The organism is Streptomyces sp. SL06, from assembly GCF_058244745.1.
Map to the genome: position 1 here is coordinate 6,842,370 of NZ_JBSYOT010000002.1, position 115,343 is coordinate 6,957,712.

Below are 115,343 nucleotides of genomic sequence, written 5' to 3' on the forward strand. Positions count from 1 at the left end.
CCACGGCCGAGCAGGAGAACGTGCTGCGGGCCTCCCTGGGCCTGGACCAGCCGCTGTACGCGCAGTACTTCGACTACCTCCGGGGACTGCTCCACCTCGACTTCGGCGACTCCCTCGTCTACGGCCAGCCCGTGAGCCAGATCCTCGCCGACCGGCTGCCGGCCACCATCGAACTGGCCGCCGCCGCCCTCGCGGTGACCCTCGTCATCGCCGTCCCGGCGGGCATCTTCGCCGCGATGCGCCGCGGCCGGGGCACCGACCGCACCGTGATGACCGGCGTCCTGCTCGGCCAGTCCACCCCGCCGTTCTGGGTCGGCATCCTCCTCATCCTGGTCTTCGCCGTCTGGCTGCGCGCCCTGCCCGCCTCCGGATACGGCACCCTCGCCAACCTGGTCCTGCCCGCGATCACCCTCGCCGTGTACTCCGTCGCCGTCGTCGCCCGCCTGCTGCGCTCCTCACTGATCGACGTGCTCTCCTCCGACCACATCCGCAGCGCCCGCGCCAAGGGCTTCGGACCGCTGCAAGTGGTGCTCAGGCACGGACTGCGCAACGCCTCACTGCCGGTGGTGACCGTCATCGGCCTCGAAGTCGGCAATCTGCTCGGCGGCGCGATCCTCACCGAACGGGTCTTCTCCTGGCCCGGAGTCGGCCAGCTCACCGTCGAGGCGATCTCCAACCGCGACTTCCCGCTCGTCCAGGCCACCGTCCTCTTCTTCGCCACCACCTTCGTCGTGGTGAACCTGCTCGTCGACCTCTCCTACAGCTTCCTCGACCCGAGGGTGAGGACGTCACGATGACCGTCATGACCCCCGCCGCGACCGACCGGGCCCCGGCGAAGACCCCCGCCGGCGGCTCCCGCTCCCTCGTGCTGCGCGCGCTGCTGCGCAACAAGCTCGCCGTCCTGGCCCTCGCCGTACTCGTACTCCTGCTCGTCGCCGCCCTGTTCGCACCGCTGATCGCCCCCTACGACCCCAACGCGCAGAACCTCCTGACCCGGCTGCGGCCCCCCGCCTGGCAGGACGGCGGCAGCGGCGCCCACCTCCTCGGCACCGACCAGCTCGGCCGCGACATGCTCTCCCGCGTCATCTACGGCGCCCGGGTCTCCCTGCTCGTCGGCGCCGGCGCGGCCCTGCTCGCCGGGGTCATCGGCACCGTCGTCGGACTGGTCTCCGGCTACTTCGGCGGCTGGGCCGACCGCGTCCTCATGCGGCTGGCCGACGTACAACTCGCCTTCCCGGCGCTGCTCCTGGCGCTCGCCATCGTCGGCTTCCTCGGCTCGGGCCTGTGGTACGTGATCCTGGTACTCGGCTTCACCGGCTGGGTCTCCTACGCCCGCGTCGTACGCTCCGAGGTGATGTCGCTGCGCACCCGCGACTTCGTCACCGAGGCCCGCGCCATCGGCGTCACCGACATCACCATCATGCGCCGCCACCTGCTGCCCAACGTCATGGCACCGCTGGCCACCATCGGCACCCTGCACGTCGCCGCCGCCATCGTCGCCGAGGCCTCCCTGAGCTATCTCGGCCTGGGCGTGCCCAAGGAGACGGTCACCTGGGGCGCCATGCTCTCCGACGGCCAGCTCTACCTGGGCACCTCCTGGTGGGTCGCCGTCTTCCCCGGCATCGCGCTGATGCTCACCTCCCTCGCCATCAACATCACCGGCGACGCCCTGCGGGACGTCGCGGACCCGAAGGCCTACCGCCGATGACCATCGACCGACCGACCACCGAAGCATCCCCGCGACCGACCGATCAGCGGCCCCTGCTGGAGATCGACGGCCTCAGCGTCGACTTCCGGCTGGAGACCTCCGTCGTCCACGCCGTCCAGAACGTCTCCCTGCACGTGCGCGCCGGCGAGACCCTCGCCGTCGTGGGGGAGTCCGGCAGCGGCAAGAGCGCCACCGCGCTGTCCGTACTGCGCCTCAACCCCAGCCCGCCGTGCCGCTACACCGGCGGCGAGATCCGCTTCGACGGACGCGACCTGCTGAAACTCTCCGACAAGGAACTCGGCCGGGTCCGGGGCAGCGGCATCGCCATGGTCTTCCAGGACCCGATGACCTGCCTCGACCCCCTCCAGCGCGTCGGCGCCCAGGTGGCCGAGGTGCTCAGACTGCACACCGGCAAGTCCCGCGCCGAGGCCAAGGAGGCCGCGCTCGCGGCCCTGGACGAGGTCGGCATCCCCGACCCCGCCCTGCGCTACCGCCAGTACCCGCACGAACTCTCCGGCGGCCTGCGCCAGCGCGTGATGATCGCGACGGCACTGGTGGGCCGCCCCCGCGTACTGATCGCGGACGAGCCGACCACCGCCCTGGACGTCACCGTGCAGCGCCAGATCCTCGACCTTCTCGTCACCCTCCAGCACAAGCACGACATGGCCGTCGTGCTGATCACCCACGACCTCGCGGTGGTCGCGGAGACCGCCGACCGCGTCGTGGTCATGAACAAGGGCAAGGTCGTCGAGACCGGCGACGTCCTGGACGTCTTCGACCGGCCCGCCGACCCCTACACCCGCAAACTGCTGGCAGCCACCCCGCGATTGGAGGCGGCGTGACCACCGAGGCCACCGTGCCCACCGCTCCCGCCACCGGCCGGGTCCTCCTCGAACTGGACGGACTGCGCAAGGAGTTCGGCCACCGGCACACCAACGTCGCCGTGGACGACGTGTCGCTCGACGTGCACGAGGGCGAGACCCTGGCCCTGGTCGGCGAGTCCGGCTGCGGCAAGACCACCCTCACCCGCCTGCTGCTGGGACTGCTGGACCCCACCGCCGGAAGCGTGCGCTTCGACGGACAGGACCTGGCCGCCCTCTCCGCGTCCGAACTGCGCGCCGTACGCAGGCAGATGCAGGTCGTCCTCCAGGACCCCTACTCCAGCATGAACCCCCGCATGCGCATCACCGACATCGTGGCCGAACCCCTGGTCACCCACGACCCCGAGGCCCGCGGCCGGGGCGCACGGGCCCGCAACCGCCGACGGGTGGGCGAACTCCTGGAGGCCGTGGGCCTGGACGCCGGCATCCAGGACCGCTACCCGCACGAGTTCTCCGGCGGCCAGCGCCAACGCGTCTCGATCGCACGGGCCCTGGCCCTCCACCCCCGCCTGCTGGTCCTCGACGAACCCACCAGCGCACTCAACGTCTCCGTACAGGCGACCGTCCTCGACCTCCTGGCGGATCTCCAGCAACGCCTGGGCCTGACCTACGTCTTCGTCTCGCACAACCTCGCCGTGGTGGCACAGGTGGCGGACCGGGTCGCGGTCATGAGCCGGGGCAGCCTGGTCGAGGTCGGCGAGGCGGCGGCGGTGCTGCGCGCCCCGCGACACCCCTACACACGTCAACTGCTCGACGCCGTACCGGTCCTCGACCCGCGCAGGGGCCGCCGGGCCGCGCAGCGCGCCGTGGCCCCGACGGACGAGGCCGGCCGATGACCGCGCACACCCTAGAGGTGGGACAGCACCAGACCCGCCCCGCCGAGCAGCGCCACGTCGTCGACGGCGGCCGTACCCACCAGCACCCGCGGCTGCTCGGCGCCCGCGAAGGCCACGGCGTCACGCAGCCGCTCCTCCACCACGGTGCGCAAACGCTCACCGCCCTCGCGCGCCTCGCCGTGCAGGATGAAGAGGCCGGGCGCGAAGAGCTGCTGCACATTCACCAGCCCCAGGGCGAGATTGTGCGCGTACTCCTCCACCACCCGGCCGGCGACCGGGTCCGCACGGTTGACCAGCGCGTCAAGGGACAGTGCCTCCCCGAGACCGGCCGCCCGCGCTCGGGCCCGCAGCCAGCCCGTCGTGGCCAGGGTCTTCCAACAGCCCCGGTTCCCGCACGTGCACCGCTCGCCGCTGGCCGACACGGTCATGTGCGCGCCGCTGCGCCCGCCGGGCGGCGCCAGCACCTCACCGTCGTAGAGGACGCCCACCCCGAGCACCTCGCCGGTCGAGACCGAGGCGAAGGTACGCCGTCCGCGGCCCGCGCCGAACCAGCGGTCGCCGAGCACCTGGAGCCGCGCCCGGTGCTCGACCCGCACGCTCGAACCGGTGAGCGCGCCGAGCCGCTCCGTGACCGGATACCCGTGCAGTGCGGGCACGTCGTTCACCTCCAGGATCAGCCCGGTGCGCGGGTCCACCAGCCCGGCGGCGGCCACCCCGATCCCCTCCAGCCGGTGGGCCGCGAAGACCCCGGCCGCCACGGCCAGCGCCGCGTCGATGTCCGCGGGCGTCGCACCGGCCGCGTCGTACGACGACTCGGTGCGCTCCAGTACCCGGCCCGCCATGGACAGTACGGCCGCCCTGATCCGGCCGGGCACCAGCTCGACGGCCCCCAGCCGCCCGGGTGCCGGGGGAGCGGCAGGTTGCGGCACGGCCTCGGGGACCAGCCGCAACGGAGAACGTTTGTGGACCATGCGCCGACTCTGCCATGGCCCTGTTTCAGAGAGGTAGCACCGTGAGCCAATCGAGACTGACCGAACTCACCTGGCGAGAGGTACGCCGGGCCGGTGAGGAGGGCATCGCCCTGCTGCCGATCGGCTCCCAGGAGCAGCACGCCGAGCACCTCCCCATGGGAACCGACACCCTCCTGGCCGAGACGGTCGTGGACCGGGCGCTCGACCTCCTCGCCCGGGAGGCCGCCGCACCCGAGGTCGTACGGCTGCCCGCGCTGCCCTTCGGACACAGCCCGCACCACCTTTTCGCCGCCGCCGTCTCGCTGTCCGCGGCCACGCTGGGCGCCGTCCTGGACGATGTCCTCGACTCCCTCGTGACCAGCGGATACCGCCGCGTCATGGTCGTCAACGGGCACGGCGGCAACGACGAGATCATGCGGCTCGCGGTGAAGCGGTTCGCCCTGCGGGCCCGGGTGACGGTCGCCGCCTGCTCGTACTGGACCCTCACCGCGGGCGAGGAGGAGGCCGGGCGGCCGGAGGTCACCCCGGGGCACGCCGGATGGTTCGAGACCTCCCTCATGCTCGCGGCCCACCCGGACCTGGTGCGCGCCCCCGTGCCCGCCCGCGCCCCCGTCGAGCCCCCACCCCTGTTCGACCACCCGCCCCACCCCGGCCTGACCGTGGAACGCCACGGCGAGTGGGAGCGGGTCGGCGGTTCCACCGACGACGCCTCCGGAGCCGACGCCGACCGGGGCGAACGGCTCCTGGACGACCGGGCGCGGGGGCTGGCCCGCGCGATCCAGGCCTTCGACACGGCGAGCCGGTCACCCCGATGATGCGAGGAGAAGCAATGAAGATCACCGATGTCGACGTGTGGGTCGTCAACCTCCCACTCGTCAACCCCTTCACGAGTTCGTTCGAGACCAAGACCGGCGAGACACGCACCGTCGTACGCATACGCACCGACGACGGCGTCGAGGGCTGGGGCGAGACGATGTGGGGCGCGCCGGTCGCCGCGATCGTCCGGCAGATGGTCCCGGACCTGATCGGGACCAGCCCCTTCGCGCTGGAGGGCTTCCACCGCCGGCAGCACATGGTGCCGTTCTTCTACGGCTACCTCGGCTACGCGGCCATCGCCGCCGTCAACGTCGCCTGCTGGGACGCGATGGGCAAGGCCGCCGGCCAGTCCGTCACCGACCTGCTGGGCGGCGCCGTGCGGGACGAGGTGGCGATCACCGCGCTGATCACCCGCGCCGACGCGCCGGGCGCGACCGGCGCCGACCTGCCCAAGGCCATGGCCGAGCATGCCGTACGGGTCGTGGCCGAGGGCGGATTCGAGGCCGTCAAGCTCAAGGGCACGAGGGACTGCGCGGGCAACGTCGCCGTCCTGCGCGCGGTGCGCGAGGCGCTGCCCGGGGTGAATCTGCGCGTCGACCCGAACGCCGCCTGGTCCGTCCCCGACTCGGTGCGCGCCGGGATCGCCCTGGAGGAACTGGACCTGGAGTACCTGGAGGACCCGTGCGTCGGCATCGAGGGCATGAGCCAGGTGAAGGCGAAGGTGCGCATCCCGCTGTGCACCAACATGTGCGTCGTCCGCTTCGAGGAGTTCGCCCCGGCCGTGCGGCTGAACGCGGTGGACGTCATCCACGGTGACGTCTACAAGTGGGGCGGCATCGCGGCGACCAAGGCGCTGGCCGCGCACTGCGAGACCTTCGGCCTCGGCATGAACCTGCACAGCGGCGGCGAACTCGGCATCGCCACGGCGGCCCACCTGGCCGTGGTGTCGAGCACGCCCGTCCTCTCGCGGGCCATCGACAGCATGTACTACCTGCACGCGGACGACATCATCGAGCCGCTGCACCTGGAGAACGGCCGGCTGCGGGTGCCGTCGGGACCGGGACTGGGCGTGAGCGTGGACGAGGACAAGCTCCGCCACTACGCCGCGGTCAACGAGCGGGAAGGCGACCTGACGGGATGAGCGACGGGACGAGCGAGCCGACCGGCAAGCGGGCCGTGCACACGCCCGGGGCGCCCCGCCCCGCCGGCGCCTACTCCCAGGGCGTGGTGGCGGGAGGCCTCCTGTTCACGGCCGGTTTCGGCCCGCAGGACCCCGCCACCGGCGCCGTGCCGGACGGCGTCGCCGCGCAGACCGCGCAGGTGCTGCGCAACGTCGGCGCGGTCCTCGCCGCGCAGGGGCTGTCCCCGCGGGACGTCGTGAAGGTCACGGCGCACCTGCAACACCTGAAGCGGGACTTCGCCGCGTACGACGCGGCCTACCGCGAGTTCTTCGAGGAACCCTGCCCGGTGCGCACCACCGTCGGGTCCGACCTGATGGACATCCTCGTGGAGATCGACGTGGTGGCCGTCCTGCCCGGCGCGGACACGCCCGGGTGACCCCCTCGTGCCCGCCGGTCCCCGCCCGGACCGGCGGGCACACCGACCGCGGGCCCCGGCGCATCCCCGGGGCCCGCCCCCGTCCGCAGTCGTACGCTGATCGGCAACGATCGAAATCGTGTGGGAGTCGAACGTCATGCCCCTTCTGGAGCCCAGGCCGGAAACCCTCCGTCCCGCCGCGGCCCGCGCAGCGGCCGCCGACCGGGTGCCCGACGCCGGGGCCACGGGCACGCCCGAGCCGCTGCGCGCCGGGCTGACCGCGCTGCTGGGCCCGGAGAAGGTCCTGTGGAAGGTCTCCGACCTGGTGAAATACGCCTCCGACGCCAGCCCCTACCGGTTCGTGCCGCAGGCCGTCGTACTCCCCGAGACCGTCGACGACGTGTCCAAGGTCATGGCGTACGCCCGCGACCACGGCCGCCAGATCGTCTTCCGCGCCGCCGGCACCAGCCTGAACGGGCAGGCCCAGGGCGAGGACATCCTCGTGGACGTTCGGCGCCACTTCACGGGCGTCGAGGTCCTGGACGACGGCGCGCGGGCCCGTGTGCGCCCGGGGACCACGGTCATGCGGGCCAACGCGACCCTCGCCCGGTACGGCAGGATCCTGGGCCCCGACCCGGCCAGCGCCATCGCCTGCACCGTCGGCGGAGTCGTCGCCAACAACGCCTCCGGCATGACCGCCGGCATCACCCGCAACTCCTACCGCACGCTCGCCTCGCTGACCTTCGTGCTGCCGAGCGGCACCGTCGTCGACACCGCGGACCCCGACGCGGACGCGAGACTGGCGAGGACCGAGCCGCAGCTGTGCGAAGGGCTGCTGGCGCTCAAGGCGGAGATCGAGGCGGACCCGGAACTCACCGCCCGCATCCGCGCCAAGTACGAGATCAAGAACACCAACGGGTACCGGCTGGACGCCTTCCTGGACGGCACCACACCCGTCGAGATCCTGCGCGGGCTGATGGTCGGCTCGCAGGGCACCTTCGGATTCATCTCCAACGTCGTCTTCGACACCCTGCCGCTGGACCGCGAGGTCTCCACCGGCCTGCTCTTCTTCCCCTCGCTCACCGCCGCCGCGGCGGCCGTCCCCCTCTTCAACGAGGCCGGGGCCCTCGCCGTCGAGCTGATGGACGGCAACACCCTGCGCGCCTCGGTGAGCGTGAGCGGCGTACCGGCGGACTGGGCCGGCCTGCCCCGGGAGACGGCGGCCCTGCTGGTGGAGTTCCGGGCACCCGACCGGGCCCGGCAGGAGGCCTACGAGGCGGCCGCGGACCGGGTCACCGGGAAACTGCGGCTCGTCGCGCCGGTCGCCTCGGTGACCAACGCGTTCACCCGCGACGCCCGGACCATCTCCGGGTACTGGAAGGCCCGCAAGGCCTTCGTCACCGCGGTCGGCGGCTCCCGTCCGGCGGGCACCACGCTGATCACGGAGGACTTCGCGGTCCCGCCGTCCCGGCTGGCCGACGCCTGCGAGGACCTCCTGGAACTCCAGGCCGAGCACGGCTTCGACGCCGCCGTCGCCGGCCACGCCGCCCACGGCAACCTGCACTTCCTGCTCGCCTTCGACGCGGCGAAGCCCTCCGACGTGGACCGGTACGCCGCGTTCATGGACGACTTCTGCCGGATGACCGTGGAGCGCTACGACGGGTCGCTGAAGGCGGAGCACGCCACCGGCCGCAACATCGCCCCCTTCCTGGAGCTGGAATGGGGGCCCAGGGCGACCGGGCTGATGTGGCGCCTCAAGCAGATCGTCGACCCCGCGGGCGTACTGGCCCCCCGGGTCGTCCTGGACCGGGACCCGAGGGCCCATCTGCGCGGGCTCAAGACGATCCCCGGCATCGAGCCGGTCGCCGACCCGTGCATCGAGTGCGGCTTCTGCGAACCCACCTGCCCCAGCCACGACCTGACGACCACTCCGCGCCAGCGCATCGTGCTGCGGCGCGAGATGCTGCGGCAGCCGGCCGGATCACCGGTGGAGGACCAGCTCCTCGCCTCCTACGGCTACGACGCCGTCGACACCTGCGCGGGCGACTCCACCTGCCGGATCGCCTGCCCGGTCGGCATCGACACCGGCGCCATGATGAAGGACTTCCGCCACCAGCGGCACTCACCGCGCGAGGAGCGGATCGCCACGGCCACCGCGAGGCACTTCAAGACCGTGGAGGCGTCGGCGCGGCTGGCCGTCGGCGCGGCGGAGCGGATCGGCGACCGGCTGCTGTCGGCGGCCACCGGCCTCGCCCGCCGGGCGGTAAGCCCCGACCTGATGCCCGAGTGGCTGCCGGAGATTCCTGGCGCCGCCGCCCGCACCCTGCCCGGGACCTCCCGGACGGGAGCGAGCGCCGTCTACTACCCGGCCTGCGTCAACCGGATCTTCGGCGGCCCCGAGGACGGCGACACCCCCTCGCTCCAGCGGGCGCTGGTCGACGTGTCGGCACGGGCCGGCAGACCCGTCTGGATCCCCGACGACGTGGCGGGCACCTGCTGCTCGACCATCTGGCACTCCAAGGGCTACGAGGACGCCAACACCGTGATGGCCAACCGCGTCGTCGAGGCCGCCTGGGCCTGGACCGAGGGCGGCAGGCTCCCGCTCGTCGTCGACGCCTCGTCCTGCACGCTGGGCATCGGGCACGAGGTCGTCCCCTACCTCACCCACGCCAACCGGGAGCTGCACCGGCGACTGAAGGTGGTCGACTCCGTCGTCTGGGCCGCCGAGGAACTCCTGCCGGAGCTGACCGTCCGGCGCACGGCCGGCTCGGCGGTCCTGCACCCGACCTGCTCGATGCGGCACCTGGGCGACGTGGACCGGCTGCGCGAGGTGGCCGAGGCGATCGCCGACGAGGTCGTCGTCCCGGACGACGCCGGGTGCTGCGCCTTCGCCGGCGACCGCGGGATGCTGCACAAGGAGCTGACGGCGTCGGCGACGGCCAAGGAGGCCGCGGAGGTGACCTCGCGCCCGTACGACGCGCATCTGTCCGCCAACCGCATGTGCGAGATCGGCATGGACCGCGCCACGGGGCGCGAGTACTACTCCGTCCTGATCGAACTGGACCGGGCGACCCGCCCCTGAGCCCGCCGGGACCGACGGGACCCGGCGCGAGGGAGCGCCGGGGCACGCTCGCCGTGCGGGTTCCGCCATTCGGCCGCATCCTGGAGGCGGGCCACGAAGCCCACAGACCGACCTCTCGGGAGGTTCTGTGATTCTGCTCGCGCTGCTCGTACCCGTTGTGATGATCGGCTTTCTCTTCGCCACGGACGCGCTCGAAAATCTGCTCTTTCCGCCACCGGCGGACCCGGACGCGGACGCCAGGCCGGCCGACGTCCCCAGGTCGAGATCTTCCTGACCGGCGCCGCCCCGGCGCCGGAGGCGTCAGGGCGCCGTCCGCGCGGCGCCGGGGTCGGTGCCGTCGCGGCGGACCAGTCCCGTCAGGGACAGGGCGCCCGGCCCGAAGAAGACCAGCAGCAGGAAGCCCCAGCAGAACAGCGCCGGGGCCAGTCCGCCGTTCTGCAGGGGGAAGAGACCGTCCTTCTGGTGTTCGGTGAAGTAGGCGAAGGCCATGATCCCCGAGCTGAGGAAGGCCGCGCCGCGTGTGGCCACGCCGAGGAGGACGAGCGCACCGGCGACCAGCTCGATCACCCCGGCGTACCAGAACGGCCAGTCGCCCGCGGGGCTCGCCCGCCGGTCCAGCAGCCCGAAGACCGTGGCGGCGCCCTCACTGGTGAACAGCAGGCCCAGGACGATGCGGAACAGGCCGAGAACCAGGGGCTGCTGCCCGGTCAGCCGGTCGTTCAGGCGTGCGGTGCTCATCGGTGCGCTCTCCTCGGATCGAACGGTGCGTCGCGACGCGGGCCGGGCGGGCGCCCTCCCGTACCCCCTACGTGCGCGCGAGGCGTTTGACTCAGCGAAGGGCGGGCCGGCGGTGCGCGGACCGCACGGAGAAGACCGCCGCCTCCTTCGGGGCGGCGGTCCTGTCCGGATGCGCGGGCGGTCAGCCGTCGCTCGTGGTCACCGTCACCTCGTCGACCACCAACTGCTGGGGGAGGCTGGTCGAGTCGTCGGGGTCGCCGGGCCAGTAGCCGCCGACCGCGAGGTTGAGGATGAGGAAGAACGGCTTGTCGAAGACCCAGTCGTTGCCGTTCACGTCGGCGGGCGTACGGGTCTGGTAGACGTTGCCGTCGACGGACCAGGTGATCTGCTCCGGAGCCCAGTCCACCGCGAAGGTGTGGAAGTCGTCGGCGAAGGCCTGGCCGTCGGGCAGTGTGTAGTCCGCGCCGATGCCGCCGTCGCCCGAGTAGCCGGGGCCGTGGATGGTGCCGTGCACGGTCGACGGTTCGAAGCCGACGTTCTCCATGACGTCGATCTCGCCCGAGTTGGGCCAGCCCACGTCGCCGATGTCCTGGCCGAGCATCCAGAAGGCGGGCCAGATGCCCTGTCCGCGCGGGATCTTCATCCGGGCCTCGACGTGGCCGTAGGTCGCGGTGAACTTGCCGGAGGTGTTGAGCCGCGCGGAGGTGTACTCACACGTCCCGTACCAGCACTGGTAGTTGCCCGGGTTCTCGCGACGGGCCTCGATCACCAGGTTGCCCTGGCCGTCGAGCTTCGCGTTGTCGGTGCCGGGCGTGTAGTACTGCCGCTCGTGGTTGTTGACGTTGTCGCCGGTCTCCAGCTGCCACTTGGAGGCGTCGACGCCCGAGCCGGCCGGTCCGTCGAAGGTGTCGGAGAACGTCACCGCCTGCGCGGCCTGCGGCTGGAGTTCCGCCTGGGCGGGGGTCACCGCGGCGGCCGCGACGAGGGTGGCCGACAAGGTGGCGAGGAGACAACTGCGGATGAGTCGTGGGGAGGCCATGTCTCTCCCTTTCGTGGGCCCGCTCCCACGAGGGGGAGCGGGCACCGGGGTGGGGGGAAGGTGTTTCGCGCTTCGTTCTCGCGGGCGGACCGGGCGGGCGCCCCGGAGGGGGCGCCCAGGCCGGGTCAGCCGAAGGACTCGAGCGTGATGGCCGCGTCCTGGGGGTCGCCGTCGTGCACCAGCGACTCGTGGTTGCCAACGTCGTCGAAGGCGAAGGCGTACGCCTGGCCGTCCTGCATCTGGTCGTGGACCAGACGGGCGTAGTGGTTGGTGACGTCGTCCTGGTAGAAGCCGGACGCGTCGGCGTCGGGCTGCTCGGAGTTGGTGAGCAGCGTCGAGCGGTTGTACGCGGCGCACAGGGTCCGCGAGATGGGGCCGCGAACCTGGTCGTTGGGCGCGTCGAGCTTGTTGTAGCAGCCGAAGACCGAGTCGGAGTCGGGCTTGTCGAAGGAGGTCACCACGGCACCGCTGCCGTCGGTGAAGTCCATCTTGTCGCCGTTGACCTTGCCGTAGAACTTGGTGTCCGGCTCTTCCTTGAACGGTGTGACCGTCAGCGTCTCGTCGGCGTACTTGCTCCAGACGCGGTCGATGTAGTCGTCCAGCACCCCGGCCGGTATGTCGCCGGAGCCGATGCCGTGACCGGGCGCCAGGACCCGCAGCGGCGTTCCGTCGCTGCGGGTCTGGACCAGTCCCTCCCAGCCGCCGCCCTGCTCCTTGAGGCCGTCGGCGACCGCCTTGTACCCGCCCGGCTTGAGGACTCCGGTCTCCTTGGTGGAGCCGTCACCCGCGGTGAGCCCGACGGAGTAGGGGGCCGAGAACATGTCCACCTGGGTGGAGTTCAGCCACAGACCGGAGTCGTTGAGGGTGTACTCGGTCCAGTTGAACAGGATGTCGTGGTTGGGGTCGTCGGCGTTCTGCACGGCCGGCTGCACGAGTCCGCCGTCGGCGAGCCGGAAGTCCAGCTTCTCGCCGTACGAGAAGTAGACCCGGCCCGAGAACTTCGGAAGCTGAAGGGTCTTCGACTCGCCGTTCGCGGGTCCGGCGAACGAGGCGTCGGGCGCCGGGACCGGCGGGGCGCCGCCGGCCGGCCAGGCGTGGAAGGCGCCGCTCTCGTCGGCGTATCCCTGCTCGCCGGAGGCGAGTTCGGTGCCGATCACATACACGTAGACCTGTTCGGCGCTGCCCGAGTCGTTCTTCAGGGTGAGCGGGATGGTGTCCGGCACGGCCGAAGCGTGGTCGGCGGGCCCGACGATGATGGCGGCGGCGCCGATCGACGCCGCGACGGCCAGGGACGCCGTCAGCTTGCGTGGGGAAAGCACACGGTCCTCCTTGGTGTGGGGGGACTTGCAGGGTTGTAGTTCTTCCTTGCGCATGTCAATGAGTTGAACGAGATCAATCGGAAGAAGGCGCTCCAGGTTCGGAAAGTGAAGCGGACAAAGCCCCTCGTACCCCCAAGTCCCGCCCCCGAAAACGTCGTTGTGAGCGCTCTCATTGACATGTTCGCCGTCAATTACGATGCTGGACCCGCGTTCTTCCATCGATGTAAGACGACGCCCGGGGAAGTGGTAAGGACATGTCACCCCTGTCTGGCCTGTCTGGCAGCTCACCGAGGAGCTGGATCGTGAAGCCGGCGCGACGTGTTCCGGGTGTTCTCGCCGCCGCGCTGTCCGGTGTTCTCGCCGCCGTGCTGCTCCTGTCGTCCGCCGGTTTCGCGCAGGCGGACCAGACCGCTCTGCGGGCCGCCGATCCCAGCGTGATCCGGGTCGGCGGGACCTATGTCTCGGCGCAGTCCGCCGGTGGCGGCATCGCCGTGCGGCAGGCCGCCTCGACGGCCGCCCTGGCGTCGGCGCCCGCCCGCCAGGTCTGGTCGGACACCCGTGACCGCGGCGAGGTGTGGGCCCCCGAGATCGTGCGCGACGGCGGCCGCTACCACATCTACTTCTCGGCCGGGCGCGGAGCCGCCCACCGGATGTACGTGATCAGCTCCGCCACCGCGGACAGCGGGTACACCGCCGAGACGCAGCTCGCCCTGCCGGACGACAAGTGGGCCATCGACGGGGCCCTGTTCACCTTCGAGGGGCAGCGCTGGTTCGTCTGGTCGGGCTGGGCCGGCGACACCGACGTGGAGCAGAACCTCTACATCGCGCGGATGAGCGACCCCACCACGCCGACCGGTGCGCGCCACGTCATCTCGCAGCCCCGGGAGAGCTGGGAGCGGGTGGTCGGCGACCCGTTCATCAACGAGGGCCCCGAACCCGTCAAGGACCCGAACGGCCAACTGCACATCGTGTACTCCGCCAACGGCAGCTGGAGCGACCGGTACTGCCTCGCCGATCTCAGGCTGCGGGCCGGCGGCGATCCGACGTACGTGTGGGACTGGTACAAGTCCAACGGCTGCCTGTTCGGCTCCCACCGCGACACGATGATGGCCGGCTGGGACCCGACGCTGCACGTCGACGGCCCAGGACACCACAGCTTCGTGCTGCTCGACGGCGACATCGCCACGAGCCCGCCCGCCGGTCCGACCTTCCCCCTGATGTTCCACGCGGTACCGAAGGGGACGCCGTACGCCTGGGAGAACCGCTACTGGTACACCGGCACCTTCTGCTGGTGGGGCGGGACCACCTACAGCCGGGCCAACGTCCCGGGCCCCAACAGCGACACCGGCTGGAGCCTCAAGTTCTTCGAGTAGGCCCCGCTCAGGGCTCCACGGACCAGCGCGGGGGCACACCGGTGAGCCGGCAGACGAGGAAGTACAGCGGCATGGGCGCGGTGTAGGGCGAGTCGCCGTCGGGGCCGTGGATCAGCCGGGGTCCGGCCGGCCGCACGGGCGGCTGCGGTCCGGTCCAGGAGGGGTCGCCGACGACGTACTGGGTGCCGTACGGCCATGCGACCCCGATGTCGGATCCGGAGGGGACGATCCACCACCAGCTTCCCTCGTCGGCGAACACACAGCCCGCGCGGGGCAGACAGGCCAGGATGCGTTCGCCGTGCTCCGGCGAGGTGCCCACCGCGTCGTGGCCGAGGCCGGAGCGCAGTCCGGCGGGCAGCGGCAGCGAGGCCGGGCCGAAGCGGTGGCGGTGGGGCGTGCGGGCGGTGCCGACGGCGCACGAGCGGTCACGGGCGGTGGCCGCGAACGGACGCGGCTCACGGGCGTGCTGCAGGTCCATGGGGGGTGTCCTTTGGCCGGGCGGGGGGCGGGAGGACCGGGTGGGCCGGAGGGTCGTGGTCCTCGACTTCGGCACGCGGTCGGTCGGCCGGCGCGCTCGACCGACTGGCCATCAGGAGAACGTTGTCAGGAGAGGCCGTCCCGGGGGGTGGGGGAGGCGTCTCCAACAGGGCGGATCGGGAAGTCGGTCGGCGGAACGGGGGCGGTGAAACCACTGTGTCATCCGTCAACAACCCTGCGCAACCGGCAAGTTGAAATTTGCAGCCAGTGGATGCATGCTCCCTTCGGCGCGGCGGTGCCCGTGGCAGACTGCGCTCGGAGGCCGGGCGCGGAACGATGAAGGGGAGATGGTGTGACCGCGGAGACCGATTGGGGAGGCGCCCCCTCCGTGCTGCGTATGATCCTCGGCAGGCAGTTGGAGGAGTTGCGCACCCGCGCCGGTCTGACCTTCGAGCAGGCCGGTGAGGCGATCGGGGTGAGCCACTCCACGATCCGCCGCCTGGAGGCGGCGAAGGTGGCCCGCCTGCGGCTGCCGGACGTGGAGAAGCTGCTCCAGATCTACGGCGTCCGCGACCAGCAGGAGATCGACACCTTCCTGAAGTCGGCGCGCGAGGCGAACAAGCGGGGCTGGTGGCACACCTACCGCGATGTCATGCCCGACTGGTTCGCCGCGTATCTGAGCCTGGAGCAGGCGGCCCTGCACATTCGCGCCTACGAGGCCCAGTTCGTGCACGGCCTGCTGCAGACCCCGGCCTACGCGCGGGCCCTGCTGAGCGCGGGCAACCCGCACGCCTCCTCCGTGGCCACCGAACGCCGGGTGGCGCTGCGCATGCGCCGTCAGGAGATCCTCACCCGCCCTTCGCCGCCCCGGGTGTGGGTGGTCATGGACGAAACGGTTCTGCGCTGGCCGGTCGGCGGCTCCGAGGTGATGCGGGAGCAGGTGGACCATCTGATCGAGGTCAACCGGCTGCCCAATGTGACCCTGCAGATCATGCCGTTCGCCACCGGCCCGCACCCCGCCATGCGTGCGGGCGCCTACCACCTCTTCCGGTTCCGGGCCCCCGAACTGCCCGACATCGTCTATCTCAGCGGCCTCGTGGGCGCCGTCTATCTGGACCGGGCCGACGACGTCGTGGTCTACCGCGAGGCCCTCGACCGGCTGGGCGCGCAGGCGGTTCCGGCCCGAAGCACCGAGGAACTCCTCGGCGCGCTACGCAAGGAGCTTTGAATGCGGCACCACGCGCACCACCACGCGCCCGACGGGCCGGCGGCGTCCCGGGAACTCGGCCCCTACGGCTGGACCAAGCCGTGGAGCGACGACGCGGGCGGTGCCTGCGTCGAGGTGAAGAAGCTGGACGACGGGCGGATCGCGCTGCGCCAGTCGACCGACCCGGACGGCCCGGCCCTCGTCTTCACCACCCACGAGATGGCCACCTTCCTCAACGGCGTGAAGGCGGGGCAGGCCGACTTCCTGGTCTGAAAGGATCTGTTCCCACGGGGAGTTCAGTCTTCCGAGAGTTCACTCGACACGCACGACCGATGGAGAGGGGCGAACGTTGTCCGACAGCGGATGGCCGGCCGACCGGATCGACACCGAGCACGCGCACTCGGCGCGGATCTACGACTACATCCTGGGCGGGAAGGACTACTACCCGGCCGACCAGGAGGCGGGTGACGCGATGGCCCGGGAGTGGCCCGCCCTGCCCGTCCACATGCGCGCCAACCGGGACTGGATGAACCGCGCGGTGCGCTGGCTGGCCGAGGAGGCGGGGGTGCGCCAGTTCCTCGACATCGGCACCGGCATCCCCACCTCCCCCAACCTGCACGAGATAGCGCAGTCGGTGGCCCCCGAGTCGCGGGTGGTCTACGTGGACAACGACCCCATCGTCCTCACCCTCTCCCAGGGCCTGCTGTCCAGCACGCCGGAGGGCCGCACGACCTACATCGAGGCGGACTTCCAGCACCCGGAGGCCGTCCTGGAGTCCGCCGAGTTCCGCAGGACCCTGGACCTCGGCCGGCCGGTCGCGCTCACCGTGATCGCGATCGTCCACTTCGTCCTCGACGAGGACGACGCGGTCGGCATCGTCCGCCGGCTCCTGGAGCCCCTGCCCTCCGGCAGCTATCTGGCCATGACCATCGGCACCGCGGAGTTCGCCCCGCAGGAGGTGGGCCGGGTCGCCCGCGAGTACGCGGCCCGCGACATGCCGATGCGGCTGCGCACCATCGACGAGGCCCACGAGTTCTTCGAGGGTCTGGAGCTGATCGAACCCGGCATCGTCCAGGTCCACAAGTGGCGTCCGGACGGCGCGGGCGAGCAGGGCATCCGGGACGAGGACATCGCGATGTACGGCGCGGTGGCCCGCAAGCCGTAGCCGGCCGCGCGGACGGCGCCGGACGGCTGAAGGGCAGGCCGCGCCGGCGCCGGCTCAGGAGGCCGTCGGCCAGTTCCGCAGGAGGACGTCCAGCGCGCCGAGGATCTCGGTCCAGCTCTCCTGCGGGCCGGGGGCACTGTGGCTGAAGCCCCCGGCGGTCTCCAGCTCGACGTAACCGTTGAAGACGCTGCCCAGCAGTCGCACGGCGTGTGTCCGATGCGGTTCGGCCAGGTCGTAGCCCCGCAGGATCGCCCGCGCCAACTGGGCGTGCCGCACCCCGGCGCCGGCCGCGGCCGTCTCCGGGTCGAGGGGGAAGCGGGCGGCGGCGAAGCGGCCCGGGTGCGCGAGGGCGTAGTCGCGGTAGGCGTTCGCGAACGCCGTCAGCGCGTCCTTGCCGGCCCGGCCCGCCACCGCCTCGGACACCCGGTCGGCCAGCTCTTCCAGGGCGAACAGCGCGATCCGGGTCTTGAGGTCGTGCGCGTTCCTCACGTGCGAGTACAGGCTCGCCGTCCTGACGCCGAACCGCCGGGCCAGCTCCGTCGGCGTGGTCCGCTCGAAGCCGATCTCGTCGGCCGTCTCGGCGCCCGCCCTGACCAGGGCCTGCGGCGTCAGTCCTGCCCGAGCCACATCCGTCCTCCACATCGCCTCGTGCGCGGCCGTGGACGATTATGGGCCCGCCTAACGGAATTAGGCAATTGAGTCCGGGCCGACCGGGCGGCGCCGCCGGGGCGCGTGACGTGAATCACCGGGGCGGTGCCGACCGCCGGGCGGGGAAGTTCCGTATCCGTTCATGACGGCCGGGCCGGGAATGCGAGGATGAGCCGCCATGACTGCTGGGTGGTGCCTGCGCGCGACACGGGCCGCGGTGTTCGCGGCCGTCTGCGTGCTGCTCGCCGCCCTGGGGCACGTCCTGATGTCGGACACCTCCGTGCCCGGCTGGGCGCTGGTCACCGCGGCGGTGGCGACCGGCGGCACGGGCTGGTGCCTGGCGGGCCGCGAACGCGGGCTCCTGCTCGTCTCCTTCGTCGTGGTGGCCGCCCAGACGGCACTGCACCTGTGGTTCTCGCACGTGCGGGACTCGTGGACGCCGTCCCCGGCCACGGGCGGCACGCCCTTCGCGGATCACGCGGCCTCCATGGCTCACATGGACCATGCCGCGCCCCTGAACGCCCCGGACGCGATGGACGCCATGGCGGATGTCGGCCACCCCATGGGCGGGGCGTCCGGCACGGGCATGCTCGCCGCCCACCTGCTGGCCGCCGTGCTGAGCGGCCTGTGGCTGGCGTACGGCGAACGGGCCGCCTTCCGCATCCTGCGGGCCCTCGCCGGCCGGCTGGCCGCCCCGCTGCGCCTGGTCCTCACCCTGCCCGCGCCGCCGCACCGCCCGCGCATCGGTGCCCGCCGTCGCCGCACGGACCGCCGGCCGCGCCTGCTGCTCCTCGTGTACGCGATCACTTCGAGAGGCCCGCCCACCGGGACCGCTGTCGTCTGAGACAGCCGGTTCCCCGACACCGCGCCCGGCTTCCGCGCCGGGCCGGCTCGGGCGGCGGGCGTACGCCGCACACGCGCGTACGCCCGCCACTCCCACGCCATCACCGGACCCGCCGCGTGCCGTGTGTCGCCCGGTCCGGACGCCGGAAACCCGTAGGCCGTACGTGGCGCACTCCGTCTCGCGTGACGTGATGTGACATGCGCCGTGCGCCGGGTCTCCGGACTCACGAGAAGGACAGCATGTGATCGGCCCCGCCCCGTCCGCCGTACGCGGCACGACGCCCCGCACCGCCAAAGTCCGTGAGGAGAGGAGAGCCGCCGACGAGTCGACCACGACCTGGGCGCTGGCCGCCCGCGGCGGTGATCCGGAAGCGGTCGAGAACTTCGTCCGCGCCCTGCACCGGGACGTCCGCCACTTCGTCACCCACCTCGGTGCCGACCCCCAGTCCGCCGACGACCTGGCCCAGGACACCTTTCTGCGGGCCCTCGGCAGCCTGCACCTCTTCGAGGGCCGCTCCTCCGCCCGCACCTGGCTGCTGGCCATCGCCCGCCGCGCGGTGACGGACAGCCACCGGCACGCCTCCGCCCGGCCCCGGCTCCTCGGCACCGACGACTGGGAGGCCGCCGCCGAATGCGCCCAGGAACCCGGTCTGCCGGGCTTCGACGACGGCGTCGCCCTCACCGAGCTGCTGGACGCGCTGCCGGACGAACGCCGTGAGGCCTTCGTACTCACCCAACTCGTCGGTCTTCCCTACGCGGAGGCGGCACAGCTCATCGACTGCCCGGTCGGCACGGTCCGCTCCCGGGTCTCCCGGGCCCGCGCCTCACTGATCGAGTCCCTGCGCGACGCGGAGCGCACCGCCCCCGTCGAGCACGCTCCTGACCGGCGAGAGCCGCCCTCACCGTGCCGTCGGCGTGTTCGAACTCATGACGACCGATCCCAGTGACCCGGTTCCTCGCCGCGCCGGCAGGGGCCGCGCACCACCGGCCGGAACCGCTTCCGGGTGTCTGCATTGGGCCAACGGGCTGGCGCAGCAAGGCAGTTCACGGAACATGGTGCAGCACTCTGGTCGCGGGACACCCGCTGGGCTACCGTCGGTAACACCCTGCTGTCGCAGGGGTTGCCCGCACCTCTCCCCGCCCCTGGGTTCACCCTCGGAAGGCAGCCCATGCAGAACACACCAGCACCAGCCGGAGTCACCCGCCGCCACGCCCTGACCGTGACGGGGGGAGTGCTGGCCGCCGCGACCCTGGCCCAGGCAGTGCCCGCCTTCGCGGCCGAGTCGCAGGACGCGGACGCGATCGTCGTCGGCCACGGTCTCGCCGGACTGGTCGCCACGGCCGAACTCGCCGCGGCCGGCCGCAAGGTGCTGCTGCTCGACCAGGAACCGGAGGCGAGCCTCGGCGGGCAGGCCTTCTGGTCCTTCGGGGGCCTGTTCTTCGTCAACTCCGAGGAACAGCGCCTGATGGGCATCAAGGACACACGCGAACTGGCCTGGCAGGACTGGCTCGGCGCGGCCGGCTTCGACCGCGGTGTCGACGACCCCTCGGGCCAGGACCACTGGGCGTACCAGTGGGCCGAGGCGTACGTCGACTTCGCCGCCGGGGAGAAGCGGTCCTGGCTCGCCGGACTCGGTGTGCAGTGGTTCCCGATCGTCGGCTGGGCCGAGCGCGGCGGCGGTCTGGCGGACGGACACGGCAACTCGGTGCCCCGCTTCCACGTCACCTGGGGCACGGGACCGGCGGTCGTCGAGCCGTTCGAGAAGAAGGTGCGGGCCGCCCAGGCGGCCGGCAAGGTCGCCTTCCGGTTCCGGCACCGCGTCGACGGCCTCGTGACAACGGGCGGTACCGTCACCGGAGTTCGCGGCGCGATCCTGGAGCCGAGCACGGCACAGCGCGGCAGGGCCAGCTCCCGTACCGTGGTCGGCGAGTTCGAGCTGCGCGCCCCGGTGGTCGTGGTGACCTCCGGCGGCATCGGGGCCGACCACGACCTGGTCCGGAAGAACTGGCCCGAGCGCCTCGGCACCCTGCCCAAGAACATGATCACCGGCGTCCCCGCGCACGTGGACGGCCGCATGCTGGCGATCACCGAGGCGGCCGGCGGCCGGATCGTCAACCCGGACCGCATGTGGCACTACACCGAGGGCCTGCGGAACTACGACCCGATCTGGCCCGGCCACGGCATCCGCATCCTGCCCGGACCGTCGTCCATGTGGTTCGACGCCACCGGCAAGCGGTTCGAAACCCCCGACATCCCCGGCTACGACACCCTGCACACCCTGAAGTCGATCACCGACACCGGCTACGACTACTCGTGGTTCGTCACCACCCAGAAGATCATCGCCAAGGAGTTCGCGCTCTCCGGTTCCGAGCAGAACCCGGACCTGACGGAGAAGAACATCTGGAAGCTCCTCTCCCGCATCTGGCAGACCCCGGAGCCGATCGAGAAGTTCAAGAAGAACGGCGTGGACTTCGTCGTCGCGACGACCCTGCCCGAACTCGTCAGAGGCATGAACAAGCTCACCGGTGACCAGCTCATCCGGGTCGACGACCTCCAGCGCCAGATCGACGCCCGTGACCGGGAGATCGACAACCCGTACACCAAGGACGCCCAGGTCATGGGCATCCGCAACGCGCTGGCCTATCCCGGGGACACGCTCAGCCGCACGGCCCCGGCCCACAGGATCATGGACTCCGGCGCGGGCCCCCTCATCGCGGTCCGCCTCAACATCCTCACCCGCAAGACCCTCGGCGGCCTCCAGACCGACCTGTCCGGGCGGGTCCTGAACGCCTCGGGCGCCCCGGTGCCCGGCCTGTACGCCGCCGGAGAGGTGGCGGGCTTCGGCGGTGGCGGCGTACACGGATACCGGTCGCTCGAGGGCACCTTCCTGGGCGGCTGCCTGTTCTCGGGCCGCCGGGCGGGCCGGGCGGCCGCCGCCGCGACGGCTATCTGACGGCCACCCGACGGCCGGCGGACCGCACCGGCCGGGTGGTCCCCGGCCGCCCGGGTCAGGCGGCCCGCTCGCCCGACGGTGCGAGCGCGGTCGTACGGCCGCCAAGCGCCGCCGAGAACTGGTCCGTGACCTGGGCCAGGGCCTCGGCGGCGCCCGGCGCGACGACGGTCGCCCCGCTGTCGTCGACGGTGATGTCCTTGTCGAGCGTGAACCAGCCGGGCACGATGTGCAGCGCGCCCATGGAGCTGAGCACCGGCCGCAGCGCGTAGTCGATGGCCAGGACATGGGCCGTGCTGCCGCCGGTGGCCAGCGGGAACACCGTCTTGCCGGCCAGCGCGTACTGGGGGAGCAGGTCGAGGAAGGACTTGAGCAGACCCGAGTACGCGGCCTTGTACACGGGCGTCGCGATCACCACCCCGTCCGCCCGCTCGAACAGCTCGGTGGCGCCGGTGATCGCCGGATGCCGGAAGTCGGCGCCCAGGAGCGCCTGGGCCGGCAGGGAGCGCACGTCCAGCGGCGTCACGTCGTGACCGTGCAGCCGCAGCCGGTCGTCCAGGTGACGCAGCAGGCGCGCGGTGCGTGAGGTGGGGGAGGGGCTTCCGGAGACGGACAGGATGGCGGCCATGTGGGCACCCTTTCGCGGTGGTGGTTCAGAAGTGGCGGCCGGGCCCGCAGGGTCGGCCGTGGGCGGGCCGAAGGCTCACCAGGCGCTCGCCTCCACGGCGATCAGCGGCACCAGCTCGTTGCGCAGGGCCTCCAGGAAGGTGACGATCTCCGCGGCCACCGAACGGTGCTGCACGTCGTTGAGGACATCGTGATGGGCGCCCCGCACGACCGACAGACGGGCCCGGGGCAGGGACTTGGCCGTGCGGACGAGGGCGTCGCGGTCCGCGAGCGGGTCCGCGTCGCCGACCAGGAACAGGGCCGGGACGGCGAGTTCGGCGTCGTGCGCGGCGGTGAGCAGGGCCTCGGGCACGGCCTCGTTGAGCGAACCGCGCCGGACCCCGGCGTCGGCGCTGAGCGTGCCCCGGTGCGTGGGGCAGGAGGTGCGCACGTCGAGTTCCTCGTCCCACGTGCCGGCGCCGGCGCCGCCGCGGCCCGGCAGACCGGCCAGGACGACGGCGTCGGGCCGGCGCCCGCCGGGGAGCAGGCCCGTTCGCCCGAGGTGGGCGGCGAGCGCGGCGGCTCCGGTGTCGGCCCCCAGCAGGACCACGGGTTCCGTGACGCCGTCGGCGCCGGCGGTGCCCTCGACCGCCTCGGCCAGCCGGGCGCCGAAGCCGGTGAGCGCGGTGTCCGGATCGCCGGAGCCGGTGTCCTCGGCGTCCAGGTCCGGGGCGTCGACGACGCGGACGCGGTAGGCGTCGGCGGCGAGCCGCGCGGCCAGCCGCCCGTAGGTCGAGCGGGTCTCTCCCCGGCCGGGCACCACGACGATCGTTCCGCGGGTGCGCAGGCCCTCGGGGGCGTGGTGGTCGGTGTGGTCGCTCATGTCAGACTCCTGCGGGTGCGGGCTCGTTCCGGGCCGCCGGGCTCCAGCCCAGGGCGGGTGCCACCTCGGTCGCGATGAGTTCCAGGGCGCGGACGGTGGCGTCGTGGTCGGGTACGGCGGGGTTGAACTGGGTGATCAGGTCGGTCGCCAGGGGCAGCACCTTCTCCTGCCGGAAGGCCGTGACGATCTCCTCGGGGGAGCCGTAAAAGGCGTGGAAGCGGCGCAGCGCCTCCTGGGCGTCCAGCCCTTCGGGGAACGCCCCGCCGCGCGCCATGCGCAGGGCCGCCCGGTGGATGTCCTCCCCGATGTGGCGGAGCGCGGTACGGCGGTCCTTCGCCGGGAACACCAGCCGGGACAGCCCGACGCGCGGCCTGTGCGGCCGGTCCCAGGCGCCGAGGAAGGCGTCCGCCCAGGGGCGCTGCACCTCGTCGGTCGGGGCGTCGTACCCGTAGGCGGCCCGGTTGAGCAGGAGGTTGGAGCCGCGGCTCGCGGCGTATGTCGCTCCGCGCGCGCTGAAGACCCCCTGCCAGATCCGGTCGCCGAAGTCGCCGGGCGCCGGCTGGACACGGAAGCCGGGCGTGCCCACCTCCTCGTTGCTCAGGGCGCGTCGCAGGATGTCGAGGTGCTCACTGGTCAGTTCGCGCCTGCGGGTCGCGTCCCGGCCGAACGCGGCGTACTCCAGATCGCTGGAGCCGCTGCCCACGCCCAGCTCGACGCGCCCGCCGCTGAGCGTGTCGACGGTCGCGACGTCCTCGGCGAGGCGGATCGGGTCCTCCAGCGGGAGCACCGTGATGGCGGTGCCCAGCCGGATCCGGGTGGTGTTCGCCGCGGCGTGGGCGAGGAAGGTCCACGGGGAGGACAGCCCGCCCCCGCCGAGGGAGACGTGGTGCTGGGCCACCCAGCCCACGTCGAAGCCGAGTTCGTCGGCCACGACGAAGAGTTCCTGGGCGTTGCGGTAGGTGCGCGCGAGGTCGCCGTCGCGGCCCTGGACATGGGTGAGGAAGCCCAGTCTGAAGCGGGGTGTCTCGGTGGTCACGAAAACGCCCCCCTCAGTCCGTCGCGGATTCGCGCGCGAGGGTGTGCCGGTTGGCCGGTACCGGCAGGCCGAGGTTGCCGCGCAGGGTGTCGGCCTCGTACTCGGTGCGGAACAGGTCCCGCTTCTGCAGGATCGGCACCACGCCGTCGACGAAGAGGTCCAGCTCGTCCTGGGTGCGGAAGGCGAGGTTGATGCCGTCGAAGGTGCCGGCGTCGAACCACTGCTCGATCGTGTCGGCCACCGTCTCCGGCGCTCCGACGAACGGAGAACGGCGGAACTCGGCGACGGACTGCGCCACCTGACGAAGCGTCAGCTTCTCCGTGCGGGCCCTTTCGATGATCTTCGCGGCGCCCGTGCGGCCGCCCTTCTCCGCGAGATGGGCCACGTCCGGGAACGGGCCGTCCAGGTCGTGCACGCTGAAGTCGTAGGCGCCGAAGGAGCGGCCGAGCAGCGCGAGATGCCGGTCGAAGTCGTTGTCCTCCTCGAATATCTCCCGCTCGCGGCGGCGGGCCGCCTCGTCGGTCGCGGCGACGACGGGACCGCCGTGGATGAAGATCTTGATGTGCTCGGGGTCGCGGCCGTGGGCGGCGGTGCGCTTCTTGATGTCGGCGTAGTACTCCCGGGCCTGCTCCAGCGAGCCGCCCGGCGCGTAGATGCCCTCGGCGACCCGCGCGGCCAGATCGCGCCCCTCCTCGGAGACACCGGCCTGGAAGATCACCGGCTGGCCCTGCGCCGAACGCGAGACGTTCAGCGGGCCCGCGACCTTGAAGTGCTCGCCCTCGTGGTCCAGCGCGTGCAGCCTGGACGGGTCGAGGAACAGGTTGCGCGCCACGTCCGCGGGGAAGGCGTCGTCCTCGTAGGAGTCCCACAGCCCGCGGGCGACCTCGACGAACTCCAGGGCCCTGCCGTACCGGGTGGTGTAGTCGAGGTGCTCGTCCAGCCCGTAGTTGCGCGAGGTGCCGGTGTCGAAGCTGGTCACGACGTTCCAGCCGGCCCGGCCGCCGCTGATGAGGTCCAGCGAGGCGAAGCGGCGGGCCAGGTTGAAGGGCGAGTTGTACGTCGAACTCGCCGTGCCCACCAGGCCGATGTGCCGGGTGTGGGTGGCGACGGCCGACAACAGGGTCAGCGGCTCCAGCCGGTTGAGGTAGTGCGCCGGGTAGGTGGCGTTGATGAACTGGCTGTCGACGATGAACAGGGCGTCGAAGAGGGCGTGTTCGGCGGCCTGGGCCTGCTGGATGTAGTAGTTGATGTCGATGCTGGAGTTCTTCGCGACGCGCGGGTCCTTCCACAGCCCGTGCTGGCCGGGACCGCCGACGCCGTAGGGGTGGAGGGCGAGATGGATCTTTCGGGACATGGCTCTTCCTGTCTGTGGTGAGGGCAGGCGGGGGTGAGGCGCGGGCGTGCGGTGTGCCGGGCGGCGGCTCAGGCGGGCAGCAGGGCGCGCAGGGCCTCGCGCTCGGCGCGGTCCACCGGTGCGCCGCGCAGCGTGGGCGCGGAGCCGACCAGCAGCCGCGTGTAGACGTGCTGCGGCCGGTTGACGACATCACGGGCGGCGCCGACCTCGACCAGCTCGCCCCGGTACAGCACGGCGATCCGGTCGGCGGTCCCCGCGACGGACCCGAGGTCGTGCGAGATGAAGACCAGGGCCACCCCGGTGGCGCGCAGTTCCTTGAGGATCTCCAGGACCTGGACCCGGTTGGCGGAGTCCAGGGCGCTGACCGGCTCGTCGAGGATGACCAGCCGCGGTTCGGTGACCAGGGCGCGGGCCACCGCGATCCGCTGGCGCTGGCCGCCGGACAGCTCCCCGGGCAGCCGGTCCAGCAACTCCTCGCTCAGGCGCACCCTGGGAAGGAAGGCCCGCACCCGCGCCGCCGCCTCCCGGCGGGCCGTGCCCTGGACGAGCAGCGGCTCCATCAGGGACGTCTCGACGGTGAGATCCGGGTCGAGGCTGCGCAGGGGGTCCTGGAAGACGTACTGGACCACGCCCCGGCGGCGCAGCTCGCGCCACTGGCGGGGGCCGTGGCCGGTGACCTCCTCGCCGTCGACGACGACGGACCCGGCGGACGGGCGCACCAGTCCGAGTACGGTGCGGGCGAGGGTGGACTTGCCCGATCCCGTCTCGCCGATGAGGCCGACCGTCTCACCCGGCGCGACGCTCAGCGAGACGCCGTGCAGGGCCCGGCGGCGCCGGCGGCGCGAGCCGTAGTGGACCTCCAGCCCGGTGACTTCGAGGACGGGGCGGGTGGCGTCGTCCGGCCGGTCGGTGCTCACGCTTCCTTACCTTCTTTCTTGGGTCAGTCCTGGTCATTCGTAAGATCGGGGCACCCAGAGGTGTCGGGTATGGCTGTCATGCTTCAGCCGCTCGTGGCTCAGGAGGATTGGCCGCCCGGCACCCCGCGACGACTCGGCCGCCAATTGGGATGCGCGAGGCAGATCGCTGTGTAAGGACACGTCGGCGAGGTCGTCTGCTGGGACCATGTACGACACGTCGGCGGAGGCTCACGTGCCCGAGATCTGGGCCGGTACGGATGCAGGTAAGGCCCATCACCACTGCGTGGTGATCGACTCCGAGGGGCGACGGCTGCTGTCGCGCCGGGTGGCCAACGACGAGGCCGAGCTGCTTCAGCTCATCGGCGATGTCCTGGACCTCAGCGAGGAGGTCACCTGGGCCATCGACCTGAACGCGGGCGGTGCCGCCCTGCTGATCGCGCTGTTGGTCAACCACGGTCAGCGGCTGCTCTACATCCCTGGCCGCACGGTCCACCACGCTTCCGGCTCCTACCGGGGTGACGGGAAGACCGATGCCAAGGACGCCTTCGTCATTGCCGACCAGGCCCGCATGCGCCGGGATCTGCACCCGCTGCAGACCGGCGACGAGGTCGCTGTCGACCTGCGGATCTTGACCGCCCGCCGCTACGACCTGGCCGCCGACCGCACCCGCGCGGTCAACCGGCTGCGCGCTCAACTGCTGGAGTACTTCCCCGCCTTGGAGCGGGCCTTCGACTACAGCAGGTCCAAGGCGGGACTCCTGCTCTTGACCGGCTGCCAGACGCCGGCCGCCCTTCGACGGACCGGCAAGAGCCGCCTGGCGACCTGGCTGAAGAACCGCAAGATCCGTGGGGCCGAGGGCGTCGCCGCCACGGCCATGGAAGCCGCCGAGGCCCAGTACACAGTCGTCCCCGGAGAGGAGCTGGCTGCCGCGATGGTGGTCAAGCTGGCGAGGGAGGTGATGGCCCTCGATGAGGAGATCGCCGAGACCGACCGGCTCATCGAGGGCCGGTTTCGCGAGCACCGCCACGCCGAAGTGATCACCAGCCTGCCCGGCATCGGTCCCCTCCTGGGTGCCGAGTTCATCGCGCTCACCGGCGGCGACATGGACGCCTTCGGCACCCCCGACCGCCTCGCCGGCGTCGCCGGCCTGGCTCCCGTGCCCAAGGACTCCGGACGCGTCAGCGGCAATCTGCACCGGCCTCGCCGCTACAGCCGGCGTCTGCTGCGGGTGTTCTACCTCTCGGCCCAGGTCGCCGCCCGCTGCTGCCCAGTTTCCAAGACGTTCTACGACCGCAAGAGGGCGGAAGGCAAAGGCCACAAGCAGGCCATTCTCGCCCTCGCCCGACGGCGCCTGAACGTGCTGTGGGCCCTTATACGTGACGGCCGGACGTTCATGGTGACCGCGCCTGAGCCCGAAGCCGCAGCGGCGTGACAGGCTCACAGCGAGTCACCAACTCCGCTTGACAACGTCATTGGGAATCCTCCTTCGGGGTGAGGAACTTCTCCAGGCCGTACTGCTCGTGCTCGCGTATCAGCAGCCGGGTGTACTCGTGCCGCGGCTCGTCGAGGACCGTGCGGGTCGGGCCCTGCTCGATGACCTCGCCCTGCCTCATCACCAGGACCTCGTCGCACAACTGGGCGACCACGGCCAGGTCGTGGGAGACGACGACGAGGGCGAGCCCGGCCCGCTCGCGCAGATCGGCGAGGAGGTCGAGGATCTCCGCCTGCACGGTGACGTCCAGCGCCGTGGTGGCCTCGTCGGCGATGAGGATCCGCGGGTCGGCGGCGATCGCCGCCGCGATCAGCACGCGCTGGAGCATGCCGCCGGACAGCTCGAAGGGGTACTGGTCGTACACCAGCTCCGGGTCCCGCAGATGCACCGCCCACAGCAGGCCGAGGACGCGCCGGCGTGCCTCGCGGCGGCGCAGGCCCTTCTTGACCCGGACGACCTCCGCGATCTGCGGGCCGATCCGCAGCGACGGGTTGAGATAGGAGGCCGGGTCCTGGAACACCGCGGCGATGGTGGCTCCGCGCAGCGCGGTCCACTGCGGGCCGGTCAGTACGGCGATGTCGGTGCCGTCGATCTCGATCGATCCGCCGGTGACCTCGAAGTGGGCCGGCAGGATGCCCAGGGCGGCGCGGCAGGTGAGGGTCTTGCCGCTGCCGGACTCGCCGACGATGCCGACGACCTTGCCCGGGGTGAGGTCGAAGCTGACGCCGTGGACGATCTCCCGGCCGTCGGTCCGGTCGCCGATGCGTACGTCGCGCAGGGACAGCAGCGGCACGGTCCGTTCGTCCGCGTCCGCGGGACCGGGTGCGCCGGCCGCCTCGGCCCCGGTGAGGAGCTTCTCGGAAACCGTCGTCATCACGCACCTCCGGCGGTGGCGGGTTCGGTTCGCTCGGGTCGGCCCGTGCGCGATCGGCGGCCCTTGAGCAGGGCGCGCCCCGACTCGCCCGAGACGTCGCGGATCGCGTCCGCGAGCAGGTTGCCGGCCCAGACGGTGACCATGATCAGCAGTGCGGGGGTGAGCGGGGCCCACGGCCGGTGGCTGAGGTAGCCGAGGTCGGAGGCCAGCAGACCGCCCCAGGTCGGCTCGGGGGGCTGGACCCCGATGCCGAGGAAGGTCAGGCTGGAGACGATGACGAAGCCGACGCCGATGGTCTGCGCGAAGGCCACCGCGATCGGCGGCAGCACCTTGGCCCACACATGGCGGCGCACCACCCAGCCGACGGACGCGCCGGAGATCAGCGCGGCCTCGACGTACTGCGAGCGCGCCACCGCCAGCGTGGCGGCGCGGGACACCCGGTAGAACAGGGGCGACACCAGCACCCCGGTCACGAGCATCGCCTGCGTGAGCCCGTTGCCGAGCAGGGCGATCACCGCGACGGCGAACAGCAGGAACGGCAGGGCCACGAGCGTGTCGGCCAGCCGCAGGGTGATCCACTCGAAGACCCGGCCGAGGTACACCGACAGGATCCCGGGGACCGCGCCGACGGCCAGGGCCGTGAGCGCGACCTCCAGTGCCCCGAGCACACTGACCCGGGAGCCGTCGAGCAGCCGGCTCAGCACGTCCCGGCCGAGGTAGTCGGTGCCCAGCCAGTGGCTGGCGGACGCGGCGGCCAGGGTGTTGTCGCTGGTGGCCAGCGGATTGTGCGGAGCGAGCAGCGGTCCGAGGATCGCGAGCAGCGCGACCAGGGTCAGGATCACGACGGCGATGCGGCCGGAGGTGAGGGAGAGAACGCGACGCACCATTTTTCACACCCCCCGCTGGGACGCCGGCGTCACGCGGGCCAGCACCAGGTTGACGACCAGATTGAAGGCGACGACCAGCGCGATCGACACCACGAGCACGCCCTGCACGGCCGGTACGTCGCCGGCCTGCGCGGAGTCGTTGGCGAACCGGCCGAAGCCCTGCAGACCGAAGATCCACTCCGTGACCACGGAAGCACCCACCAGGGCGGGGAACTTCAGGCCCAGCGTGGCGAGCGTCGGCCCGAGACCGTTGCGCAGCACATGGACGAGGAAGATCCGCCGGGGGCTCAGCCCTCGTACGACGGCACCGGTCACGTAGTTCTCCCCGTAGGCGGCGACGAGACTGGAGCGCAACTGCCGGGCCACGTCGGCGATGACGTCGAAGCTCAGCGCCAGCGCCGGCAGGGTGATGTGCGCGAGCCACGGGCCGAACCCCTGCCCCGCCGGGACGTATCCGGCGGAGGGGAACAGATGCAGTTGGACGGCGAGGACGGCGACGAGCACGATGCCGACCACGAAGGCGGGCATCACCGAGATCACCGTGACGAAGCCGGTGATCGCGCGGTCGACCCAGGTGGTGCGGCGCAGCGCCGCGAGGGTGCCGAGGGCGAAGCCCACGACCACCCCGATGACCAGCGCGAACGTCGCGACGGACAGGCTCACCCCGAGGCCGAGGCCGATGAGGGTGGAGATGTCGGCGCCGTTGGTCCAGCTCGCGCCGAGCTGTCCGTGCAGCACACCGCCGATCCAGTCGCCGTACTGGACCAGGAAGGGCCGGTCGAGGCCCCACTGCGCCTCGACCCTGGCGATGGCCTCGGGGGTGGCCTCCTCGCCCAACTGGATGCGGGCCGGGCTCAGCCCGCTCAGCGACCGCAGCGCGAACGTCACGAACGTCGCGACCAGGAACACGGGCACGAAGATCGCGACCGACCTGGCCAGGGTGAGCAGGACGCGGCCGAGCGCGTGCCGCGCCCTGATGGCGGCGACGGGGCGGCTCGGGGCGGGAGCCGCCGGAGCCTCGGTCGTCGTCACGGGGTCGCCCCCTTGCCGCCGATGGTCACGCCGGTCCAGTCGATGTGGGCGGGGTTCTTCGGCAGGTCGGAGATGGACTTGCTCTTGGCGATGAGGTTGGGCGAGGAGTACGTGAAGACCAGGGCCTTGCTCTGCAGGCCGGCCCGGGTCGCCGCCTGGAGCACCTCGGGGTACTCGGCCGAGTCCAGCGGGGTCTGCCGGACCTTGGCGACGGCCGCCTCGAAGCCGGCCGGCTCGTAGGGGGTGCTGAGGTTCAGCGGGCCGTCGGGTCCGAAGTGGGCGGTCAGGGTCTGGGCCGCCGAGTCCCGGCCGGTGGTGCCGTAGAGCGAGAAGGTGAGGTTCTTGGCGAAGAACGGCGTGGCCCAGTTCTTGTCGATCTTGATGGTGACGGTGATGCCCACCTTGGCCAGCTGGGACTGGACGATCTCCGCCTGGGGGTCCTCGGACGGGATGACCAGGTCGAGCTTGATGTCCCCGGCCTTGTGCCCCGCCTGGGCGAGGAGCTTCTTCGACTTCGCCGGGTCGTAGGGATAGGCGTTCTCGGACTTCGGATCGTAGGCCACATATCCCTTGGGGAAGGGCTGGTTGGTCGCCTCGCCGTAGCCGAAGGTCAGTTTGTCGACGAACTCCTGCCGGTTGATCGCGTACCGCACGGCGTCGACGACCCTGTCGTCGTCGAACGGCGCCTTGTTGACGTTCAGGCTGATGTTGGAGGCGTTGAACCCGGGCTGCACGAAGACGTTGAGGCCGGCCTTCTTGGCGGCGTCCGCCTGACTGGGGTCGATGTCGGCGAAGTTGTACACGCCGGTCTGCAGACCGGAGACGACCGTGGACGCGTCGGGCGCCGAGGTCAGTTCGACGTTGTCGATGTGGATGTTCTTCGCGTCCCAGTAGTCGGGGTTCTTCTTCAGGACCGCCTTGGTGCCGGGGATGAGCTGGGTGACGGTGAAGGGACCGGCGCCCACCGGGTTCTGGTCCAGCTTCTCGGGTGCCGAGGCCGCCTTGGGACTGGCGATCTGCAGCACGCGCTGGCCGAGCAACTGCGGTATCTGGTAGTCGACTTGATTGAGGTGGATGACCGCGTCCAGCCCGTTCGCGTCCACCGACTCGATCGAACGTCAGGTCGCCGAAGAGCGCCGAGTTCTTCTGCTTCTGGGCCCGCTCCACGGCGGCCTTGACCGCGGTGCCGTCCACGGGCTCGCCGTCGCTGAACTTCAGTCCGGAGCGCAGGTGAAAGGTGATCTCGTCGCCCCTGTCGTTGTACTCCCAGCTCTCGGCCAGGTCGGGCACGGCCTTGCCGGTGGTGTCGGTGCGGGTCAACGAGGCGTATACGAGGGAGAGTTCGCGGAACTGGGCACCACTGCCGCCGACCACCGGGTCCCAGTGGGTGGGGAAGTAGGTCGAGGTCCACTTCAGGGTGGCGTCGCCGTTCGCGGAGGCCGCGTCACCGCCGCACGCGCTGAGGGCGGGGACGAGCACGGTGGCGAGGGCGGCGCCGAGTGCGGTGGCACGCAGGCGGCCGGATCGGCGGTGCGGTCCGGGGCGGCGGGGCGTGAGTCGTCCGGGCATCTCATACTTTCTGTGACGGTCCCCGGGCCGGGTCCGGGCAGCCGGAACGGCGACGGGGCAGGGGGTGGTCGCCCGACCGCGCCTGACGCCGGTTCGGACGTGCCGGGACATGCCGGGCCGGCGAGGGCTCGGTGCTCGTCGGGCACGCCGCGATCAGCGCGCGTGGGCGTCGGTGGCTGCGCGGAGGCGGACCGGGCGGGGAAGGAGAACAGGCGGGGAGGCGAGGGGCGCGGGCGGCAAACGCGGCTCGGCCGAGCGGCGGGCGGCCGGGGCTGACCGGAGGGTCGGGCGCCGACGGGCCATGGGCGGCGGTCGGTCAGCGACAGAGAGCGCTACAGGTGCGCCGCAGGTCCACGTAGCGGCACACCACGGCGGGGTGCGTCGTGAGCATGGTGCACATCCTGGGGCCAGTCATGAGCGCCTGTCAATGGACACCAATTGGTGTCTCATTCGGCGGGACGGGCTCTGACCGCAGATCAGAGCCCTGTCACGGTGCGGCCGGGGCACCTGGGCGGGTCGCCGGATGGGTCGCGGCCTCCTTTGGATCCAGCCACACGGGGCCGTTGCCGGTCTCCACCCGGACCGCCCGCGCCGGGGGCCCCGGTCCGTCCGTCAGCACCCCCAACTCCGGGTCGGTCAGGCTCCCGTAGCGCACCAGCGCGTCGTCCGGCGAGGGGCGGACGGGCTCGCGCAACAGGCCGGGACACACCTCCCGCACCGCGGCCTCGTACGCCGCGTAGGGGCGCCGCCCCGGGACCACCCGGTAGCCGCCCGGCGCCCGCACCAGCACGGTCGGCAGGGCGTAGCGGTACGCGCCGTCCGCCGTCTCCTTCGCGGCGCCGGGATGCGGAGAGCCGCCCGGCACGGACCGCGCCTCGGGGACGGGCCGGCGCGCCTCGGCCCGGTCGGCGCCGACCCGCTCCCGCACGGCACCGGACAACGCGTCGGCGGACAGCCTGGCCAGGTCCAGGCCCGGTGTGCCGCGTACCGCGGACAGAGCCAGCTCATGGGTGTCGGCCGGTTCCCCGAGCACGAAGACCGTCTCCCGCAGCCGGCGCAGCACGCGGTCGGCGACATCCGCGCCCTGGAGTTCGGCGGCCTTGGCGACGAGCGAGGCGGGCCACGAACTGGCCGCCACCCGGCTCAGCCGCGCCGCCCGCGGGGCGCCGGTGTGGCCGGCGATCTCCTCGACGTACCCCGCGTACCAGGCGGTCTCCGCCGCCGGATCGGGCGGCGGGTCGTCGTCCTCGTCGAACAGGATGCAGTACACGCGACGGGGCCGGACCCCGTCGGGCAGGGCGGCGCGCAGCCTGCGGAACTCGGGTTCCGAGCCCCACGCCCAGGGACACAGCGGATCGGTGTACTCCACCACCTCCACCGGGGACCGGCGCGGCGCCGCCGTCACGCGGCGCCCTTGTGGGACAGCCCCTCGCCCACCGGTACGGGCAGCAGCGAGGCCACGGTCACCCCGCCCAGGACGGATGCCGCGTCCGCCTCGATCCGGCGCCACACGTCGGGCAGTCCCGACGCGGCACCGGGATAGTCCAGCGCGGCCGGGCTCTGGCCGCGCAGGGTGATCAACTCGCCGTCGACGATGCGCGAGAACGTCCAGCAAAGTGATGTCCTCGGCGGGCCGGCCGAGCCAGTAGCCGCCCTCGCAGCCGCGCTGGCTGCGGACCAGACCGGCCTTGCGCAGCTCGCTCACGACGGACTTCAGGAAGCGGAACGGAATCTGCTGCGAGGAGGCGATGGCCTCGCAGGTCAGCGGACGGGTGGGTTCAAGGGCGAGCTCCAGAAGGGCCCGCGTGGCGTAGTCCGCCTTCGCGGAGATATGCATGCGCCCATGATGCCCGACAGGAGGGCCCGCAGGAGGGTCTCCACCGCTTTCCCTCTTCCGTTGCGGGAACATTGCCGCAGGTGAAGGGCAATGGACACCTCTTGACATCTTTTCCCGCGCTCTTCTAGCGTCCCGCCCATGAGCGAGCCGTTGACAGCCCCCGGTGAAGGCTTCCATCCCCACCTCCACGACGCCCCCGGGCACCCGGTCACCCCCCTGCGCACCCGTCTGCACCACATCCGTGCCGACTCCCTGGACGGCGACACGGCGCAGACCGGCGGCATGCGCAGGTTCGCCGCCGTCAGCGGACGGGCGGTGGGCTCCGAGAAGCTGTGGATGGGCCAGACCCACGTCGCCCCCGCGACCTCCTCCTCCGACCACCACCACGGCGAGTCGGAGACCGCCATCTACGTGGTCAGCGGGCACCCCGAGTTCGTCTTCCTGGACGACTCGGGGGACCGCCCGCAGGAGGTGCGGCTGCGCACCTCGCCCGGCGACTACATCTTCGTCCCCCCGTTCGTCCCGCACCGCGAGGAGAACCCCGACCCCGCCGACGAGGCGGTGGTCGTCATCGCCCGCAGCACCCAGGAGGCCATCGTGGTGAACCTCCCGCGGCTGTACGCGCTCCCGGCCCAGGAGGCCTGACGGCGCGGGAGCGCGTTTGCCGGCGCGGTGGGTCAGGAGGCGACGAAGCGGGCGACCTGCCCCAGCACGACCGTGTCCGCCAGATAGCCGAGGTGGGTCTGGCAGAGCACGTTGTTGTTGGTCGCGCCGTCCAGCCGGGTGCTGGTGTAGGGCAGGATGATGCCGTCGCACGCCGAGTACCAGGTGGCGTACCTGGTACTGCCCGGCGTCTCGTCCCCCGCGGTGATCTCGGAGATGAACGAGGAGCCCGGGTACATCTGCCGGCAGGTCTCGTAGATCAGACAGGCGCCGGCGTACGTGGTCCCGTGGTTGGCGCCGGCGACCGAGGCGAGGTGGCTGACGCTGGTGTTGCCGCCCAGCACCTTCAGGTAGTACTGACTGACGAGGCCGCCCATCGAGTGGTTGACGAGGGCGACCTGGGCCGCCCCGGTCCGCGCCTTCACGGTGTCCACGAAGGTCGCGAGGCCCCGGGCGTTGGTGATGTTGTCGCCGTACGAGTTGTACTCGTAGGTGAACAGGTTGGAGTTGGACCAGCCGTTGAGCCGGAAGACGCTCAGGGCGGTGACCCAGTTGGACGCGCTGCCCGCGTACCCGTGGACGAAGACGACCGGTGTACTGGTCGACAGGGGCCGGGCGGCCGGGTCGGCGGATCGCGCGGCGGCGGCCGGGGCGGCGCCGGGCGTGGCCGCGCCGGCCGTCGACGCTGGGGAGAAGAGGCCGAACGCGACCGCGGCGGCCGCGACAACACCGAGAAGCCGGCGTGGGGAACGACGACGCATGGAGCCCTCCTGGCGAGGATTCGGGGTGCCTGACCCGACCAGCGTCGTGGCGCGCGGCACCGGCGCCATCGGCAGAATCACCAGGCACGCGGAGCCCGCCTCACGCCGAGGAGGGCGCCGCCTGCCAGTGGGTGCCGTACTTGTGGGCCAGCGCGACGGCCTCGGACATCGTGAGCAGGCGCACGGGCTGGTCGCCCAGCAGCAGGTGCAGCGCGGAGGTCTCCTCCACCTCGACCGCGGCCTCGGTCGCCGCGCGCAGGGAGGCGCCCGCGACGACCGGTCCGTGGTTTTGCAGGAGCGCGGCGTGGCAGGGGAAGCCGAGCCGTTCCAGGTCGGCGGCCTGGGCGGGGTCGCCGGGCGGCGCGTAGGGCAGGAGCGGTATCTGCCCCACCCGCATGACGAAGTACGGCGTCAGCGGGGGCAGCGCGCTGTGCTCGGACCAGGGGGTGCGGCAGGAGGCCGCGGCGGCGTGCCGGGAGTGCAGGTGGACGACGGCCCGGGTCGTCTGCTCGCGCCGGTAGAAGGCCAGGTGGAGGGGGTACTCCTTGGACGGCGTCGGTCCGTCGAGGTGGTTGCCGTCCAGGTCGAGCACCGACAGGCCGCCGGGGTCGAGCGCGGCCATGTCGGTGCCGGTCGGCGTGATGAGGACGCGGTCGCCGTCGCGGGCGCTGATGTTGCCCGACGAGCCGGGGCTCAGCCCGAGCCCGGCCAGATGGGCCGCCGCCGCGACGAGTTCGTGTGCGAGGGCGGTCATGCCAGCTGCTCCCATGCCTGAGTGAAGATGTCCGTGCCGCCGAAGTTGCCCGACTTGAGGGCGAGGTCCACGGTGTGGGGGGTGCCGGCCGGGCGCACCTCGGCGCGGGCCCAGGTGACGCCCGGGGCGATGGGCGCCCCGATGGCCAGCGTGCGGGCGCGCAGCGCCGTGACGACGGCACCCGAGGTCTCTCCGCCGGCCACCAGCAGCCGCCGCGCCCCGGCGGTGACGAGGACGGTCGCACAGGCGGCCAGGGCCCGCTCCACCAGGGACGAGGGCGGCTCGGCGGCGGGCGGGGTGTCGGTCTCCACGTCCTCGGGCGCGGCGACCGCGTAGATCAGGGGAGGCCGGCCAGGGTCGGCCTCCCACTGCTCACGCACGAACGCGGTCAGGTCGGCCACGGCGGCGTCGAAGTCGGCGCGCAGCCGGGCCAGATCGAGCCGCCGGTGCGGCAGCCGGCCGACGGCGTGGGCCACCTGGGCACGGGTGGCGGCGGAGGCGCTGCCCGCCAGGACCACCCCCGGATCCCGTGGCCGGGACGCGGGCCGGGCACGGGCCTGGTCGGGATGCGGGCCGGTCAGTCCGAGGGCGAGTCCGGCGGCGCCGGTCACCAGGCCGAACCCCTCGGTGGCGGCGGCGACGGTCCGCAGGTCCTCGTCGTCGACGGCGTCCACGACGGTGAGGGCGTCGGCGTGGGCCGGGTCGTCCAGGGCCGCGCGCAGGGCGTCGGCGCCGGCCCTGACCGTGTCCAGGCCGACGCGCGTGACCGGGTGGCCGGTCTGGGGCCGCAGCAGCCGGTCGACGCGGGAGTCCAGCATCGGGGTGAGGGGGTGGTGGCGCATGGGGCTCTCGTCGAGCAGGTCGTCGTGGACGAACAGCCGCCCCCGGTACACCGTGCGACCCGTCGCCGGGAAGGAGGGCACCACCACCGTGCGCCGCTCGCCGATCCCGTCGAGCAGGGCGTCGGTCACCGGCCCGATGTTGCCGCGGGGCGTGGAGTCGAACGTCGAGCAGTACTTGAAGTAGAAGCGCTCGCACCCGATCGCGCGAAGGGCGTCCAGTGCCCGGCGCGAGGCCTCCACCGCCTCCGTGACGGGCGCGGTTCTCGACTTGAGGGCCACGACGACGGCGTCCGCGTCGGCCGTCGGGCCGGGCCCGCCCGGGGACGCGACCGCGTCGGGACCGATGGCGACCACGGTCCGGAATCCGCGGGCCACCAGCATGGTCGCAAGATCGGTCGCGCCGGTGAAGTCGTCTGCGATGGCCCCGAGGGTCGGCATCAGGTGCTCCTGCCTTGGTGTCCGGGTTCTGGTGCGGCCGACGGCCACCCGTGATGATCTGTGAAATTATGTTACCAGACTTTACGCAGATGGGATCTGGTGATACACGTTGTTCATCCGCTGCTTCTAGAACGCGCGTCCCACAGGACTCCGTCGCCCCCACCGACCGCGCGAGAAGCCTTTGTCACTGCCTTGCGCGCTCACTCAGGAGGGCCTCATGAATCTGCATCACCTGTTCGCCGACAGCGGCGGCCGGACGGTGCGCTACGCACTGACCGGAGCCGGCGGCGGATTCGCGCGCACCCTCCTCGCCCAGACCCGCCGGCTGCCCGGCCTCGTGCCGGCCGTCCTGTGCGACCGCGACCTGCCGCGGCTGCGCGCGGTGCTCGGGGAGCTGGGCTACCCGGACGATCTGCCGGCCGAGTGCCACGACGCCGCCGGCGTGGCCGAGACCGTCGCGCGGGGCGGCATCGCCCTCGTCGCCGACGCGGCCCTGCTGACCGCGGCCCCCTGGGACATCCTGGTGGAGGCGACGGGCAGCCCGGCGGACGGGTTCGCCATGGCCGAGCACGCCCTTGCCTGCGGCCGGCACGTGGCCATGGTCAGCAAGGAGGTGGACTCCGTCGCCGGACTCCACCTCGCGGAACTCGCGGCTGCCCAGAACCTCGTCTACACCACCGCCGACGGCGACCAGCCCGCCAACCTCATCGGCCTGGTGACCTGGGCGGAACTGCTCGGCCTCGATGTCGTGGCGATCGGCAAGTCCACCGAGTACGACCTCGTGCTCGACCCCGCGGCCGGCACCGTGACGCAGCTGGACACCACGGTGCCCGCGCCCGCGCTCACCGGTCTGCTCGAACTCGGCGACGACGTGCGCGCCACCCTCGACGCACGCGCCGCCGCCGTGGCCGCCCTGCCCACCGGCGCCACCGCCGACTACTGCGAGATGGCCGTCGTCGCCAACAACACGGGCTTCCGGCCGGACACCGAGCGCCTGCACTACCCCGTGGCCCGCATCGCCGAACTCGCCAACGTCTACCGTCCCCGCGAGGACGGCGGCGTACTGAACCGCACCGGAGCGGTGGACGTCTTCAGCGCGCTGCGGCTGCCCGGCGAGGCGTCGTTCGCCGGCGGCGTCTTCGTGGTCGTACGCACCGACGACCCGGTGACCTGGGAGACGCTGCGGGAGAAGGGCCACGTCCTCAGCGCGGACGGCCGGTACGCCGCGATCTACCTGCCCTACCACCTCATGGGCGTGGAGACCCCGGTGAGCCTGCTGTCGGCGGTGCTGCACCACCGCCCCTCGGGCGGCACCGACCCCCGCTCGTACGCCGTACTCGCCGGGCGCGCCCGCACCGGCCTGGCCGCCGGAACCGTCCTCGCGATGGGCGGCCACCACCACGACGTCACGGGCGTCCAGGCCGTCCTGCTGCGCGGCGAGGAGGCACCCGAGGACATCGCCCCCCTCTACCTCGCCGCCCACGCCACGCTCGCCCGGCCGGTGGCCGCCGGTGAGCCGATCCTGGTCGCAGACCTGGCCGACCCCGACCCCGGCCTGCTGCGCGCCTGGCGAGCCGGACGCGCCTCGCGCGGCTGCCCCGACGGCGCGGAAGGGAACGCCGCGTCATGAGCACCGACCTCCAGCACCTCCTCCTCGGGGTCGCGGCCGTCGTCGTACTGGTCCTGCTGATCACCAGAGCCAAGCTGCACCCCTTCCTCGCGCTCGCCCTGTCCGCCCTCGGTCTCGGCGTCGCGGCGGGCATCGCCCCGGTGCGCGCGGTCCAGGCCTTCCAGGGCGGCTTCGGCGACACCCTGGCGGGCAGTGGTCCGACCATCGGCCTCGGCACCCTGCTGGGCGGCATACTGCTCGGTTCGGGCGGCGCCGACCGCATCGCCACCGTGTTCATCGGGTCCCGGCCCGTGCAGTGGATCCCCGCGGCCATCACCGCCGCGGCACTGCTGATCGGCATGCCCCACCTGTTCGACGTCAGCTTCGTCATGCTGGTGCCGCTCGTGTACACCGTCGCCAAGCGCAGCAACACCCATCTGCTGTGGGTGGGCCTGCCGATGGCGGCCGGCCTGTACGTCTCGCACGGCCTGCTGCCTCCCCACCCCTCGCCGACCCTGGCCGTCTCCGCGTACGGCGCCAACACCGGCCTGACCATCCTGTGGGGCCTGATCATCGGCATCCCGATGGCCGTCCTCACCGGCCCGGTGCTCACCCGGCTCATCAGCCGCTGGTTCGGACCGGCGCCCGACCTGGACCGCGGCCCCGTCCAGACCGCAACGGCCGAGCCCGAGCACCGCCGCAAGCCGGCCTCCTTCACCCTCGCGCTCATCACCGTGCTCATGCCGCCGGTGCTGATGCTCATCGGCACGCTCGGCACGGCCAACACGGCCAAGGGCACGCTGCCTTACCAGTTCTTCGACGCCTGCAACTCGTCCGTGCTGTCCCTGCTGGCGGCCGTGGTCTTCGCCTTCTTCGCCCTCGGCGTGCGGTCCGGCTTCGGCCTCGGCCAGCTCCAGAAGATGGCGTCCAAGGGACTCGCCCCGGTCGGCGCGATCATCCTGATCCTGGGCGCGGGCGGCGGATTCAAGGCCATGCTGACGGAGACGGGGATCGACCAGCTCATCTCCGACTACGCGGTGAACTGGGCGATACCCCCGCTGCTGCTGGGCTGGCTCGTCGCCGCCCTGCTCCGGGTCTGCCTGGGATCGGCCACCGTGGCGACCGCCGCGGCGACCGCCATCGTGGCGCCCCTGCTCAGTGCCTCGCCCAGCACCTCGCCGGAGCTGATGGTGCTGGCCACCGCCTCGGGCGCGGTGATGCTCTCCCACGTGAACGACTCCGGGTTCTGGCTCTTCAAGGAGTACTTCCAGCTGTCGGTGGCGCAGACCTTCCGCACCTGGACCCTGATGCTGTCCCTCCAGTCACTCCTCAGCCTCGGCGGCGTGATGCTGCTCAGCACGGTCGTGCACGCCTGACGGCACATGCCGGTGACGGTCCCGGGACCGTCACCGGCATGATCATCGGCTAACGTCATCACGGTCGAAGGGAGACCAGATCATGACCTCGGACGGCGAGCACCCTCCGCTGATCCCCGACCAGCGCCGTGAACAGCTCCTGAAGCACCTGCGGCGCGACGGCGTGCTCAGCGTCCAGCAGATCACCCGGCTGCTCTGCGTCTCCCACATGACGGTGCGACGCGACATCGCCGAACTCGAACGCAAGGGACTGGTGTTCTCCGTCCCCGGCGGCGTCCGCATCGCCAGCACCATCAACAGCGAACCCGGCTTCCTCGACAAGTCGCAGGTCGAGCAGCCCCAGAAACGGGCGATGGCCGCCGAGGCCGCCCGCCTGGTCCAGGACGGCATGACCGTCTACCTGGACGCCGGCACCACCCTGCTCGCCATGGTGCCCGCGCTCGCCCAGTTGCCGAACCTCACCGTGGTCACCAACGACTTCACCACCATCGGCCGACTGATGGACGCGGAGAACCTGGAACTGGTGCACGTCGGCGGACGCGTCGACGTCTCCAACCGCTCCAGCGTCGGCCGGCTCGCGGCGGACACCCTGCGGCGACTCGCCCTGGACATCGCCTTCATCAGCACCAGTTCCTGGGACCTGCTCAGGGGCTCCACGACCCCCTCGGAGTCCAAAGTGGACGTCAAGCAGGCGGCCATGGCCTCGGCGGCGCACTCCGTCCTCGTGGCCGGCTCCTCCAAGTACGGCACCTTCGGCCGCTACCGCGTGGCTCCCCTGACCGCCTTCGAGACCATCGTCACCGACACCGATCTGACCGAGGCGGCGGCCGAGGGCATCCGCGCCGGCGGCTCCTCCCTGGTCCTGGCGCACCTCTGAACCCCGCCGGACGGGGGCCGCGACCGGTCAGGACAGCGGTCCACCGGTGATCCGCGGCACCCGCGGCGGGGCGCCGGCCGGTTCGGGCAGGCGCAAGGGCGCCGTCCCCGGCGTGATGCTGCCGAGGAGCGAGGCCCGGCGCGCACCCGTGCCCGAAGGGATCGCGCCGGGAAGCCCGTTGACGGTCAGGAAGCCCAGGAGAGCGAAGGCCAGCGCCTCCTTGGCGTCGGACGGCAGCCCCAGTTCGTCGCCGGCGCCGAGGGGCACACCGGGCAGCTCCTCGGCGATCATGCCCAGCAGGACCGGGTTGCGCGCGCCGCCGCCGGATACGACGAGCCGGGTGACCCCGTGCGCACGGCAGGCGTCGGCCACCGTGACGGCGCTGACCCTGGCCAGGGTCGCCGGCACGTCGTCGCTCCCGGCGACGGGTGCCGCGGCCAGCGCATCAGGCCGATCACACGCACGGTGTCTCCCCGGGGCGAGGTCACTTCCGGTCGGCCGTCGTGGTCAGCGAGTCCGGCCCGGGGCCCGGCCGCGCGTCGTCCGCCGTGACCTCACCGGCCGCGGGAGCGCGGTGGAACAGGCTCAGCACCCCGCCGACGACGAGCGTGATCACCACACCGACGGGCACGAGCCACTGGGCCGCGATCGCCTGGGACACCGTGGTACCGCCCGTGGTGACGTCGATCTTCACCCCGCGCACGATGTACGTCATGACCCCGGCGGTGACCAGGAACGCCACGACGGAGTCGGCCTCGTCGGCGCGGGTGACCAGCCGCCCGAGGAGGAACGCGCCGAGCAGCGCACCGTAGGTGTAGCCCGCGATGGTCAGACCGGTCAGATAGACGTTGCCCGTGCTCTCGCTGAACCCGCAGGCGAAGACGGCCATCAGGGTCGCCCAGACCAGGGTCGTCCAGCGGGCGAGCCGGAGCAGTCCCTCCTCGGACGGGGTGCTGCGGAAGAAGCTGTGGATGATGTCGGCGACCGTCGAGTTCGACATGGAGTTCAGCGCCGAGGACAGCGAGCCCATCGCGGCGCCCAGGATGCCGGCCACGAGCAGACCCGAGACGACGACGGGCAGTGAGTGCAGGATGAACTCGGGGTACAGGTTGTCGGAGCTGGACAGCCCCAGCTCCGAGAACGACCTGCCCTCGTTGTACGACCACAGCAGCGCGCCGACGAGCGAGAAGGCGGCGAACTGGACGGTGACGAAGACACCCGAGGCGATCATGGCCTTCTGGCCCTCGCGCAGCGTCCGGGTGGCCAGCACCCGCTGGACGATGAGCTGGTCGGAGCCGTGGCTGGCCATGGCGAAGACGGCGCCGCCCACGATGGCGGTGGGCAGGGCGAACGGGCTGGTGAGGACGTGGGCGAGGTTGAAGTCCGTGTCGAACAGCGCGAATCGGCCGGCGTCCAGGGCGCGCGCGTAGCCCTCCCCGCCGACGTGGGCGGACAGCACGGCGACGGCGAGCAGCGCGCCGCCGAGGTAGAGGCCCATCTGGATGGCGTCGGTCCAGATGACCGCCTTGATGCCGCCCAGGTAGGTGTAGACCACGGTGATCAGGGTGAGCACGATGATGATCACGCGGTAGCTCGGGTGCACGCCGAACTCGTCGAGCAGCAGCTTGATCGGGATGGCGGAGGCGAACAGCCGGACCCCCTCCGCGAGGAGCCGGGTGAACACGAAGGTCACCGAGGCGAGCCCCTGCAACTTCAGGCCGAACCGGTCGCCCAGGTACTGGTAGGCGCTGACGAACCCGCCGCGCTTGTAGAGGGGGATCAGCACGGTGGCCACGACGACGCGTCCGATGACGTAGCCGAGGGCGAGTTCGACGTTTCCGAAGGCCTGTCCGCTGTAGGCGCCGCCCGGAACACTGATCACGGTCAGCACGCTGGTCTCGGTGGCGACGACGGAGAAGGAGACGGTCCACCACGGCATGTGGCCTTCACCGACGAAGTAGTCCTTCGCCGACTTCTGCCGGCCGGCCTTCCGCAGACCGATCCAGGCGATCCCGATCAGATAGACCACGATCACCACGAGGTCGAGTTGACGCACGCTCGCTCCTAGACACGGGCCGGTGGTGTCGTCGATGCCCACCGGGCCGTCGGTGACCGGTGCGGATCGCCGTCCGAGTATGGGAATGCCGTCCCCCGTATGTCAATAAATGACGTGCCGTTGGTGAATAAGTGAATTTCTTACCAAATAGGCGGAATCCGCGCCCTGGGGGACCGGGCGAGCACCTCGGCCGCCACCGTGATGAGGTTCTGCCGCACCATCGGCACGGGCAACTCCACTGCATGGGTCACATCGCCTTCGCCCGGAGCGACCGGCACGCGGCACTCACCGCGACGGCCCTCCTCGGGCCCGGCGACGTGGCACTGGCCGTCTCCCACTCCGGCGAGACCGAGGACACCGTCGAACCCCTCCAGGCCGCGGCCGAACGCGGCGCCACCACCATCGCCCTGACCAAGACCCCGGCTCCACCCTCGCGACCGGCGCCGACCTCGTGCTGGCGACCTGCGCCCGCGAGACCCCGTTCAGGTCCGGGGCGACGGTGAGCCGCATCGCCCAACTCGCCGTCATCGACTGTTTTTTCGTCGGTGTCGCACAGCGCCCCTACGACGCTGCGGCCATCGCCGTCGAGAAGACCTACGGGGCCGTCCAGCGCCGGCGGCGTCCCGCGCGCCGCACCGCGGCCGGCACCTGACGCGCTGTCAATTCCTGCCGCGCGGGCGAACGCCACGCCGATCCGCGGGCGACGACAGGGCGGACGAGTGGCCGCGGCACGGTTCCGGGGGAGCGTGGTCGGTGTCTACGATGCGGGGGTCGCCGGAGCGTCCCGCGTGGCGGAGGGTGCGTGCGGCAGTCCTCGCGGACCCGTACCCGAAGCCCACCACCGCCCGATCACCCGCCCGACCAACGCCCCACCACCGTACGGCCACCGGCCGGACGGCCCGCGCCGTCGGGTCGCCCGTCGCGGCCGTCGGACGGATCGAGAAAGGGGAGACCGCCCCGGGCCCGCGCACTGCCCCACCGCGGTCGACCGCACCCGCTCAGTCACGTCGGAAAGGCAGGCACCCATGCGCCGTCTCCTTGCCCGAGCACTCGGCCCCCTCCGGGACCCCCTGGCCACAGGCGTCGCGGCCGCCCTGGCCCTGACCCTGGCGTCGTCGGTCCTCACCGCGTCCGCGACGACCGCTGCCCCCGGACCCGAACGTCCGGAGACCGACGCCTGGTTCACGTCCTGGGCCGGCTCCCAGCAGAACCTCGCCCCCACGCCGCTGCGTGATCAGTCCCTCCGCATGATCACCCACCTGAGCCAGGGCGGCGACGCACTGCGGATACGCGTCCAGAACACCTTCGGCGCGACCCCCCTCACCGTCGACGCCGCGACGGTGGGACGCGGCAGCGGCAAGGACGCCGCGACGCGGGGCCGCCCGAGCCCCGTCACCTTCGACGGCCGGCGCGAGGTCGTCGTCCCGCCCGGCGGCGAGGTGTGGAGCGACCCCGCCCCACTCAGGACCGCGGCCCAGGACGACATCGCGGTCTCGCTCTCCGTCTTTGGCACGGTGCGGCCCGGCCGGCACGAGAGCGCCTTCCGCACCAACTACCTGACTCCGCCCGGCTCGGGCGACCACACCGCCGATCCGGCAGGCACCGCCTACACCGGGACGACCGGCTCCACCTACCTGGTCAGCGCGGTCGACGTGCGCAATCCGCGGCTGCGGGGCAGCCTCGTGGCCTACGGCAGCTCGGTGGTCGACGGGACCGGCTCGACCGACTGCGGGCCGGACTGCACCCGGCCCGGCGAGGACCTGCGGTGGACGGACGGCCTCGCCCGGCGGATCGCGGCCGAACTGCCTCCCACGCGGCAGTTCGCCGTCGCCAACGCGGGCATCGGCGGCACCACCAGCGCCGCCACCTGCCCGGACATCGGCGACTCCGTCCGCGGCCTGGACGCCGCGGCCAGGCTGGAGCGGGACGTCCTGGCACTGCACGGGGTCACCGGAGTCCTCTACTACTACGGGACCAACGACCTCGCCGCCGGATGCGACGCCGCGCAGATCCTCACGAGTTACCGCGAGGTCTTCCGCCGACTGCGCGCCGCGGGCATCAAGGTGTACGTCACACCCATCACCCCGCGCCCCGGCTACAGCGACCGGAACAACCGCGACCGGCACGCCGTCGGCACGTTCGTGTCGAAGTGGAACGACTGCGGCGGTACCTGCGACGGAGTCCTCCCCTTCGACCAGGTGCTCAAGGACCCCGTGCGGCCCAACAGCATCCACCCGCCCTACGACGCGGGGGACGGAATCCACGCGAACATCGCCGGCCAGCAGGCCCTCGCCGACATCGTCTCGCTCCCGATGCTGGCCGCCTCCGCGCGCCGCTGACGCCCGGCCGAGGGGACGGCCGTACGGCTCAAGCCCCTTGTGCGCCAAGGGAGTCGAGGACGGTGCCGATCGCGGCCGGGGTCAGAACTCGACCCGCAGATCCGCCCAGACCACGGTGCCCCCGGTGCGGGTCGAGCCGGCACTCCCCCAGGAGTCCGCCAGCTGCTGCACGATCAGCAGACCCCGGCCGCTCTCGTCCTCGGCGCCGGGCCGGGCGCCGGACGGGCGGGACGCCGTGCGTCCGTCGTCGTGCACCTCGATCCGCAGCCGCCCGCCGGAGGTCAGCGACAGCCCGCACAGCAGGTTGTCGCTGACGGTGTGGACGACGGCGTTGGTGGTCAGCTCCGAGACGAGCAGCACCGCGTCGGTGCACACGTCGCCCGGCAGCCGCCACGCGCGCAGCCGGCGGCGGACCGTGTCACGGGCCGCCCGCACGTTCGTGTGGAGCGAGGGCAGGTCGAACCAGTGCTCCAGGTCCGGCCACGAGGGTGGTAAGAGTCCTGAAGAAGAGGTCGTGTGGGGGGTCACATTGATCGCCTTCCAGAGCGGAGGGGCGCGGTGCGAGGAGCGGACCTGAGCGGGCGGGGCAGGGGGTGACCTGCTGTCCGAACGCACGAAGACACAACTTGGCGGGGTGCAACCGAAGTTGGCGGCGCGTCATCCGATCGGCGGGCTCGCTCACATGCGTCACTATGCTGGTTGTCCGGTTCATGCTGCAACCGGATCCCTGATAATTTCAGGAAGTCGTATTCGGCCTGGCGCTATCACCAAGTCGCTGTCACAATCGGGCGGGTGACAGCCCATCAGGAGGTAGGGGCGTGAGCGAAGCCCGATCCGGCACCGGCACGAGTGCTCCCACGGTCCTGCGCATGATCCTCGGCCGACGCCTTCAGGACATGCGGCAGAGCGCGGGCGCCTCACTGGCCGACGCCGCCAAGGCTCTGCGGGTGACGTCCCTGACCATCCGCCGGCTGGAGAAGGCCGAAGTTCCCCTCAAACCGCTCTATGTCGAGAAGCTCTTACAGACCTACGGCGCCGGGCGGCAGGAGACGGAAGAGTTCGTCGCCCTCGCCGAACAGGCCAACAAGCCCGGCTGGTGGTACGCCTACCGCGACGTGCTGCCCAGCTGGTTCACCGCGTACGTGAGCCTGGAGACCGGCGCCAGGACCCTGCGCACCTACGAACCCCACTACGTCACGGGACTTCTGCAGACCCAGGCCTACGCCCGCGGCGTACTGGGCGGAGGCTTCCCGAACGAAACCGACGAGGAGCTGGAACGCCGCGTCAACCTGCGGCTGCGCCGGCAGAGCCTGCTGGAGCGGGAGAACGCGCCCACCCTCTGGGTGGTCATGGAGGAAGCCGTCCTGCACCGCAGCGTCGGCGGCCCCGAGGTGATGCGCGAGCAGATCGACCGGCTCCTGGAGGTCTCCGAGCTGGAACACGTCAGCATCGACATCCTGCCGTTCGCCGTAGGCGCCCACGTCGGGGCCTGCGCTCCCTTCACGTACTTCCGGTTCGAGGAACCCGAACTGCCGGACATCGTCTACAGCGAGATCCTCTCGGCCTCGGTGTACCTGGACGAACGCGCGGACGTCGTCGCGCATCTCGAGGCGCACAACAGGATGTCGCTGCTGACCTCGTCCCGGGACAGCAAGGCACTCCTGGACCGCATGCGCAAGGAGTACTCATGACCACGACCGACGACACCGTGTACAACGGGATGCCCGCCGCGGACCTCGGCGAACAGGGCTGGGAACGCCCGTGGAGCGGCCCCAACGGAGGCCAGTGCGTGGAGACCAAGAGGCTCGCCGACGGACGGGTCGCGGTGCGCCAGTCGACCGACCCGGCCGGCCCGGCGCTCATCTACACGCCCGAGGAGATCGGCGCGTTCCTCCGAGGGGTCAAGCAGGGCATGGCCGACCACCTCGCGGCGGGCCGGGAAGGACAGCGGGACGGGGCCGCCCGCGGCCACGACCTGCCCGGCACACCGCAGCACACTCTTTGAAGGGGACAGGATGGGCAACACTCACGGCGTGCGGGACCTCGACACCAGCAGGCCGCACTCGGCTCGAATGTACGACTACTACCTGGGCGGCAAGGACCACTTCCCGGTCGACAAGCAGGCCGCCGAAGCGGTCGCCGACGCCTACCCGGGCATCTTCACCTGCGCCCGGGAGAACCGCGCCTTCATGCACCGCGCGACCCGGGTACTGGCACAGGAGCACGGCATCCGCCAGTGGCTCGACATCGGCACCGGCATTCCCACCGAGCCGAACGTGCACCAGGTGGCGCAGTCCGTGGTCCCCGAGGCCAGGGTGGTCTACGCCGACAACGACCCGCTGGTACTGAAGTACGCCGAGCGTCTGATGCGCAGCACCCCGCAGGGCCGCACCACCTACATCGAGGCCGATGTCAACGACCCCGACTCCCTGCTGAGCGCGCCCGAACTGACCGAGGTGCTCGACCCGTCCCGGCCGGTCGCGCTGTCCCTGAACGCGCTGATGCACTTCGTCACCGACGCGGCCGACCCGTACGGCATCGTCGGCCGGCTGATGGCGGCCCTCCCCTCGGGCAGCGCACTCGCACTGAGCCACTGCACGCCCGACTTCGACCCGCCCACCTGGAAGAAGGTCACCGACATCTACACCGGCTCGGGCACGCCGGTGCAGTTCCGCCCGCGACAGGACGTTGCCCGCTTCTTCGAGGGGCTCGACCTGCTCGACCCCGGCGTCACCGTCGGCCACCGCTGGCGGCCGACCCGGCCCGAGGGCCCCGAGACCCCGACGGACGCGCAGGTCAGCCTGTGGGCGGGGGTCGGAATCAAGCCGTGACGGACCGCGCCGTCCGGGTAGGAGCGCCCGGCGGTCAGGACGGCGGGTGGGTCCACGCGCCGGCGAGCATGGTCGCGTGGACCGGCATCTCACGCAGGGTGGCGGTGTTCGCGGTCAGCGGGTCGGCGTCGGTGACCACCAGGTCCGCGGCGTCGCCGACCCGGACGAGCCGCCGGCCCCGGGACGAGCCGGTGAGGGCGGCCCGTACGGAGATGCGCTGCTCGGGATGCCAGGGCGGGCGCTCGTCGCCGGTCCGGGTGACCGCGGAGGCGATGGTCAGCCAGGGGTCGAGCGGGGCGACGGGGGCGTCGGAGCCGAGTTCGAGGACGGCTCCGGACGCCAGCAGGTCGGCGAAGGCGTAGGCGCGGTGGGTACGCCCCGCCCAGTGCCGCTCCGCGACATCCCGGTCGTCCACGGCGTGGGTGGGCTGGACGCTGACGGTGACGCCCAGTTCGGCGAAGCGCGGCACGTCCTTGGCGGCGAGGAGCTGGCCGTGCTCGACCCGGCCCCGGCAGCGCACCGTCTCGAAGGCGTCCAGGGCCATTTCGTTGGCGCGGTCCCCGATGGCGTGCACGGCGGGCACGATGCCGTGGCCGGAGGCCCGGCGCAGCAGGGACACGAGATCCCGCGGGGACACCTCCTCCAGCCCCCGCGCACCCGGCGCCCCGGGGTCCCGGCCGGGGTACGGGTCGTGGCACAGCGCGGTGCGGGTGTTGAGGGAGCCGTCGGTGAGCAGCTTGAACGGCCCGACCTCCAGCAGCCCGCCCGGGACGGGGAGCGGCCGGCCGGTGCGCAGGCCGCGGGCGATCGCGGAGTCCAGGTGGGGGAGCCAGATCGCGGCCGCCACCCGCAGCGGGAAGGCCGCGCCGGTCATCCGCCGCGTCCAGTCCGTGATGTTGTCGGCGTACTCGAAGTCGACGACGCCGGTGACGCCCCGCGCGGCGGCGGCCACGCAGGCCTCCCGTACCCAACGGTCCGTCACCTCCGGTGGCACGGTGGTGAGTTCGGCGATGGCCCGCATGCTGTCGCCCTCGAACAGCAGCCCGGTGGGATGGTCGCCGCGGTCCACCGCGGCCAGCGCTGCCGAGTTGAGCCAGGCGCAGTGCAGATCCATGCTGATCAGCAGCGTCGGGCGGTCCGGTATCAGGGAGTCCAGCAGGTTCTTGTGCGGGGTGTCGGGCCACAGTCCGTCGCGGAAGCCGTAGCCGACCAGCGGCTCGCCCGGCGGCAGCGTGCCGGCCCGCCCCGCGGCGGCGTCCGCGGCCTCGCGGGCCGAGCCCGCGCCGGACAGGTCGAGGCGGCGCCGCACGCCGGCCCACTGGACCATGTGGACGTGCGCGTCCCACAGGCCCGGCAGCAGGGTGCGTCCGTCGAGGTCGAGATCCTGTCCTTCGGCCCGCGGGGACGTGCCCGCCGGGTGGACGGCCGTGACGAGGCCGTCCTCGATCCGTACGTCGCTCGGCGGCCCGCCGGCACCGAGGTGGACCCGGCGCAGGGTGACGGGGGCAGCGGCGGCCCTTTCGGTGCCGGCGGTCACGGTGGTCGTGGTCGGGGTCACGGCTTCCTCCGGATGTCGCGCATGACACGGGCGAGTTCGGGATGAGCGTAGGGCTGATCGGACTCAAGCGCCTTCGCCAGGCGGAGCACGACGTTTTCGGGCTCGTCCTGGCTGAGTTTCGCCTTGGCCGTCACTCGCGACGCGGGCAGCCGGAACCCGGTGACGCCCCGGGCGATGCGCTGGGCGTAGCCCTCGACCCGGTCGAGCCGCCAGGGCTCGGCGAATCGGTCCTCGAAGTGGTCGACGGTGGCGGACAGGACGTTGTAGGTGTCGTCGGCGGCGAGGACCTCGGGGCGGCCGTGGATGTGCAGCACGGTGAAGTTCCAGGTGGGGACGTGCGGTGTCTCCTCGTACCAGACGGGTGAGAGGTAGCCGTGCGGCCCCTGGACGATCACGGCGACATCGTGGGAGGCGAGTTCGTGCTCCCGCGCGTCGGCGCGGGCCAGATGGCCGAGGAGGGTGAGCGCGTCGGCCGGGTCGTCGGGAGCGGCCGGCTCGACCAGCACCGGCAGGTGGGAGACGACCAGGCCGTGGCGGGTGGTGTTGCTGATCAGGGTGGCCCAGGGGTGGGCACGGACGAGGTCACGGATCCACCCGGGGTCCTCGACCCGGAAGATCTCCTGTCGCAGCATCTGTTCCGTCCGTCAGTTCTCGGGAAAGTGGCAGGCGACCCGGCGCGGGCCGCCGGGCTCGGTCGGCGTCAGCACGGGCCGTTCCTCGGTGCAGACCTTCTCGCTCTTCCAGCAGCGGGTGTGGAAGGGACAGCCGGCCGGCGGACTGGCCGGGCTCGGCGGGTCCCCCTGCAGCACGATGCGCTCCCCCCGCCCCCGGCGGCGCGGGTCCGGTTCGGGAACGGCGGAGAGCAGGGCCCGGGTGTAGGGATGCGCGGGACGGTCGTACACGGTGTCGCGGTCGCCCTGCTCGACGATCCGGCCCAGGTACATGACGGCGATCTCGTCGGCGATGTTCCTGACCACGGCCAGATCGTGCGCGATGAAGACGTAGGAGAGAGCGAATGTGCGCTGCAACTGCTTGAGCAGGTTCATCACCTGCGCCTGGACGGACACGTCGAGCGCGGACACCGGTTCGTCGCAGACCAGGATCCTGGGGCGCAGGGCGAGCGCGCGGGCGATGCCGAGGCGCTGGCGCTGGCCGCCGGAGAACTGGTGCGGGTGGCGGTGCCCGTGCTCCGGGTCGAGCCCGACCATCTCCAGCAGTTCACGTGCCCGGACGAGGCGCTCCTCCTTCGAGGCCGGGACGCGGTGGATGTCCATCGGCTCGCGGACGATCTCCAGCGCGGTCATCCGGGGGTCGAGCGAGGTGTACGGGTCCTGCATGACGAGCTGGATGTCCCGCCTGCGGCGCCGCAGTTCGGCCCGTGGCAGGCGCAGCAGGTCCCGGCCGTCCACGCGCACGGTGCCGGAGGTGGGACGGTCCAGGGCCATCAGGAGCCGGGTCAGGGACGACTTGCCGCAGCCGGACTCGCCGACCAGCCCGAGCGTCGTGCCGGTGCGCAGGGTCAGGTCGACACCGTCGACGGCGCGGACCGTCGCGCGGCCCCGGCCGACCCCGAACAGGCCCCCGGAGCCGTAGTGCTTGACCAGCCCCCGCGCCTCCAGAAGGGCGGGCGGGGCGGGTTCGGCGGCGGTGGCGGGCCGGACCTTTGCGAGTTTTGTGACGTCATCGGGCACGGGAGGCCTCCAGCGGGTAGTGGCAGGCGACGAGCCGTGCGGAGGGGACCGGGAGCAGTTCGGGGCGGTGCGCCGAGCAGGAATCGCCGGCGGCGGAGCAGCGCGGGCGGAAGGAGCAGCCGGCGGGCAGCGGCCCGGGGCCCGGCGGGGTGCCCGGGATGGGGGTGAGGTCGCCGGCGGGTGTGTCGAGGCGGGGCAGGGCGGCGAGCAGGCCCGCGGTGTAGGGGTGGGCGGGGCGGTCGTAGAGCTGCTCGACCGGCGCCTGCTCCACGATGTGCCCGGCGTACATGATGGCGACCCGGTCGGCGGTTCCGGCGGCGAGCCCGAGGTCGTGGGTGATCAGCAGCAGCGCGGATCCGCTCTCCTCGCGGAGTTCGGCGAGGAGTTCCATGATCTGGGCCTGCACGGTCACGTCCAGGGCGGTGGTCGGTTCGTCCGCGATCAGGATGTCGGGGGCGAGCGCGACCGCCGCCGCGATCATGATGCGCTGGCGCATGCCGCCGGAGAACTGGTGCGGGTAATCGCCGTAGCGGCGGGCGGGGTCGGGGATGCGTACCCGGGCCATCAGCTCGACGGCGCGGGCGCGTGCCGCGCGCCGGCCGACGCCCTCGTGGGCCCGGATCACCTCGGCGATCTGGTGGCCCACGGTGAGCGTGGGGTTGAGGGCGGACAGGGCGTCCTGGAAGATCATCGCGATGTGCCTGCCGCGCCGGGCGCGCAACGCGTCGGCGTCCAGGGTGAGCAGATCCGTGCCGCGGTGGCGGACGCTGCCGCCGACCCGGGCGGTGGCAGCGGGCAGCAGGCCCATCAGCGCCATCGCGGACAGGCTCTTGCCGGACCCGGACTCGCCGATGAGGGCCAGGGTCTCGCCCTCGCGCAGGGTGAAGGAGACGCCGCGGACCACCCGCCGGCACTCCGGGGCGCCCGCGGTCCGGGACAGCAGGTCGACGGTCAGGTCCTCGGCCTCCAGCAGGGGCCGGGGCTCGGCGCTCCCGCCTTCGCTCGTGGTCATCTCACGGTCACCGTCCTCTCGGGTCCAGGGCGTCGCGCACGGTGTCCGCGAAGGTGATGAGGACGAAGACGGTGAAGGAGAGGAACAGCCCGGGGAAGATCAGCAGATGCGGGTGGGCGCGGAAGGAGTTCTGCGCGCCGGCGAGCTGAAGTCCCCAGGAGATCGAGGGGGGTTGCAGCCCGACGCCGAGGAAGGTCAGCGCGGCCTCGGCCACGATGACGCCGCCGACGGTGATGCCGGCCAGGACGAGGACCGGGGTGAGCGCGTTGGGCAGGATGTGCCGGCGGACGATGTCCCAGGGGCCCGCGCCGAGACTGCGGGCCATCACCACGTAGTCGGCCTCGCGCACCGACCGGACGGAGGCGCGGACCACCCGGGTCATGGTCGGCCAGCCGAACAGCGCCAGCACGGCGGCCACCGTCGGTATGTCGCGGGTGGTCACGGTGTTGAGCACGACGATCGCGCCGAGCAGGAAGGGAAAGCCGAGGAAGACATCGGTGATCCGGGCGATCACGCTGTCCACGATCCGGCCCGCCATACCGGCGAGGCAGCCGAGGACGAGCGCCACGGCGAGGGAGGCGCCGGTGGCGAGGAAGCCCACACCGAGCGAGGCACGCGCCCCGTGGATGACGTTGGCGTACAGGTCGCAGCCCTGGACGTCGTAGCCGAAGGGGTGCCCGGCGGACGGCCCCTGAGCGCTGCGGGTCAGGTCGCAGACGGTCGGGTCGCCGTGCCCGAACCAGCCCGCGAAGAGGCCCGGTACGGCGGCGACGAGGACGAGCAGCAGGAGGCAGCCGCCGGTGAGCGCGAACGCGGGCCTGCGGCGCAGCTCGCGCCGTCCGGCGCGGCCGGAGGAGGCAGGCGCGGCGCCGGGCGGGGTGTCCTTCGGCGGCGCGGTCAGGGTGTCAGTCATGGCGGATCCTCGGGTCCAGGAGGCTGTTGAGGAGGTCGACCAGCACACTCGCGGCCAGGAAGATCAGGATCAGCGCCGTCGACACCCCCACCACCGTCGGTCCGGTGTGCCCCCGGATGGCCTGGAAGAGCAGTTGGCCGATGCCGGGCAGGTTGAAGACACCCTCGATGATCACGGTGCCGCCGAGGAGGTATCCGAGGTCGACGGCGAGATAGGTGACGGCCGGGATCAGGGAGTTGCGCAGGACGTGCACGCCGACCACCCTGCGCCGGGTGAGGCCCTTGGCGACGGCCGTACGGACGTAGTCGGCGCGCAGGTTGTCGATGACCTCGGCCCGCACCAGCCGGGACACCGAGGCCAGTCCGAAGGCCGCGACGCACAGCGCGGGCAGCACATAGCTCGACGGCCAGCCGTCCGCGACCCCGGCCACCGGGACCAGCCCGAGCCTCACGCCGAAGACGACCTGCGCGGTGTACGCGAGCACGAACACCGGGACGGAGGTGGCGCCGATGGTGAACGCCAGTACGGTGCGGTCCGTCCAGGTGCCCCGGCGCAGTGCCGCGAGCAGGCCGAGGCCGATGCCGACGACGGCCTCGATCACCCAGGCGGTCAGGGCCAGTTTGACGGTGACCGGCCAGCGGTCGGCCATCTGCTCGGCGACCGGCCGGCCGGTGAAGTCCGTGCCCAGGTCGCCCCGGAACAGCCCGGCCAGGTAGTGGCCGTACTGGACCAGCAGGGGATCGTCCAGGTGGTGCTGTTCGCGCAGCGCCCGTACCACGCTCGGGGCCAGCGGCCGGTCGCCGGCGAGCGCGGCGACGGGATCGCCGGGCAGTACGTAGGTCATCGCGTAGATGACGAGGCTGATGCCGAAGAAGACGACCAGCGCCTCCGTCAGCCGGCGTATGAGATAGGTCATCGTGGTTCCCCGGTGTGGTCCGGGCGGACGGCGGCGGTGGCGCGGGTGCGCGTGTGGTCGGCGGCGGCGAGCAGCGCGGCGTACTGGATGCCGGCCAGGGTGGGGATGGCGACGGGATCGCCGGTGGCCGGGGCCGCCTCGCGTTCCCAGGCCTCGTAGGTGGTGAGCAACTCCCGTCGGCAGGCGCGCACTTCGGGGGTGGCGGTGCCGGCGGTCAGTTCGGCGTCGAGGGCGCGCAGCAGCATGCCGCCGATGCGGACGCGGAAGCTGTGCACGCTCGCCTCGCAGTCGTGGCGCTCGGCGACGGTGGCGGGCCGGTCCGGCAGGTTCTCGACGTGGGCCGACTCCAGTGCGGCGACCTCGGTCAGCGAGGGGACGAAGTCACGCACCGCCCGCAGGAAGGGGGTCGGGATGTTCAGGTGGGGGCCCGCCCGGTCGAGGATGCCTCCCAGATACGCGCCGGTCTCGCCCAGGGCGCCGGCCCGGCGTGCGACCACGTCCGCGTACCGCTCCTCGGCGGGCGAGTCGTCGTCGGCGTCGGGATGGCTCCAGTGCGGGACCTCGGTGACGAAGTAGAAGGTGCCGTACCGCTCGGCGTAGGCGGCGCTGGACGATCCCGCGATCTTGGCGGCGGCGTCGGCGCCCAGCCCTTCGAGGTAGTCGTAGGCGTCCTTCATGTCGATGCAGCCGTAGACCGCCGGGGCGTAGCGGGGAGCGTGCGCGGCCTCGGGCTCTCCGGTGGCCAGGGGCATGCCGAGGGAGGCCGGGATGTCGGCGAGGGCGCCGTACAGCTCGGGCGCCGGCCGGTTCATGTAGTAGTAGACGCCGCCCGCCTCGCAGTTGTGCAGGGTGGTCAGGAAGCGGGGGCGGGTGGCGTCCAGCAGCCGCATCAGCGCCAGTGTCTCCGGCAGGACGCGGTCGAAGTAGGCGTTCTTGTACGCGAAGGGGAAGGTCCACTCGACCTGTTGGTTGCCGGCCGGGCGGTAGAAGTGGCGGCCGTAGGCGCGCTTGTCGGCGGGCGCGGCGAACCAGCCCTCGTTGAGCCGGGCCCCGTCGGGGTCGACGCAGGGCACGATGTGCCAGGCGCCGCCGAAGTGGGCGCGCAGGCCGGGGTCCTCGCACAGGGTGGTGGCGAGGTGCAGGGCCGTGACCGCGCCGACGGGCTCGTTGGGGTGGACGCCGCCGACGACGACGTATCCGCCGCCTTCCTCGGCGGCGGTGCGCTCCTCGGCCACGGTGAAGCAGTACAGGGGCTCGCCGAGGGTGGAGGTGCCGATCCGGCGCTCGGTGAGCAGGCCGGGGTGGAGTGCCGCCAACTCGCGGAAGCGGGCGAGGAGTTCGTCCACGGCCGGGTAGGCGTGGGTCGGCGGGACGCTCGCGGCGCGGCGCACCCAGGCGGCGGGTCCCACGGCGGACGGGGCACAGGAGGCGGACTGGGGGGTCGCGGCTGTCATACGGGTGTGGGTCTCCGTGCTAGAGGGGGGTACGGGCGTGCGGGCGGGGGTCAGCTCGTGACGGAGACGCGGGTGAGATCAACGTCGGCGGGGCCCACGCTCACTCCGGAGACCCGCTCCGTGTTGGCGTAGACGTAGCTGCCGTAGAAGAGCGGGATCACCGGGAAGTCCTCCAGGATCGCCTGCTGGGCGTCGTTGTACAGCCGTTGCGCCGTGGCCGGTTCGGTGGCGGCGTCGGCCCGGCGGAGCAGGTCGTCGACGCCCTTGTCGTCGTAGTTGCTGCACATGCAGCCGCCGCTCTTGGTGAAGACGCCGCCCAGCGTGTTCTGCATGCTCGGGTAGAGGGCGCCCCAGTGGGCGTGCGAGAGGCCGGTGATCTTCTTGCCGAGCACCTTCTCGCTGAACTCCGCCCAGTCGGCGGTGGGCGCGGCACGCACCTTGCCGATGCCGAGGTTCTGCCTGATCTGGTTGGCGATCGCCTTGTACAGCTCGTCCAGGCCGAGCCCGCCCGGATAGGTGATCGTCAGCTCGCCCGACCAGCCGCCGGCCTGCTTCAGCAGGTCCCGGGCCGCCGCCGGATCGAAGGCGCACGCGTCGCACAGCCCGGTCCGCGCGCCGACCTCGGAGGGCGGGGTGAGCGAGGTGGCCGGGGTGTACAGGCCGCCGTAGATGGCCTTGTTCACCGCGTCCCTGTCGACGGCCATCGACAGGGCCTTGCGCAGCCGCACGTCGGCGAACCGGTCGTCCGTCAGCGGCATCGTCATGAACTCCAGCGACGGCGCCTCGTAGGTGTGCAGCCGGTCCCCGAAGTCGGCCTCGGCCTGACCGTACTTGCTGACGGGTACGGCGATCAGGTCGGTGTTGCCCGCGAGCGCGTCGGTGTAGGCGGTGTCGAGGTCGGAGTAGGACTTGAAGGTGATGGCGGGGGAGGCCGGCTCGGTGCCCCGGTAGGCGTCGAAGGCGGTGACCGTGGCTCCCTCGTCCGCCTTCCACGCGGAGGCCATCTGGAAGGGGCCGTTGCCGACGGGTGCCCTGTCGTACGCCTCGGGGTCCTTGAACGCCGCCTTCGGCAGTGGGTAGAAGCCGGTCTGGCTCGGGGTGAGACGCAGCGGGAACTGGCTGTCGGGGCTGGTGAGGGTGACCTTCAGGGTCGTGGCGTCGACGACCCGCACACCCGACAGCGTTTTGGTCTTCGGCTCGCCCTTGGCGGGGTTGAGCGCCTCGTAGCCCTCGATCCCGGCCAACTGCCCGTTGCCTGCCCAGCCGTTGGGCCCGTAGGCGGTGGCGTTCCAGGCGTCGGCGTAGCTCTGGGCGGTGACCGCCTCGCCGTTGTGGAACGTCCATCCGGAGCGGAGTTCGATGGTCCAGTGCCGGGCGTCGGCGGAGGTCACCGACCGGGCCTGCACGTAGCTGATCTTCCCCTCGGTGTCGACCCTGACCAGGGGCGCGAAGAGGACGCGTACCTCGTCGTAGCCGATCGTGGTACGGCCGGGGGTGAGATGGTCGGGTTCGCCGACGGCGACCGAGAACCCGCCGGGTGCGGCGTCGCCGTCCGTGCCGCCGCTGCCGCCGGAACAGCCGGTCAGTATCAGAACGAGAGGCAGTGACAGGCTCGCCGAGGCTGTGAACATGGGTGATCTGCGCAAGACGACTCCCTGGAGGAGAGGGCGGGCGCCGTGTGCCGGACCAGGAGACGGGACCGGCCGGAGGGTTCTCAACGCGGCGCGTACCGGGATACTGGGTGTCGCTGAGATGCCATGTCAATGCAAAAATGCAAAAGTTTTAGCGTGAGATGAAAGTTTACTTGGAGGAAGCATGGGCGGCAACGTCGAGGCCGGCACCGCGCGCGACACCGGTGGGCGCCACGGCCGGCCGGAGTGGAGCCGCGAGTCCTTCGTGGAGGAGATCGGCCTGGTGTGGGAGGCGGCCGGCAGCGGGCGGATGGACGGCCGTATCGTCGCCTACCTCCTCATCACCGACGTGCCGTACGTCTCCTCGGCCGAGCTGGCCCGCGAGCTGCGGGTGAGCGCGGGCTCGGTCTCGCTCGCGACCCGCCGCCTGGTCGAGGCGGGATTCATCAGGCGGCACGCGGTGCCCGGCAAACGCGGCCACTACTTCCGCGTCGACGACGACGTGTGGGGGAGCTTCCTGGCCGGGGAGCGGCGCCATCTGGACCGGCAGGAGGAACTCGCCGAACAGGCGTTGGCGGTGCTCGGCCCCGAGGAGGAGGCGCCGCGCCGCCGGTTGGGCAACATGCGGGACTACATGCGCTGGGTCCGGGGCAGCCACGTCGACCTGCTGACGCAGTGGAAGGACTACCAGGCGCGGGCGCACGACGGTGCGGACGCGCGGGACGAGGGGGCAGCGCCCGGCGAGGGGTACGCCGAGGCGGCGCCGGCCGGGGCGTCCCGGGCCCGTTCCTCGGCCGTGCTCGACCCGGCCCTGGCCGGGCGACTGGTCCCCGACCCGCTGTGGGCCGCCGCCGGACCCCTGCTGCCCTCCGCTTCCGAGGACGAGCGCGCCGCCCTCACCGCCGTCGTCTACGTGCTCACCTCCGGCTGCGGCTGGCAGCAGCTCCCCGCCCACTTCGGGATCTCGCACTCCACCGCGCACCGGCGCTTCACCGCGTGGACCGGGGACGGCTTCTGGCGGCGCTGGCCGGACGCCGTGCGCACGGCACACGGCGACCCCGCCGACCTCGCCTGGTGCCGGCTGATCGCCGAGGCGGCCACGGCCCGCCGTACCGGCGGTGGCGGAATCTGAGCGCTCATCCAGGGCCCCGGCCGGTACGGGAGGTGACGGCACTTCACCTCCTGGTTCGTATAACGTAGGTTAGCCTTGCTTTACTGAATTCGATCTCTGGGACTCCGAACACGAGGTGCCGACATGTGCGCAGGAGCGGTGGCCGGCCTCACCGCCGTGGCCCGGTGAGCGGCGGAATGTCCCGGGAGACCGCGCTGCGGCCGGCGGCCACCGCCGACGCCGCTCCCGCCGCCGCCCGCGTGCTCCTGCGCGGGGGCGGACTCGTCGTCCTCGGCTGCGTGCTCCTCGTCCTGGTGCTGCTGAGCACCTGGCTGGGCACCAAGGACACCTCACTGGCCCAGGTGTGGTCCGCCCTGTGGGGCGACGACGGTTCGTACACCACCGGCGTCATCCGTGAACTGCGGCTGCCGCGCACGCTGGTGGGTCTCCTGGTCGGCGCCTCGCTGGGCGTCGCCGGTGCGCTCATGCAGACCGTCACCCGCAACCCGCTCGCCGACCCGGGCCTCCTCGGGGTCAACGCGGGCGCCTCGGCGGCGGTGGTCTTCGCGATCGGGGTCATCGGGCTCAACGACTTCGCGTCCCTGGTCTGGTTCTCCTTCCTCGGCGCGGCCCTCGCGAGCGTCGCCGTCTACGTCCTGGGGGCCTCCGGCAGGGGCGGGCCGACGCCGGTGCGCCTGACGCTGGCGGGCGCGGCCATCAGCGCGAGCCTCGGCGGAGTGATCGCCGGGCTGACCGTGTTCGACGCGGCGACCTACGACTACCTGCGCTTTTGGATGGTCGGCTCGCTCGCCGGACGCAGTCCCGGACTCGTCCTGGACCTCGTGCCGTTCGTCCTGGTCGGCCTGGCGGCCGCGCTGCTCCTCGCGCGTTCCCTGAACATGCTCGCGCTCGGCGAGGAGCTGGGCAGGGGACTCGGCGTGCATCTGGGCCGCACCCGGGCCGGGACCGTGGTCGCGGTCACCCTGCTGTGCGGGGCGGCGACCGCCGCCGCCGGACCGATCGGCTTCGTCGGTCTCGTGGTCCCCCTCTTCGCGCGCCGGCTGACCGGCCCCGACCTGCGCTGGTCGCTGCCGTACTGCATGCTCATGGGGCCCATTCTCCTGCTGGTCTCCGACATCGTGGGGCGGGTGGTGCTGCCCCAGGGCGAGTTGGAGGTCGGTGCGGTGACGGCGATCGTCGGTGCGCCGGTGTTCATCGCGATGGTGCGACGGTTCAAGAAGGTGTCCCTGTGACGGCGACTCAAGCGCCCCCCGCCAAGACGCCCGCGCCCGCCGGGCACGCCGTGTCCGTGCGCTGGGGCCGGGTCTCGTTCCGCCTGCACCGCCGTACGGCGGTGGTGTGCGCGGCGTCCCTGGCGGCCTCGGTGCTGCTGCTCGCGGTGAGCCTGTGCACCGGCGCCTACTCGGTGGCCCCGGCGGAGGTCGCGCGCGCCCTCTTCTTCGGCACCGGCGACCGGCTGGCGGTCCACTTCGTCAACCAGGAGCGGCTGCCGCAGGCGTTGCTCGCCGTCCTCGTCGGCGGCGCGCTCGGGATCAGCGGCGCCATCTTCCAGAACATCTCCCGCAACCCCCTTGCCAGCCCCAACGTCATCGGCTTCAACAGCGGTGCGGCGACGGGTGCCGTCCTGGCCATCGTGTTCGGCGGCGGTGCCGCCGCGACCGCGATGAGCGCCATCGGGGGCGGCCTGGCCACGGCTGCGGTCGTGTTCCTGCTGGCCGGCAGCGGCGGACTGAACGGGGTGCGGCTGGTCCTGATCGGACTCGGCATCACGGCGATGCTCGGTTCCGTGAACTCCTATCTGCTCACGCGCTCCACCCTGCACAACGCGCAGAACGCGCACGTGTGGCTGATCGGCACCCTGAACGGCCGCTCGTGGAGTTCCGTGCAGATCATGGCGGTGGCCCTGGCCGTGCTGCTGCCGGCCTCCGTCGTGCTCAACCGTCAGCTGCGGATGCTGGAGATGGGCGACGACCTGGCCCACGGGCTCGGCGTCCGGGTGACCCGGGCGCGGCTGGCCCTGACCCTGCTCGGGGTGGGGCTGTGCGGCGTCGCGGTGGCGAGCGCCGGGCCGGTGCCGTTCGTGGCGCTCGCCGCGCCGCAGATCGCGCTGATGCTCACCCGGGGGCCGGTCAGTGTGATCGCGGCGGGTGTCACGGGGGCCGCGCTCCTGTCGGGAGCGCATCTGGTCTCCAACCAGTTCCTGCCGCTGCTCGCCCGCCTCCATCTGGTGGCGCAGACGCAGCGCGACGGGCAGTTGCCGGTCGGCGTCACGACCGGTGTGCTCGGGGGCGCCTACCTCGCCTGGGTGCTCTTCCACCGGCGCCGCGCCACGGCCTGATGCCGGCCGGCCTCCAGGACGACGGGGTACTCGCGCGAACGCCCTTTCGGCCGGGCCTCGGTGTGCCCAACTGCTCTGTTCCAGCCGGTGGTTGATGGCCTGAAGTGGCCTGCGGTGCGGTATTGCCTCCGTCGAGACGCTAAGGCTAGGCTTACCTAAGTTAACTCGGAGGAGGAGTTGTGACCAACCCGTTCGAGGACGAGAACGGCGTGTACCTGGTACTCGTCAACGACGAAGGACAGCACTCTCTTTGGCCCTCATTCGCGGACGTGCCCGCGGGGTGGACCGTGGCCCACGGAGAGGACACCCGCGCCGCCTGCCTGGAGTACGTGGAGCAGAACTGGACCGATCTCCGCCCCCGGAGCCTGGTCGAGAGCATGGCTGTCGACGCCTCATGACCGACTCCTCGACATTCGGCCGGGGCACGCTCGGCAGACGTGGCTTCCTCATAGGCGCCGGCACGGTCGGTACGGGCGCCGCTCTCGGCACGGGCGTCCTGCTCACCGGAGGCGGCGCCCACGCCGCGCCGATCCCGCCCCGGCCCGACCTGATGACCGCCGCCCTCGGCACCCCGCTCGGCACCCTCCCGCAGGCCGTCGAACAGGCCCGCACCGCCGGGGCAGGCACCGCCGCCGTCCGGGCCGCGGCGAAGGCGGCCACGACACTCAAGCCCTTCGTGGACCGGCTGCCCATACCCCCGCTGCTGCGCGGCCGGGACGGATCCCTGACCGTCTCCCAGCGCACCGCGTCCGTGCGACTGCACCGCGATCTGCCGGCCACCCGCCTGTGGACCTACGAGGGCTCCCACCTCGGCCCCACCATCGAGGTGCGCAGCGGCAAGAGACTGCGCGTGGCCTGGGAGAACGACCTCACCGGAGCGTTCCCCGTGACCGCGGTCCGCGTGCCCTTCTCCTACGAGGAGGACCAGCCGCTGATGTGGGACCGCCCCGGACGCGAGGGCGGCGCACGGCGCGAGGACGTCGCCGCGCTGCCGCCCTGGACGGCCGTGCACCTGCACGGGGCGGTGACCGGAGGAGGCAACGACGGCTGGGCGGAGAACGCCGTCCTGCCCTCCAACGCCCAGCTCTCCGAGTACCGCAACCAGCAGCCCGCTACCGGCCTGTGGTACCACGACCACGCCATGCACATCACCCACCTCAACGTGATGACCGGACTGGCCGCGGGCCTCTACCTCGTCCGCGACGACGAGGAGACCCGGCTGCGGCTCCCCTCCGGCGAACGCGAGGTGCCGCTGGTCCTGTTCGACCGCAACCTCGACCTGGACGGCAACGGGAGGTTCACCGGCGACCTGCTCTACAAGGGCATCGTGGTCGTCGACGACCCCTACGAGCTGGTGCGCCCCTTCACCGGCCCGTTCACTCTTGTCAACGGGAAGATCTGGCCGTATCAGGAGGTGGACGCCGGCTGGTACCGCTTCCGGGTCCTCAACGCCTCCAACAACCGGCCCTACCTGCTGAAGATCCTCGACGAGGAGGGCCAGGAGGTGCCCTCGAAGGCGTTCGTGCAGATCGGCACCGACGCCGGCCTGCTGCCCACGCCCGCACCGGTCAAGGACGGCATCGCGCTCTCGCCGGCCGAACGGGCCGATGTCCTCGTGGACTTCTCCCGTTTCCGCGGACAGCGGCTGCACCTGGTCAACGCCCTTCCCGAGCCCGGCATCCGCGCCGAGATGATGGAGTTCCGGGTCGGCTCACGCGCCGAACAGGGCGGCTACTCCGTACCCGGGAAGCTCGCCCGCTCCTTCCGGCCGGTCGACCGCGGAGCACTGGCCGGGACCCGGGAACGCATGGTGATGGTGACCCCCGTCTACCCCAAGGACCCCGAACTGTGGGAGATGGAGGAGACCGAGGCCCCGGGGGGTGAACTGCCCATCGACGGCGTCGTCCAGTTCGAGGACGCCCTGGGCCGGGTGCGCACCTTCCGGCGCGTCTCGTCCACCTACGCCGACCCCGTCGCCTTCACCGTGCCGGCCGGCAGCACCGAACGCTGGACCTTCCTCAGCCTGGAGCAGTCCGAGGGCTCCTTCCCCCACCCCATGCACCTGCACGCCACCGCGTTCCAGGGCCTGAGCCGCGACCTGTACGACGTCAGCACCTTCACCTTCTTCGAGCTGGACGGCGGCGGCTACGGAGCCGGCACCTCCGCACCGCTCAAACGGAAGGCGGCGCGCGAGCTGACCGCCGCGGAGAAGGGACCGAAGGACACCATCGCCCTGTACCCCGCGGAAATGATCACAGTGGCCGCCGAGTTCCACGACACGCCCGGCCGCTTCATGCACCACTGCCACGTCTACGAGCACGAGGACATGATGATGATGCGCCCCTTCGTGGTGCAGCCGAAACCGGTCATCGCCCTCGCCCCGCACGGCGAAGCCGCCGCCGACGGCACGTCCGCGGCACAGCACGGACAGCACTGACCCCCCCACACCCCACCCCCCACACACACCACCGAACCGGGTCCACCGCGCCCGCCGCCCCACCGCCCGTGCTCCCCGCACGGGCGGTGCCGGGGCGTGCCCCGGTCCGGGAACCGGTCCCCTCCGCAGCCCCTCACCGCCGGACCACGGTGAGACCGCACGCCGGGAGAATGCGCATGAGCACCGACCTCGACCGCCTGCCGCTCACCGCGGCCCAGCAGGGCCTGTGGACCGCTCAGCGGCTCGACCCCGCCAGCCCCGCCCACCTCACGGCCGAGTACGTGGAGCTGACCGGCCCGCTCGACGCGGACCTCATGTGCCGGGCCGTGGCGGGCGCGGTGGCGGAGACGGACGGACTCTCGGTGCGCTTCGTCGTCCAGGAGGACGACGAGGGGGAACGGGTGTGGCAGCAACCGGACGCCGTGCCCCCGCAGCGGCCCGACATCCTCGATCTCACCGGCGAGGACGATCCGCGGGCCGCCGCCCTGACCTGGATGGAACAGGAGCGCTCCGTACCGGTCGACCTCGAACACGGCATGCTCTACCGGCACGCCCTGCTGCGCACCGGCGAACACACCTGGCTGTGGTACCACCGCTGCCACCACATCCTCCTGGACGGCTACGGCTTCCAGCGCGTCGCCGAACGCGTCGCCCAGCTCTACCGGGCACTCGACACGGCGACCGAACCGCCCGCCGCACGGAACGCCTCGGTGCGCGAGGCGGTCGCCGAGGACCGGGCGTACACGGGCTCCGAGGACGAGCGGGCCGACGGGCAGTGGTGGCGCGAGCAACTCGCCGACCGGCCGCACCCGGTCACCCTCAGCGAAGTGCCCCTGCCCGCCGCCGCACACGGCTTCCGGCGCCGGCGGCGGTCCCTGACGGCGCCGGAGGCCGACGCGCTGGCCGGATTCGCCCAGCGGGCCAAGGCCACCTGGCCGGAGGCGGTCCTCGCCGCGTGGGCCCTCTACCTGACCGGCCTCACCGGTGCGAGCGAGGCGGTCATCGGTCTGCCGGTCAGCAACCGGACCAAGGGCGTACTGCTGCGCGTCCCCACCACCGCCGTCAACGTCGTCCCCCTGCGCGTCCCGGTCGACGACCGCGAGCCCCTGGCGGGACTGCTGCGCCGGGTCACCCTCGCGATGCGCGCGCAGCGCCGGCACCAGCGCTACCGGGGCGAGCAACTCCGGCGCGACCTCGCCCTCTTCGGCGACGGCCGGCGGCTCACCGGACCGCACGTCAACATCAAGCCCTTCCCGGCCTCGCTGTCCTTCGGCCGCTGCACCGGCACCGTGCACCACCTCGCGGCGGGCGCGGTCGAGGACCTCACCGTCGGTGTCAGCGGACAGCCCGGGAGCAGCGGTCTCGCGCTCACCTTCGACGCCCACCCCGGCATGTACACCGACGCCGAACTCGCCGAGCACGCCGACCGGTTCACCGACCTGCTGCGCCGCCTCCCCGGCCTCCCGGCGGACACGCCCGCGGGGCGGCTCACCCTGCCCGGCGAGCGGGAGCGGCACCTGCTCACCCGGACCTGGGCCGACGGACCCGACGGGCCCGACCGGGCACCCGACCTCCAGGACGCCTTCGAGCAGCAGGTGCTCCGCACCCCGGGGGCCCCCGCCGTACGGACCGCGGACGGCGAGCTGACCTACGCCGAACTCGACCGCCGCGTCACGGCGTTGAGCAGGCGGCTGCGGTCCAGGGGCGCGGGCCGGGGCACCCTGGTGGCCGTCCGCCTGCCGCGCACCGAAGCACTCGTGGTGGCGCTGCTCGCCGTGGTCCGCGCGGGCGCCGGATACGTACCGCTCGACCCCGCCTATCCGGGCGAACGCACCCGGCAGATGCTCACCGACAGCGAGCCGGTGCTGCTGCTGACCGACACCCCCGGGGCCCAGGACACCGCGGTGCCCGAGATGCTGCTCGCCCGGGACGGCACAGTCGTCGACGCCGGGGACGCCGGGGACGCCGGGGACGCCGGGGACGCCGGGGACGCCGGGGACGCCGGGGACGCCGGGGACGGCGACGCGGGGGAGCGCCCGCTGCCGGCGCGGGCCCCCGGCGACACCGCCTACGTCATCTACACCTCCGGCTCGACCGGCCGGCCCAAGGGCGTCGTCGTCTCCCACCGCGCCCTCGCCAACTTCCTCGCCGCGATGCGCGGACAACTGCGCCCGCGGCCCGGCGACCGGCTCCTCGCGGTGACGACGGTGTCCTTCGACATCGCCGCGCTGGAACTCTTCCTCCCGCTCGTCACCGGCGGCACCGTGATCCTGGCCGCCCGCGAGGACGTGCGGGACCCCTTCGCGCTCGCCGCCCTCGTACGGGCCCACCGGCCGGACCTCATGCAGGCCACGCCCTCCCTGTGGCGCGTCCTCACCGAGGCCGACCCCGGGGCCCTGGCCGGGGTGCGCCTGCTGTGCGGCGGCGAGGCCCTGCAACCGGACCTCGCCCGCCGCCTGGCCGGCCTCGGCACCGAACTGACCAACCTCTACGGGCCCACCGAGACCACCATCTGGTCGACCGCCGCCGCCCTCGACGAGGACACCCCCGCGCACGTGGGCCGGCCGGTCCGGCGCACCCGGGCCTACGTCCTCGGCACCCGGCTCACGCCCCTGCCGGCCGGCGCGACCGGCGAGCTGTACCTCGCAGGGGACTCCGTCGCCGACGGCTATCTGGGGCGTGCGGGGCTGACTTCGCAGCGGTTCACGGCCGATCCGTTCGGTCCGGCGGGGGAGCGGATGTACCGGACGGGTGATCTGGCCCGGTGGCGGCTTGACGGCACGATCGAGGTGCTGGGCCGGGCCGACCACCAGGTGAAGATCCGCGGTCACCGGGTCGAGCCCGGCGAGGTCGCCGCCGCCCTGGCCGAACACCCCGGCGTACGGGAGGCCGCCGTCGTCGCCCGGCGCTCGGACTCCGCCGCCGAACCGTTCCTCGTCGCCTTCCACGTCGGCACCGCCGAGGAGCCCGAACTCCGCGCCCACCTCACCCGGCTGCTGCCCGCCCACCTGATCCCGGCCCTGTTCCACGCCCTGCCCGCCCTGCCGCGCACCCCCAACGGCAAGACCGACCTCGGCGCCCTGCCCCGGGTCGACGCCACGGCGGGCGCCGGACGACGGGCGCCGGAGACGGCCACCGAGGGCCTGCTGTGCCGCCTGTTCGCCCAGGTGCTCGACATCCCCGAGGTCGGTGCCGACGACGACTTCTTCGCCCTCGGCGGCCACTCCCTGACCGCCGCCCGCCTCACCACCGCCCTGCGCGCCGAGGCCGGCGTGGAACTGGCGGTGCGCTCCCTGTTCGACCACCCGACACCGGCGCGGCTCGCCGGCCCGGTCGAGGCCGCCCGCGGCGCCCGGGAGCCCCTGGCGCCGCAGCCCCGGCCGCACCTGCTGCCGCTCTCGCCCGGACAGCGCCGCCTCTGGTTCCTGCACCAGGCCGGGGGCACCGGCGGCGCGTACAACATCCCCCTCGCGGTCCGTCTGACCGAGGCCCCGGACCCGGCCGTCCTCACCGCCGCCGTGAAGGACCTGCTGCTGCGGCACGAGGTGCTGCGCACGACCTTCCCGGCCACCGACGCGGAGCCCCGCCAGCGGATTCTCGACCCCGCCGCGCTGGAGGCACCCGTACGCCTGCACCGGACGGCGCCGGGGGAGTACGAGCGGGCGCTCGCCGAGGCCGCCGCCGAACCCTTCGACCTCGCGCACGAACCACCGCTGCGCGTCCACCTGTTCGGCGACGCGGACACCGAGTGCGTCCTGCTGCTGGTGCTGCACCACATCGCCGGCGACGAGTGGTCGCTGACGCCGCTCCTGCGCGATCTCGGCGCGGCGCTGACCGCACGCGGCGCGGGCCGTGCCCCACACTTCACGCCCCTGCCCGTGCAGTACGCCGACTTCACCCTGTGGCAGCGGCGCACCGCCCGCCGCGACGAGGCGGAGCACCTGGCGTACTGGCGGGCACGGCTGCGCGGCGCCCCGGAGCAGACGGGGCTGCCCTGGGCACGGCCCCGGCCGCACGAGCCCGGCGGCCCGGCCGCCGTCCACGCCTTCGAACTCGACGCCCCCCTCCACGCACGCGTGGCCCGGCTCGCCCGCCGTACCCGCACCAGCACCTTCATGGTGCTGCACGCCGCCCTCGCCGTGACCCTGTCCCGGCTCGGCGCGGGCGACGACCTCGTCCTCGGCGCCCCGGTCGCCGGCCGCGACGACGAGGCGCTGAAGGACGCGCCAGGACTCTTCATCAACACCCTCGCCCTGCGCACGGATTTGAGCGGCAACCCGAGCGTCGACCGGCTCATGGAACGGATCCGGGACACCGACCTGGAGGCGCTCGCCCACCAGGAGCTGCCCTTCGACCGGGTCGTCGAGGAGGTCAACCCGCCCCGCATCGCGGGCGTCACCCCGCTCTTCCAGGTGCTCTTCGCGGTCCGCGAGGAGTTCGACGGGTCCGCGCGGCTGCCCGGCCAGAGCGGCAGGCCGTGGCTGGTGCACAACGGGGAGGCCAAGTTCGACCTCCAGGTCACCTTCAGCGAGGACCGCGAGACCGGCGCGGCGGCCGGCCTCCTGGAGTACCGCACGGCCCTGTGGCAGGCGCGGGACGCGGCCCGGTTCGCCCGGACGCTCGTCCGGGTGATCGACCGGCTCACCGCCGGGCCCACCCGCCCGCTGTCCGCGCTCCAGGTGCTCCCCGACGCCGAGCGCGAACGCGTGCTCACCGCGCCCAACGCCACCACCCGCGCCCTCCCCGCGACCGGCCCGGCCCGGCTCTTCGCCGCACAGGCCACCCGCAGCCCCGCCAGGACCGCCCTCGTCAGCGGCACGGAAGAGCTGACGTACCGTCAACTGGAGGCGCGCGCCGCCCGGCTGGCGACCGTACTGGCCGAGCACGGGGCCGGCCCCGGCACCCTCGTCGGCGTCAGCCTGCCACGCGGCACCCAACTCCTCGTCGCACTCCTCGCCGTGGCCCGCACCGGCGCCGCCTTCCTGCCCGTCGACCCCGACTTCCCCGCCGAACGGATCCGCCTCCTGCTCGCCGACGCCGACCCGGCGCTCCTGATCGCCGACCGGGCACCCGAGGGCACGCTGCCGGCCGACCGGCTGCTCGACCCGGACGCCCCCGTCCTGCGCGCCCGGGTGGAGGCCGCCGCCGAACTGCCCCCGCCCGCGCCCCGGCACGGCGGCCACCCCGCCTACGTCATCCACACCTCCGGCTCCACCGGCACCCCCAAGGGGGTGGTCGTCACCGAGGCGGCGCTGACCAACTTCCTGCTCTGCACGGCCGACACGCTCGCCTTCACCGGCGACGAACGGCTCCTCGCCGTCACCACCGTCGGCTTCGACATCGCCGTACTGGAACTGCTGCTGCCGCTGACCACCGGCGGCACGGTGATCCTCGCCGCCCGCGAGGAGGTCCGCGACCCGGCCCTGCTCGCCGGGCTCGTCCGCCGGGCCGGCGCCACCGTGATGCAGGCCACCCCCTCGCTCTGGCGGTCGCTGCTCGAACAGGCCCCCGAAGCGCTGCGCGGACTGCGGATCCTGTGCGGGGGCGAGGCCCTCGCCCCCGACCTGGCCGAAGGACTCGCCGGTCTCGGGGCCGGCCTCACCAACCTGTACGGGCCCACCGAGACCACCATCTGGTCCACGTCGGCCACGCTGGACCACCGGGAAGCGGCCGCACCGCACGCGGGCCGCCCGCTGTGGAACACCCGCGCCTACGTCGTCGACCGCTTCCTCGCCCCCGTCCCGCCCGGCGTCCCCGGCGAGCTGTACCTCGCGGGGGACGGACTCGCCCAGGGCTATCTGGGGCGTGCGGGGCTGACCTCGCAGCGGTTCACGGCCGATCCGTTCGGTCCGGCGGGGGAGCGGATGTACCGGACGGGCGATCTGGCCCGGTGGCGGCGGGACGGCACGATCGAGGTGCTGGGCCGGGCCGACCACCAGGTGAAGATCCGCGGTCACCGGGTCGAGCCCGGCGAGGTCGCCGCCGCCCTGCGCGCCGACCCGCGGGTGCGCGACGCCGCGGTGGTCGCCCACACGGCACCGGGCGACCCCGCGCCCCGGCTCGTCGCCTACCTCGTGGGCCCGCGCGACCAGGAGGAGGCCCGGCGGATCCGCGAGGACGTCGCGGGCCGGCTGCCCGCCTACCTGGTGCCCTCCCTCTGCCTGGTCCTCGACGCGCTTCCGCAGACCCCCAACGGCAAACTGGACCGCGCCGCCCTGCCCGAGCCCGTGCTCGCCGCCCGCACCTCCCGCGCCCCGCGCGGCCCGCGCGAGGAGGCCCTCGCCGCCCTCTTCGCCGAGGTCCTCACCGGCGTCGAGCCCGGCGCCGACGACGACTTCTTCGCCCTCGGCGGCCACTCCCTGCTCGCCGCCCGCCTGGTGGCCCGAGCCCGGCCGCTGCTCGGCGACGACCTGAGCGTGCGGCACGTCTTCGACCACCCGACCGTCGCCCGGCTCGCCGCCCGCAAGGGCGCCGAACCCCGCACCGCGCCACCCCTGACCCGGCGGGAACGCCCCGCCCGGCCCCCGCTCTCCCCGGCCCAGGCCCGACTGCGCTTCCTCGACTCCCTCGGCGGCACCGGCACGGCCTACCACCTGCCGTTCGTGCTCACCCTCACCGGAGACGTTCGACCCGGCGGCCCTGGACACCGCCCTCGCCGACCTGGCCGGCCGCCACGAGGTGCTGCGCACCGTCTTCCCCGACGACGGCGACGGCCCCTACCAGCGGATCCTGGACTCGGCCGGGCCCGTCGAACACGCGAAGGTACGCGACGAGGCCGAACTGGAGGAGCACCTCACGCGGTTGAGCGCGCGCCCCTTCGACCTGGCCGCCGAGCCGCCGCTGCGGGTCACCGTGCTCACCGGCGCCGGCCGGGTGACCGTACTGCTCCTGCTGCACCACATCGCGGGCGACGAGTGGTCCGTCACCCCGCTGCTCACCGACCTGTCCACCGCCTACGCCGCGCGCCGCGCCGGGCGGGCACCCGACTGGGCCCCGCTGCCCGTCGACTACGCCGACTACGCGCTGTGGCAGCACGCCCTGCTGGACGACGGCCACCACGAACCCGAACTCGCCTACTGGCGCGCCGCGTTGCGGGGCGCGCCGCCGGCCCTCGAACTGCCCGCCGACCGGCCCAGGCCGGCCCGCCCCACCGGCCGCGGCGGATTCGTCCCCTTCACCGTGCCGCAGGACACCGCCACGGCCCTGCGGCAGCTGTCCCGGGACACCGGGACCACCCCGTTCATGGTGGCGCAGGCCGCTCTCGCCGCCCTGCTGAGCGCGCTGGGCGCCGGGCAGGACATCCCCATCGGCGTGCCCACCGCCGGCCGTGAGGAGCGGCACACCGAGGACCTCGTCGGCTTCTTCGTCAACACCCTCGTCCTGCGCACCGACCTGACCGGCACCCCCACCTTCCGGGACCTGCTCGACCGGGTCCGCGCCACCACCCTCGACGCCTTCGACCACGCCCACGTGCCCTTCGAACGCGTCGTCGAGGCCGTCCGGCCCGAACGCACCGCGCACAACCCGCTGTTCCAGGTCATGCTCACCTACCAGAAGCGCGGCGAGGTGCCCTTCTCGGCGCCCGGCGTCGAGGCCGGCTTCGCGCTGCGGGAGACCGACACCGCCAAGTTCGACCTCGTCGTCGGCCTCACCGACCACCTCGGCTCGCACCTGCTGGACGGCGCCGTCAACTACAGCGCCGACCTCTTCGACCGCGCCACCGCCGAGCGCTTCGCCGCCCGCCTGGTACGGCTGCTGGGCGCGGCGGTCGCCGCACCCGACACGCCCGTGCACCGGCTCCCGGTCCTCGACGACGCCGAACGCCGCACCGTGCTCACCGACTGGAACCCGGCACACACCCCGCGACCCGGCCCCGACCTGCTCGACCGCCTCACCACCGCCGTCGCCGCCCACGGCCGGCGCACCGCCGTCACCTGCGGCGGGCACAGTGTCGACCACGACACCCTGGACCGGCGCACCAACGCCCTGGCCCGCACGCTCATCGCCCACGGCGTCGGCCCCGAGGACCGGGTCGCCCTGCTGCTGCCCCGCTCCACGGCCCTGGTGGAAGCCGTCCTCGCGGTGGCCAAGGCCGGCGCCGCGTATGTGCCCGTGGACCCCCGTTACCCGGCCGCCCGCATCGCCCACACCGTCCGGGACGCCGCTGCCGCCCTGGTCGTCACCGCGGGCGGCACCGAGGCACCCGACGGCGTCCCGGTGCTCGACCTGGACGACGCCCGGGTCCGCGACGCCCTGGCCGCCGCACCCGACGGACCCGTCACCGACGCCGAGCGCACCGCGCCCGTGCACCCGGACCACGCCGCCTACCTCATCTACACCTCCGGCTCCACCGGCACGCCCAAGGGCGTCGTCGTCACCCGACGCAACCTCACCCGCCTCTTCGACGCCACCCGCGCGCTCTACGACTTCGGCCCCGACGACGTATGGACCCTCTTCCACTCCTACGCCTTCGACTTCTCCGTCTGGGAGATGTGGGGCGCGCTCCTGCACGGCGGACGGCTGGTCGTCGTCCCGCACGAGGTGACCCGGTCGGGTCCCGACTTCCTGCGCCTGCTGCACGAGGAGCGCGTCACCGTCCTCAACCAGACCCCCGCGGCCTTCGGCCAGCTCACCGAGTCGCTGCCCGGCCGGGGCGTGCCCGCCTCGCTGCGGTGGATCGTCTTCGGCGGCGAGGCCCTGGAACCGGGCCGCACCCTGCCCTGGCTCACCGGCCCCAACCCGCCGCGGCTGGTGAACATGTACGGCATCACCGAGACCACCGTCCACGTCACCGCGTACGAACTGACCCGCGCCCGCGCCGAGGACGCGGCACAGCGGGGCGTCAGCCCCGTCGGCCGGGCCATCGACGACCTGCGCCTGTACGTACTGGACGACGGACTGCGACCGGTCCCGCCGGGCGTGACCGGCGAGCTGTACGTCGCGGGCGGCGGGCTCGCCCGCGGCTACCGCGGCCGGCCCGCGCCGACCGCGGCCCGCTTCCTCGCCGACCCCTTCGGCGCGCCCGGCGGACGCATGTACCGCAGCGGCGACCTCGCCCGCTGGTCGGCCGACGGCCGACTCCAGTACCTCGGACGGGCGGACGACCAGGTGTCGCTGCGCGGCTTCCGGGTGGAGACCGGGGAGATCGAGGCGGTGCTCGGCCGCCACCCCGGCGTGGGCACGGCCGCCGTCGTCCTCGGCACCGACCTGCCCACGGGGCCCGGACTGGTCGCCTACACCACCGGCACCGCGTCCGCCCAGGAACTGCGCGAGGCCTGCGCCGCCGTCCTGCCCGAGCACATGGTGCCGACGGCCTTCGTCACCGTCGACGCGCTGCCGCTGACCGCCAACGGCAAACTCGACCGGGCCGCGCTCCCCGCCCCCGAAACACCCCGGCGGACCGGGGGCCGCGCCCCCGCCACCGCACTGGAGAGGGCGCTCGGCGAGCTGTACGGCAGCGTCCTCGGCGTGCCGGACATCGGGGCCGACGACGACTTCTTCGCCCTGGGCGGACACTCGCTGCTCGTCACCCGGCTCGCCAACCGCGTCCGGGCCGCACTCGGCACCGAGGTGTCCGTGCGCACCCTCTTCGAGGCCCGCACCGTGGCCGCGCTCGCCGCACACCTGACGGCCACCGGAGAGGTCGACCTCACGGCCACGGCCGCCCCCGCGCTCGGGGCCGCCCCGGCGCTCACGGTCGCCGAACGGCCGGCCGCGCTGCCGCTCTCGCCCGCGCAGGCACGGCTGTGGTTCCTGCACCGGCTCGGCGGATCCGCCCCCACCTACACCGTGCCGCTGCTGCTGCGCCCCACGGCACCGCTCGACACCGAGGCCCTCACCGGCGCCCTCCACGACCTGGTCCGCCGGCACGAGATCCTGCGCACCGCCTACCCGGCGCCCGAAGGGCATCCGGTGCAGCACGTGCTGCCCGCCGCCGACGCGCCGCTCGGCGACCCGGTCCGCACCGCCGACCCGGCCGCCACGGCGCGCGTGCTCGGCGCCCACGAGTTCGACCTGGAGTCCGAGCCGCCGCTGCGCGTCCACCTCCTGCACGGCCCGGCGGGGGAGCGGAGCGTGCTGCTCGTCCTGCACCACATCGCCTTCGACGAATGGTCACTCGCCCCGCTCGTCGACGACCTGGCCGGGCTCTACGCGGCCCGGCTGCACGGCACCGACGCGCCGCCGCCCCCGCGTCACCAGTACGCCGACTACACCCTCTGGCAGGCGCGGGCGCTGACCGCCCGGGAGCGGCCGCTGCTCGACCACTGGAGGGAGCGGCTGGCCGGTGCCCCCGCCGAGATCCCGCTGCCGCTGGACCGGCCCCGCCCGGCCGAGGTCGACCAGCGGGGCGACTCGGTGGAGTTCACCGTGCCGGCCGAGGTGCGCCAGGCCGCCGAGTCACTGGCCGTGCACACCGGCTCCACGCTGTTCATGGTGCTGCACGCCGCCCTCGCCGCCCTGCTCACCGCGCACGGCGCGGGCACCGACCTGCCGATCGGCACGGTGCTGAGCGGACGCGCCGACCGGGCGCTGGAAGAGGTGCCCGGCCTGATGGCCAACACGGTGGTGCTGCGCACCGACACCTCCGGCGACCCCACCTTCCGCGACCTCCTGCACCGGGTCCGTGCCACCGATCTGGACGCCTTCGAGCACGGGGACCTGCCTTTCGAGCGGCTGGTCGACGCGCTGGAGCCGGAGCGCTCGCTCTCCCGTCACCCGCTCTTCCAGGTGGCTCTGGTGCACCAGCGGGCCCCCGGGCGGCGCGCCGACTTCGGCGGCGTGCCGGTGGACGTGGAGCCGGTCGAGACGAAGGGGGCCAAGTTCGACCTGACCCTTGCGGTGGTCGAACGGCCGGACGGCGAGGGCCTCTTCGCCGCCTTCAACTACCGCACCGCCCTCTTCGACCCCGGGACCGTGGCGGCGCTGGGGCGCCGGCTCACCGCCCTGCTCGACTGGTGCACCACGCACCCCGACCTGCCCCTCACCGACGCGCCCGTCCTGGCGGGCCCGGAGGAGCGGCGCGCGGTGCTCGCCACCGCCACCGGCGAGACACGCGACCTCCCCGGCACCACACTGCCGGAGCTGATCCGCCGTCAAACCCTGCGCACGCCCGACCGGGAGGCCCTCACCGACGGCCGGCGCCACTGGACGTACGCGGAGTTCGACGCCGAGGCGGACCGCCTCGCCCGCCGGCTCGCGGACCTCGGTGTCCGGCGCGGCCGGGTGGTCGCCGTGGCCCTGCCGCGCTCGCCCGAACTCGTCCTCGCCGTGCACGCCGTGCAGCGCGCCGGGGCCGCCTACCTGCCGGTCGACCCCGAGCAGCCGGCGTCCCGCATCGGGGCGATGCTCCACGACTCCGCCGCACACTGCGTCGTGACCACGGACGCCCTGGCCGACGGGGTCAACCCCGACGGCCTGCCCGTACTCGACCCGACCACACCCGACTCGCCCACCGGGCGGGTCCTCGCCGGGGCGTCGCCCACCGGGCCGTCCTCCGCCGGCTTGCCGACCGGGGCATCCCCTGCCGGGTTGTCTGCCGCAGGCTCGTCCGCCGGGGCGTCCTCTGCCGGGCCGTCCGCCGCAGGCTCGCCCTCCGGGCTGTCCTCCGCCGGGGCGTCGCCCACCGGGCCGTCCTCCGAGCCGCCCTCCCCCGCGCCGTCCTCCGCCGCTGTGCCGGACCTGCCGCGTCCCCTTCCCGCGGACCCCGCCTACCTCCTGTTCACCTCGGGCTCCACCGGGCGGCCCAAGGGCGTCGTCGTCCAGCACGGGGCGATCGTCAACCGGCTGCTGTGGGCCCAGGACACCTACGCCCTCGGCGCGGACGACCGGGTCCTGCTGAAGACGCCCGCGAGCTTCAACGTCTCGGTGTGGGAGCTGTTCTGGCCGCTGCTGGCCGGGGCGACCCTGGTCACCGCGGGGCCCGACGACCACCGCGACCCGGCCGCACTGGCCCGGATCATCCGCGAACAGGCCGTCACCACCGTGCACTTCGTGCCATCCATGCTCGCCGCCTTCACCGCGGTCGCCGAACCCGCCGACTGCCTCGGGCTGCGCCGCGTCCTCGCCAGCGGCGAGACGCTGCCGCCGGCCGCCGTCACCGACACCGCCCGGATCGCACCGCACGCCGAACTGCACAACCTGTACGGCCCCACCGAGGCCGCCGTCGACGTCACCGCCCGGCACATCACCCCGGCCGACGCCACGCGCGCCGCCGTACCCATCGGCCGACCGGTGTGGAACACCCGGGCCCTGGTCCTGGACGCCCGCCTGCGCCCGGTACCCCCCGGCGTCCCCGGCGAGTTGTACCTGGCCGGTGCCCAACTCGCCCTCGGCTACCAGGGACGCGCGGCACTCACCGCCGAACGCTTCACCGCCGACCCCTACGGGCCGCCCGGCTCCCGCCTCTACCGCACCGGCGACCTCGCCCGGTGGCGGCACGACGGACAACTCGACCACCTGGGCCGCGCCGACGACCAGGTCAAGCTGCGCGGCCGGCGCATCGAACCCGGCGAGGTCCGGGCCGTACTCGACGCCCATCCCGCCGTCGCGCACAGTGCCGTGACCGTGTGGAGCGACCCGGCGACCGGCGCGGGACACCTCGTCGCCCACGTCGTCCCCGCCCACCGGGACCAACCGCTGCCCGACCTCACCGCGTACCTCGCCGAACGCCTCCCCGCCCACCTGGTGCCCAGCGCCGTCGACCCGCTGGAGGCGCTGCCGGTCACGGCCAACGGCAAGCTCGACCGGTCCGCGCTGCCCACACCCCGGCTCGCCCCGGACCCGGCGGGAACCGCGCCCGCCACACCGGAGGAGCAGCGGCTCGCCGGGCTCTTCGCCGACCTGCTGCACACCGAACGGGTCGGAGTCGACGACAGCTTCTTCGCCCTGGGCGGTGACAGCATCCTGTCCATCCAACTCGTCGCCGCCGCCCGCAAGTCCGGCATCGTCATCACCCCGCAGGACGTGTTCAGGCACCGCACCGTGCGCGGCCTGCTCGCCGCCGCCCGGCGCGACGAACCGGCCGCGCCCCCGGCCGACCCCCGCACCGGGCCGGACCCCGAGGGCCCCTGGCCGGTCACCCCGCTCCAGGAGGGCCTGCTCTTCCTGTCCCACTACGACACCCCGGACGACGGCTCCGGCACGCTGGACGTTCTACCACGTACAGGTCGTCCTCGCCCTCCACGACCGCGTCGACGCCGCACGGCTGCGCGAGGCCCTGCACCGGGTCCTTGAGCGGCACGCACCCCTGCGCACCGGCTTCACCCGCACCGGCACCGGCTGGACGCAGCAACTGCGGCCGGTCCACGCGGACATCGCGGAACTCGACCTCACCCGCCGCACCCCCCGCGAGACCGAACGCCGCGCCCGGCGCCGCATCGAGGACGAACGCGTGCGCCGCTTCGACCTGGCCGCACCGCCGCTGCTGCGCTGCCTGCTCGTCCACCGCGACGCCGGCCGCACCGACCTGGTCCTCACCGGCCACCACCTGGTCCTCGACGGATGGTCCCTGCCCCTGCTCGTCCGGGAACTGCTGCACGCCTACGGCGGCGCGACGCTCCCCGCGACCGGCCCCGACCACCTCGCCCACCTGCGGTGGCTCCAGGCACAGGACCGCCCCGCGGCCCAGGACGCCTGGCGCGCCGCCCTGGCGGACCTGGACGGCCCGACCCTGGTCGCACCGGACACACGCCACGCCACCGAACTGCCGCAGGAGTGCGTCCGCCGCGCCGACAGCGAACTCACCGCGCGGCTGACCGCCTTCGCCCGCGGCCGTGACCTCACCCTGGCCACCCTCCTCCAGACCGCCTGGGGACTGGTCCTGTCCTCGGCGACCGGCCGCCGCGACGTGGTCTTCGGCAACGTCGTCTCCGGCCGCCCGGCCGACCTGCCCGACGCCGGCGAGATGATCGGCCTGTTCGTCAACACCGTGCCGGTCCGGGTCCGCGTCCGGCCCGAACAGACCCTCGGCGAGCTGCTCACCGATGTCCGGGACGCCTTCACCGGCCTGTTGCCCCACCAGCACCTCGGCCTCGCCGACATCCAGCGGGCCGCCGGCCACGGCACGCTCTTCGACACCCTCACCGCGCTGGAGAACTACCCGGCGGACCCGCTCGACGCCCTCACCGAGGCCGCCGGCATCGAGGTCGGCGAGGTGCGCGGCTGGGACGCCACGCACTACCCGCTCACCTTCGTCGCCGTGCCCGGCACGGAACTCACCCTGCGCGTCGCCCACCAGCCGGGCAGTCTCACCGCGGCCGACGCCGAACGGTACGCCGAGCGGGCACTGCGCGTACTGCGGCTGCTCGCCGAGGCACCCGACACCCCCGTCGCCGCCCTCGACCCGCTGCTGCCCGCCGAGCGCGCCGCCCTCACCGCCCACGGCGGCGGACCGGCCGGGCCCGCCCCGGCGACCTGGGCCGAACTCGTCGCCCGCCAGGTGGCCGAGCGCCCCACCGCACCCGCCGTGGAGGGCCCGCGGGAGACCCTGACCTACGCCGAACTCGACGCCCGCGCGCGGCTCCTGGCCCCGCGGCTGACCGCCGCCGGACTGCTTCCCGGCCGGCTCGCCGCGATCGCCCTGCCGCGCTCGGTGGACCTGGTGGTCGCCCAACTCGCCGTCCAGCGGGCCGGAGCCGCCCACCTGCCGATCGACCCCGACTACCCGGCCGAGCGCGTGCGGTACATGCTCGACGACGCCGCGCCCACCCTGGTGCTGAGCCACCGCGACCTGGCCGACCGCTTCCCGGACGCCCTCTTCGTCGACGACACCCGCGCCGAGCCGCCGCACACCGCCGACGCCGGGGAACCGGCCACCGTCACTCCCGGCCACCCCGCCTATGTCATCTACACCTCCGGCTCCACCGGCCGCCCCAAGGGAGTCGTCAGCACCCACGCCGGACTGGCCGGGCTCGCGACCGCGCAGGCCGAACGCCTCGGCATCGACGCCACCGCCCGGGTCCTCCAGCTCGCCTCGCCCTCCTTCGACGCCTCCGTCATGGAGAGCCTCATGGCCCTGGCCACCGGCGCCACGCTGGTCGTCCCGGAACCCGGACCGCTCGCCGGGGAACTCCTCGGCGAGACCCTGACCGCACGCCGTATCACCCACGCGCTGATCCCGCCGACCGCACTGACCGGACTCGAACCCGACAACGCCGCCACCCTGCGCACCCTCGTCGTCGGCGGCGAGGCCTGCACCGCCGCGCTCGCCGCCCGCTGGGCACCCGGCCGCCGCATGGTCAACGCCTACGGGCCCACCGAGTCCACGGCGTGCGTCACCATGAGCGCCCCGCTCGACGGCCGCGGCACACCCGCGATCGGCACACCCCTGCACGGAGTGCGGCTGCACGTCCTGGACAGCATGCTGCGGCCGGTCCCGACCGGCACCACCGGCGAGCTGTACGCGGCCGGGGACGGCGTCGCCCAGGGCTACCTGGGCCGGCCCGGCCTCACGGCGGGCCGGTTCACCGCCGACCCGTACGGCCCGCCGGGATCCCGCATGTACCGCACCGGCGACCTGGTCTCCCGCGACGCCGACGGCGTCCTGCGCTACCACGGCCGCGCCGACGACCAGGTCAAGATCCGGGGCTTTCGGGTCGAGCCCGGCGAGATCACCGCCCTCCTCGAAGCCCGCCCCGAGATCCGGTCCGCGGCCGTCGTCGTGCGCACCGCCCGGGGGGACACCTCCGACGGACCGCGCCGACTGGTCGGCTACCTCGTCCCCGCCGGGACCGACGCGGTGGACACCGCACGCGTCCGCGCCGAACTGGCCCGTGTCCTGCCGGACCACATGGTGCCCACCGCGTTCGTCACCCTGCCCGCGCTGCCGTTGAGCCCCAACGGCAAACTCGACCAGGAGGCGCTGCCCGAGCCGGACTTCGCCTCCGTGATCGGACACACCGCCCCCGAGGGGCCGCTGGAGACCGCGCTCGCCGAGGCCTTCGCGCAGGTGCTGGGGCTGCCCGCGGTCGGCGCCGAGGACGGCTTCTTCGCCCTGGGCGGCGACAGCATCCTCTCCCTCCAACTGGTCTCCAGGGCCCGGAGCGCGGGACTGCGGCTCAGCCCGCGCGAGGTGTTCGAACACCCCACCGTGCGCGGGCTCGCGGAACTGCTGGCCGACCGCGGCACGGCCACCGACGCCGGCGAGGCGCCCGGCGCGCTCGGCAGCGCACCGCTCACGCCCATCATGCGCTGGCTCCTCGAACGCGGCGGCCCCGTCGGCAGGTTCAGCCAGTCCATGCTGCTAGCACTCCCCGAAGGCATCGACGCCGGCCAACTGGACGCGGTCGTGGACGCCGTGGTGCGCCGCCACGACGTGCTGCGCGCCCGGGTCGACATCGACGCCGCCACTCTCCTCGTCCCCGCTCCCGACGCCGGCGACCGCTTCCACCTGCCCGACCGCGGCGACACCGACGGACCGCCCGACGCCGCGGCCGTCGGCCGCGACGTGGACGCCTTGGCGGCCGAACTCGACCCGGCCGCCGGGCGCATGGTCCGCACCCGCTGGTACCGGGCCGCGGGCCGGGGCCGGCTCCTCGTGGTCGCGCACCACCTCGTCGTGGACGGAGTCTCCTGGCGCGTCCTCCTCGACGACCTGGCCCAGGCCTGGGAGGCCGTGCGCGAGGGCCGCACGCCCAACTTGGCGGACGTGCCCACCCCGTTCCGCGGCTGGGCGCTGGAGCTGCCCCGCCTGGCCCACGACCGCAGGGACGAACTCCCCCTGTGGCAAAAGGTGCTGACCGCGCCCGCCGACCTGCCCGGCGTCCGCCGTACGGCTTCGGCGGGCAGCGTGTCCCAAGCCCGCCACCGGGTCTTCGTCCTGCCTCCCGAGGAGACCGGACACCTGCTGACCCGGGCCGTGGAACGCTTCGACGCCTCGGTGCAGCACCTGCTGCTCGCCGCCCTCGCCACCGCCGTACGCGCGGCCGGGGACGGCCGCACGGTCCGCTTCCTCGCCGATGTCGAGGGCCACGGCAGGGAACAGCAGATCCGCGAGGGCTTCGACCTCTCCCGCACGGTCGGCTGGTTCACCTCCCTGTACCCGGTCGCCCTGCGCGCGGACGCGGGAGAGAGCTTCGCGGACACCGTGGCGCGCGTACGCGCCGACCTGCTCGCCCTGCCCGACAGCGGCATCGGATACGGCCTGCTGCGCCATCTGCTGCCCGCGGACGGGACAGGGCTCGCGGGCCGGCCCACACCGGCCCTGTCCTTCAACTACCTGGGCCGCTTCGGCACCCCTTCGGACACCGAAACCCCCTGGACGGCGGCTGCCGAGGCGCCCGTCCTCGGCGGTTCCGTGGACCCGGACCTGCCCATGGCCCACGCACTGGAGATCAACGCGGTCACCCGCGACACCCCGCGCGGGCCGGAACTGCACACCCGGCTCACCTGGGCCCCCGCCGCCGTCGACGACGCCCGCGCCGAGGACCTCGGCACGTGCTGGCTCGACGCACTGCGCACGGCGGCCCAGGAGGCCGGGGCGGCGAAACCCCGCGCCGCGGCCGCACCCGCGGCGCCCGGGGCGACGGCCTCCCTGTCGCCCCTCACCCCCGAACAGACAGCACGGCTCGCAGCCCGATGGAGGAACCGGTGAACGCCGAGAACGGCCCCGACCACGGCCTGGACAACGTCCTTCCGCTGACACCCCTGCAAGAGGGACTGCTGTTCCACTCCGGCTTCGACACCTCGGGCCCGGACCTGTACACCCTGCGCCTCGTCCTGGACCTGAACGGCCCGCTGGACGGCGCGATCCTGTGGCAGTCCGTGGACACCGTGCTGCGCCGCCACCCGAACCTGCGGGTCGCCTTCGTCGACGAGGGCCTGGACCGGCCCGTGCAGGTCGTGCCGTCCACCTGGTCGGTGCCCTTCCGGGAGGCGGACCTGAGAGAACTCGACCCCGACCGCCGGGCGGCGGAGGCCGAGCGCGTCCTCGACGAGGAACGCGCCCACCGCTTCGACCCGGCCGAACCCCCGCTGCTGCGGCTGACCCTGCTCCGGCTCGGCGACAGCGCCCACCGGCTCGTCGTCACCGCCCACCACATCCTGCTCGACGGCTGGTCCATGCCGCTCTTCGGCCGGGAACTGTTCGCCGCCTACGCCCTGCACAGCGGGGCCCCCGCCGCCGCCCCGCTGCCCGAGGTCCGCCCCTACCGCGACTTCCTCGCCCACCTCGCCACCCGGGACCGCGCCACCGCCGAGGCCGCCTGGCGCGAGGCCCTTTCGGACCTGACCGAGCCCACCCTGCTCACGGGGCCGCCCGCGACCCCGGCCGAGCCCCGGATGCCGCGCCAGATCGACCTGCGGATACCCGCGGGCACCGCGGCCGCGCTCGGGGCCCTGGCCGCCGACCGGCGGCTCACCGTCGCCGCCGCCTACCAGGCGGCCTGGGGAATCACCCTGGCCCGGCTGACCGGCCGCCACGACGTGGTCTTCGGCACCACGGTCTCCGGCCGGCCCGCCGACCTCGACGGCGCCGAGTCCATGATCGGCCTGTTCATCAACACCCTGCCGATGCTCGTGCGGGCACCGCAGTGGCGCTCGCTCGCCGCCACCGCCGGCGGCCTCCAGCAGGACTGGACACGGCTCCTCGACCACCAGCACCTGGGGCTCGCCGACATCCAGCGGCTCACCGGACTCGGCCCGCTCTTCGACACCCTGATCGTCGTGGAGAACTTCGGCGTGGACTCCGGGGCCCTCGCCAAGGCCCAGGCCGCCGGCGGCCTCACCGTCACCTCCGCGGTCGGCGAGGACGCCACCCACTACCCGGTCACCGTCGTCGTCCACCCCGGCCCCGAACCCCGCATCGCCCTGCGCCACCGCCCCGACCTGCTGACCGAGGAGCAGGCGCGGGCGCTGGGCGCCGCCTACGTCCGCGTCCTGACCGCCCTCGCCGACCGGCCCGACATCCCCGTCGGCGCCGTCGAACTGCTCGCGGCACACGAACGGCGCCGCTCCCTGGAGGACGGCGCCGCACTGGAACAGGCCGCCCCGCCCGAGGACACCATCACCGCGCGCTTCGCCCGGACCGCCGCCCGGAACCCGGACGCCGTGGCCGTCACCGACGCCGACGGCCCGCACACCTACCGGGACCTCGACGTGCGCTCCGGTCGCCTCGCCCGCCTCCTGCGCGAGCACGGCGCCGGCCCCGGCACCTTCGTCGCCGTCTGCCTCGACCCGTCCTTCGAGCAGCTCAGCGCCCTGCTCGGCATCCTCAAGACGGGCGCCGCGTACCTGCCGTTGGCCCCGGACCTCCCCGCGAGCCGCGCCGCGGCCCAACTGCGCACCGCACGCCCCGTCGCCGGACTCACCACCACGGCCCTGCGCGCCACCCTCCCGGCGGACACCGACTGGATCACCCCGGACGACCCCGCGACCGGCGCCCGACTGGCCGCCGCCGACCCCGCCGGCCCGATCGCCGTACCCGCCGCGGCCCCCGCCTACGTCATCCACACCTCCGGTTCCACCGGAACCCCCAAGGGCGTCGTCGTCGGACACCGGCAGGTGCTGCGGCTGCTCGACACCACCGAGGAGGACTTCGGCTTCGACGGCGACGACGTGTGGACCCTCTTCCACTCCTTCGCCTTCGACTTCTCCGTCTGGGAGATCTTCGGAGCGCTGCTGACCGGCGGCCGGCTCGTCGTCGTACCCCGCGAAACGACCCGCGCACCGGAGGAGTTCGCCGCCCTGCTGCGCCGCGAGGCCGTCACCGTGCTCAACCAGACGCCCTCCGCCTTCCACCAGCTCACCGACGCGATCCTGGCCGGCGAAGGCCCCGAGGGGCTCGCACTGCGGCTGGTGATCTTCGGCGGCGAGGCCCTGGAGCCCGCACGGCTGCGCGACTGGCAGCACGCCGCCGGGGAGAGCGGGCCCGAGCTGGTCAACATGTACGGCATCACCGAGACCACCGTCCACGTCACCCGCCACGCGCTGGAGGACCCGCGGGACACCCCGGGCACGGACACCGGGGCCGCCGGAAGTCCCGCGCCGGCCTGCCCCGTCGGGCGTCCGCTGGACGACCTCGCGATCCGGCTCCTCGACAGCGCGCTCCAGCCGGTCGGTCCGGGCCGCACCGGTGAGATGTACGTGGCCGGCCCCGGCCTCGCCCACGGCTACCTCGGCCGCCTCCCGCTCACCGCCACCCGCTTCGTCGCCGACCCCTACGGGCCGCCCGGCACCCGCATGTACCGCAGCGGCGACCTCGCCCGCTGGACCGAGGACGGCGACCTCGACTACCTCGGACGCGCCGACGACCAGGTACAGATCCGCGGATTCCGCGTGGAACCCGGCGAGGCACGCGCGGCACTGGCCGACCTGGACGAGGTCGCCGACGCCGTGGTGCTGGCCCGCCCGGGACCGGACGGCGCCGTCCGGCTCGTCGCCTGGGTCACCCCCGCCGACGGCCCGGTGGACCCCGCACGGCTGCGCCGCGCCCTGCGCGACCGCCTCCCGGACCACCTCGTCCCCGCCGCCGTCGTCCCGGTGGACGGCTGGCCGCTGACCGGCAACGGCAAACTGGACCGGGCCGCGCTCCCCGAACCGGAGGACCGGCCGGCCGGGACCGGCCGCGCCCCTGCCACCTGGCACGAGGAGATCGTCGCCGGACTCGTCGCGCAACTCCTCGGCCGCGAACACGTCGGCGCCGAGGACGACTTCTTCGCCCTGGGCGGCCACTCCCTGCTGGCCACCCGCCTGGCCTCCCGGATCCGGGCCGCCCTCGGTACCGACCTCTCGGTGCGCGACGTGTTCGAGGCACCCACCGTCGCGGAACTCGCCCGCCGCGCCGCGGACGGACCCACCGCCGACGGGCCGCCACTCGCCCCGCGCGAACGCCCCGAGCACATCCCGCTCTCCCCGGCCCAGCGCAGGCTGTGGTTCCTCCAGCAGTTGCACGGCCCCGGAGCCGACTACAACATCCCCTTCGTGGCGAGGCTCACCGGCCCGCTCAACGTCACCGCACTGCGCCGGGCGCTGCGCGACGTGCAGTCGCGCCACGAGAGCCTGCGCACCGTCTTCCCGTCGACCGCGGGCACGCCCCGCCAGCACGTGCTGGCACCGGACGAACTCGACGACCCCCTGACCGTCCTCGACGCCTGCGACCGGGACCTCGACGCCGCCGTCACCGAGGCCGTCACCGCCCCCTTCGACGTGGAGCACCGGCCGCCGCTGCGTGCCACGCTGCTCCGGCTCGGCGAGCGGCAGCACGTCGTCGCGCTGGTCGTGCACCACATCGCCGCCGACCAGTGGTCCGCCCGGCCGCTGCTGTCCGACCTGGCCATCGCCTACGCCGCCCGCACCCGGGGCGAGGAACCGCAACTGCCGCCGCTGCCCGTGCAGTACGCCGACTGGACACTGTGGCGCCGCGAACAGGCGGGAGAAGACACGGCCGCGGCCTCGGACACGGCCCCGGACGGGGAGGCCGCCTCCGGCCCGCTCGCGAAGCAACTGGAGTACTGGAAGGAGCAGTTGGCCGGCCTCCCGGAAGAGACCGCGCTGCCCGCCGACCGGCCGCGCCCCGCGACCCCGAGCTTCCGCGGCGGCTTCGCCCGCTTCACCGTGCCCGCGGAGACGCACCGGGGCCTGCGCGCCCTCGCCCGTTCCGCCGCCGGCTCGCTGTTCATGGTGAGCCACGCCGCCCTGGCCGCCCTCCTCACCAGGACCGGCGCCGGCACCGACGTGGTGATCGGCACCCCCGTCGCCGGACGGCACGACACCGCCCTCGACGACCTGGTCGGCTTCTTCGTCAACAACCTCGTCCTGCGCACCGACACCTCCGGCGACCCCGACTTCACCACCCTGCTGGACCGGGCGCGCCGCACCGACCTGGCCGCCTACGCGCACGCCGACGTGCCCTTCGAGACCCTCGTGCACGAGCTGAGCCCGCACCGCTCGCTCTCCCGCCACCCGCTCTTCCAGGTGATGCTCGCCTACGAGAACCGCGCCGCCGAGGAGATCGGCCTGCCCGGCGTCACCACCACCGCGATCCGCGCCGGTGCCGGGGCGGCCAAGTTCGACCTCACCTTCACCCTCGTGGAACGCGACGGCGCCGACGGCCTCGAAGGCGTCCTGGAGTACGCCCGCGACCTCTTCGAACCGGCCACCGCCGAGGCCCTCGCCCGGCGCTACGTCCGGCTCCTGACCGCGGTGGCCGAGGACCCCGCTCTGCCCCTGCACCGGCTCGGCCTCCTCGACGCCGGCGAACGCGCCGCGCTCCTCGCCGCACCCCGCACCGCCCGGCCCCCGCTCCCGGACGCTCCGGGCACACTGCCCGCCCTCTTCGCCCGTCAGGTCACCGAACACGGCGCGCGGCCCGCCCTCGCCGGACCGACCCTGGCCGGTGACGCGCGCGTCGAGCTGACCTACCGGGAGGTGGACGAGGCGGCCGACCGTCTCGCCGCCCTCCTGACCGCGCACGGCGCCGGGCCCGAGGACCGCGTCGCGGTCGCCCTGCCCCGCACCGTCGAGGCCGTCGTCGCCATGCTCGCGGTGATGCGGGCCGGCGCCGTCTACGTCCCGGTCGACCCCGGCTACCCGGGCGAGCGCATCGCCCACATGCTCGACGACTCCGCCCCCGTCCTGACCCTGACCGCCCCCGGCGCCACCCTCGACGACACCCGCTGCCTGGAGCTGGACGCCGGCCTCCTGACCGCCGACGGCCCCGCCCCCGCCGCCCCGGGACTGCGGGCCCCGACCTCCGCCTCGGCCGCCTACGTCATCTACACCTCCGGCTCCACCGGCCGCCCCAAGGGCGTCGTCGTCACCCACGCCGGACTGCCCGACCTGGCCACCACCCTGCACCAGGGCTTCGGCGCCGGACCCGGCTCGCGGGTGCTCCAGTTCGCCTCGCTCAGCTTCGACACCTCCGTCTGGGAGATCGTCATGGCGCTGACGGCCGGCGCGGCGCTGGAGATCGTCCCCGCCGAACAGCGGCTCGGCACACCCCTCGCGGACTTCCTCACCGCGCACTCCGTCAGCCACCTCACGGTGCCGCCCGCGGTGCTCGCCGCCCTGCCGCCCACCGCGGTCGCACCCGGCAGCACCCTGATCGTCGCCGGCGAGGCGTGCCCGCCCGAACTCATCCGCGACTGGGCCGCACGCACCCGCATGTTCAACTCCTACGGCCCGACCGAGACCACGGTCGACGCCACCCTGTGGCGCTGCGCGGCCGACGCGCTGCGCGGACCCGCGCCCATCGGCCGCCCGGTGGACGGCACCGCCGTCTATCTGCTCGACGCGTACCTCCAGCCGGTCCCGCCCGGCACCGTCGGCGAACTGTACGCCGCCGGAACCGGACTGGCCCGCGGCTACCTGGGCCGGCACGCGCTCACCGCCGAACGCTTCGTCGCCGACCCCTACGGCCCGCCCGGAACCCGCATGTACCGCACCGGCGACCTGGCCCGCCGCAACACCGACGGCGAACTGGAGTATCTGGGCCGCGCCGACAGCCAGGTCAAACTGCGCGGATTCCGCATCGAGTTGGGCGAGGTGGAGCGGAGCCTGACCGCACTGCCCGGAATCCGGCAGGCAGCCGCCGTGCTCCGCGAGGACACCCCGGGCCGGCCGATGCTGGTCGGCTATCCGGTGCCCGAGCCCGGCACCGAGCCCACCGAGCAGGCACTCCTGGACGCCCTCGCGCGCGAACTCCCCGACCACCTGGTGCCCTCCAGGCTGGTCGTCCTCGACGCCCTGCCGCTGAGCCCCAACGGCAAGGTCGACCGCACGGCCCTGCCCGCGCCGGTCCGCGCCACCGCGGTGGCACCGGCCGCGGACGGCCCCGCCGGTGAACTGGCCGCCCTGTTCGGCGACGTACTGAACCTGGACCAGGTCGCCGCCGACGACTCCTTCTTCGCGCTCGGCGGCGACAGCATCTCCTCCATCCAACTGGTCGCCCGCGCCCGTGCCGCGGGACTCGACCTCTCCGCCCGCCAGGTGTTCGAGCTGCGCACCCCGCACGCCCTGGCCGCCGCCGTCCGGCCCATGCGCGCCCGCGCCGACGGCGCGCGGGACACCGGCCCGGTCCCGCTCACCCCGCTCATGCGCTGGCTGGAACGCCGGCCGGAGCACTGGCGCACCTTCCACCAGGCCATGCTGCTCACCGTCCCGGCGGACCTCGGGGAACACGCCCTGCGCCGGGGCCTGGACGCCGTGGTCGCCGCGCACGGCATGCTGCGCGCCCGCACCACCACGGGCACGGACGGGCGGACGGTCCTCACGACCGCGGACACGGCCACCCACGAGTTCACCGTGGCCGACGCGACCGGTGCGGACCAGCACGCCCTGCGGCTGCTGATCACCGAGCACTCCCGAGCCGCCGTCCAGCACCTCGACCCCGCCGGGGGCCGCATGGTGCGGGCCGTGTACTTCCCGCGCGGGCAGGGCAGGGACGGGCGGCTGCTGCTGGTCGCGCACCACCTGGTCGTCGACGGGGTGTCCTGGCGGATCCTGCTGGCCGACCTGGAGCGCGCGGCCCGGGGCGCCGAGGTGCCGCCGCCCACGGGCACCCCCTTCGGACAGTGGGCCCGCGGACTGTGGGACGCGGCAGGCGACTTCGCCGCCGAGCGCGCCTACTGGGACACCGAACTGGCCGCGGCGACAGAGCCGTTCACCGCGACGGAGAGCACCGGAGAACCCGTCGAACTGCGTACGGTGCTGCCCGCCGCCCTCACCGGCGACCTGCTCACCCGGGTCTGCGCCGCCTTCCGCGCGGGCCCCGACGAGATCCTCCTCGGCGCCCTGGCCCGAGCCCTGAACCCGGGGGAGGGCGGCGTCCTCGTCGACCTGGAATCCCACGGCCGGCACGAGGACCTTCTGGAGGGCGCCGAACTCTCCCGCACCGTCGGATGGTTCACCACCCAGTACCCCGTCCGCCTGCGGTGCGGCGACGGGCACACCGGCGAGGCCGTGAAGAGCGTCAAGGAGTCCCTGCGCGCGGTGCCGCGGCACGGCACGGGCTACGGGCTCCTGTACGACCAGGCCGCGGGCGGAGCCCGAATCGGCTTCAACTACCTCGGCCGTTTCGGCTCCCCCGAGCGGGGCGGCCACTGGGGCCCCGCGCCCGAGTCGGACGCCGTCGACACCGGCGCCCTGCCCGCCCTGACCGACGGACACGTCCTCGAACTGCACGCCTCCACGCTCGACGGCCCCGACGGACCGGTGATGACCCTGCGCTGGACATACGCGGGCGACGCCCTGGACCACCGGCAGATCGACGAACTGGCCCTGCGCTTCACCGACAGCCTCACCGAACTGGTGCGGCGGGCCGGGGAGTCGGGCTTCGCCGGCCCGACACCCGGCGACTTCCCCCTGCTCGCGCCCACCCGGGCCGAGATCGCCGAGATCGCGGCGGCCGGACCCGTGCCGCACACGCTCATGCCGCTCAGCCCGCTCCAGGAGGGACTGGCCTACCACGCGCTGTCCGACCCCGACGCCCCCAACGTTCTACCTCGTCCAGCTCGAACTGGAGCTGACCGGCGCTCTGGACGCCGACCGGCTGCGCCGCGCGGCCCAGAGCGTGGTGGACCGGCACGAGGTGCTGCGGGCGGGCTTCCGCCAGCTGTCGACCGGCCGCCTCGTGCAGTACGTCGCCGATCCCACGCCGGTGGACTGGCGCGAGGCCGACCTGCGCGGCCGGCCCGGCGAGCTGCCCCGACTGGCCCTGGAGGACCGCACCCGGCGCTTCGACCTCGACGCCCCGCCCCTGGTCCGCCTCACCCTGGCCCGGCTCGCCGACGACACCTGGCGCCTGCTGTTCACCAGCCACCATCTCCTGCTCGACGGCTGGTCCTCGCCCCTGCTGCTCACCGACCTGTTCACCGCGTACGCGGGCGGCGCCCCCGCACCCCGCAGGCCCTACGCGGACCACCTGGCCTGGCTCGCCCGCCAGGACCGGGAGGCGGCCCTCGATGCATGGCGCCGGGAACTGCACGGCCTGGAGGCGCCCTCGCTCGTCGCGGACGGCACGACCGGCACGGACACCGCCGGCGCCCAGGAGCCCGGCGAGAGCGAGCACGTCCTGCCGGCCGGCCTCGCAAACGCCCTGGAGGCGGCGGCCCGCGCGAGCGGCACCACCCTCAACACCCTGGTGCAGACCGGCTGGGCGCTGGTCCTGTCCCGGCTGACCGGACGCACCGACGTGGTGTTCGGCGCCGCCGTCTCCGGCCGCCCCGCCGACCTTCCCGGCGCCGGCTCCATGCTCGGCCTGTTCGTCAACACCCTGCCGGTGCGCGTGGACACGGCACCCGGCAGGAGCCTGCACGACATCGTCACCGCCCTGCACGAGAGCCAGGCGGCCCTGCTCGACCACCAGCACATCGGGCTCGCCGACCTCCAGCGCGAGGCCGGTCTGCCGGTCCTGTTCGACACCATGACGGTCTTCGAGAACTACCCGTTCGACGAGGACGCGCTCTCCGCGAGCGAGACGGCGGCCGGGCTCACGGTGCGCGGGGTCGGCGGCCGGGACGCGACGCACTACCCGCTGACCCTCTCCACCACCGCGCACGGCGGCCGGATCAGGCTCGTGCTCAAGCACCGGAGCGACCTGTTCGACGGGGAGAGGGCCCGCCGCGTCCTGGACGCACTGGCCGGCGCTCTCGAAGCCCTCGCCGGCGACCTCCACCGCCCCTCCGGCGCACTCGACGTACTGCCCGCCGCGCCCGCCCCCGCGACGCCGAGCGCGCTCCGCCACCCGGACGGAGGGCTCTCCCCGGCCGGCGTGGTCGCCCGGCACGCGGCGGCGGCCCCCGAGGCCGTCGCGGTACGCGCCCCGGACGGCACGCCGGTCCTCACCTACGCCGAACTCGCCGGCCGGGCGGCCGGGTTCGCCGCCCGGCTGCGCACGGCCGGCGCCGGACCCGAGACGACGGTCGGGGTACTGCTGCCGCGCTCGCCCGAACTGATCGTCGCCCTGCTCGCGGTGAACTGGGCCGGCGCCGCCTACCTGCCCCTGCACCCCGACTGGCCCGCCCACCGCTCCCGCACCGTCCTGAACGCCGCCGAGGCCGTCGCCCTGATCACCGCAACTGACACTGACACTGACACTGACACCGGCACCGGCACCGACATCGCGGACGGCCGCCCCGTACTCGCCGAAAACCCGGACCCGGGCACGCACGCCGCCGGACAACCGGCCCGCGTCCCCGGCGCGGCCCTCGCCTACGTGATGTACACCTCCGGGTCCACCGGCGAGCCCAAGGGCGTGGCCGTCACACAGGACGATGTGCGGGCGCTCGCCGCCGACTCCCGGTTCGCCCCCGACGCGCACCGCCGGGTGCTGCTGCACTCCCCGCACTCCTTCGACGCCTCGACCTACGAGCTGTGGGTGCCGCTGCTGAGCGGCGGCGAGATCGTCCTGGCACCGGACGAGGCGATGGACCCGCGGCACTGGCGCGAACTGCTGCGCCAAGGCCTCGTCGACGCGGCCTGGTTCACCGCCGGCCTGTTCGACCTGCTCGCCCAGGAGGTCCCGGAGGCGTTCACCGGTCTGCGTGAGGTGTGGACCGGCGGCGCCGTCGTGCCGCCGACGGCGGTGCGGGCCGCCCTCGCCGCCGCACCCGGCCTGCGCGTGGTCAACGGCTACGGACCCACCGAGACGACCACGTTCGCCACCGCGGGACCCGTGGACCCCGCCGCCCTCGACGGACCGCTGCCGATCGGCCACCCCCTGGACGGCATCGCCGCGCGCGTCCTCGACCCGGCACTGCGGCCCGTGGCGCCCGGCGTACCCGGAGAGCTGTACCTCGCCGGTGCCGGACTGGCCCGCGGCTACCTGGGCCGGCCGGACCTGACCGCCGAGCGCTTCGTCGCCGACCCCCACGGAGCGCGCGGCGGCCGGATGTACCGCACCGGCGACGTGGTCAGGCAACGCCCCGACGGCGCCCTGGACTTCGTGGGCCGCGCCGACGACCAGGTCAAGCTGCGCGGCTACCGCGTCGAACCCGGCGAGGCCGAGGCCGCGCTCGCCGCCCTCGACGGCGTCGCCCGCGCCGCCGTGGTCCTGCGTGACGACCTGCCCACCGGCCCCGCCCTGATCGGCTACACGGTCCCCGCCGCCGAACCGGCCCGCACGGCGGAGCAGCTCCTCGCCGAACTGCGGACCCGGCTGCCCGCCTACCTGCTGCCCGCGGCCCTGGTCACCGTCGACGACATCCCGCTCACCGCCAACGGCAAGGTCGACCGGGCCGCGCTCCCGGCCCCGGCCGGGCCGCGGACGGCGGGCGGCGCCCCCGGCACGGGCGGCGGTCCGCGCGAGGAGCTGCTGTGCGGCCTGTTCGCCGAGGCACTCGGGCTGGAGAGCGTCGCTCCGCACGACGACTTCTTCGCCCTCGGCGGACACTCCCTGCTCGCCATGCGCCTCGCGGGCACCGTCCGCGCCGCCCTGGGCACCGCGCTGAGCGTGCGCGACCTGCTGGAGGCGCGCACCCCCGCGGCGACCGCCGCACTGCTCCGCCCCGGCGGCGGCACCGCGCCGCCCCTGGAGTCCCGGGCCGGCACGGCGCGCCCCGAGCGGATCCCGCTGTCACCCGCCCAGCAGCGCCTGTGGTTCCTCGACCGGCTGGAGAGCGAGCCGTCCGCCGCGTACAACGTTCCCGTCGCGCTGCGCCTGACCGGCCCGCTCGACACGGCGGCCCTGCGGGAGGCGCTCACCGATCTCGTCACCCGGCACGAGGTGCTGCGCACCGTCTACCCCGACCACGACGGAGTGCCGTACCAGAAGGTGCTGGACCCGGCGCGGACGCGGGTGGAGCTGCGGGTGCTGCCCGCCGCCCGCGCCGAGGACCCGGCGGCCGTCGCCGTACTGGAACGGGAGGCCGCCAGGACCTTCGACCTGGCGCGCGACATCCCGCTGCGCGCCCTGTGCCTGCGGGTCCCGGACGGCGACGTGCTGCTGCTCGTCCTGCACCACATAGCGGGCGACGAGTGGTCGGTGGGCCCGCTGCTCGACGACCTCTCGGCCGCCTACGCCGCCCGGACCGAGGGCCGCGCGCCGCGGACACCCGCCCTGCCCGTGCAGTACGCCGACCACACCCTGTGGCAGCGCGAGGTGCTCGGCGAGGAGAGCGCCGAGGACAGCGCGGCCGCCCGGCAGATCGCCCACTGGCGCGAGCGGCTCGCCGGCTCCCCGCCCGAGCTGCCGCTGCCGGTCGACCGCCCGCGCGGACCGCGCGCCGGACACGAGGGCGGCGTCGTCGAGTTCGAGGTCCCCGAGCACGTCCGCCGGGGCCTCGCCGAGCTGACCGTGCGCACCGGGGCGACCCCGTTCATGGTCGCGCACGCCGCCCTGGCCGTACTCCTCCAACGTCTGGGCGCGGGCGACGACATACCCGTGGGCACCCTCGTCGCCGGACGCGAGGAGGCCGCCCTGCACGCCATGGTGGGCTTCTTCGTCAACACGCTCGTGCTGCGCACCGACCTGAGCGGCGACCCCACCCCGGCCGCGCTCGTGCGGCGCGTACGGGACCGGGACCTGGACGACTTCGACCACGCCGACGTGCCCTTCGAACGCCTCGTCGACGTGCTCGACGTGGAACGCTCGCTCTCCCGCCACCCGCTCTTCCAGGTGATGCTCAACCACCAGACCCGGGTCGCCCGGGGCCCCTCCTTCGCGGGCCTGGACAGCACCCCGCTGGCCGTGCGCACCGGCACCGCCAAGTTCGACCTGACCTTCACGATGGTGCGGGACACCGGCCCCGACGGCGCCCTGGGCGGCGGCATCACCTACCGCACCGACCTCTTCGACCACGAGACCGCCGAGGCACTCGCCTCCCGCTTCCTGCGCGTCCTGGCCGCCTTCGCCACCCGCCCCGACGCGCCGCTGAGCACCCTGGACGTGTGGGACGGGCCCGAACGCCACCGGGTCCTCGTCGACTTCAACAGCGCCGAACCGCCCGTCGCGGCCCCGCCGTGCCTGCCGCGGGACTTCGCCGCACAGGCGGCGCGCACACCCGAGGCCCCGGCGGTCGTCACCGACGACGAGGTCCTCACCTTCGGGACGCTCCTGGAGCGGGTACGGGGCGCGGCCGACGCGCTGCGCGCCGCCGGGGTGGGCGACGGCGACCTGGTGGCCGTGCTGCTGCCGCGCTCCGCTGAACTGGTCGTCGCCGCCCACGCCGCGCACCACGCCGGGGCCGTCTACCTGCCCCTGGACCCCGCCCACCCGGCACCGCGGCTGGCCCGCGTGCTCGCCGCGAACCCGCCGCGCGCGGTCGTCACCGACCGGGCGACCCGCGCCCTGCTGCCCGCCGAGGGGCCCTGGCGCCTCCTGCTGACGGACGAACTCCCGCCCACCGGCGAGAGCCCCGCCCCTGCACCCCACCCCTCAAGCCCCGCCTACGTCATCCACACCTCCGGCTCCACCGGAGAGCCCAAGCCGGTCGTCGTACCGCACGGCGCGCTCGCCAACCGGCTCGGCTGGACCCGGCGCAACCACCCGCTGGGCCCCGGGGACCGCATGCTGCTCAAGGCCGCGCCCGGCTTCAACGTCTCGGTGTGGGAGATCTTCGGCCCGCTGCTCGACGGCGCCGCCCTGGTCGTCGTACCACCGGACCGGCACCTCGACCCGGCGTACGTGGCCGGCCTGATCCGGCGCCACGAGGTCACCGCCGTCCACTTCGTGCCCTCGATGCTCGCCCTGTTCGCGGCCGAACCCGAAGCGGCCCGCTGCACCGGCCTCAAGTGGATCTTCAGCGGCGGCGAGGCCCTGGACGACGCCCTGGTGCGGGCCTGCGCCGACCGGCTGCCCGCCACGGTCGTCAACCAGTACGGGCCCGCCGAGGCCGCCGTCAACGTCACCGCACGCCCCGCCGTCCCCGGCGAGCGGGCCATGGTCCCGCTCGGCCGCCCCGGCGCCGGCACCCGCGCCTTCGTCCTCGACGCCTCCCTGCGCCCGGTGCTCCCGGGCGTGACCGGCGAGCTGTACCTCGCCGGTGCCCAACTCGCCCTCGGCTACCTCGGGCGGCCCGCGGCCACCGCGGAACGGTTCGTCGCCGACCCCTTCGGCCCGCCCGGCACCCGGCTCTACCGCACCGGCGACCTCGCCCGCTGGAACCGGCACGGCGAGCTGGAGTTCGGCGGCCGGGCCGACGACCAGGTGAAGCTGGCCGGGGTCCGCGTCGAGCCCGGCGAGGTGCGCACCGCGCTGCTCGGCCACCCCGGCGTGCGGGAGGCCGCCGTACTCGTGCGCGAGGGGCGGCTGCTGGGCTACGTCACCACCGCATCCGACACCCTGTCCGGCACGGACCTCATCGGCCGTCTCGCCACCCTGCTGCCCTCGTCGACGGTGCCGGCCGACGTACTGGTCCTCGACACGCTCCCGCTCACCGCCACCGGCAAACTCGACCGGGCCGCACTGCCCCTCCCCGGGCCGCGCACGGGCTCCGCGGACGCGGCACCGCAGGGGAGCACGGAGGCCGTCCTGTGTGAACTCTTCGCCGACCTCCTCGCACTGGCGGGCGCGGGCCCCCACGACAGCTTCTTCGCCCTCGGCGGGGACAGCATCTCCTCCATCCAACTGGTCGGCGCGGCCCGGCGGCGCGGGCTGCTGCTCACCCCGCGCCAGGTGTTCGAGCAGCGCACCCCGGCGGCGCTGGCCACCGTCGCCCGGCCCGCGGCCGAGGAGACGGCCGTCCACGACCCCGGGACCGGTGAGGTGCCCCCGACCCCGGTCATGCACGCCCTGCGGGAACGCGGCGGCGACCACCGGCGGTTCAGCCAGTCGGTGCTCGTCACCGTCCCCGCCGCGGTCACGGCCGACCGGCTGGATGCGGCTCTGCACCGGCTCAGGGAGCACCACGCGATGCTCCGCGCCCGGCTGGACACCTCGGGCGACTGGTCCCTGCACGTTCCCGAGAAGACCCCGCGAGCCTCCGTCCTGCGGACGGTGGAGGTCCTCGGCGACGGCACCGGACTGACGGAGGCGGTGCGCCGCGAGTCCGCCCGCGCCGTGCGCGAACTCGACCCGGAGAGCGGCGAGATGCTGCGCGCCGTCTTCTTCGACCGGGGCCGGGAGCGGACCGGCCGACTGCTGCTGCTCGCCCACCACCTGGTCGTCGACGCCGTGTCCTGGCGGGTGCTGCTGCCCGACCTGGAACACCTGTGCGCGACGCAGGGGGCCGACCGGCCCCTGCCGCCGGTCGAGGTCTCCTTCCGCACCTGGGCCCGCGCCCTCGCCCGGACGGCACCCGACTGCCGCGAGGAACTGCCGTACTGGACCGAGGTGTTGACCGGTGCCGGCGGCCCATCGGGTCCGCCCGCCCCGGACCCGGCGCGGGACACGCCCGACACCGTCCGGCAACACGTCACAGGCGTCCCCGCCGAGACGGCCGAGGCGGCACTCGGCGAGGTGACCGCCGCCTTCCACTGCACCGAGCAGGACGTGCTGCTGACCGCCCTCGCCCTCGCCGCCGGCGCCTGGCAGGGCGGCGGCGACCCGCTCGTACGCCTGGAGGGCCACGGACGGGACGCGGAAGTCCTCGGCGAGCGCGAACCCTTCCGCACCGTGGGCTGGTTCACCACCGTCCACCCCGTGCGGCTCGGCCTGGGCGGCGCCGATCCGGCCCGCGCGCTCACCGAACCCGCCGAGGCCGGCCGTGCCCTCAAGCACGTCAAGGAACTGCTGCGGTCCGTCCCCGGCCACGGCGCAGGCTACGGCCGGTTGCGCCATCTCGACCCGCAATCCGGCCCGGTGCTCGCCGCCCTGCCCGAACCCCGCATCGGCTTCAACTACCTCGGCCGCTACGACGTGTCCGACGACCCGTCCGCCACGGGCGAGGGCACGGCCGCGTGGACACCCGCCCCGGAGTCCGGGGCACTGTGGCGCGAACCCGCGGCCCTCGGCGTCGACCTCGCGGTCGACCTGAACATCGCGGCACTGCACCGCACCTCGGGCACCGAACTCTCGGTGACCTGGCAGTACGCGGAACGGCTCGTGCCCGCCGACCGCATCGCCGCACTCGCCGACGACTGGCGCCGCGCCCTCGACACCCTCGTGGCCGCGGCCCGCACCACGGCGGGCGGACACACCCCGTCCGACCTCGGCCTGCTCACGATCGCCCAGGACGAGATCGACGAATTCGAAGACGAGTGGAGGACCCAGTGACCACCGGCGCACCCTCGGGGCTGCGAGACCTGCTCCCGCTCTCCCCGCTCCAGCAGGGGCTGTACTTCCTGTCGTCCTACGACGACGGCGCGCTGGACGTCTACACCGTGCAGATCGCGGTGGAACTGCGCGGCCCGCTCGACGCCCCCCGGCTGCGCCGTGCCGCCGAGGCCCTGCTCCAGCGGCACCCCAACCTGATGGCCGCCTTCCGGCAGCGCAGGAACGGCGAGCCCGTCACCCTGATCCCGCACCGGGTGGAGCTGCCCTGGACCGAGGTCGACCTGTCCGGCACGGACCCGAAGGAGGCGGCCGAGCGCCTGGAAGGGCTCACCGCGGCCGACCGCACCGCCCGGTTCGACCTGGCCACACCCCCGCTGATCCGCTTCACACTGGTCAGGCTGGGGGAGGAGCACCACCGCCTCCTCTTCAGCCACCACCACCTGCTGCTCGACGGCTGGTCCACCGCCCGCGTCCTCCAGGAGCTGTTCGCCCTGCACCGCGCGGACGGCGCGGCCGAGACCCTGCCGGCCGTCCCGCCGTACCGCGACTACCTCGCCTGGGCCGCCCGCCGCGACCGGAGCGCCGACGAGGCCGCCTGGCGGCACGCCCTGGACGGACTCGACGGCCCCACCGTCGTCGCCCCCGCCCTGTCCGGCGCACCGGCCGCCGAACCGGCCACCCTGGACGTGGACCTCGGTCCGGACCTCGGCGCCGCGCTCACCGCCACGGCCCGCCGCCTCGACGTGACGGTCCCGGTCGTGGTGCAGACGCTCTGGGCGCTGGCCGTGGCCGCGATCACCGGACGCGAGGACATCGTTTGCGGCACCACCGTCTCCGGCCGCCCCGCCGAACTGCCCGGCGTGGAGCACATGGTGGGGCTGTTCATCAACACCCTGCCGTTGCGGGTGCGCCTCGACACCGACCCGGACCTCGGCCTCGCGGACCTCGTACGGCGCGTCGCCCGGGAGCAGGCCGCGCTGCTGGCGCACCACCACATCCCGCTCGCCGACATCCAGCGCCTGGCCGGTCCCGGCGGACCCCTCTTCGACACCCTGTGCGTCTTCGAGAACTACTGGGTGGACACCGGCACCGACACCGGCACCGGCACCGAACAGGACACGGACGCCGACGGCCTGCGCGTCACCGCCGTCACCGGCCGGGACGCCACCCACTACCCCCTCACCCTGGTCGCCGCCCAGACCTCCGACGGCGGCCTCACCCTGCGGCTGCGCTACCGGGAGGACGCCTTCGGCGCCGCCGACGCCGAACGGATCGCCGCCCGGCTGCGCCGCGCCGCCGACGGACTCGTCGGCGACCCCGAACGTCCCCCGGCCCGCCTCGACCTGCTCACCGCCGACGAACGCCAACAGGTCCTGCACACCTTCAACTCCGACACCACCGAGGTCGAACCGGGCACCCTCGCCCAGCTCTTCGAACGGCAGGTCGCCGCACACCCCGGCCTGCCCGCCGTCGTGGACGGTCCCACCACCCTCACCTACGCCGAACTCAACGCACGCGCCAACCGGTTGGCGCACCACCTGATCGGCCTGGGCGTGGGCCCCGAGGACGCGGTCGGCTCGGCACTGCCGCGCGGCGCGCACACCGAGGTGGCCATGCTGGCCATCGCCAAGGCCGGCGGCGTCTTCGCCCCCCTCGACCCGGACTACCCGGCGGAGCGCCTGTCCCGGCTCGTGCGCCGCCTGGACGCCCGCGTCGTACTCACCCTCTCCGGCACCGCCGCCGGCCACTGGGCCGAGGACGCCGCCGTCGTCCACCCCGACCTCGTCACCGGCGGACCCGCCCACAACCCCGTCGACACCGACCGCCGGGCACCGCTGCGACTGGACAACGGCGCCTACGTCATCTTCACCTCCGGATCCACCGGCGAACCCAAGGGCGTGGTGGTCCCGCACCGCCCGCTGGCCGACCTCGTCGCCTGGGCCAACGCCTGCTTCCGTACCCGGCCCGGGGACCGCGTCACCCAGTTCGCCTCGCCCAGCTTCAACGTCACCTTCTGCGAGCTGGCCAACTCCCTGTTCTCCGGCGCCACCCTCGTCGTCGTCCCCGAGGAGCGGCGCGCCGGTGAACCCCTGACCTCCTTCCTGCGCGAGGCGGACATCGGCCTCGCGGTCATCCCGCCCTCCGTCGTCGCCAGCCTGCCGACGGACGCCGGCCTGCCCGCCGGCCTGGAACTCGTCGTCGGCACCGAGGCACTGCCGCCCGAGGTCATCCGCGCCTGGACCGCCCGCCACCGCCTCCACAACGCCTACGGACCCACCGAAGCCGTGGTGAACTCCGCCACCTGGCCCGTGCCCCGCGACTGGACCGGCGGCCCCGTCCCCATCGGCCCGCCCGACGTCAACAAGCGCGCCTACGTCCTCGACCGCCATCTGCGCCCCGTCGCCCCCGGCGTCCTGGGCGAGCTGTACATCGCCGGCGTCGGCCTGGCCCGCGGCTACCTCGGCCGCCCCGGCAGCACCGCCGACCGCTTCGTCGCCTGCCCCTTCACCGGGCCCGGCACCCGCATGTACCGCACCGGCGACCTGGCCCGCTGGAACGCGGCCGGGGAGCTGGAGTACGCGGGCCGCACCGACCACCAGCTGAAGATCCGCGGCTTTCGCATCGAGCCCGCGGAGGTCGAGGCCGTCCTCACCGGGCACCCCGACATCGCCCGTGCCGTGGTCACCGGACACGAGGACGACCGCGGGGTGAAGCGCCTGGTCGCCCACGTCGTACCGGCCGGTGAACGACGGCCCGCACTGGCCGAAGTGGCCGCCTGGGCGGGCGAGTCGCTGCCCGAGCACATGGTGCCCTCCGCCCTGGTCGTCCTCGACGCGCTGCCGCTGACCCGCGCCAACAAGATCGACCGGGCCGCGCTGCCCGCCCCCGAGTTCACCACCGCCACGAGCGGCGCCCCGCCCCGCACGGAGACCGAGCGGGTACTCGCCGCACTGTTCACCGAGATCCTCGGCGTCCCCGGCGTCGGCGCCCAGGACGGCTTCTTCGCGCTCGGCGGCGACAGCATCTCCTCCATTCAGCTCGTCGGCGCGGCCCGCCGCAAGGGACTGCTGCTGCGCCCCCGGGACGTGTTCGAGGGCCGCACCGTGGAGGCCCTGGCCCGGCTCGCCCGCCGCGCCGACACCGAGGCCCCGGCCGCCGGCGACGACACGGGCCGCGCCCCGCTCACCCCGATCCTGCGCCGACTGGTCGAGCGCGGCGGCCCCATCGCCGACTACCACCAGTCCACCGTGCTGCACACCCCGCCCGGCACCCGGGCCGAGCACCTGCGCGCCGGACTCGCCCAGGTCCTCGCCCACCACGGCGCCCTGCGCGCCCGCCTCACCGCCGACGCCCTGGACATCCCGCCGCCCGGCACCCCGGACGCCGCCTCGCTGCTCACCCGCGTCGACGCGGTCGGCCTGCCCGGGGCCGAACTCGACACGGCGCTCGGCGAGCACGCCGCCCTGGCCGCCCGCGACCTCGACCCGCACGCCGGCACCATGCTGCGCGCCGTATGGCTCGACGCGGGCCCCGACCGGGGCGGACTGCTGGCCGTGCTCGTCCACCACGCCGTCGTCGACGGCGTGTCCTGGCGGGTGCTGACCGACGACCTCGCCACCGCCTTCGAGGCCGCCCGCACCGGCACCCCCACCGCCCTCCCCCCGGTCGGCACCCCGTGGCGCACCTGGGCGAGCGGCCTCACCCGGGCCGCCGCACAACCGGCCCGGCAGGCGGAGACCTCCCACTGGCGCTCCGTCCTCACCGGCGACCCCACCGCCCCGGGCGCCGCCGGCCCGAGCCGGCTCGCCGCCCCGCTGGACCCCGACGTGGACACCTACGGCACGCTGCGCACCGTCTCCGTACGGCTGGAGCCCGACACGGCCGCCGTGCTGCTCGGTCCCCTCGCGGCCCGCTACCACGCCGGCCCCGACACCGTGCTGCTCACCGCGCTCGCCCTGGCCCTTGACACCCTGCGCGGCAGCGCCGCGCCCGTGCTGGTCGACCTGGAGGGCCACGGGCGCGTCGAAGAGGCGGTGCCCGGCGCCGATCTGTCCCGCACCGTCGGCTGGTTCACCAGCGTCCACCCGGTGCGCCTGGACCTCACCGGCACGTCCGGCTCCCACGACGCGGCCCTCAAGCACATCAAGGAACAGCTCGGGAAGGCCCCCGACCACGGCATCGGCCACGGGCTGCTGCGCCACCTGGATCCCGCCACCGGCGCCGAACTCGCCGCGCTGCCGCAGCCCGAGATCGGCTACAACTACCTCGGCCGCTTCGGCACACCCGGCGACGGCGGCACCGGCGCCGGGCCCCGCCCGTGGAGCCCGGCGCCGACCGGCGGCCTCGGCGGCGGCGCCGACCCCCGGCTGCCCGCCTCGCACACCCTCCAGCTCGACGCCTCCGCCGTGGAAACCCCGGACGGCCCCGTCCTGCACGCCGCCTTCCGCTTCCCCGAACGCCTCCTGGACACCGCCACCGTGGAACGGCTGGCCGGACTCTGGCTGGACGCCCTGCACACCCTGCGGCGCCTGGCCGAGGACCCCGCGTCCGGCGGCCACACCCCCTCCGACTTCCCCCTGGTGACCGTGGCCCAGCACGAGATCGACGCCCTGGAGGAACAGGGCCCGCTCGACGACCTGCTGCCCCTCTCGCCGCTCCAGGAGGGCCTGTACTTCCTGGCGGGCCTGGGCGCCGAGGGCGAGGGACCCGACGTTTACACCACACAGCTCGTCCTCGACCTCGAGGGCGACCTCGACGGCGAGCGGCTGCGCGCGGCGGCCCGGCACCTGCTGCACCGCCACCCCAACCTGCGGGCGGGCTTCCACTCCCGCCCCGGCGGCGACCCCGTACAGGCCGTGCCCACGCACTACGACATGCCCTTCGCCGAACACCGGCTCGACGCGGGCGCCGAACAGGCGGCCCGCGCCCTGCTCACCGCCGAACGCGCCCGTCCGTTCGACCTCACCCGGCCCCCGCTGATGCGACTGACCGTCGTACGCCTCGGCGAGAACCGCCAACTCCTCGCGATCACCTCGCACCACATCCTGCTCGACGGCTGGTCGGGCCCCCTGCTCGTCCGCGACCTGCTCGGCCTCTACCGCGGCGAGCCCGAACCGGCACCGCGCCCCTACCGCGACCATCTGCGCCGCCTCGCCGAACGCGACCGCGAGAGCACCACGCGCGCCTGGCGCGAGGCACTGGCCGGACTGGACGGACCGACCCGGCTCGTGCCCGCGGCGGCCGGCATGCCCGCGGGCGTGCCCGAGCGCGTCGAGGTCGAACTGCCGGACGGCCTCGCCGAGCGGCTGACGGCCTTCGCCCGCGACCGGCAGGTCACCGTCAACACCGTGCTCCAGACCGCCTGGGGTCTGCTCCTCGGCCTGCTCACCGGACGCGACAACGTCGTCTTCGGCGTCACCGTGTCCGGGCGTCCCGCCGACCTCGACGGCGCGGAGTCGATGATCGGACTGTTCATCAACACCGTGCCCGCCCGCGTCACGGCCCGCCCCGACAGCACCCCCGCCGACCTGGTGGCCGAGATGTCCGCCCGGCAGGCCGCCCTCATGGACCACCAGGACGAGTCGCTCAGCGAGATCCTGCGGGCCGGCGGCCACCGCGAACTCTTCGACACCCTCGTCCTGTTCGAGAACTACCCGGTGGACGGGGAGCGACTGCGCCGCTCCGAGGCCCGCGCCGGACTCCGGGTCACCGCGGCCGAGGGCCACGACGCCACCCACTACCCGCTCGTCCTGGTCGCGCTGCCCGGACAGGACCGGCTCGCCCTCGCCCTCGACCACCGCCCGGAACTCCTCGACCGCGCGGCCACCGAACACATCGCGCGCCTGCTGACCGGCCTGCTCACCGGCATCGTCACCGCACCGGACCGCCCGGTGCACACCCTGCGCCCCGGCGGCGACACGCCCCAGGCCCTCGACGGCCCGCGCGAGCCCGTCACCCGCGCCGGACTCGCCGAGCGCTTCCTCGCCCAGGCGGCGGCCACCCCCTCGGCGCCCGCACTGGTCGCCCAGGGACAGGAGTGGACCTACCGGCGGCTCGCCGACCGCGTCACCGTCCTCGCCGCCCGGCTGACCGAACGCGGCGCGGGGCCGGGGACCCTGGTCGGTGTCGCCCTGCCCCGTGACGCCGACCTGGTCGCCGCGCTCCTCGCCGTCGCCGCCACCGGTGCCGCGTACCTGCCCGTCGACCCCGGCTTCCCCGCCGAGCGGATCGCCCACCTGCTGGACGACGCACGCCCGCTGCTGCTCCTCGAACCCGGCTCCCCGGTCCTCGACGCCGAACCGGCCGCACCGCGCGAGCACTTCACGCCCGTGCGCCCCCACCCGCACGGCACGGCGTACGTCATCCACACCTCCGGGTCCACCGGAACACCCAAGGGCGTGGCCGTCACCCACCGCAACCTGGCCAACCTGCTGGACGCCATGGCCGACGTGGTCGGGACCGGCCCCGGCAAGCGGCTCCTCGCCGTCACCACGGTCAGCTTCGACATCGCCGTACTGGAGCTGTTCACCCCGCTGGTCACCGGAGCCACCGTCGTCCTCGCCGACCGCGACGAGGTCCGCGACCCGAGGCTCCTCGCGGACCTCGCCGCCCGCACCTGCGCCGGCATCCTCCAGGCCACCCCCTCGCTGTGGCGGGCGCTGGTGGAGACCGAGCCGGGGATCCTCACCGGCCTGACCGTGCTGAGCGGCGGCGAACCCCTCGCCCCGGACCTCGCCGCACGCCTCGCCGAGGGCGGCGCCCGGCTCGTCAACCTCTACGGCCCGACCGAGACCACCGTCTGGTCGACCGCCGCCGAACTCCCGCCCCCCGCCCCGGTCCCGCACGTCGGCACCGCCCTGCGCAACACCAGCCTGCACGTCCTCGACGGCTGGCTCAGGCCGGTGCCGCAGGGCACACCCGGCGAGCTGTACATCGGCGGCGCCGGAGTCGCGGCCGGCTACCTCGGCAGGCCCGGCCAGACCGCCACCCGCTTCGTCGCCGACCCCTGCGGCGCCCCGGGCGAACGCCTCTACCGCACCGGCGACATCGCCGAGTGGCGCCCCGACGGCACCCTGCGCGTCCTCGGCCGCGCCGACCACCAGCTCAAGGTGCGCGGCCACCGCGTCGAACCCGGCGAGATCGAGGCCGTGCTGCGCGCCCACCCCGGCGTCGGCGACGCCGTCGTCACCGGGCAGACCGACACCAGCGGAGCCGTACGGCTCGTCGCCCACGTCACCGGCGACACCGAGGGCCTGCGCGACCACCTCGCCGCCCGCCTGCCCGACCACCTGGTGCCGTCGGTGCTGGTGCCGCTGGCGGAACTGCCGCTGACCGCCAACGGCAAGGTCGACCGGGGCCGGCTGCCCGACCCCGGGTTCGCCGCCGCGCCCTCCCGGGCACCCCGCGACCCGAGGGAGGAGGTGCTGACCGGGCTGTTCGCCGACGTGCTCGGCCTGCCCTCGGCCGGCGCCGACGACGACTTCTTCGCCCTCGGCGGCCACTCCCTGCTCGCCCTGCGCCTCGCCAACCGGATCCGCGACGCGTTCGGCACCGACATCGCCCTGCGCGACATCTTCGAACACCCCACGCCCGCCGCGCTCGCCGCGACGGTCCTGCCCCGGCCCGGCGGACGCCTGCCGCTCACCCGGCGCACCCGTGAGCCCGGCGAGCGGCTGCCCCTGTCCTTCGCACAGCTCAGGCTGTGGTTCCTGCACCGCCTGGAGGGCCCGAGCCCCACCTACAACCTCTTCTTCGCGCTGCGACTGGGCCCCGGGCTCGACGTGCCGGCGCTGCGCGCCGCCGTCGGCGACCTGCTGCGGCGCCACGAGAGCCTGCGGACCGTCTTCCCGGACGCCGACGGCACCCCCTACCAGGAGGTCGTCGACGCGGAGAGCGCCCTGCGCACCCTGCCCCTGGAGCCGCGCACGGTGGGGGAGGACGGCCTGGCCGAGGCACTGCGCGCCGAGGCGACCGCGGCCGTCGACCTCACCCGCCACATCCCGCTGCGGATGCGGCTGCTGCGCCGCGGTCCCGACCACGTGCTCACCGTGATGCTGCACCACATCGCCGGCGACGAGTGGTCGATGCGCCCCCTGACGGCCGACCTGCGCACCGCCTACGCCGCCCGCGCCGCGGGCCGCGCGCCCGGCTGGCCCGAACTGCCCGTCACCTACGGCGACTACGCGCTGTGGCAGCGTGAGGTGCTCGGCGCCGAGGACACCCCGGGAAGCCCCGCGGCCACCCAGGCCGCCCACTGGCGGACCGCACTGGCCGGCGCACCCCAGGAACTCGCCCTCCCCTACGACCGCCCGCGCCCCGCCGCCGACGACCCCGCCGGCGCCACCGTGGAGTTCACCGTGCCCGCGCGGGCGCACCGCGCGCTGCGCGCCCTGACCGCCGAGACCGGCACCAGCGTCTTCATGGCCGCGCAGGCCGCCCTGGGCGTGCTGCTGGCCGGACACGGCGCCGGCACCGACCTGCCGATCGGCACGCCGGTCGCCGGACGCACCGACGCCGCCCTCGACGACCTGGTCGGCTTCTTCGTCAACACCCTGGTGCTGCGCACCGACCTCTCCGGCAACCCCAGCTTCCGTGAACTCCTCGGCCGGGTCCGGGAGACGGACCTGGCCGCCTTCGACCACGCCGACCTGCCCTTCGAGCGGCTCGTGGAACTGCTCGCCCCGCAACGCGTGCTCTCCCGGCACCCCCTGTTCCAGGTGATGCTGGCCTTCCAGAACCTCACCGGCGAGGCCCCCTCCTTCCCGGGCGTCGAGGTGAGCCTGCTCGGCGCGGACCCCGGCACCGCCAAGTTCGACCTCTCCTTCACGCTCGCCGAACGCGCGGGCACCGACGGCCTGGGCGGTCAGCTCACCTACCGCACCGCCCTGTTCGACGCGTCCACCGCACGCGCCCTCGCCGACCGCTACGCGAGCCTGCTCGGCGCGCTCGCCGACGCCCCCGACGTGCCCTTCACGCGCGTCCCCCTGCTCGACGAGGACACCGTCGTACGGCTGCGCGCCGTGAGCACCGGTGAGCCGCACCCGCTGCCCGACACCACCCTGCCGCACCTGCTCGCCGCCCGGCTCACCGAGGACCCCCGCCGCACCGCCCTGATCGACGACGCCGGCAGCCTCGACCGGGCCGCCCTCGACGCCCGCACCGGCCGCCTGGCCCGCCTGCTGCGCGACCGCGGGGTGGGCCCCGGCGTCCGGGTGGCCGTCGCCCTGCCCCGCTCCACGGACCTGGTCGTCGCCCTGCACGCGGTGCACCGGGCCGGCGGAGCCTACGTCCCCCTCGACCCCGGCCACCCCACCGCACGCCTCACCCACCAGCTCACCGACAGCGCCCCCGAAGTACTCCTCACCGACGCCGGGCGCACCCACCTGCTGCCCGTCCCGCCCGGCGTGCGGCTCCTGGTGCTCGACGACCCCGCCACCCGCGCGGAACTGGCCGCCGCCGAACCCGTCGGCCCGCATCCCGCGCAGCGCGGCGACGACCCCGCCTACGTCCTGTACACCTCCGGTTCCACCGGCCGCCCCAAGGGCGTGGACGTCAGCCACCGGGCCGTCCTCAACCGGCTGCTGTGGATGGACGCCGCCCACCCGCTCGGCGCGCACGACCGGATCCTGCAGAAGACCCCGGCCGGATTCGACGTCTCCGTCTGGGAGTTCTTCTGGCCGGTCCTGGCCGCGGTGCCCCTGGTGGTGCTCGCCGACGGCGCCCACCACGACCCCGCCGAGGTGGCCGCCGCGATCCGGCGCCACCAGGTGACCGTCGCCCACTTCGTGCCGTCCATGCTGGCCGCCTTCACCGCCGAGGAGGCCGCGGGCTGCCCGAGCCTGCGCACCGTCTTCGCCAGCGGCGAGGCCCTGCCCGGCCCCGTGGCCGACGCACTCCTGGCCGCCCTGCCCGGCGTGCGGCTGCACAACCTGTACGGACCCACCGAGGCCGCCGTCGACGTCACCGCCTGGCCCGTCGAGGCGGGCCGGGACCCCTCCACCGTGCCGATCGGGCACCCCGTGTGGAACACCGGGACCCTCGTGCTCGACGCGTGGCTGCGCCCGGTGCCCGACGGCGTCACCGGCGAGCTGTACCTCACCGGCGTCCAGCTCGCCCGCGGCTACCACGCCCGCCCGGCGCTGACCGCCGAACGCTTCCCCGCCCACCCGTGGGGACCGCCCGGCAGCCGCATGTACCGCACCGGGGACCTGGTGCGGCGCAGGCCCGACGGCGCCCTGGTCTTCGTCGGCCGCGCCGACGGCCAGGTCAAACTGCGCGGACTGCGCGTGGAGACCGGCGAGATCGAGGCCGTGCTCGCCGCCCACCCCCATGTCACCGCCTGCGCGGTCGTGGTCCGCGAGGACCGGCCGGACCGGCGCATCCTCGTCGGCTACCTGGTGCCCGACGGCACCCGGTGGGAACAGGCGGATGTCCTCGGGCACCTGGCGGCGCACCTTCCCGAGCACATGGTGCCCACCGCCCTGATCGCCGTGGACCGGCTGCCCCTGACCCCCAGCGGCAAGCTCGACCGGGCCGCGCTGCCCGCCCCCGACCTCGCCGCCGACGCCACCGGCATCGCCCCGCGCGGCATGCGCGAGGCGATGCTCACCGGCCTGTTCGCCGAACTGCTCGGGGTGCCGGAAGCCGGCGCCGAGGACAGCTTCTTCGCCCTCGGCGGCGACAGCATCCTCTCCCTCCAGCTCGTCGCCCGCGCCCGCCGCGGCGGCCTCACCCTCACCCCGAGGGACGTCTTCGAACACCGGACGCCGGCCGCCCTCGCCCGCGTCGCCACCGACGCCGTGCGCGACGCCCCGCCGCCCGTGCCCGCCACCGGGCGCGCCCCGCTCACCCCGCTGATGCGCTGGGCGCTCGACCGCGGCCCGCTGGACGGCATGCACCAGTACCAGCACCTCGTCACACCGCCCGGGACGACCCGCGCCACCCTCACCGCCGCCCTCGACGCGCTGCTCACCCGGCACCCCGTGCTGCGCGCCCGGCTCGTCGGCGCGGGCGAGGAACGCGCCCTGGACCTGCCCGGACCCGGCTCCCCGAGCGGGGCCGACGTGCTGCTGCACGCGGACCTCACGGACGCCGCCGACGACGCGCTGCCCGACCTGCTCGCCGAGCACGCCGCCCGCGCCGTCGCCGGACTCGACCCCGAACAGGGGCGGATGGTGCGGGCCCTGTGGTGCGACCGGGGCCCCGGCCGGGAGGGCCGGCTGCTGCTCGCCGTGCACCACCTCGCGGTGGACGGCGTCTCCTGGCGCGTCCTGCTCCCCGAACTCGCCGCCGCCCACCGGGCCGCGGCCGACGGCCGCACCTGGGACGCCCCCGCCGCCGGCACCTCCTTCCGGCAGTGGACCCTCGCCCTCGCCGACGCCGGCCGGGCACGCGCGGACACCGCCGAGGCCGAGGTGTGGCGGGAACGCGACGAACGGGCCCGCCCGCTCCTCGGCGACCGGCCCTTCGACCCCGCCCGCGACACCCGGGACACCGTGCGCACGCTGAGCCGCACCCTGGACAGCACCACCACCCGCGCCCTGCTGACCGAGGCCCCCGCCCTCGCGCACGGCACCGTGCACGATGTCCTCGTGGCCGCGCTCGCCGTCGCCCTCGCCGCCTGGCGGCACGAACGCGGACAGGACGGCGGGCCCCGCGACGTCGTCGCCGTCGAGGGCCACGGCCGGGAGGAGACGCTGCTGCCCGGCAGCGACCTGTCCGCCACCGTCGGCTGGTTCACCAGCTGGTACCCGGTGGTCCTCGACACCGGGGGCGTGTCCCCGCGAGAGGCGCTCACCGACCCGGGGGCCGCCCAGCGGCTCCTGGCCACGGTCAAGGAACACCTGCGCCGCACCCCGGACGCGGGCATCGGACACGGGCTGCTGCGCCGGGCCGAGGGCCGCCCGGACGGCTCCCACGACCCGGAGATCGTTTTCAACTACCTGGGCCGCTTCGACCGCGCCGGCCGGCCGGCCGCCGGAAACGGGGACGCCGACGCCCCCTGGCGCGGCGCGCCCGAATCGCTGCCCGAGCTGCACCGTGCGCACCCCGTGCCGGCACCCGTCCTCTTCCCGCTCGAAGTGATCGCCTCCACCGTCGACGGCGAGGACGGCCCCGTCCTCACCAGCCAGTGGTCGTACGGGGACGGCCTTCTCGCCGAAGCCGACGCGCGGGCCCTGGCCGGGCTGTGGTGCCGGGCGCTAGAGGCCTTCGCCCGGCACCGTGCCGCCCCCGTCCACACCCCGTCCGACTTCCCGCTGGTCGAGCTGAGCCGCCCGGACGTCGAGGCGTTGCAGGGGCGGCTGCCCGCGCTCACCGACGTATGGCCGCTGACACCGCTCCAGGAGGGCCTGTACTTCCTGAGCGCGTACGCGGACGAGGAACTCGAACGTCTACACCATGCAGCTCGCGCTGCGCCTGGACGGCACGGTCGACTCCACCGCCCTGCACGCCGCCGCCGCGGACCTGCTGGCCCGCCACGACAACCTGCGGACGGCCTTCGTCGGCACCCCGGCCGGCACCCCCGTCCAGGCCGTCCTGGACGCCGCGGCGGTGGCGCCCGACTGGACCGAGACCGACCTCACCGAGCTGGGGGAGGAGGAACGCGAAGAGGTCCTGCGCGGCCTGCTGCACGAGGACCGCACCCGCCGCTTCGACCTCGCCGTGCCGCCGCTGCTGCGGCTGCGCCTGGTACGGCTCGGCACGGGCGGCACCGTCCTGGTGATCACCAACCACCACGCGGTGCTCGACGGCTGGTCGGTGCCGCTGCTGGTGAAGGAACTCCTGGAGCTGTACGCCGCCCGCACGGTGGGCACACCGCCACCGCCCCGGCGCCGCCCCTTCCGGGACTTCCTGACCTGGCTCGCCCGCCAGGAACCCGGGGCGGCCGAGCAGGCCTGGCGCCGGGCGCTCGACGGCGTCACCGAGCCCACCCTGCTGGCCCCCGCCGCCGGCACCGGCGGACCCGCGCTCTCCCGTCAGCTGTCCGTCGTCCTCGACGAGGAACTCCGCACCGCCCTGGACACCCTGGCCCGCTCCGCCGACGTGACCCGCAACACCGTCGTCCAGTACGCCTGGGGACTGCTGCTGGCCCGGCACACCGGCCGCGAGGACGTTGTCTTCGGCGCCACCGTCTCCGGACGCCCGCCGGAGCTGGACGGCGCGCAGGACATGACGGGCCTGTTCATCAACACCCTGCCGGTCCGCGTCCGCGAGGAGCGGGACGAGAGCGTGCGGCAGGCCCTGGCCCGCCTCCAGGACGAGCAGTCGCGGCTCTCCGCGCACCAGCACCTCGGTCTTTCGCACCTCCAGCGGATCGCCGGCGCCGGTGAACTCTTCGACACCCTCCTGGTGTTCGAGAACTACCCGGTGGACGCGGACGGGCTGCGCGCGGCCGAGCGGTCCGGCGCGCTCGCGGTCAGCGGCGGCGAGAGCACCGACGCCACCCACTACCCGCTGACCCTCGCCGTGGTGCCGGACGCCGGACGGTTCACCATCGAGTACCGGCCCGACCTGTTCGACGAGGACCGCGCGCGCACCCTGCTGCGGCGACTGGTGCACCTGCTCGGCACGCTCACCGCCGACCCCGGCGCCCCCGCCCACCGCGTCGAGGCCCTGGAGCCCGGGGAACGCGACGCGCTGCTGCGCGACAGGAACGCCACGGCCCACCCGTATCCCGGCGGGACCCTGCCCGACCTGCTCGCCGAGCAGACCGCCCGCGGACCCGCGCTGCCCGCCGTGGTCCACGGCGGGACCACCCTCACCTTCGCCGAACTCGCCGAACGCTCCGCACGCCTGGCCCACGAACTGATCGCCCGCGGGGCCGGCCCCGAGGACGTGGTCGCGCTCATGCTGCCGCGCACCGAGGAGATGCTGGTGGCGATCCTGGCCGTGCTCAAGGCGGGCGCCGCCTACCTGCCCCTGGACCCCGCCCACCCCGACGAACGCATCGCGTTCCTGCTGGACGACGCGGCACCGGGCGTCCTGCTGACCACCGGGGCGCTGCGGCCCCGCGTGCCCGCAGGACGCGTGGCCGACATCCTCGTCCTCGACACCCCCGACACCCGGAGCCGGCTGGCCGCCCGCCCGGCCACCGGCCCCAGTGACGCGGAACGCCTGCGCCCCCTTCGCCCCGCCCACCCGGCCTATGTCATCCACACCTCCGGATCCACCGGCACCCCCAAGGGCGTGGTGGTCAGCCACGCGAGCGTCGTCAACCTCTTCCACAGCCACCGAAGGACCCTGTACACCCCGGTGACCGAGCGCACCGGACGGCGCCGGCTGCGCGTCGGGCACGCCTGGTCGTTCTCGTTCGACGCCTCCTGGCAGCCGCAGCTCTGGCTCCTCGACGGACACTGCGTGCACGTCCTGTCCGAGGACCTGCAACACGATCCGGAGGCACTCCACCGCCATCTCAGGGAGCACCGGATCGACTTCGTCGAACTGGCGCCCTCCCTGCTCGCCCAGCTCGAACAGGCCGGACTCACCGCGGGCGGCGACTGCCCGCTGCCCCTGCTCGGCGTCGGCGGCGAGGCCGTCCCCGACGCCCAGTGGGCCCGGCTGCGCGACCTGCCAGGCACCGAGGTGGTGAACCTCTACGGGCCCACCGAGTGCACGGTCGACTCGCTCCAGGCGTTCGTCCGCGACAGCGACCGGCAGGTCGTCGGGCACCCCGTGGACAACGCCCGGGTCTACCTGCTGGACGCGGCGCTGCGGCCGGTGCCGCCCGGCGTGCCGGGGGAGATGTACCTGGCGGGCGCCGGACTCGCCCGCGGCTACCTGGGCCGGCCCGGCCTGACCGCCGAACGCTTCGTCGCCGACCCCTTCGGCCGGGACGGCGGACGGCTGTACCGCACCGGAGACCTCGCCCGCTGGACACCCGAGGGCGCGGTGGAGTTCCTCGGCCGCACCGACGACCAGGTGAAGATCCGCGGCTTCCGGGTCGAACTCGGCGAGATCGAGACGGCCCTCGCCGCCCACCCCGACATCGCCCAGGCGGTCGTGGTCGCCCGCGAGGACGACGGCGTACGCCGGCTCGTCGGATACGCGACCGGCCGCGCGGGCACCGACCCGGACCCCGCGGCCCTGCGCGCCCTCGTGGCCGAGCGGCTGCCGGAGCACCTGGTGCCCGCGGCCGTGGTCGTGCTGGACGCGCTGCCGGTCACCACCAACGGCAAACTCGACCGGGAACGGCTGCCCGCGCCGGACTTCGGCCGGGCGGCGGCCGGCGGACGGGCACCGCGCGGGGAGGCGGAGACCGCGCTGTGCGCCGCCATGGCCGCGGCGCTGCGGCTGCCGGCCGTCGCGGCCGACGCCGACTTCTTCGCCCTGGGCGGCGACAGCATCGTCTCCATGCAGCTCGTCGGCCGGCTGCGCGCCGAGGGCTGGCAGGTCTCGCCCCGCCAGGTCTTCGCCCTGCGCACCCCGGCCGCCCTCGCGGCCGAGCTGAAGCGGGACGCCCCGGCCCACGCGGACGATCCGGCGGGCCGCTCCGGCCGGGCACCCGTGACACCGGTCGTCGAGTGGCTGCGTGAACTCGGCGGCCCGCTGGGCGAGTACTCGCAGGCCACGGTGGTCCAGGTGCCGGCCTCGCTGCGGCGCGGCGATCTGGACGCCGCGCTCCAGGCCCTCCTGGACCGCCACCATCTGCTGCGCTCCCGCCTGGACCGCTCAGGCGAGGGCCCCTGGTCCTTCGTGATCCCCGAGCCCGGCACGGTCGACGCGGCCGGGCTGACCGAACGGGTGGACGTCACCGGCGTCCCGGCCGGCCGCGAACTGGCCCGGGTCATGGGCGAGAAGCTGCTCACCGCCACCCGCGAACTCGATCCGGACGGCGGCCGGATGATGCGGGCGGTCTGGTTCGACGCGGGGCCGGGGCGGTCCGGCCGGCTGCTGCTGCTCCTGCACCACCTGGTGGTGGACGGCTACTCGTGGCGCGTCCTGCACCCCGACCTCAAGGACGCCTGGGAACAGGCACGGACCGGACGGACGCCCGAACTGCCGCCGGTGCCCACCTCGTTCGCCACCTGGGCGCGGGAACTCGCCCGCGCCGCCGAGGCACCCGAGCGGGAGGCGGAACTCGACCACTGGCGGCGCACCCTGGCCGCAGACCCAGGCGACCTGGGCGACCGGCCGCTCGACCCGGCCACGGACACCGTGCGCACCCTCGACCACCTGCGCGTCGAGGTGGGCCCGGAGACCGCAGGCCCCCTCCTCGGGGCCGTGGCGGCGCGGGCCGGCACCACCGTCAACGCCGTTCTGCTCGGCGCCCTCAGCCACGCCCTCGCCCGCTGGCGGGCCCGCCGGGGCGACGGCGAGCCCGCCCGCACCGTGATCGCGATGGAGGGGCACGGCCGCGAGCCCGACGCCGTCCCGGGCACCGACCCGTCCCGGACGGTCGGCTGGTTCACCTCCGTGTACCCGGTGCTGCTGGACGCCGCCGGGGTCGACCCCGAAGCGCCCGACGCGCTGCCGGTACTGGCCGAGCGTGCCGCCCGCGCGCTGGACGCCGTACCCGACAAGGGCATCGGCTACGGCATGCTGCGCCACCTCAACCCGCGTACCCGCACCGGACTGGCCGCCCTGGGCGCGCCCCAGGTGCAGTTCAACTACCTCGGCCGGTTCGGCCCACCGGCCGGCGAACCCGCGGACGGGCCGGAGCTGGCCGGGTCCGAGTCGGCCGGGGACTGGGCGACCGCTCCGGAGACCAGCGGCTTCAGCGGCGGACGCGACCTGGACATGCCGGTCGGGCACCTCCTCGACATCACGGTGTCGGCGGTGGACGGCCCGGAGGGTCCCGTGCTGGGCACCGGCATGGTGTGGCCGGGCGGCGCGCTGTCCCGGCAGGAGGTCGAGGCGTTCGCCCGGGACTGGCGGGCGGCGCTGGTGGAAACGGTGCGGGCCCGCACGGCGGCGGGCCCGGGGGAGTGAGGCGGGGGCGGTGTGCGCCGGTGACCGACCGGCGCACACCGGCCGGCTCAGAGCTTCTTGAGGATGGCCTCGATCTCGTCCACGGCGCCGTTGGCGAAGGAGTACGTGCAGACGCCGTAGTGCTTGATGGGGTAGGCGTGTCCGGCCTTCACGGCGGGGACGCCCTTCCACAGCTTGTTGTTGAGCAGTTCCTGGGTGGGCGGCGGCGTCGAGCCGTCGAACTGGCCGACGTAGAGCAGCACCGTGCAGTCGTCGAGGACGTTGAGCTGCTCGTAGCTCTTCTCGACGAAGCCGGCCTCGTCGGCCGGGATGCCCGCGCCGATCTTCAGACCCAGGTCCCGCATCACCGTCAGCAGCGGGGAGCCGAGGTAGAACTTGCCGCTCTGCCCGCCGCTCAGGGAGGCCCAGGTAGACCCGGCGATCTGCTTCTTGTAGGTCTCGCGCACCTCGGCGACGCGGTCCTGGTACGTCTTCTTGGCCTCGGTGAGCCGGTCCTCGCGGTTCACCGCCTTGGCGATCTTGGCGACCTGCTCGTGCCACAGCGCACCGCTGGTGCCCCAGTCGAAGAAGGCGACGGGGGCGATCGTCGCCAGTGGCGCCGTCTTGTCCTTGTAGAACTGATCGAGGATCAGATCGGGCTTCAGGGCGGCAATGGCCTGCGCGTTGGGGGTGCCGGGGGCGCCGATCGTCTTGACGTCCTTGAGCTTCTCGTAGGACTCGGCGGGCATGAGCGTCGCGACGGCGGTGCCGTCCGGCACGCCCACGGGGACCATGCCGAGGTCGAGCAGCATCAGGGCGTCGTAGTTGACGGTCGCGATGATCCGCTCGGGGTTCTCCGGCACGGTCACCGTGCCGTTGTCGGTCTTGAGCTGCCGGGTGCCTGTCTGCCCGCCGTCCTTCGACGGCTCCTTCCCGGCGGCGTCGTCGTCCGACTCGCTCACGCCGCAGGCGGAGAGCGCGAGAGCCGCCCCGGCCCCCGCGAGCCCGCCGAGGAAACGTCTGCGGCCGAGCGTGACCGGCAGGGTGCGCGAACGTGTCATGTCCGTTTCTCCTTCGAGGGTTTCGGGCAGGGGGAAACAACCCCTACCCGGACGAGCTAAAGGTTAGCCTTGCCTAACCTATAGGCTGTGCAGGCGATCGAGGTACCGGTGGCACGAACAACTGCCGAGCGACGAGGAGACGTTGTGATGAGCGGCCCGTCCGCCCAGGAGACCCCCCGAACGAGCCGCAAACCGGGACGACTCCACGTCACCCGGGTCGGCGCGGTCCGCGAACTCACCCCGCGGATGAGGCGGATCACCTTCGCCGACCCGGAGCTGACCGGCTTCCTCAGCAACGGCACCGACCAGCACGTGGCGATGTACTTCTACGAACCCCACGTCGCCCTGCCCCGCCCCTTCACCACCGAGGCGGCCCGCGCGCTGCTGCCCCTGGCCCGTCCGAGGCTGCGCCGCTACACCGTCCGCCACCACCGCCCGGACAGCGGCGAGGTCGACATGGACTTCGTGCTGCACGGCGCCGACCAGCTCGCCTCCGGCTGGGCCGAGCGCGCCCGGCCCGGCGACGAGGCCATCTGGTTCGGGCCGAGCCCCGCCTACCCGCTGGACACCGAGGCCGCCTGGAC

63 protein-coding genes and 10 pseudogenes (2 of these 73 cut by a window edge) are annotated in these 115,343 nt (G+C 73.8%); 41 read left to right on the forward strand and 32 right to left on the reverse strand.

The features are described 5' to 3' along the window. The 4 genes in view from AC4IHM_RS31430 to AC4IHM_RS31445 are tightly spaced (each overlapping or abutting the next) and all read left to right on the forward strand, a layout consistent with a single transcriptional unit that may run on beyond the window. Nucleotides 1-797 carry the 3' portion of an ABC transporter permease gene (locus AC4IHM_RS31430; RefSeq protein WP_490870353.1) on the forward strand. 196 nt of this gene lie to the left of the window's left edge, so 797 of the gene's 993 nt are visible here — the last part of the coding sequence; its start codon lies beyond the left edge, outside the window; the stop codon is at nt 795-797. Next, entirely contained in the window at nt 794-1,708 is a 915-nt protein-coding gene (locus tag AC4IHM_RS31435) for an ABC transporter permease (RefSeq protein WP_490870354.1), read from the forward strand. Before AC4IHM_RS31430 ends, AC4IHM_RS31435 begins: the two co-directional genes overlap by 4 nt. Then, nucleotides 1,705-2,550, forward strand: coding sequence for an ATP-binding cassette domain-containing protein (locus tag AC4IHM_RS31440; protein ID WP_490870355.1), 846 nt, complete (start codon nt 1,705-1,707; stop codon nt 2,548-2,550). The genes AC4IHM_RS31435 and AC4IHM_RS31440 overlap by 4 nt, the downstream gene beginning before the upstream one ends. Continuing rightward, nucleotides 2,547-3,425, forward strand: coding sequence for an ATP-binding cassette domain-containing protein (locus AC4IHM_RS31445; RefSeq protein WP_490870356.1), 879 nt, complete (start codon nt 2,547-2,549; stop codon nt 3,423-3,425). Before AC4IHM_RS31440 ends, AC4IHM_RS31445 begins: the two co-directional genes overlap by 4 nt. An 11-nt stretch (nt 3,426-3,436) precedes the next feature. Here AC4IHM_RS31445 and AC4IHM_RS31450 read toward each other — a convergent pair whose 3' ends face one another. Next, entirely contained in the window at nt 3,437-4,396 is a 960-nt protein-coding gene (locus AC4IHM_RS31450; protein WP_490870357.1) for an ROK family protein, read from the reverse strand. A gap of 41 nt (nt 4,397-4,437) precedes the next feature. Here AC4IHM_RS31450 and AC4IHM_RS31455 point away from each other — a divergent pair, with 41 nt between their 5' ends. The 4 genes from AC4IHM_RS31455 (at nt 4,438) to AC4IHM_RS31470 (ending at nt 9,830) form a co-directional block, all read left to right on the forward strand. Next, nucleotides 4,438-5,211, forward strand: coding sequence for a creatininase family protein (locus tag AC4IHM_RS31455; RefSeq protein WP_490870358.1), 774 nt, complete (start codon nt 4,438-4,440; stop codon nt 5,209-5,211). Between the two features lie 14 nt (nt 5,212-5,225). Next, nucleotides 5,226-6,353, forward strand: coding sequence for a mandelate racemase/muconate lactonizing enzyme family protein (locus AC4IHM_RS31460; protein ID WP_490870359.1), 1,128 nt, complete (start codon nt 5,226-5,228; stop codon nt 6,351-6,353). Then, entirely contained in the window at nt 6,350-6,769 is a 420-nt protein-coding gene (locus AC4IHM_RS31465) for a RidA family protein (protein ID WP_490870360.1), read from the forward strand. Before AC4IHM_RS31460 ends, AC4IHM_RS31465 begins: the two co-directional genes overlap by 4 nt. Nucleotides 6,770-6,905: 136 nt before the next feature. Then, nucleotides 6,906-9,830 (forward strand): FAD-binding and (Fe-S)-binding domain-containing protein, encoded by a 2,925-nt coding sequence (locus AC4IHM_RS31470; protein ID WP_490870361.1) that lies wholly within the window; start codon nt 6,906-6,908, stop codon nt 9,828-9,830. 300 nt (nt 9,831-10,130) lie between these two features. Here AC4IHM_RS31470 and AC4IHM_RS31475 read toward each other — a convergent pair whose 3' ends face one another. From AC4IHM_RS31475 to AC4IHM_RS31485, 3 genes are all read right to left on the reverse strand, one after another. After that, on the reverse strand, nt 10,131-10,568 hold the full coding sequence (locus AC4IHM_RS31475; protein WP_490870362.1) for a DoxX family protein: 438 nt from the start codon (nt 10,566-10,568) through the stop codon (nt 10,131-10,133). Between the two features lie 181 nt (nt 10,569-10,749). Continuing rightward, nucleotides 10,750-11,607, reverse strand: coding sequence for a glycoside hydrolase family 16 protein (locus AC4IHM_RS31480; RefSeq protein WP_490870363.1), 858 nt, complete (start codon nt 11,605-11,607; stop codon nt 10,750-10,752). 125 nt (nt 11,608-11,732) lie between these two features. After that, nucleotides 11,733-12,926: a glycoside hydrolase family 64 protein gene (locus AC4IHM_RS31485; protein ID WP_490870364.1), complete on the reverse strand. Its 1,194-nt coding sequence runs from the start codon at nt 12,924-12,926 to the stop codon at nt 11,733-11,735. Nucleotides 12,927-13,180: 254 nt separating this feature from the next. On the opposite strand from AC4IHM_RS31485, the gene AC4IHM_RS31490 reads away from it, so the two are divergent. Beyond that, on the forward strand, nt 13,181-14,299 hold the full coding sequence (locus AC4IHM_RS31490) for a glycoside hydrolase family 43 protein (RefSeq protein WP_490870365.1): 1,119 nt from the start codon (nt 13,181-13,183) through the stop codon (nt 14,297-14,299). 7 nt (nt 14,300-14,306) lie between these two features. On the opposite strand, the gene AC4IHM_RS31495 is transcribed toward AC4IHM_RS31490, so the two are convergent. After that, on the reverse strand, nt 14,307-14,777 hold the full coding sequence (locus AC4IHM_RS31495) for a hypothetical protein (protein WP_490870366.1): 471 nt from the start codon (nt 14,775-14,777) through the stop codon (nt 14,307-14,309). Between the two features lie 351 nt (nt 14,778-15,128). On the opposite strand from AC4IHM_RS31495, the gene AC4IHM_RS31500 reads away from it, so the two are divergent. From AC4IHM_RS31500 to AC4IHM_RS31510, 3 genes are all read left to right on the forward strand, one after another. Beyond that, nucleotides 15,129-16,004, forward strand: a complete 876-nt coding sequence (locus tag AC4IHM_RS31500) for a Sco1979 family transcriptional regulator (RefSeq protein WP_490870367.1) — start codon at nt 15,129-15,131, stop codon at nt 16,002-16,004. Further along, complete coding sequence (locus AC4IHM_RS31505; protein WP_490870368.1) at nt 16,005-16,256, forward strand: DUF397 domain-containing protein; 252 nt, start codon at nt 16,005-16,007, stop codon at nt 16,254-16,256. It begins immediately after the preceding gene. 76 nt (nt 16,257-16,332) lie between these two features. Further along, nucleotides 16,333-17,148 carry an SAM-dependent methyltransferase gene (locus AC4IHM_RS31510; protein ID WP_490870369.1) on the forward strand — a complete coding sequence of 272 codons (816 nt, stop codon included), beginning with the start codon at nt 16,333-16,335 and terminating at the stop codon, nt 17,146-17,148. A 54-nt stretch (nt 17,149-17,202) separates the two neighbouring features. On the opposite strand, the gene AC4IHM_RS31515 is transcribed toward AC4IHM_RS31510, so the two are convergent. Continuing rightward, the gene (locus AC4IHM_RS31515) at nt 17,203-17,775 is read right to left on the reverse strand and encodes a TetR/AcrR family transcriptional regulator (protein WP_490870370.1); all 573 of its coding nucleotides are present in this window, start codon (nt 17,773-17,775) and stop codon (nt 17,203-17,205) included. 199 nt (nt 17,776-17,974) lie between these two features. Here AC4IHM_RS31515 and AC4IHM_RS31520 point away from each other — a divergent pair, with 199 nt between their 5' ends. The 3 genes from AC4IHM_RS31520 to AC4IHM_RS31530 all read left to right on the forward strand — a co-directional run bounded on the left by AC4IHM_RS31520 (nt 17,975) and on the right by AC4IHM_RS31530 (nt 21,593). Continuing rightward, nucleotides 17,975-18,640, forward strand: coding sequence for a hypothetical protein (locus AC4IHM_RS31520; protein WP_490870371.1), 666 nt, complete (start codon nt 17,975-17,977; stop codon nt 18,638-18,640). A 241-nt stretch (nt 18,641-18,881) separates the two neighbouring features. Next, nucleotides 18,882-19,586, forward strand: a complete 705-nt coding sequence (locus AC4IHM_RS31525) for a sigma-70 family RNA polymerase sigma factor (protein ID WP_490870372.1) — start codon at nt 18,882-18,884, stop codon at nt 19,584-19,586. Nucleotides 19,587-19,808: 222 nt separating this feature from the next. Further along, nucleotides 19,809-21,593 carry an FAD-binding dehydrogenase gene (locus AC4IHM_RS31530; protein ID WP_490870373.1) on the forward strand — a complete coding sequence of 595 codons (1,785 nt, stop codon included), beginning with the start codon at nt 19,809-19,811 and terminating at the stop codon, nt 21,591-21,593. A gap of 55 nt (nt 21,594-21,648) precedes the next feature. On the opposite strand, the gene ssuE is transcribed toward AC4IHM_RS31530, so the two are convergent. From ssuE to AC4IHM_RS31555, 5 genes are all read right to left on the reverse strand, one after another. Beyond that, complete coding sequence (ssuE, locus tag AC4IHM_RS31535) at nt 21,649-22,218, reverse strand: NADPH-dependent FMN reductase (protein WP_490870374.1); 570 nt, start codon at nt 22,216-22,218, stop codon at nt 21,649-21,651. A gap of 75 nt (nt 22,219-22,293) precedes the next feature. Next, a complete protein-coding gene (locus tag AC4IHM_RS31540) occupies nt 22,294-23,079 on the reverse strand; it encodes an alpha/beta hydrolase (RefSeq protein ID WP_490870375.1) in 786 nt (261 codons plus the stop codon). A 1-nt stretch (nt 23,080) separates the two neighbouring features. Continuing rightward, nucleotides 23,081-24,115 (reverse strand): LLM class flavin-dependent oxidoreductase, encoded by a 1,035-nt coding sequence (locus AC4IHM_RS31545; protein WP_490870376.1) that lies wholly within the window; start codon nt 24,113-24,115, stop codon nt 23,081-23,083. Between the two features lie 13 nt (nt 24,116-24,128). Next, a complete protein-coding gene (locus tag AC4IHM_RS31550) occupies nt 24,129-25,469 on the reverse strand; it encodes an NtaA/DmoA family FMN-dependent monooxygenase (RefSeq protein ID WP_490870377.1) in 1,341 nt (446 codons plus the stop codon). Nucleotides 25,470-25,537: 68 nt separating this feature from the next. After that, nucleotides 25,538-26,386, reverse strand: a complete 849-nt coding sequence (locus AC4IHM_RS31555) for an ABC transporter ATP-binding protein (protein WP_490870378.1) — start codon at nt 26,384-26,386, stop codon at nt 25,538-25,540. Nucleotides 26,387-26,591: 205 nt separating this feature from the next. On the opposite strand from AC4IHM_RS31555, the gene AC4IHM_RS31560 reads away from it, so the two are divergent. Further along, nucleotides 26,592-27,818: an IS110 family RNA-guided transposase gene (locus AC4IHM_RS31560; RefSeq protein WP_490870379.1), complete on the forward strand. Its 1,227-nt coding sequence runs from the start codon at nt 26,592-26,594 to the stop codon at nt 27,816-27,818. A gap of 37 nt (nt 27,819-27,855) precedes the next feature. Here the strand turns inward: AC4IHM_RS31560 and AC4IHM_RS31565 are convergent, their stop codons facing one another. From AC4IHM_RS31565 to AC4IHM_RS31590, 6 genes and pseudogenes are all read right to left on the reverse strand, one after another. Then, nucleotides 27,856-28,752 (reverse strand): ABC transporter ATP-binding protein, encoded by an 897-nt coding sequence (locus AC4IHM_RS31565; RefSeq protein WP_490870380.1) that lies wholly within the window; start codon nt 28,750-28,752, stop codon nt 27,856-27,858. Next, a complete protein-coding gene (locus AC4IHM_RS31570) occupies nt 28,752-29,639 on the reverse strand; it encodes an ABC transporter permease (RefSeq protein WP_490870381.1) in 888 nt (295 codons plus the stop codon). The genes AC4IHM_RS31565 and AC4IHM_RS31570 overlap by 1 nt, the downstream gene beginning before the upstream one ends. Nucleotides 29,640-29,642: 3 nt before the next feature. Next, complete coding sequence (locus tag AC4IHM_RS31575) at nt 29,643-30,671, reverse strand: ABC transporter permease (protein WP_490870382.1); 1,029 nt, start codon at nt 30,669-30,671, stop codon at nt 29,643-29,645. Then, a pseudogene (locus AC4IHM_RS31580) lies at nt 30,668-32,240 on the reverse strand (ABC transporter substrate-binding protein). Before AC4IHM_RS31580 ends, AC4IHM_RS31575 begins: the two are co-directional and overlap by 4 nt. Nucleotides 32,241-32,727: 487 nt before the next feature. Continuing rightward, on the reverse strand, nt 32,728-33,645 hold the full coding sequence (locus AC4IHM_RS31585) for a DsbA family oxidoreductase (RefSeq protein WP_490870383.1): 918 nt from the start codon (nt 33,643-33,645) through the stop codon (nt 32,728-32,730). Next, nucleotides 33,642-34,077 (reverse strand): annotated as a pseudogene (locus tag AC4IHM_RS31590) (RrF2 family transcriptional regulator). The gene AC4IHM_RS31585 and the pseudogene AC4IHM_RS31590 overlap by 4 nt, the downstream one beginning before the upstream one ends. A gap of 138 nt (nt 34,078-34,215) precedes the next feature. On the opposite strand from AC4IHM_RS31590, the gene AC4IHM_RS31595 reads away from it, so the two are divergent. Further along, nucleotides 34,216-34,722, forward strand: coding sequence for a cupin domain-containing protein (locus AC4IHM_RS31595; protein WP_490870384.1), 507 nt, complete (start codon nt 34,216-34,218; stop codon nt 34,720-34,722). 32 nt (nt 34,723-34,754) lie between these two features. Here the strand turns inward: AC4IHM_RS31595 and AC4IHM_RS31600 are convergent, their stop codons facing one another. From AC4IHM_RS31600 to otnK, 3 genes are all read right to left on the reverse strand, one after another. After that, on the reverse strand, nt 34,755-35,501 hold the full coding sequence (locus tag AC4IHM_RS31600; RefSeq protein WP_490870385.1) for an esterase/lipase family protein: 747 nt from the start codon (nt 35,499-35,501) through the stop codon (nt 34,755-34,757). A gap of 100 nt (nt 35,502-35,601) precedes the next feature. After that, on the reverse strand, nt 35,602-36,255 hold the full coding sequence (locus tag AC4IHM_RS31605) for a class II aldolase/adducin family protein (protein WP_490870386.1): 654 nt from the start codon (nt 36,253-36,255) through the stop codon (nt 35,602-35,604). Then, nucleotides 36,252-37,535 (reverse strand): 3-oxo-tetronate kinase, encoded by a 1,284-nt coding sequence (gene otnK / locus AC4IHM_RS31610; protein WP_490870387.1) that lies wholly within the window; start codon nt 37,533-37,535, stop codon nt 36,252-36,254. The genes AC4IHM_RS31605 and otnK overlap by 4 nt, the downstream gene beginning before the upstream one ends. 217 nt (nt 37,536-37,752) lie before the next feature. Here otnK and AC4IHM_RS31615 point away from each other — a divergent pair, with 217 nt between their 5' ends. From AC4IHM_RS31615 to AC4IHM_RS31625, 3 genes are all read left to right on the forward strand, one after another. After that, nucleotides 37,753-39,165, forward strand: coding sequence for a homoserine dehydrogenase (locus tag AC4IHM_RS31615; RefSeq protein ID WP_490870388.1), 1,413 nt, complete (start codon nt 37,753-37,755; stop codon nt 39,163-39,165). Beyond that, the gene (locus AC4IHM_RS31620; protein WP_490870389.1) at nt 39,162-40,520 is read left to right on the forward strand and encodes a GntT/GntP/DsdX family permease; all 1,359 of its coding nucleotides are present in this window, start codon (nt 39,162-39,164) and stop codon (nt 40,518-40,520) included. Before AC4IHM_RS31615 ends, AC4IHM_RS31620 begins: the two co-directional genes overlap by 4 nt. Nucleotides 40,521-40,602: 82 nt before the next feature. Then, nucleotides 40,603-41,397: a DeoR/GlpR family DNA-binding transcription regulator gene (locus AC4IHM_RS31625; RefSeq protein ID WP_490870390.1), complete on the forward strand. Its 795-nt coding sequence runs from the start codon at nt 40,603-40,605 to the stop codon at nt 41,395-41,397. Nucleotides 41,398-41,424: 27 nt separating this feature from the next. Here the strand turns inward: AC4IHM_RS31625 and AC4IHM_RS31630 are convergent. Next, nucleotides 41,425-41,841 (reverse strand): annotated as a pseudogene (locus AC4IHM_RS31630) (anhydro-N-acetylmuramic acid kinase); the annotation flags it as partial. A 40-nt stretch (nt 41,842-41,881) separates the two neighbouring features. After that, a complete protein-coding gene (locus AC4IHM_RS31635) occupies nt 41,882-43,453 on the reverse strand; it encodes a sodium:solute symporter (RefSeq protein WP_490870391.1) in 1,572 nt (523 codons plus the stop codon). Nucleotides 43,454-43,677: 224 nt separating this feature from the next. On the opposite strand from AC4IHM_RS31635, the pseudogene AC4IHM_RS31640 reads away from it, so the two are divergent. Both AC4IHM_RS31640 and AC4IHM_RS31645 read left to right on the forward strand, forming a co-directional pair. Beyond that, nucleotides 43,678-44,105: pseudogene (locus AC4IHM_RS31640) on the forward strand (MurR/RpiR family transcriptional regulator); the annotation flags it as partial. A 373-nt stretch (nt 44,106-44,478) separates the two neighbouring features. Then, nucleotides 44,479-45,792, forward strand: a complete 1,314-nt coding sequence (locus tag AC4IHM_RS31645) for an SGNH/GDSL hydrolase family protein (RefSeq protein ID WP_490870392.1) — start codon at nt 44,479-44,481, stop codon at nt 45,790-45,792. 81 nt (nt 45,793-45,873) lie between these two features. On the opposite strand, the gene AC4IHM_RS31650 is transcribed toward AC4IHM_RS31645, so the two are convergent. After that, on the reverse strand, nt 45,874-46,320 hold the full coding sequence (locus AC4IHM_RS31650; protein WP_490870393.1) for an ATP-binding protein: 447 nt from the start codon (nt 46,318-46,320) through the stop codon (nt 45,874-45,876). Nucleotides 46,321-46,610: 290 nt separating this feature from the next. On the opposite strand from AC4IHM_RS31650, the gene AC4IHM_RS31655 reads away from it, so the two are divergent. Genes AC4IHM_RS31655 through AC4IHM_RS31665 form a run of 3 tightly spaced genes read left to right on the forward strand, consistent with a single transcriptional unit; the run spans nt 46,611 to nt 48,623 of the window. Further along, the gene (locus AC4IHM_RS31655; protein WP_490870394.1) at nt 46,611-47,483 is read left to right on the forward strand and encodes a Sco1979 family transcriptional regulator; all 873 of its coding nucleotides are present in this window, start codon (nt 46,611-46,613) and stop codon (nt 47,481-47,483) included. Then, nucleotides 47,480-47,797 carry a DUF397 domain-containing protein gene (locus tag AC4IHM_RS31660; RefSeq protein ID WP_490870395.1) on the forward strand — a complete coding sequence of 106 codons (318 nt, stop codon included), beginning with the start codon at nt 47,480-47,482 and terminating at the stop codon, nt 47,795-47,797. Before AC4IHM_RS31655 ends, AC4IHM_RS31660 begins: the two co-directional genes overlap by 4 nt. A gap of 10 nt (nt 47,798-47,807) precedes the next feature. Next, nucleotides 47,808-48,623 carry an SAM-dependent methyltransferase gene (locus AC4IHM_RS31665; RefSeq protein WP_490870396.1) on the forward strand — a complete coding sequence of 272 codons (816 nt, stop codon included), beginning with the start codon at nt 47,808-47,810 and terminating at the stop codon, nt 48,621-48,623. Nucleotides 48,624-48,657: 34 nt separating this feature from the next. On the opposite strand, the gene AC4IHM_RS31670 is transcribed toward AC4IHM_RS31665, so the two are convergent. The 8 genes from AC4IHM_RS31670 to AC4IHM_RS31705 are packed head-to-tail and all read right to left on the reverse strand — an operon-like array spanning nt 48,658 to nt 57,813. After that, nucleotides 48,658-50,181 carry an amidohydrolase gene (locus AC4IHM_RS31670; protein ID WP_490870397.1) on the reverse strand — a complete coding sequence of 508 codons (1,524 nt, stop codon included), beginning with the start codon at nt 50,179-50,181 and terminating at the stop codon, nt 48,658-48,660. Continuing rightward, nucleotides 50,178-50,813 carry an FMN-binding negative transcriptional regulator gene (locus AC4IHM_RS31675; RefSeq protein ID WP_490870398.1) on the reverse strand — a complete coding sequence of 212 codons (636 nt, stop codon included), beginning with the start codon at nt 50,811-50,813 and terminating at the stop codon, nt 50,178-50,180. Before AC4IHM_RS31675 ends, AC4IHM_RS31670 begins: the two co-directional genes overlap by 4 nt. Nucleotides 50,814-50,825: 12 nt before the next feature. After that, the gene (locus AC4IHM_RS31680) at nt 50,826-51,872 is read right to left on the reverse strand and encodes an ABC transporter ATP-binding protein (RefSeq protein WP_490870399.1); all 1,047 of its coding nucleotides are present in this window, start codon (nt 51,870-51,872) and stop codon (nt 50,826-50,828) included. Then, nucleotides 51,862-52,884 carry an ABC transporter ATP-binding protein gene (locus tag AC4IHM_RS31685; protein ID WP_490870400.1) on the reverse strand — a complete coding sequence of 341 codons (1,023 nt, stop codon included), beginning with the start codon at nt 52,882-52,884 and terminating at the stop codon, nt 51,862-51,864. Before AC4IHM_RS31685 ends, AC4IHM_RS31680 begins: the two co-directional genes overlap by 11 nt. A 7-nt stretch (nt 52,885-52,891) precedes the next feature. After that, a complete protein-coding gene (locus AC4IHM_RS31690; RefSeq protein WP_490870401.1) occupies nt 52,892-53,797 on the reverse strand; it encodes an ABC transporter permease in 906 nt (301 codons plus the stop codon). Then, nucleotides 53,790-54,713 (reverse strand): ABC transporter permease, encoded by a 924-nt coding sequence (locus AC4IHM_RS31695; RefSeq protein ID WP_490870402.1) that lies wholly within the window; start codon nt 54,711-54,713, stop codon nt 53,790-53,792. Before AC4IHM_RS31695 ends, AC4IHM_RS31690 begins: the two co-directional genes overlap by 8 nt. Next, nucleotides 54,710-56,167: a M14 family zinc carboxypeptidase gene (locus AC4IHM_RS31700; protein WP_490870403.1), complete on the reverse strand. Its 1,458-nt coding sequence runs from the start codon at nt 56,165-56,167 to the stop codon at nt 54,710-54,712. The genes AC4IHM_RS31695 and AC4IHM_RS31700 overlap by 4 nt, the downstream gene beginning before the upstream one ends. A 50-nt stretch (nt 56,168-56,217) precedes the next feature. Next, nucleotides 56,218-57,813 (reverse strand): peptide ABC transporter substrate-binding protein, encoded by a 1,596-nt coding sequence (locus tag AC4IHM_RS31705; protein WP_490870404.1) that lies wholly within the window; start codon nt 57,811-57,813, stop codon nt 56,218-56,220. Between the two features lie 169 nt (nt 57,814-57,982). Between AC4IHM_RS31705 and AC4IHM_RS31710 the strand changes: the two genes are divergently transcribed. The 15 genes and pseudogenes from AC4IHM_RS31710 (at nt 57,983) to AC4IHM_RS31780 (ending at nt 113,719) form a co-directional block, all read left to right on the forward strand. Further along, on the forward strand, nt 57,983-58,930 hold the full coding sequence (locus AC4IHM_RS31710; protein WP_490870405.1) for a transposase: 948 nt from the start codon (nt 57,983-57,985) through the stop codon (nt 58,928-58,930). Nucleotides 58,931-59,106: 176 nt separating this feature from the next. Continuing rightward, the gene (locus tag AC4IHM_RS31715) at nt 59,107-60,162 is read left to right on the forward strand and encodes a FecCD family ABC transporter permease (RefSeq protein ID WP_490870406.1); all 1,056 of its coding nucleotides are present in this window, start codon (nt 59,107-59,109) and stop codon (nt 60,160-60,162) included. Continuing rightward, entirely contained in the window at nt 60,159-61,268 is a 1,110-nt protein-coding gene (locus tag AC4IHM_RS31720; RefSeq protein WP_490870407.1) for a FecCD family ABC transporter permease, read from the forward strand. Before AC4IHM_RS31715 ends, AC4IHM_RS31720 begins: the two co-directional genes overlap by 4 nt. Before the next feature lie 179 nt (nt 61,269-61,447). Next, a complete protein-coding gene (locus AC4IHM_RS31725; RefSeq protein ID WP_490870408.1) occupies nt 61,448-61,666 on the forward strand; it encodes an MbtH family protein in 219 nt (72 codons plus the stop codon). Further along, nucleotides 61,663-63,705: a multicopper oxidase family protein gene (locus AC4IHM_RS31730; protein WP_490870409.1), complete on the forward strand. Its 2,043-nt coding sequence runs from the start codon at nt 61,663-61,665 to the stop codon at nt 63,703-63,705. The genes AC4IHM_RS31725 and AC4IHM_RS31730 overlap by 4 nt, the downstream gene beginning before the upstream one ends. A gap of 176 nt (nt 63,706-63,881) precedes the next feature. Further along, a pseudogene (locus AC4IHM_RS31735) lies at nt 63,882-70,106 on the forward strand (amino acid adenylation domain-containing protein); the annotation flags it as partial. A 277-nt stretch (nt 70,107-70,383) separates the two neighbouring features. Continuing rightward, nucleotides 70,384-76,938: an amino acid adenylation domain-containing protein gene (locus AC4IHM_RS31740; RefSeq protein ID WP_490870410.1), complete on the forward strand. Its 6,555-nt coding sequence runs from the start codon at nt 70,384-70,386 to the stop codon at nt 76,936-76,938. Beyond that, the gene (locus tag AC4IHM_RS31745) at nt 76,910-81,295 is read left to right on the forward strand and encodes an amino acid adenylation domain-containing protein (protein ID WP_490870996.1); all 4,386 of its coding nucleotides are present in this window, start codon (nt 76,910-76,912) and stop codon (nt 81,293-81,295) included. Before AC4IHM_RS31740 ends, AC4IHM_RS31745 begins: the two co-directional genes overlap by 29 nt. Continuing rightward, nucleotides 81,280-87,168, forward strand: a pseudogene (locus AC4IHM_RS31750) (amino acid adenylation domain-containing protein); the annotation flags it as partial. The gene AC4IHM_RS31745 and the pseudogene AC4IHM_RS31750, both read left to right, overlap by 16 nt. Before the next feature lie 72 nt (nt 87,169-87,240). Further along, nucleotides 87,241-88,974, forward strand: a pseudogene (locus AC4IHM_RS31755) (condensation domain-containing protein); the annotation flags it as partial. 214 nt (nt 88,975-89,188) lie between these two features. Beyond that, complete coding sequence (locus AC4IHM_RS31760) at nt 89,189-96,790, forward strand: amino acid adenylation domain-containing protein (RefSeq protein ID WP_490870997.1); 7,602 nt, start codon at nt 89,189-89,191, stop codon at nt 96,788-96,790. Next, a pseudogene (locus AC4IHM_RS31765) lies at nt 96,787-104,094 on the forward strand (amino acid adenylation domain-containing protein); the annotation flags it as partial. The gene AC4IHM_RS31760 and the pseudogene AC4IHM_RS31765, both read left to right, overlap by 4 nt. A gap of 177 nt (nt 104,095-104,271) precedes the next feature. Beyond that, nucleotides 104,272-107,271: pseudogene (locus tag AC4IHM_RS31770) on the forward strand (non-ribosomal peptide synthetase); the annotation flags it as partial. Between the two features lie 183 nt (nt 107,272-107,454). After that, nucleotides 107,455-109,023, forward strand: a pseudogene (locus AC4IHM_RS31775) (condensation domain-containing protein); the annotation flags it as partial. A 166-nt stretch (nt 109,024-109,189) separates the two neighbouring features. Next, nucleotides 109,190-113,719, forward strand: a complete 4,530-nt coding sequence (locus AC4IHM_RS31780) for an amino acid adenylation domain-containing protein (protein WP_490870411.1) — start codon at nt 109,190-109,192, stop codon at nt 113,717-113,719. 47 nt (nt 113,720-113,766) lie between these two features. Here AC4IHM_RS31780 and AC4IHM_RS31785 read toward each other — a convergent pair whose 3' ends face one another. Next, nucleotides 113,767-114,759 (reverse strand): ABC transporter substrate-binding protein, encoded by a 993-nt coding sequence (locus tag AC4IHM_RS31785; protein ID WP_490870412.1) that lies wholly within the window; start codon nt 114,757-114,759, stop codon nt 113,767-113,769. 147 nt (nt 114,760-114,906) lie between these two features. On the opposite strand from AC4IHM_RS31785, the gene AC4IHM_RS31790 reads away from it, so the two are divergent. Beyond that, on the forward strand, nt 114,907-115,343 hold the 5' portion of the coding sequence (locus AC4IHM_RS31790) for a siderophore-interacting protein (RefSeq protein WP_490870413.1). 367 nt of this gene lie beyond the right edge of the window; 437 of the gene's 804 nt are visible here — the first part of the coding sequence; the start codon lies at nt 114,907-114,909; its stop codon lies off the right edge, out of view.

What these genes read in the sequence shown, in the direction of transcription:
- AC4IHM_RS31435 (WP_490870354.1), top strand. Translation starts at nt 794, where the DNA reads ATGACCGTCATGACCCCCGCCGCGACCGACCGGGCCCCGGCGAAGACC.
- AC4IHM_RS31440 (WP_490870355.1), top strand. Translation starts at nt 1,705, where the DNA reads ATGACCATCGACCGACCGACCACCGAAGCATCCCCGCGACCGACCGAT.
- AC4IHM_RS31450 (WP_490870357.1), bottom strand. Translation starts at nt 4,396, where the DNA reads ATGGTCCACAAACGTTCTCCGTTGCGGCTGGTCCCCGAGGCCGTGCCG.
- AC4IHM_RS31460 (WP_490870359.1), top strand. Translation starts at nt 5,226, where the DNA reads ATGAAGATCACCGATGTCGACGTGTGGGTCGTCAACCTCCCACTCGTC.
- AC4IHM_RS31465 (WP_490870360.1), top strand. Translation starts at nt 6,350, where the DNA reads ATGAGCGACGGGACGAGCGAGCCGACCGGCAAGCGGGCCGTGCACACG.
- AC4IHM_RS31470 (WP_490870361.1), top strand. Translation starts at nt 6,906, where the DNA reads ATGCCCCTTCTGGAGCCCAGGCCGGAAACCCTCCGTCCCGCCGCGGCC.
- AC4IHM_RS31475 (WP_490870362.1), bottom strand. Translation starts at nt 10,568, where the DNA reads ATGAGCACCGCACGCCTGAACGACCGGCTGACCGGGCAGCAGCCCCTG.
- AC4IHM_RS31480 (WP_490870363.1), bottom strand. Translation starts at nt 11,607, where the DNA reads ATGGCCTCCCCACGACTCATCCGCAGTTGTCTCCTCGCCACCTTGTCG.
- AC4IHM_RS31490 (WP_490870365.1), top strand. Translation starts at nt 13,181, where the DNA reads ATGTCACCCCTGTCTGGCCTGTCTGGCAGCTCACCGAGGAGCTGGATC.
- AC4IHM_RS31495 (WP_490870366.1), bottom strand. Translation starts at nt 14,777, where the DNA reads ATGGACCTGCAGCACGCCCGTGAGCCGCGTCCGTTCGCGGCCACCGCC.
- AC4IHM_RS31505 (WP_490870368.1), top strand. Translation starts at nt 16,005, where the DNA reads ATGCGGCACCACGCGCACCACCACGCGCCCGACGGGCCGGCGGCGTCC.
- AC4IHM_RS31520 (WP_490870371.1), top strand. Translation starts at nt 17,975, where the DNA reads ATGACTGCTGGGTGGTGCCTGCGCGCGACACGGGCCGCGGTGTTCGCG.
- AC4IHM_RS31530 (WP_490870373.1), top strand. Translation starts at nt 19,809, where the DNA reads ATGCAGAACACACCAGCACCAGCCGGAGTCACCCGCCGCCACGCCCTG.
- ssuE (WP_490870374.1), bottom strand. Translation starts at nt 22,218, where the DNA reads ATGGCCGCCATCCTGTCCGTCTCCGGAAGCCCCTCCCCCACCTCACGC.
- AC4IHM_RS31540 (WP_490870375.1), bottom strand. Translation starts at nt 23,079, where the DNA reads ATGAGCGACCACACCGACCACCACGCCCCCGAGGGCCTGCGCACCCGC.
- AC4IHM_RS31550 (WP_490870377.1), bottom strand. Translation starts at nt 25,469, where the DNA reads ATGTCCCGAAAGATCCATCTCGCCCTCCACCCCTACGGCGTCGGCGGT.
- AC4IHM_RS31560 (WP_490870379.1), top strand. Translation starts at nt 26,592, where the DNA reads ATGTACGACACGTCGGCGGAGGCTCACGTGCCCGAGATCTGGGCCGGT.
- AC4IHM_RS31565 (WP_490870380.1), bottom strand. Translation starts at nt 28,752, where the DNA reads ATGACGACGGTTTCCGAGAAGCTCCTCACCGGGGCCGAGGCGGCCGGC.
- AC4IHM_RS31570 (WP_490870381.1), bottom strand. Translation starts at nt 29,639, where the DNA reads ATGGTGCGTCGCGTTCTCTCCCTCACCTCCGGCCGCATCGCCGTCGTG.
- AC4IHM_RS31595 (WP_490870384.1), top strand. Translation starts at nt 34,216, where the DNA reads ATGAGCGAGCCGTTGACAGCCCCCGGTGAAGGCTTCCATCCCCACCTC.
- AC4IHM_RS31600 (WP_490870385.1), bottom strand. Translation starts at nt 35,501, where the DNA reads ATGCGTCGTCGTTCCCCACGCCGGCTTCTCGGTGTTGTCGCGGCCGCC.
- AC4IHM_RS31605 (WP_490870386.1), bottom strand. Translation starts at nt 36,255, where the DNA reads ATGACCGCCCTCGCACACGAACTCGTCGCGGCGGCGGCCCATCTGGCC.
- otnK (WP_490870387.1), bottom strand. Translation starts at nt 37,535, where the DNA reads ATGCCGACCCTCGGGGCCATCGCAGACGACTTCACCGGCGCGACCGAT.
- AC4IHM_RS31615 (WP_490870388.1), top strand. Translation starts at nt 37,753, where the DNA reads ATGAATCTGCATCACCTGTTCGCCGACAGCGGCGGCCGGACGGTGCGC.
- AC4IHM_RS31620 (WP_490870389.1), top strand. Translation starts at nt 39,162, where the DNA reads ATGAGCACCGACCTCCAGCACCTCCTCCTCGGGGTCGCGGCCGTCGTC.
- AC4IHM_RS31625 (WP_490870390.1), top strand. Translation starts at nt 40,603, where the DNA reads ATGACCTCGGACGGCGAGCACCCTCCGCTGATCCCCGACCAGCGCCGT.
- AC4IHM_RS31645 (WP_490870392.1), top strand. Translation starts at nt 44,479, where the DNA reads ATGCGCCGTCTCCTTGCCCGAGCACTCGGCCCCCTCCGGGACCCCCTG.
- AC4IHM_RS31660 (WP_490870395.1), top strand. Translation starts at nt 47,480, where the DNA reads ATGACCACGACCGACGACACCGTGTACAACGGGATGCCCGCCGCGGAC.
- AC4IHM_RS31665 (WP_490870396.1), top strand. Translation starts at nt 47,808, where the DNA reads ATGGGCAACACTCACGGCGTGCGGGACCTCGACACCAGCAGGCCGCAC.
- AC4IHM_RS31675 (WP_490870398.1), bottom strand. Translation starts at nt 50,813, where the DNA reads ATGCTGCGACAGGAGATCTTCCGGGTCGAGGACCCCGGGTGGATCCGT.
- AC4IHM_RS31685 (WP_490870400.1), bottom strand. Translation starts at nt 52,884, where the DNA reads ATGACCACGAGCGAAGGCGGGAGCGCCGAGCCCCGGCCCCTGCTGGAG.
- AC4IHM_RS31690 (WP_490870401.1), bottom strand. Translation starts at nt 53,797, where the DNA reads ATGACTGACACCCTGACCGCGCCGCCGAAGGACACCCCGCCCGGCGCC.
- AC4IHM_RS31695 (WP_490870402.1), bottom strand. Translation starts at nt 54,713, where the DNA reads ATGACCTATCTCATACGCCGGCTGACGGAGGCGCTGGTCGTCTTCTTC.
- AC4IHM_RS31700 (WP_490870403.1), bottom strand. Translation starts at nt 56,167, where the DNA reads ATGACAGCCGCGACCCCCCAGTCCGCCTCCTGTGCCCCGTCCGCCGTG.
- AC4IHM_RS31710 (WP_490870405.1), top strand. Translation starts at nt 57,983, where the DNA reads ATGGGCGGCAACGTCGAGGCCGGCACCGCGCGCGACACCGGTGGGCGC.
- AC4IHM_RS31715 (WP_490870406.1), top strand. Translation starts at nt 59,107, where the DNA reads ATGTCCCGGGAGACCGCGCTGCGGCCGGCGGCCACCGCCGACGCCGCT.
- AC4IHM_RS31730 (WP_490870409.1), top strand. Translation starts at nt 61,663, where the DNA reads ATGACCGACTCCTCGACATTCGGCCGGGGCACGCTCGGCAGACGTGGC.
- AC4IHM_RS31780 (WP_490870411.1), top strand. Translation starts at nt 109,190, where the DNA reads ATGCAGCTCGCGCTGCGCCTGGACGGCACGGTCGACTCCACCGCCCTG.
- AC4IHM_RS31785 (WP_490870412.1), bottom strand. Translation starts at nt 114,759, where the DNA reads ATGACACGTTCGCGCACCCTGCCGGTCACGCTCGGCCGCAGACGTTTC.